Source organism: Pseudomonas sp. 22490 (genome assembly GCF_052044465.1).
In the GTDB taxonomy this organism is placed as follows: Bacteria; Pseudomonadota; Gammaproteobacteria; order Pseudomonadales; family Pseudomonadaceae; genus Pseudomonas; species Pseudomonas aeruginosa.
This window is the reverse complement of sequence record NZ_JBQENS010000007.1, coordinates 162,179-266,009: the sequence shown is the minus strand read 5'-3', so window position 1 is coordinate 266,009 and position 103,831 is coordinate 162,179. Positions and strand designations below refer to the sequence as shown.

The following is a 103,831-nucleotide window of genomic DNA, read 5'->3' as shown; positions in this document are numbered from 1 at the left end:
CCGATAGTGCCTGGCTTCGCCCGGGACCCGCGGCGTCCGCGGACGCCAGGATGCCGTTACCTCGGTAATGCGCGGTGGCCCGATCCCATCGGTACCGGCCGCTGGCGAGAGTCAGACTTTGGGATAGCGTTGTTCGAAACCTTCAAGCTAGACCGGCTCGAGGGCTCCTGCCATATACACTGGACCGACGAACGGTCGCTGCAGTTCCCTTGAGGCATGCCCGGCACTATAGTGCGCGGCCAAGGAGACAACCCCATGAATACCCTGTTGATGCACTGCCGGCCAGGCTTCGAAGGTGAAGTCTGCGCCGAAATCGCCGAGCATGCAGCCACTCTCGAGATTCCCGGCTACGCCAAGAGCAAGCCGGCCAGCGCCCACGTCGAGTTCGTCTGCCAGGACGCCGACGGCGCCGAGCGCCTGATGCGCCGCCTGCGTTTCTCCGACTTGATCTTCCCGCGCCAGTGGGCGCGCGGGCCCGGCTTCATCGAATTGCCGGAAAGCCAGCGCATCGAGGTACTGCTGGCGGAACTGGCGAGTTATCCGGTTTGCGGCAGCCTCTGGCTGGAGGTGCTGGACACCAATGCCGGCAAGGAGGTGTCGACCTTCTGCCGCAAGTTCGAGAAACCGCTGCGCGCGGCGCTGGTGAAGGCCGGGCGGTTGCAGGAGGACCCGGCGCTGCCGCGCCTGCTGCTGACCTTCCGCTCTGGCCGGGAAGTCTTCGTCGGCCTCGCCGAGCCGCGCAACAGCGCGCTCTGGCCGATGGGCATCCCGCGCCTGAAGTTTCCCCGCGAGGCGCCGAGCCGTTCGACGCTGAAGCTGGAGGAAGCCTGGCACCAGTTCATCCCGCGCAGCGAATGGGACAAGCGCCTGGCGCCGGACATGCTCGCCGTGGACCTCGGTGCGGCGCCGGGCGGCTGGACCTGGCAACTGGTTAACCGGGAGATGCGGGTGACCGCCGTGGACAACGGGCCGATGGCGGAGAACCTGATGTATTCCGGGCTGGTCGACCACCAGAAGGTCGACGGCTACCAGTACCGCCCGCGCCAGCGGGTCGACTGGATGGTCTGCGACATCGTCGAGAAGCCGGCACGCACCGGTGCGTTGATCGAGACCTGGATCGGCGAAGGGCTTTGCCGCGAGGCGGTGGTCAACCTCAAGCTGCCGATGAAGCAGCGCTACGCCGAGGTGCGCAAGATCCTCCAGCGCCTGCGCGAGAGCTTTGACGCGCGCGGCCTGAAGGTAGCGATCGGCTGCAAGCAGCTGTATCACGACCGCGAGGAAGTGACCTGCCATCTACGCCGCCTCGAACGCTGAGGGGCGGCGGCATTCCGGCCGGGGACAGGTGACCGGCCGCGCCGCATGCGCGACAATGCGCGGATTCTGTTGCGGAGTTTCCCGATGACCCATTCTGTCGACGCCATTCTCGACGCCGCCGGCCTGAACTGTCCCGAGCCGGTGATGATGCTGCACAACAAGGTCCGCGACCTGGCGCCCGGCGGCCTGCTCAAGGTGATCGCCACCGATCCCTCGACCCGCCGCGACATCCCCAAGTTCTGCGTGTTCCTCGGCCACGAGCTGGTCGAGCAGCAGGAAGAGGCGGGCACCTATCTCTACTGGATCCGCAAGAAGGCCGACTAGGCCTTCCGCGGACCCCGCCATCCCTCGCGCTTCAGCGCAGCTTCTCCATGAGCTGGTAGTACCACATCCCGGCGGCCAGCATCGGATTGCCGAAGAGGTCGCCCAGCGGCACCCTGAGGTGCTTGCAACGGGCGAGGGTGTCGAACTGCTCCAGGCTCCCGCTCATCGCCTTGGCCATGATCTCGCCCATGATGTGGCTGGTGGCCACGCCATGCCCCGAGTAGCCCTGGCAGTACCAGACGTTGTCGGAGAGCTTGCCGAGCTGGGGGATCCGGTTCATCACGATGCCCATGGCGCAACTCCACTGGAACTCGATCTCCACGCCCTTCAGGCGCGGGAAGGTGCGCTCGATGCATGGCCGCAGCTCGGCGGCGATGTCCCGCGAGTCGCGGCCCGAGTAGTTGGCGCCGCCACCGAACAGCAGGCGGCCGTCGGCGGTGGGGCGGTAGTAATCGAGGACGAAGCGGCAATCGTAGACCGCCAGCCCCTGCGGGTTGATCTCCCGTGCCAGCTCGCCCAGCGGCCGGGTGGTAACGATTCCGCCCATGGCCGGGAAGATCATCCCCTTGAGCTGCCTGCGTTCGAGCTTGTGGTAGACATCGCCGGCAAGCAGGATCTGCTGCGCCTCGATCCTTCCCTCGCGTGTAATCACCGCCGGCCGCGGGCCGTGGACGATATCCAGCACCTCGGAATGTTCGAAGATCAGCGCGCCGAGGCCGGCCGCCGCCCTGGCCTCGCCGATGCACAGGTTGAGCGGGTGCAGGTGCATGTTGCGGGTGTTCTTCAGCGCGCCGCAGTACAGCTCGGTCTCCAGGTGGGCCTGGACGCCGGCCTTGTCCAGCAGGACCACCTGGTCGCCCATGCCGCGGCGCACCGCCTCCTCGTAGGAGGCCTGCAGCTCGCCCATGTGGCTGGCCTTCATCGCCGCGTGCAGGTGGCCATGGCGAAGGTCGCAGGCGATGCCGTACTTCTCCACCCGCTGGCGGATGATCTCGTGGCCGCGCCAGCGCAGGTGCCAGATGAAGTCCTCGACCTCGGCGCCCAGCCATTGGCGCATCTGCTTGTGCATCGCCGCGTCGCCGGACAGGCTGCCGGTGACCTGGCCGCCGTTGCGCCCGCTGGCGCCCCAGCCGATGCGATGGGTCTCGACCAGGGCTACCTTGTAGCCACGCTCGGCCAGTTCGACCGCCGTGGCGACGCCGGTGAAGCCGCCGCCGATGATGGCGATGTCGACCGTCACCGCGCCCAGCAGGGTCGGATAGTCGGTTTCCTCGTTGAGCGTGGCGGCGTAGTAGGACGGCGCGCGTTCCGCGGCCGGACGGGGATGGATTGCTGCGTTCATCGGGTATTCCTTGTTCCAGTGCGGCGCGTCCTGCCGGCGCGCCGCCGTATGCGGGCGGGTCCGGGATCTCAGGCCTGGGTCAGGTACCAGCGCCAGTCCTGCTCGCCGACCTCGCCCATGAATTGCCGGTATTCCGCGCGCTTCACCGCCAGGTAGACGCCGAGGAACGGCTCGCCGAAGGCTTCCCGCGCCCACTCGGAGCCTTGCAGGGTATCGAGGGCGGTCAGCCAGTCGGTGGGCAGGCGCTTGCCGGCCTGGGCGTAGCCGTTGCCCTCCACCGGCGCACCCGGATCGATGCCTTCGCGGATGCCGCGGTGGACCCCGGCGAGGAGCGCCGCGGCGGCCAGGTAGGGGTTGGCGTCGGCGCCGCAGATGCGGTGCTCGATATGCCGACTGGAGGCCGGGCCGCCCGGCACGCGCAGGCTCACGGTGCGGTTGTCGACGCCCCAGGTCTGCGCCAGCGGCGCGTAGCTGTTGGCCTGGAAGCGCCGGTAGGAGTTGGCGTTGGGACAGAACAGCAGGAGCGAGTCGAGCAGGCTGGCGAGCATGCCGCCGACCGCCTGGCGCAGCAACGGCGTGCCGGCGGGGTCGTCGCTGGCGAACAGGTTGTGGCCTTGTTCGTCGGCCAGGCTGACGTGCAGGTGCATGCCGGTGCCGGCCAGGTCGTCGAACGGCTTGGCCATGAAGCAGGCGAGCATCCCGTGCTTGTGCGCGACGCCCTTGACCAGGCGCTTGTAGCGGATCGCCTGGTCCATGGCGGCGAGGGCGTCGCCGTGGTCGAGGGTGATTTCCACCTGGCCCGGGGCATATTCCGAGATCGCCGTGCGTGCCGGCAGGCCCTGCGCCTTGCAGGCGGCATAGAGGTCGGCGAGGAACGGCTCGATCTGCTCCAGTTCGCGCAGGCCGTAGACCTGGGTCGCCCGTGGGCGGCCGCCATCGGCGTCGCGGGCCGGTTGCGGGCGGCCGTTGGCGTCGCGCTCACGGTCGAGCAGGTAGAACTCCAGCTCGGCGGCCATCACCGGGTGATAGCCCTCGCTCTTCAGCGCGTCGATGGTTCGCACCAGGAGGTGCCGCGGATCGGCGACGCTGGCGGGCAGGCCCTCGCTCGGGTGCATGCTGACCTGCACCGCCGCCGTCGGGATCTGTCGCCAGGGCAGGCGCACCAGGCTGCCGGACAGGGGGTAGGCGCGGCAGTCGATGTCGCCGACGTCCCAGACCAGGCCAGAGTCCTCGACGTCCTCGCCGTTCATCGTCAGCCCGAGGATGGTGCTCGGCAGCGGCCGGCCGCTGCGGTAGACGGCCAGCAGCTCGTCGCGGTGCAGCAGCTTGCCGCGCGGCACGCCGTTGGCGTCGAGAATGAACAGTTCGAAGAGTTCGATGTCGGGGTTGGCGGCCAGGAAATCCTGGGCTTCTTGTTCGCAGGCGAAGTTCATGGGGCTCTCTTGTCGGTCTTGTCCGGTAGCGTCGCGACGCTCACAGCGGCGCTCCGGCGACGGCAGCGTCGCGGAACGGCATGCAAGCGGCAGGCCGGCCCCGCCGTTGCGCGGGGCCGGAGGGATATCAGGCGTGACGAGCGTCCGGCGGACGCGCGTGGCGGCAATGCCAGAGCGCCCAGAAGGCCAGTTCGAGAGGGAGGGAGAGCGGCTCCAGTTCCAGCCAGTGGCTGTGCTTGCGGGGTAGACGCGCGGGCGTTCCGGCCGGGTTGGCGGAAGGCTGGTAGGGCAGGGTGCGCGTCGTCGGTAGGTGCATGAAGGAAAACTGGGCCAGGGGTTGGAACAGCCTCGCACAGGCTGACGGGTGAATTAAATGCGCTTTTTACGACCTTTGCTTGAGCGAAATCGAAACCGAAGGAAAAAGAAGGGCGCCCCCGAATGGGCTGAAGAGACGCCCGGAAAGCGGCTCAACCCTTGTCGGCCTTGCCCGCGGCGGCGGCGAACCTGGCCAGGCGTACGTCGAGATGACGCGGGCGCCGGCCGGCGTCTTCGGCGTGCTCCTTGCGACGGATCGCGTTGCGCACCATCAGCGAACCGACATAGCGGATCGGCTCCGGCGGGAAGCGGCCGAGCGGCCCCTGGGTCAGCGGCGAACGGGTCCAGGGATTGTCCAGGCCGAGCGCCAGCGAAGAAAGGATCTGCCCGCCCATGTGGCATGGACCGACGCCGCTGCCGGAGTAGCCGAAGCCGTAGAACACATTGTCGCGGCCGTCGAGCCGGCCGAAGAACGGCAGGCCGGTCACCGAGCGATCCGATGGACCGTTCCAACTGGCTTCGATGGCGACCTCGGCGAACTCGGGGAAGAACTCCCGCAAACTGCCGCGTAGTTGCCCGAGATACGGCGAGGGGCGGTCGAACACCGGCAGCATGCGTCCGCCGTAGGCGAAGGTGTTGCCGCCCTTGCCGAGCATCAGCCGGCCGTCCGGGGTGTTGTGGTAGTAATGCACGAAGATCCGCGAGTCGAGCACGCTGACCCCGCTGGTCAGGCCGATCTCCTGCAGCAGGTCCGGTCGTGGCTCGGTGATGAGCATGTCGCTGGAGACGATCGCCACACTGCGTTCGAATTGCGGGAAGGCCCTCGCCATCCAGGCGTTCAGCGCCAGCACCACGCGCTCGGCGACGACCCGCCCTTGGGGGGTGACCACTTCCGCCGGGCGGCCGTGCTCCAGTCCTCGCATCGGCGTGCCTTCGTACAGGCGTACCCCCAGTTGCAGGGCGACCCGGCGCAGGCCGCGAACCAGCTTGCCTGGCTGCACCGTCGCGGCAGCCGGCGAGAACCAGCCTTCCAGGTGCCTGCGCGAGCCGGCCAGGCGTTGCACGTCGGCCAGCGGGCGCTTGACGAAGGAGTTGATGCCATGGCGTTCCAGGGCGGCGATCACGCTGTCGGTGCTGCCGACCTGGGCCGGGTTGGTGGCGGTATAGAGGGTGCCGTCCAGCCGGTAGTCGGCCTCGACGTCGTAGCGCTGGCAGAAGGCGCCGATGGCCCGGATGCTGTCCTCGGAGGCCTTGACCAGGCGGATCGCCTCGGTTAGTCCGAACAGCCGTTCCAGGGTGAAGAACTTGGCCGACCAGGACAGCGCGCAGCCGCCGTTGCGGCCGCTGGCGCCGGCGCCGCAGAGATCGGCCTCGACCAGCACCACGTCGAGCCCGGGATCGTGCTCCTTGAGCATGATGGCGGTCCACAGGCCGGTGTAGCCGCCGCCGACGATGCACACGTCGGCGCGGGTATCCCCGGCCAGCGGCGGGCAGGGTGCCGCATGTTCGGAGCGTAGGGCCTGGTCCAGCCAGAAGGGTCGGAAGGTCATGGCTGTGCTCTCACTGCGGGCGGGCGGCGACGACGATCATTTCCACCCGCCAGCGCGGGTCGATCAACTCGGCCAGGCTACAGGCGCGGGTCGGCGCCCGGCCTTCGGGAAACCACTGGTCCCAGACCTGGTTGAGACCGGCGTAGTCCTCCCGGTGGGCTAGCAGTATGCGTACCGAGAGCACCTGGCCGCGGTCGCTGCCGACGCTCTGGAGCAGCCGGTCGATGTTCTCCAGAATCTGGCGGGTCTGGTCCTGGATGTCACCGCTGGGATCGTCGGCGACCTGGCCGCCGATGTAGAGGGTGTTGCCGTGCAGGGCCATTTCGGCCCGGCGTTTGACGACTTCGAAGCGTTCGATATGCATGAGGGTTTCCCTGGCTTGAAAAGACGCTGGTGGCGCGGCGGGCGCGCCGGAGTCAGGAGCGGATCGGGCGGAAGTCCCCCAGGCTGGGGATGTTCCTGTGGCTTTTCACGGCACCGTCGGGTCGGCTGTTCCAGTGCGGGAGGAGCACCGCGGTGGCGATCAGGGCGGCGACGGTGAAGCCGATGAACACCGTGTAGGTGTCGAAATAGCCGGGCAACAGACCGCCGAGGATCGCGCCCACCGAACCGCAGCCATTGACGAAGCCGGAGGCGGTGCCGGCGGCCTCGCTGGTGCCGAAGTCGATGGCGGCGGAGCCGCAGATCATCGAGTCCGGGCCGTACAGGGTCAGTCCCATCATGAACAGCAGGCCGACCACTATCGGAATGCTGCCGGTGGTCATCGCCGGGACGAACAGCGCCAGGCAGACGGTCAGCGCCAGCAGGCTGATCACGCAGGCCGGTATGCGCCGTGCGCCGAACAGCTTGTCCGAGGCGAAGCCGATCAGGATCGGGCCGAGCAGGCCGGCTACCTCGAAGGCGGTGGGAACGATCGCCGCGCCGACCTTGCCGAGCGCCGGCATGCGTTCGTAGACGATCACCGGTCCCCACAGGAGGATCGCGTAGCGCGCCGGCTTGAGCAGGAAGTAGGCCAGGCCGAGGCAGAGCACCGTGCGGTTGCGCACCACCTTGGCGAGCACCTGCAGGCTGCCGCCGTTGCCGCCTTCCGGCCTGAAGCCGGCATAGCGCACGGCTTCGCTCGCGGCCTGCGGTTCGACGGGAGGATGGCCGACGTCTTCCGGGCGGTTGCGCTGCAACAGCAGGAACAGCAGGGCCACGCCGCCGACCACCGCGGCGCTGGAGTAGAACGCCGCGTGCCAGGTACCGAACACGCTGTACGCCCACCAGCCGGCGAACGGCGAGGCGACCAGGCCGCCGAAGGCGTAGCAGGTGCTCCACAGGCCGAGCACCCGACCGCGTTCGTGGGTGGCGAAGAAACTGCCGATGTTCTTGCACAGCCCCGACCAGCCGGTGGACTGCGCCAGTCCCTGGACCACCATGCAGGTGGCGAAGATCGGCAGGGTGGCGAAGGTGCCCATGACCAGCGCGGCCAGTGCGGAGATCAGCAGGCCGCCGAACACCACGATGCGCGGGCCGAAGCGGTCGGCCAGCACGCCCCAGGTGAACTGGCCGACGGCATAGGCGGCGAGATAGATGGCGTCGAGATCGGCCATCGCCATCTTGTCCAACTGGAAGTCCGGATCTTCGGCGATGCCGAGCTTGGCGACGGAAAAGGCCTTGCGGGTGAAATAGAAGGCGGCGTAGGCCAGCCAGGTGATCGCGAATATCTGCAGGCGCCAGCGCTGGAAGCTGGACACGGGAGAGGACGGCAGCGCCGTCCCGGGACGTTGATTCATGGATCTGACCTCGATCTTGTTATCGGTGCCGGCAGGTGTGAGGGGAACACGCCTTGTTGTTGTTCTGATGAGCACTTCCGCACCGCCATGTCGCGGTGCCTGGTCAGAGGTATCTGGAGTCGGCTTCACCTCCTGGGTAAGGGTTGCGGCTGCCCTGGCAGGGGCTGGCTGCCGAGGCGCTGGCGCGCTGTGGTGAAGCGATGGAAACAATTCCGGATAAATAAATGAAATCGATTTATCAAATTTTAAATATAAGTTTTACTTGTTTGTCCGTAAGCCTGGCGCGGCGTGGGTCGAGGAAGTTGACCGAACGGTCATTCCCGTGTGCGCCGCCCATGGCGCGGAACCCCTTGTCCTGCCTGGAATGGTGAAGGTCCATGTCGGTATCCCATGCACAGTTGAAGGCTTTCCATGCAGTCGCCGTGTACGGCAGCTTCACGCGCGCCGCCGAGCGCCTGTTTCTCACCCAGCCGGCGGTTTCCGACCAGGTGCGCAAGCTGGAGGAGCGTTACGGCGTGCTGCTGTTCCACCGTAACAAGCGCTCGGTGCGCCTGAGCGAACTGGGCGAGCGCCTGCTCGCGGTGACCCAGCGGCTGTTCGCGATCGAGGCCGAGGCGGAGGAGCTGTTGTCCGCCTCCAGCGCCCTGCAGACCGGCACCCTGACCCTGGCGGTGGATGCGCCGGTGCACGTATTGCCGCAGATCGCGCGTTTCTGCGAGCGCTATCCGGGCATCGCGGTGCGGGTGGAGACCGGCAATACCGACGAGTCTCTGCAGCGACTGTTCAGCTACCAGGCCGACCTGGCCCTGTTGGGCCGGGACGTCAGCGACGAGCGGTTGCTTTCGCTGACCCTGCGCAACGACCCGATCGTCGCCTTCGTTTCGCTCAGCCATCCGTGGGCCGGGCGCGAGTCGATCCGGCTCGCCGATCTCGACGACATGCCGCTGGTGCTGCGCGAGCAGGGCTCGGTGACCCGCCAGACCCTGGAGGAGGAGATGAGCCGCGCCGGCCTGCGGATCCGTCCGGCGATCCAGGTCGAGGGCCGCGAGGCCTCGCGCGAGGCGGTGGTGGCGGGGATCGGCGTGGGGGTGGTGTCGGCCGCGGAGTTCGGCGCCGACACGCGGGTCCATGCGCTACCCATCGTCGATTGCCAGCGACGCCTGACCGAGACCCTGGTGTGCCTGCGCGAACAGCGTTCGCGGCGGATCGTCGAGACCTTCCTCGACCTGGTCGGCGAGGACCTGCCGGCGCCGAGCTAGGGCGCGGCTTCGCGCAAGCGAAAAAAAGCCCGGCGGATGCCGGGCTTCGAAGTCGTGCTGGCGGGCGCTCAGGCCTGCTTCTGTTCCTGCTCCAGGGACCTGTCCAGTTCGCGGCAGGCGCGCTGGATCATCACCTCGGTGATCGGGATCTCCCGGCCCTGGGCGTCGATGATGGCGCCACCGGTGTGCTGCTGCGTATTGAAGGGGATCACGCGGCGCTTGGCGGTATCGGTGTGTTGCGAATTCATTGCCCGTCTCCTCATCAGGTTTATCGGCAGTCTAGGGAGCGCAGATGAAACCGCCGTGACAAACGGCGGATGTCGTGCCGCTCCAACGCGAAAGCCATGGACCATAGCAATCTTGCAGTCGGCGTGCCAGCTTGCCGGCTACCGCTGGGTTTTTCTGGTTATAGTGGTCCGACCGGTGTGGGCGTCCTGGAGTTCGCCCGAGGATGAGTATGGACATGTTTCGCCTGGGGTTGGTGGTCAATCCCCTGGCCGGGCTGGGTGGCCCGGTCGCCTTGAAGGGTAGCGACGGGGTGGCCGCCGAGGCCCTGGCCAGAGGCGCCGAACCACGTGCGCTGGAGCGCACCCGGATAGCCCTGGAGTGCCTGTTGCCGCTGGTCGAGAAGATCGAGTTCCTGACCTTTCCCGGGGCCATGGGTGGTGAGTTGCTCGAGCGCATGGGCTTCCGCCATCGCCTGCTCGGCGAGTGGCAGGGAGCGGTCAGCAGCGCGGCGGATACCCGGTTGGCGATCGAGCGCCTGCAGGAGGCCGGTGTCGCCCTGATCCTGTTCGCCGGTGGTGATGGCACAGCACGGGATGTTGCCGGGGTGGTGCGCGAGCAACAGCCGGTGCTCGGCATTCCGGCCGGGGTGAAGATCCACTCCGGGGTCTATGCCATCAGTCCGCGCGCGGCCGGCGAATTGGCCAGGCGCCTGGTCGAGGGCGGCCTGGTGCGCCTGGCCAGCGGCGAGGTGCGCGACCTCGACGAAGAGGCGCTGCGCGCCGGCCGCGTCGCCGCGCGTTGGTACGGCGAGATGACGGTGCCGGAGGAGGGCCACTTCATGCAGCACGTGAAGCAGGCAGGGATGGAGTCCGAGGAGCTGGTGCTGGTGGACCTCGCCGACTGGCTGGCGGAAAACTGGGAAGACGGCGTGCGCTATGTGCTCGGACCGGGCTCGACCTTGCATGGCCTGGCGCGCAATCTCGGCCTGGAAACCACCCTGCTGGGCGTCGACGTGCTGGAGAATGGCGCGGTGATTGCCCGCGACGTCGACGAGGCGCGGCTGTTCGAACTGGTGGACGGTCATCCGGCGTACCTGCTGGTCACCGCCATCGGCGGCCAGGGCCACGTGATCGGTCGCGGCAACCAGCAGATCAGTCCCCGGGTGTTGCGCGCCATCGGCCTGGAGCGCATGCGGGTGGTCGCCACCAAGCGCAAGCTGGGGACCCTCGGGGGCCGGCCGTTGCTGGTCGACAGCGGCGACCCGGTGCTGGACGACAGCTTCCCGGACGCCATCCGGGTCTGGGCCGGCTACAAGGAAGAACTGCTGTATCCGCTGGGATACGCGAAGGACCAGGACGCGCCCGCGGGCGCTTAGGAGGAAAAGGATGGACAAGGACGTATCCGGCGCGCTGCGCCGCCTGTTGCTGCTCGCCATGCTCGGACTGCCGCTGGTGGCGGCCGCTGCGGTCGAACCGCAGCGACTGGTGGATGCGGCGCGTGCCCAGGTGGGCGTTACCCTGGGCTACGACCCGGCCTACCGGCAACTGGACTATCCGGGCGGCGACGTGCCGCTGCAGACCGGGGTCTGTACCGACGTGGTGGTCCGTGCGCTGCGCGGACAGGGGCTGGATCTACAGAAGGCGGTGCACGAGGACATGCGTCGCCACTTCGCGGCCTACCCGCAGCAATGGGGAATGAAAGGTACCGACCGCAACATCGATCACCGCCGCGTACCGAACCTGATGACCTGGTTCAGCCGCCAGGGCCTGGCCCTGGCGCCTAGCCGCGACGCTTCCGCCTACCGGGCCGGAGACATAGTCGCCTGGCGCCTGGACAACGGCCTGCTGCATATCGGCGTGCTTTCCGATCGCAGGCTGGAGGGCAGGCCGCTGGTGTTGCACAACATCGGTGCCGGCGTGCGGGAAGAGGACCTGCTGTTCCGCTACCAGGTCATCGGCCACTACCGCTTCCCGCAGGGCTGAATGGGCTGGGCAAGCCGTTCCAGCGGCGGATGAGCGCAGCTCGATTCCTCCGCCGCAGCCGCTGGACGACGGGCAAGAAAAAACCGGCCTGCGGCCGGTTTTCCTGTCTGCCCGGGCTCAGCGATATTCGCAGAGGTAGGCGGTGTCCTGGGCGACCTTGAGCTGGAACTTGCTGTTCGCCGGGACGGTGAACTGGCTGCCGCTGGCGTATTCCTGCCACTCGTCACTGCCCGGCAGCTTGACCGTCAGCGCGCCGGCGACCACATGCATGATCTCCAGCTGGCTGGTGCCGAACTCGTATTCGCCTGCCGCCATCACGCCGATGGTGGCCGGGCCGGCGGTCATGTCGAAGGCGATGGATTTGACGGTGCCGTCGAAGTATTCGTTGACCTTGAACATGGGCTTCTCCTGAAGGGGTGAACAGGCGGGTTTGAAAAGGCCCGCCAGTATGCCCAAGCCTCGGAAAGGCGTCACTAGGCGGCGCGGGCCTCGTTCAATGCTCCACCGGCAATACCAGCGGCAGCAGCCGTGCGGTATTGCGGGCATCCTCCAGGGCGCGGTGCTGCTGGCCCTGGAAACTCATCCCGGCCAATTGCAGGGCCGCGTTCAGGCCGACTGGGCGGGGCAACTGGCGGACTTCGCCGAAGCGTTGCTTGAGATTGACGTGCGGCACTTCGCTGAGCTGGCTGGTCAGCCCGTGCTGGCGCCATTCCTGCTCCAACTGGCGGCGGTCGTAGTCGCCCCAACTGGCCCAGCCGGCCAGTCGCGGACGATGCTGGGCGAGCCAGCGCTCGAAGGCTTCCCAGACCGTATTGAGATGGGCTGCGCCATCGACGTTGGCCTGGCTGATATGCGTGAGGTCGCGGCAGAAGTGGGTCAGCAGCGGCCGCCTGACCGGCCGTACGAAACGCTGGAAGTGGTCCAGTTCGCGGGCGTCCGCGGCGGCGACCAGGGTGGCGCCGATCTCGATGATTTCCATTTCCTCCAGGGGCCAGCCGCCTTCCGCGGTGGTGGCCTCCAGATCGATTACCAGCCAGTGAGGCATCGGAGCTATCCATACCAGGGTCCGCGCTGAGTATGGCGGGGCTTCCGGACCTCGGCAAACCGCTGTGCTAGGCTGCGGGATCGGATTTCGAGGAGATGACGGAATGACTGCGGTCGCATTTCTCGGCCTGGGCACGATGGGCTACCCGATGGCCGGGCACCTGCAACGAGAGGGCTACGACGTCTGTGTCTACAATCGCTCGTCGGCCAAGGCGCTGCGCTGGGTCGAGGAGTACGCCGGACGGCGCGCCGATACGCCGCGCGAGGCCTGTGCTGGCGCCGAGCTGGTGTTCTGTTGCGTCGGTAACGACGACGACCTGCGTGCCGTGGCGCTGGGCGAGCAGGGCGCCTTCGCCGGAATGGCGCCGGGCAGCCTGTTCGTCGACCACACCACCGCTTCGGCGGAAGTCGCCCGCGAGCTGTCGCTGCTGGCTGCCGAGCGTGAGCTGGGCTTTCTCGACGCGCCGGTCTCCGGCGGCCAGGCAGGCGCGGTCAACGGCGCCCTGACGGTGATGGTCGGTGGCGAGGAGGCCTTCTATCGACGCGCCGAACCGCTGTTGCGCAGCTATGCGCGGATGGTCCGGCGAATGGGCGACGTGGGTAGCGGGCAGTTGACCAAGATGGTCAACCAGATCTGCGTCGCGGGGCTGCTCCAGGGCCTGGCCGAGGCGCTGCACTTCGCCCGGTGCGCCGGTCTCGATGGCGAGGCGGCGATGCAGGTGATCGGCAAGGGCGCGGCCCAGTCCTGGCAACTGGAAAACCGCCACCAGAGCATGCTGGCCGGAGAGTTCGACTTCGGCTTCGCCGTGGACTGGATGCGCAAGGACCTGTCGATCCTGCTCGCCGAGGCGCGGCGCAACGGCGCGCAGTTGCCGGTCACGGCGCTGGTCGACCAGTTCTACGCCGAAGTGCAGGCGATGGGCGGCGGTCGTTGGGATACCTCCAGCCTGATCGCCCGGCTGCGTTCGTGACGCGGCTCAGGCGCGGAAGATGAAGTACACCGCGCCGAGCAGGCACAGGCCGGCCCAGAGGTAGTCCAGTTTCAGCGGCTGCTGCATGAAGTAGACGCTGAACGGGACGAAGATCGCCAAGGTGATGACTTCCTGCATGATCTTCAGTTGGCCGACCGAGAGTTCGGTGTAGCCGATGCGATTGGCCGGTACCTGCAGCAGGTATTCGAACAGCGCGATACCCCAACTGATCAGGGCGGCGATGATCCAGGGCTTGCTGTTGAGAGTCTTCAGATGACCATACCAGGCGAAGGTCATGAACAGGTTGGAACAGGCTAGCAACAAGGCGGTTTGCAGCCAGACGGGCATGATGGGTGGGCTCCGGGGGATTGGGACGGCGCCGCAGCCTAATTGGCTGCGGCTATAAATCCAAGTGGGCAGGCATCGACCGGTAGGGGCTGGTGCTCGGAAAAGGATGAAAGGTATGCGGTTGCACAAACGCTCGCTGGTCTGGGGGCTCGCCTTGAGCGGGCTGGCCGTCGTGCTGGCGGCCGCCTGGTGGGCGAGCCAGGCGTCGCGGGAGCCGGCTCTGTGGAGCGAGCTGCGGGTGCCGCCGGCGTTTGCCATCCCGCGCGATTTCGACCTGGGCGAATACCGCTTGAGCTGGGGCGGCAAGAGCCTCGCCCTGTCAGTGGCGGGTAGCGCTCGGCCGCCGTTGTGGGAGAGCGAGGGCGGTTTTCTCGGGGCCGGGCGGGAAAGCGCCGGTCGCCTGCAGTTGCGCTGCCAGGAGCAGAGCCTGGAGAGCTTCGAACTGGTCGGTCGACGCTTGTCCCTGAAGGGGCAACTGCGCTGCGCCGATGGCCGGCTCAGCGCCTACGAGCTGTCGTTCGAGCCGCGCCAGGGCGGCGTGGAGGTGCGCGTCGCGCTGGCGGACAGCGAGCTGAACCGGGTCGCCCTGTCCTGGCGGCGTGGAGCGGGGGAGCGCTTGTCCGGTATCGTCGATGACGAGGCGGAAGGTCGCTCCTGGGTCTTGCCGGCCGGGATCGCTGGCTACTGGAGTTCCGCTGGCAACGCCTTCCTCGGCCACTCGACGGCGGCGCAATCCCTCGACCTGCGCGAGCCGGGCCGCGTGCAATGGCGGGCAGCGACGGAGTCGGCCAGGGCCTGGCTGTTCGCTGCCGGCAACCGCGAGCAGTGGCAGCTTCGCAGCGCGCGTCTCGAGGCGGAAACGCGCCGCTGATCCGCCGGGCTTGGCGGCGGCCTGGCCGGTCCGTATTCTTTGCGCCCGTTTCGGACGGCTGTCCTGGCCGCTCCTCTGCCAACTTTCGGGCGAGATCCTTCCCATGCAATGTAGAGCCGGCTGCGGCGCCTGCTGCATAGCACCGTCGATTTCCTCTCCGCTGCCGGGCATGCCGGCCGGCAAGCCCGCGGGCGTACGCTGCCTGCACCTGGACGAAAACCATCTCTGCGGGCTGTTCGGCCGACCGGAGCGACCGGCCGTATGCGGCCAGTTCGGCGCCGATCCGGAAATCTGCGGCGACAGCCGTGAGCAGGCGCTGGCCCTGATCGCGGAGTGGGAAGTCATCACTGCCGCTTGAACGGGTTGGAAGTCTGGCTGTCTCACGCCATACTGCTGCGCATCCTGCGCCGAAGGCTCAGGATCGCGGCTTGCAGGGCGTCGACCGCCCGGCCGGCGAACCGAAAATAACCATAAAGAGAGGAACAGGAACGATGCGTGGCATTTTGCGTATGACCGTGCTGGCTGCCGCAGTGTTCGGGGTGGCCGGCAATGCGCTGGCCGAAGACTGGAAGCTGGCCAAGGACGAGGATGGCGTGAAGGTCTACCTCAGCAGTGTCCAGGGCTCCAAGTACAAGGCTTATCGCGGCGTTACCGACATCAAGGCCGACGTGGCGACCATCGAGGCGCTGCAGGAGGACGTCAAGGGTTCCTGCAAGTGGATCCATGCCTGCGCCGAGATGAAACTCCTGAAGCAGGAAGGCGCCGACGCCTGGACCTACTCGAAGATCGACATGCCCTGGCCAGTTACCGGTCGCGACGTGGTCATCCATGTCACCACCGAGAAGACTGCGGATGGCACCGTGATCCGTCACCTTAAGGCCGATCCGACCTATATCCCCGAGGAAAAGGGCCAGATCCGCGTGCCCAAGCTGGTTGGCGAGTGGAAGTTGCAGCCGAAGGGGCAGGGCGTGACGGAAGTGACCTACCAGGTGGAAACCGAGCCGGGTGGCAGCATTCCTTCCTGGTTGGCCAACAGCTTCGTGGTCGACGCGCCGCTGAACACCCTCAAGGGCCTGCGTAGCGCTGCCGAGAAGCGCTGAGCGCGCCTTCCTTGCAAAAAGACCGCCTCCGGGGCGGTTTTTTTGTGTCCGGCGGAAAGGGGCGGGCACAAAAAAGGCTGCCGAAGCAGCCTTTCTCGCCGGACGTGACGGGTTTCAGCCGCGATCCTTGAGGGCGGTGAAGTCGCGCTGGGTGTGGCCGGTATAGAGCTGGCGCGGGCGGCCGATCTTGTAGGGGCCGGAGAGCATTTCCTGCCAGTGCGAGATCCAGCCGACGGTACGCGCCAGGGCGAAGATCACGGTGAACATGCTGGTCGGAATGCCGATCGCCTTGAGGATGATCCCCGAGTAGAAGTCGACGTTCGGGTACAGGTTGCGTTCCACGAAGTAGGGGTCGTGGCGGGCGATTTCTTCCAGCTTCATCGCCAGTTCCAGTTGCGGGTCGTTGATGCCCAGCTCCTGGAGGACCTCGTCGCAGGTCTGCTTCATGACCTTGGCGCGCGGGTCGAAGTTCTTGTAGACACGATGGCCGAAGCCCATCAGCTTGAACGGATCGTTCTTGTCCTTGGCCTTCTCGACGAACTTGTCGATGTTGGACACGTCGCCGATCTCGTCGAGCATGCGCAGCACCGCTTCGTTCGCGCCGCCATGGGCCGGTCCCCACAGGGCGGCGATGCCGGAGGCGATGCAGGCGAACGGATTGGCGCCGGAGGAGCCGGCCAGACGCACCGTGGAGGTGGAGGCGTTCTGCTCGTGGTCGGCGTGGAGAATGAAGATGCGGTCCATGGCCTTGGCCAGCACGGGGCTGATCGGCTTGGTCTCGCAGGGGGTGTTGAACATCATGTGGAGGAAGTTTTCCGCGTAGTTCAGGTCGTTACGCGGATACATCATCGGCTCGCCCTTGGAGTACTTGTACACCATGGCGGCGATGGTCGGCATCTTGGCGATCAGGCGATGCGCGGAGACTTCGCGATGCTTCGGGTTATTGATGTCCAGGGAGTCGTGGTAGAAGGCCGAGAGGGCGCCGATCACGCCGCACATCACGGCCATCGGATGGGCGTCGCGGCGGAAGCCGTTGAAGAAGGTCTTCAGCTGCTCGTGAACCATGGTGTGGTTCTTGATGGTGCCGACGAACTGTTCCTTCTGCGCGGCGGTGGGCAGCTCGCCGTTCAGCAGCAGGTAGCAGGTTTCCAGGTAGTCGGATTTCTCCGCCAGTTGCTCGATGGGGTAGCCGCGATGGAGGAGGACGCCTTTGTCGCCGTCGATATAGGTGATCTTCGACTCGCAGGAGGCGGTCGACATGAAGCCAGGATCGAAGGTGAAGTGGCCCGTGGCGGTGAGGCCCCGTACATCCACTACATCGGGACCCATGGTACCGGATAGGACGGGCAGTTCGACGGGGGCTGAGCCCTCGATGATCAACTGCGCTTTTTTGTCAGCCATGATGGCCTCCTATTTATGCTTGAAATCATCAGTACCCCCCACGCAGGGCCCGCACCACTATAGAGGGATAAATTCGAAAGTCAATTTGCGCGAATCCATGCCGTAGAGCCTTTCGTTGCGGGGTTTTCGCAGAAAAAGGGGGCTATTTACGCCTTTTATAAAAGGCCCGCAATCAACCATTTGGCGATGGGTGTTTTCGTTGTCATTAGTAGCCTAACTGTCTATACTCGGCGTCCGACCGCAAGGGGTATTCCTGGCCCGCTTTCATAGACGGTCGCCACTCCCTGGTGATGGGTACCTGACAAGTGCACTTCCCGACAACTAGCCCTGTTCGTTAGGGCTCTCAGTGTGAAAAAAGCCGTGAATAGCAAACGACCTGTAAACCTAGACCTAAGGACCATCAAACTCCCTGTCACCGCTTACACGTCCATTCTCCACCGTATCTCTGGCGTCATCCTGTTCCTCGGTATTGCCGTGCTGCTGTTCGCGCTCGACAAGTCGCTGAGTTCGGAAGAAGGCTTCGAGCAGGTGAAGGCGTGCCTGACCAGTCCCCTGGCCAAGCTGGTGATCTGGGGCCTGCTGTCTGCGCTGCTGTACCACCTGGTGGCCGGTGTTCGCCACCTGGTCATGGACGCTGGCGTCGGCGAGACGCTGGAAGGCGGTAAGCGTGGCTCCAAAATCGTCATCGCCATCGCGGTGGTGCTGATCGTTCTGGCGGGGGTATGGGTATGGTAACTAACGTCACAAACTTCTCGCGCTCCGGCCTCTACGACTGGATGGCCCAGCGCGTTTCCGCGGTCGTTCTCGCGGCTTATGTCATTTTCCTGCTGGGCTACCTCATTGCTCACCCCAACATTTCCTACGCGGACTGGCACGGCCTGTTCTCGCAGGGTTGGATGCGCATCTTCAGCCTGTTGACCCTGGTTGCCCTGAGCGTCCATGCGTGGGTCGGTATGTGGACCATCTCCACCGACTACCTGACTTCGATGGCTCTCGGCAAGGCGGCGACAGTCGTGCGTTTCCTCTTCCAGGCGGTTTGCGGCATGGCGATGTTCGCATTCTTCGTCTGGGGTGTGCAGATTCTTTGGGGTATGTGATCCATGGCTAGCATTCGTACACTTTCCTTTGACGCCATCATCGTCGGTGGCGGTGGCGCCGGCATGCGTGCCGCGCTGCAACTGGCCCAGGGCGGCCACAAGACCGCCGTGGTGACCAAGGTCTTCCCGACCCGTTCCCACACCGTATCCGCACAGGGCGGCATCACCTGCGCCATCGCTTCGGCCGACCCGAACGACGATTGGCGTTGGCACATGTACGACACCGTCAAGGGTTCCGACTACATCGGTGACCAAGACGCGATCGAATACATGTGTTCCGTCGGTCCCGAGGCCGTGTTCGAGCTCGAGCACATGGGCCTGCCGTTCTCCCGTACCGAAACCGGCCGCATCTACCAGCGTCCGTTCGGCGGCCAGTCCAAGGACTTCGGCAAGGGTGGCCAGGCCGCCCGTACCTGCGCCGCCGCCGACCGTACCGGCCACGCGCTGCTGCACACCCTGTACCAGGCCAACCTGAAGAATGGCACCTCGTTCCTCAACGAGTGGTACGCGGTCGACCTGGTGAAGAACCAGGACGGCGCGGTGGTCGGCATCATCGCCATCTGCATCGAGACCGGCGAGACCGTCTACATCCGTTCCAAGGCCGTGGTCCTGGCCACTGGTGGTGCCGGCCGTATCTACGCCTCCACCACCAACGCGCTGATCAACACCGGTGACGGCGTGGGCATGGCCCTGCGTGCCGGCGTGCCGGTGCAGGACATCGAGATGTGGCAGTTCCACCCGACCGGCATCGCCGGCGCCGGTGTACTGGTCACCGAAGGTTGCCGCGGCGAAGGCGGTTACCTGATCAACGCCCACGGCGAGCGCTTCATGGAGCGTTATGCGCCGAACGCGAAGGACCTGGCCGGTCGCGACGTGGTCGCCCGTTCCATGGTCAAGGAAGTTCTGGCCGGCAACGGCGTGGGTCCGAACAAGGACCACGTGCTGCTGAAACTCGACCACCTCGGCGAGGAAGTCCTGCACAGCCGCCTGCCCGGCATCTGCGAACTGTCCAAGACCTTCGCCCACGTCGACCCGGTCGTTGCGCCGATCCCGGTGATCCCGACCTGCCACTACATGATGGGCGGCGTTGCCACCAACATCCATGGCCAGGCCATCACCCAGGACGCCAACGGCAACGACCAGATCGTCGAAGGCCTGTTCGCCGTGGGCGAAGTGGCCTGCGTATCGGTACACGGCGCCAACCGCCTGGGCGGCAACTCGCTGCTCGACCTGGTGGTATTCGGCCGTGCCGCCGGTCTGCACCTGGAAAAAGCGCTGAAAGAGGGCATCGACGCCCGCGGCGCTTCCGAGAGCGACCTGGAAGCCTCCTTCAAGCGCCTGAACGGCGTGAACGAGCGCACCAGCGGCGAAGAAGTCGCTCCGCTCAAGCGCGAGCTGCAAAGCTGCATGCAGAACTACTTCGGTGTATTCCGCACCGGCGAGTACATGCAGAAGGGCATCGCCCAGCTGGCCGACCTGCGCGAGCGTATCGCCAACGTCAAGATCAACGACAAGAGCCAGGCATTCAACACCGCGCGCATCGAGGCGCTGGAACTGCAAAACCTCCTCGAGGTGGCCGAGGCCACCGCGATCGCGGCCGAGCACCGCAAGGAGTCCCGTGGCGCCCACGCCCGTGAAGACTTCGAGGAGCGCGACGACGAGAACTGGCTGTGCCACACCCTGTACTTCCCGGGTGAGAAGCGCGTATCCAAGCGTTCCGTCAACTTCGCGCCGAAGACCGTTCCGGCATTCGAACCCAAGGTTCGGACTTACTAAGGGTGCCCGCCATGTTGCAAGTGAGTGTTTATCGTTACAACCCCGACAAAGATGCTGCGCCGTACATGCAGGATTTCCAGGTCGACACCAACGGCAAGGACGTGATGGTCCTCGACGTGCTGGCGCTGATCAAGGAACAGGACGAGGGCTTCTCCTACCGTCGTTCCTGCCGTGAAGGCGTCTGCGGCTCCGATGGCATGAACATCAACGGCAAGAACGGCCTGGCCTGCATCACCCCGCTGTCGGCCGCCGGCCTGAAGGGCGGCAAGCTGGTGATCCGTCCGCTGCCCGGCCTGCCGGTCATTCGTGACCTGGTCGTGGACATGAGCATCTTCTACAAGCAATACGAGAAGGTGAAGCCGTTCCTGCAGAACGATACGCCGGCCCCGGCCATCGAGCGTCTGCAGACCCCGGAAGAGCGCGAGAAGCTGGACGGTCTGTACGAGTGCATCCTGTGCGCCTGCTGCTCGACCTCCTGCCCGTCCTTCTGGTGGAACCCCGACAAGTTCCTCGGTCCGGCCGCACTGCTGCAAGCCTATCGTTTCCTGGCCGACAGCCGTGACACCAAGACCGAAGAGCGCCTGGCTTCGCTGGACGACCCGTTCAGTGTGTTCCGCTGCCGCGGAATCATGAACTGCGTGAACGTTTGCCCGAAGGGTCTGAACCCGACCAAGGCGATCGGCCACGTGCGTAATATGCTGCTGCAGAGCGGAACCTGATCCTCTCGCAGTTGTTATATGAGTTGTACCTAGCAACACCTGTGGCGCCGGAGTTCTTCCGGCGTCGCAGCAACTAAGCGGGCCAAGCTCACAAAGCCATGGCCCAGATTTGAAAAATATGACCAGCAGGGGCATCCGGGCTGGTACCCGGACTATCTGCGGGATCTGTAGTGGCCATACCGATGTCGCTGCCTGAGGACTTCGGAGCCTTCAAGGTTTCGCCAGGTGGTTGTCCCCTTACCGAGGGTGACCTAGCATGCACGAAAGCGTAATGCAGCGGATGTGGAACAGTGCCCATCTATCCGGTGGTAACGCTGCCTACGTCGAAGAGCTCTACGAGCTCTACCTGCACGACCCTAACGCTGTGCCAGAAGAGTGGCGCACGTATTTCCAGAAGCTTCCCGCCGATGGCAATCCCGCCCCCGACGTCTCGCACTCCACAGTGCGCGATCATTTCGTCCTGCTGGCCAAGAACCAGCGCCGTGCCCAGCCGGTTTCCGCCGGTAGCGTGAGCAGCGAGCACGAGAAGAAGCAGGTCGAAGTCCTTCGTCTCATTCACGCTTACCGTCTCCGCGGCCACCAGGCTTCCACCCTCGACCCGCTCGGCCTGTGGCAGCGTCCCGCGCCTGCCGACCTGTCGATCGACCACTACGGTCTGACGGGTGCCGATCTGGACACCACTTTCCGCACCGGTGAGCTTTACATCGGCAAGGAAGAGGCGACCCTGCGTGAAATCGTCGACAGCCTGAAGAGCACCTACTGCGGTACCTTCGGCGCCGAGTTCATGCACATCGTCGATTCCGAGCAGCGCAAGTGGTTCCTCCAGCGTCTGGAAAGCGTGCGTGGTCGTCCCGGCTTCTCCGCCGAGGCGCGTGCGCACCTGCTCGAGCGCCTGACCGCGGCCGAAGGCCTGGAGAAGTACCTGGGCACCAAGTACCCGGGCACCAAGCGTTTCGGCCTGGAAGGCGGCGAAAGCCTGATCCCGATGGTCGACGAGATCATCCAGCGCTGCGGTTCCTACGGCGCCAAGGAAATCGTCATCGGCATGGCCCACCGCGGTCGCCTGAACGTCCTGGTCAACACCCTGGGCAAGAACCCGCGCGACCTGTTCGACGAGTTCGAAGGCAAGAAGATCGTCGAGCTGGGCTCCGGTGACGTGAAGTACCACCAGGGCTTCTCCTCGAACGTGATGACCAGCGGTGGCGAAGTCCACCTGGCGCTGGCGTTCAACCCGTCGCACCTGGAAATCGTTTCCCCGGTGGTCGAGGGTTCCGTTCGTGCCCGCCAGGACCGCCGCAAGGACAGCTCCGGCGACAAGGTGGTACCGATTTCCATCCACGGCGATGCCGCCTTCGCGGGGCAGGGCGTGGTCATGGAAACCTTCCAGATGTCGCAGACCCGCGCCTACAAGACCGGTGGCACCATCCACCTGGTGATCAACAACCAGGTCGGTTTCACCACCAGCCGCCAGGACGATGCGCGTTCCACCGAGTACGCCACCGACGTGGCGAAGATGATTCAGGCGCCGATCTTCCACGTCAACGGCGACGATCCCGAAGCCGTGCTGTTCGTCACCCAGCTGGCCGTCGACTACCGCATGCAGTTCAAGCGTGACGTGGTCATCGACCTGGTCTGCTACCGTCGCCGCGGCCACAACGAGGCGGACGAGCCGAGCGGCACCCAGCCGCTGATGTACCAGCAGATCGCCAAGCAGCGTACTACCCGCGAGCTGTACGCCGATGCCCTGGTGAATGCCGGCGTGCTCAGCGCCGAGCAGGTTCAGTCGAAGATCGACGACTACCGCGACGCCCTGGACAACGGCCTGCACGTGGTGAAGAGCCTGGTCAAGGAACCCAACAAGGAACTGTTCGTCGACTGGCGTCCGTACCTGGGTCATGCCTGGACCGCGCGTCACGACACCCGCTTCGACCTGAAGACCCTGCAGGAACTGTCCAGCAAGATGCTGGAAGTGCCGGAAGGCTTCGTGGTTCAGCGCCAGGTTTCGAAGATCTACGAAGATCGCCAGAAGATGGCGGCCGGTGGCCTGCCGATCAACTGGGGCTTCGCCGAGACCCTGGCCTACGCGACCCTGCTGTTCGAAGGCCATCCGGTACGGATGACCGGCCAGGACGTCGGCCGTGGCACCTTCTCGCACCGTCACGCGGTGCTGCACAACCAGAAGGACGACTCGGTCTACGTACCGCTGGCCAATCTGTTCGACGGCCAGCCGCGCCTGGATATCTACGATTCCTTCCTTTCGGAAGAGGCCGTGCTGGCGTTCGAATACGGTTTCGCCACCACCACGCCGAACTCGCTGGTGATCTGGGAAGCCCAGTTCGGCGACTTCGCCAACGGCGCCCAGGTGGTCATCGACCAGTTCATCACCAGTGGCGAAAGCAAATGGGGCCGACTCTGCGGCCTGACCATGCTGCTGCCGCACGGCTATGAGGGGCAGGGCCCGGAGCACTCCTCCGCGCGCCTGGAGCGCTACCTGCAGCTCTGTGCCGAGCAGAACATCCAGGTCTGCGTGCCGACCACCCCGGCTCAGGTCTACCACATGCTCCGCCGTCAGGTGATCCGCCCGCTGCGCAAGCCGCTGGTGGTGATGACGCCGAAGTCCCTGCTGCGTCACAAGCTCGCCATCTCGACCCTGGAAGATCTGGCCAACGGTTCCTTCCAGACCGTGATCCCGGAAATCGACAGCCTGGATCCGAAGAAGGTCGACCGCGTCGTGCTGTGCAGCGGCAAGGTGTACTACGACCTGCTGGAGAAGCGTCGCGCGGAAGGCCGCGAAGATACCGCGATCGTCCGTATCGAGCAGCTGTATCCGTTCCCGGAAGACGACCTGGCGGAAGTTCTGGCTCCATACAAGAACCTCAAGCACATCGTCTGGTGCCAGGAAGAGCCGATGAACCAGGGCGCCTGGTTCTGCAGCCAGCATCACATGCGTCGTGTCATCGCCGCGCACAAGAAGGGCCTCAACCTCGAGTACGCCGGCCGCGAAGGCTCCGCTGCTCCGGCTTGCGGCTACGCCTCGATGCACGCCGAGCAGCAGGAAAAACTGCTGCAAGACGCCTTTACTGTTTAACGCCTACGCGCTGAAGAAACCGAATTTAAGGAAACGCACACAATGGCTATCGAAATCAAAGCCCCAACCTTCCCGGAATCGGTCGCCGACGGCACCGTCGCCACCTGGCACAAGAAGCCGGGCGAAGCAGTCAAGCGCGACGAACTGATCGTCGACATCGAGACCGACAAGGTGGTCATCGAGGTTCTCGCCGAGGCTGACGGCGTGCTGGCCGAGATCATCAAGAACGAAGGCGACACCGTTCTGAGCAACGAGCTGCTCGGCAAGCTGAACGAAGGCGGCGCCGCCGCTCCGGCCGCTCCGGCTGCCGCTGCGCCCGCCGCCGCTCCGGCTGCACAGGCCGCCGCTCCGGCCGCCGCTGGCGGCGACGACGCCATCCTGTCCCCGGCCGCGCGCAAGCTGGCCGAGGAAGCCGGCATCGATCCGAACAGCATCGCCGGCACCGGCAAGGGCGGTCGCGTGACCAAGGAAGACGTGGTCGCTGCGGTCGAAGCGAAGAAGAACGCCCCGGCCGCCCCGGCCAAGCCTGCCGCCCCGGCTGCCGAGGCGCCGATCTTCGCCGCCGGCGACCGTGTCGAGAAGCGCGTGCCGATGACCCGCCTGCGGGCCAAGGTCGCCGAGCGCCTGGTCGAGGCGCAGTCCGCCATGGCCATGCTGACCACCTTCAACGAGGTCAACATGAAGCCGATCATGGACCTGCGTTCGAAGTACAAGGACCTGTTCGAGAAGAAGCACAACGGCGTGCGCCTGGGCTTCATGTCCTTCTTCGTCAAGGCCGCCACCGAGGCGCTGAAGCGCTTCCCGGGGGTCAACGCTTCCATCGACGGCAACGACATCGTCTACCACGGCTACCAGGACATCGGCGTTGCCGTTTCCAGCGACCGCGGCCTGGTGGTTCCGGTGCTGCGTAACGCCGAGTTCATGAGCCTGGCCGAGATCGAGGGCGGCATCGCCAACTTCGGCAAGAAGGCGAAGGAAGGCAAGCTGACCATCGAAGACATGACCGGCGGCACCTTCACCATCTCCAACGGTGGCGTGTTCGGTTCCCTGCTGTCGACCCCGATCGTCAACCCGCCGCAGACCGCCATCCTCGGCATGCACAAGATCCAGGAGCGCCCGATGGCCGTGAACGGCCAGGTGGTGATCCTGCCGATGATGTACCTGGCGCTGTCCTACGACCACCGTCTGATCGACGGCAAGGAAGCGGTGAGCTTCCTGGTGGCGATCAAGGACCTGCTGGAAGATCCGGCTCGCCTGCTGCTGGACGTCTGATTTAGCGTTTCTCTTCACGGCGGCCCCCTCGTGGGGCCGTCCGGTTTCACCCGAATAAGGATTGAGATATGAGCCAGAAATTCGACGTGGTAGTGATTGGTGCCGGCCCCGGCGGTTACGTTGCCGCCATCCGCGCTGCCCAGCTGGGCCTGAAGACCGCCTGCATCGAGAAGTACATCGGCAAGGAAGGCAAGGTGGCGCTCGGCGGTACCTGCCTGAACGTTGGCTGCATCCCGTCCAAGGCGCTGCTGGACAGCTCCTACAAGTACCATGAGGCCAAAGAGGCCTTCAAAGTCCATGGTATCGAAGCCAAGGGCGTCACCATCGACGTTCCGGCGATGGTTGCGCGCAAGGCCAGCATCGTCAAGAACCTGACCGGCGGCATCGCTACCCTGTTCAAGGCCAACGGCGTGACCTCCTTCGAAGGCCACGGCAAGCTGCTGGCCAACAAGCAGGTGGAAGTGACCGGTCTGGACGGCAAGACCCAGGTCCTGGAAGCCGAGAACGTGATCATCGCTTCCGGCTCCCGCCCGGTGGAGATCCCGCCGGCCCCGCTGACCGACGACATCATCGTCGACTCCACCGGCGCCCTGGAATTCCAGGCCGTGCCGAAGAAGCTGGGTGTGATCGGCGCCGGCGTCATCGGCCTGGAGCTGGGTTCGGTATGGGCCCGCCTGGGTGCCGAGGTGACCGTGCTGGAAGCCCTGGACAAGTTCCTCCCGGCTGCCGACGAGCAGATCGCCAAGGAAGCCCTGAAGGTCCTGACCAAGCAAGGCCTGAACATTCGCCTGGGTGCCCGCGTGACCGCTTCGGAAGTGAAGAAGAAGCAGGTCACCGTGACCTTCACCGACGCCAACGGCGAGCAGAAGGAAACCTTCGACAAGCTGATCGTCGCGGTCGGCCGTCGCCCGGTGACCACCGACCTGCTGGCCGCCGACAGCGGCGTGACCCTGGACGAGCGTGGCTTCATCTACGTCGACGACCACTGCAAGACCAGCGTTCCGGGCGTCTTCGCCATCGGTGACGTGGTTCGCGGCGCGATGCTCGCGCACAAGGCCTCGGAAGAGGGCGTGATGGTCGCCGAGCGCATCGCCGGCCACAAGGCGCAGATGAACTACGACCTGATTCCGTCGGTCATCTACACCCACCCGGAAATCGCCTGGGTCGGCAAGACCGAGCAGACCCTCAAGGCCGAGGGCGTCGAAGTCAACGTCGGCACCTTCCCGTTCGCCGCCAGCGGTCGTGCGATGGCGGCCAACGACACCACCGGCCTGGTCAAGGTCATCGCCGATGCGAAGACCGACCGCGTCCTGGGCGTCCACGTGATCGGCCCGAGCGCCGCCGAGCTGGTACAGCAAGGCGCGATCGGCATGGAATTCGGCACCAGCGCCGAAGACCTGGGCATGATGGTCTTCTCTCACCCGACGCTGTCCGAAGCCCTGCACGAAGCTGCCCTGGCAGTGAATGGCCATGCCATCCACATCGCCAACCGCAAGAAGCGCTGAGTGATCCGACGCCCCGGTTCACGCCAGGGGCGTCACAGCGACGCGGGACGCGTCGTCCGTCAGGCCAGGACAGGTTCCTGGCCTTGTCGGGTCCGGGTTCTGTAGAATCCACGGTTTGCCGCCTGCGTCGGGATGCCGCAGGCGGCAGACTTTCAGAAGAACCACGGCGGGTGAGCGCCGGCGACCGTTGCGAGGTGGCCGCGGGCGTATGCCGCCGGACTGTTTTTTCGCGAGCCGGGTGGTTCGCGAAACGACGGTCACAGGTGGTGGGGCGCCACGAGCGCTCCGCCGAAATGCGCAATACCTAGACGAATAACGGTAGACAAGCATGAATCTCCACGAATATCAGGGTAAGCAGCTGTTCGCTGAATACGGCCTGCCTGTATCCAAGGGCTTTGCCGTAGACACCCCCGAAGAGGCCGCAGAAGCCTGCGACAAGATCGGCGGCAGCGAGTGGGTCGTCAAAGCTCAGGTGCACGCCGGCGGCCGCGGTAAAGCGGGCGGTGTGAAGCTGGTGAAGAGCAAAGAGGACGCCAAGGCGTTCGCCCAGCAGTGGCTGGGCAAGAACCTGGTGACCTACCAGACCGACGCCAACGGCCAGCCGGTCAGCAAGATCCTGGTGGAGTCCTGCACCGACATCGACAAGGAGCTGTACCTCGGCGCCGTCGTCGATCGTTCCAGCCGCCGCATCGTGTTCATGGCTTCCACCGAAGGTGGCGTGGACATCGAGAAGGTCGCCCACGACACTCCCGAGAAGATCCTCAAGGCTACCATCGACCCGCTGGTCGGCGCGCAGCCGTACCAGGGCCGCGAGCTGGCCTTCCAGCTGGGCCTGAAGGGCGACCAGATCAAGCAGTTCACCCATATCTTCGTCGGCCTGGCGAAGCTGTTCCAGGACTACGACCTGGCCCTGCTGGAAGTGAACCCGCTGGTGATCAAGAAAGACGGCAACCTGCACTGCCTGGATGCCAAGATCAACATCGACAGCAACGCCCTGTACCGTCAGCCGAAGCTGCGCGCCATGCACGACCCGTCCCAGGACGACGCCCGTGAAGCCCATGCGCAGAAGTGGGAGCTGAACTACGTCGCGCTGGAAGGCAACATCGGCTGCATGGTCAACGGCGCCGGCCTGGCCATGGGTACCATGGACATCGTCAACCTGCACGGCGGCAAGCCGGCCAACTTCCTCGACGTTGGCGGCGGTGCGACCAAGGAGCGCGTGACCGAAGCGTTCAAGATCATCCTGTCCGACAGCAACGTGAAGGCTGTCCTGGTGAACATCTTCGGCGGCATCGTGCGTTGCGACATGATCGCCGAAGGCATCATCGGCGCCGTCAAAGAAGTCGGCGTGAAGGTTCCGGTTGTCGTCCGCCTGGAAGGCAACAACGCTGAACTGGGTGCCAAGGTCCTGGCCGAAAGCGGCCTGAACATCATCGCGGCAACCAGCCTGACCGACGCTGCCCAGCAAGTCGTCAAGGCCGCGGAGGGTAAGTAATGAGCGTCCTGATCAACAAAGACACCAAAGTCATCTGCCAAGGCTTCACCGGTAGCCAGGGCACCTTCCACTCCGAACAGGCCATCGCCTATGGCACCAAGATGGTCGGCGGCGTGACCCCCGGCAAGGGCGGCACCACCCACCTCGGCCTGCCGGTGTTCAACACCGTCAAGGAAGCCGTGGAAGCCACCGGCGCCGAAGCCTCGGTCATCTACGTTCCGGCTCCGTTCTGCAAGGACTCGATCCTGGAAGCGGCATTCGGCGGCATCAAGCTGATCGTCTGCATCACCGAAGGCATCCCGACCCTCGACATGCTGGACGCCAAGGTCAAGTGCGACGAGCTGGGCGTACGCCTGATCGGCCCGAACTGCCCGGGCGTGATCACTCCCGGCGAGTGCAAGATCGGCATCATGCCGGGTCACATCCACCTGCCGGGCAAGGTAGGCATCGTGTCGCGTTCCGGCACCCTGACCTACGAAGCCGTGAAGCAGACCACCGACGCCGGCTTCGGCCAGTCCACCTGCGTGGGCATCGGCGGCGACCCGATCCCGGGCTCCAACTTCATCGACATCCTGAAGCTGTTCCAGGAAGATCCGCAGACCGAAGCCATCGTCATGATCGGCGAGATCGGTGGTTCCGCCGAAGAAGAAGCCGCGGCCTTCATCAAGGCCAACGTGACCAAGCCGGTGGTGTCCTACATCGCTGGTGTGACTGCCCCTCCGGGCAAGCGCATGGGCCACGCCGGCGCCATCATCTCCGGCGGCAAGGGCACCGCGGACGAGAAGTTCGCCGCCCTGCAGGACGCCGGTGTGAAGACCGTGCGTTCCCTGGCCGACATCGGCAAGGCCCTGGCCGAGCTGACCGGTTGGGAAGTGAAGAAGGCCTGATTTCCCGGGTTTTCTGAGTTCCAGGACGAAGGCCACCGCCTCACAGCGGTGGCCTTCGTCGTTCTATCGCATCCGTCAAACGAATGTTGCCGCGATGCGCTATCATTGCCAACGGTTCGTGTCCGACAAAACCCCGGGCGCGCCACGCATCATCCCGCAGGCCAGTGCGCCTGCAGCTATAACGCCACATGGCCCTCAAAAGGGGTCGGGCGGCTTGACCGGTCCTCCTCATCCGGAAGGACGTTGTTTCCTAACACCCCCAAAGGGAAACCCCGAACAACCGAGACTTCTGCCAGTGGTACATCCTCCTATGACTCATTTGAAAGGGTTCGACCTGCTCGCCCTTGGCTTCATGACGTTCGCGCTTTTTCTCGGCGCGGGTAACATCATCTTTCCTCCCAGTGCCGGCATGGCGGCGGGCGAACACGTATGGAGCGCGGCTTTCGGCTTCCTCCTTACCGGTGTCGGCCTGCCGTTGCTGACGGTGGTCGCCCTGGCCCGGGTCGGAGGCGGTATTGGCCGCCTGACCCAGCCGATCGGGCGGCGCGCGGGAGTGGCGTTCGCCATCGCCGTCTATCTTGCCATCGGCCCGCTGTTCGCCACCCCGCGTACAGCCGTGGTGTCCTTCGAGATGGGCGTCGCGCCCTTCACCGGGGACGGCGGCGTGCCGTTGCTCGTCTATACCGTCGCTTACTTCTCCGTGGTTCTGTTCCTGGTGCTGAACCCGGGTCGCCTTGTCGACCGGGTCGGAAAGGTCATCACGCCGGTGCTGCTGTCGGCCCTGCTGGTCCTTGGCGGCGCGGCGATCTTCGCGCCGGCGGGAGAGATCGGCAGCAGTTCCGGCGAGTACCAGAGCGCGCCCCTGGTGCAGGGCTTCCTGCAGGGCTACCTGACCATGGATACCCTCGGTGCGCTGGTCTTCGGTATCGTCATCGCCACCGCCATTCGCGACCGCGGCATCAGCGACAGCCGGCTGGTCACGCGCTATTCCATGATCGCCGGGGTCATCGCCGCCACCGGCCTGTCCCTGGTCTACCTGGCGCTGTTCTATCTTGGCGCCACCAGCCAGGGCATCGCCGGCGACGCCCAGAATGGCGTACAGATCCTCACCGCCTATGTGCAGCAGACCTTTGGCGTTTCCGGCAGCCTGTTGCTGGCGGTGGTCATCACCCTGGCCTGCCTGACCACGGCGGTAGGGCTGATCACGGCGTGCGGCGAGTTCTTCAGCGACCTGCTGCCGGTTTCGTACAAGACGGTGGTGATCGTGTTCTCGCTGTTCAGCCTGCTGGTCGCCAACCAGGGACTGACCCAGTTGATCAGCCTTTCGGTACCGGTTCTGGTGGGACTCTATCCGCTCGCCATCGTGCTGATCGCCCTGAGCCTGTTCGACCGGCTCTGGGTGTCGGCCCCGCGGGTGTTCGTGCCGGTGATGATCGTCGCGCTGCTCTTCGGCATCGTCGACGGGCTGGGGGCGGCCAAGCTGAACGGGTGGGTGCCGGACGTCTTCGCCAAGCTTCCGCTCGCCGATCAGAGCCTTGGCTGGCTGCTGCCGGTATCCATTGCGCTGGTCCTGGCAGTCGTTTGCGATCGGCTGCTGGGCAAGCCGCGCGAAGCGGTCGCCTGAGACGTCAGGCGAACCCCAGGAAGGCCGCCTCCGGGCGGCCTTTTTCATGAGCCGACGAAAGTCGTGTCCTGGCCGCGGCGAGCGGCGTCCCAACGGCGCGAAACAACGGCGGGGCGATTCCCGGCCGGCTCAAGAGGGAGTTTTCATGACCGCCGAACTCGGCATTTTCAACGGGCACCTGCTGCAACACCTGCTGGCGGCGCTCTGGTTCCTGTTCTGCTGGGTGGGCTACACCCGCTACGCCACCTGGAAGGGTCGCGACACCGCCTGCCTGGCCAGCGTCCTGCACCTCTACCGGGAGGACTGGATGCGCCGGTTGCTGCTGCGCGACAACCGTATCGCCGACGCCAGCGTGATCGGTAACCTGGAGCGTAACGCGTCGTTCTTCGCCTCCAGCACGCTGATCATCCTCGCCGGCATCCTCACCCTGCTGGGCTCCACCGATCGCGCCGTCTCGGTACTGGCCGACCTGCCGTTCGTGGAGGAGGCCAGCCGGGGACTATCGGAACTGAAGCTGCTGTGCCTGGCAGTGGTCTTCGTCTATGCCTTCTTCACCTTCAGCTGGTGCATGCGCCAATACAACTTCGCGGCGATCCTGGTCGGCTCGGCACCGATGATCGGCGAGCGCAACGTCGGCGAGCTGGAGCGCAAATCCTTTGCCGAGCGTGCCGCCCGGGTCATCTCGCTGGCGGCCAACCAGTTCAACTTCGGCTTGCGCTCGTACTATTTCGGCCTGGCCATGCTCGCCTGGTTCATCAATTCCTGGTTCTTCATGCTGGTGACGGCCGGCGTGGTGCTGGTCCTGTATCGCCGCGAATTCCATTCGGACGTGCTGGAGGTGATGGTCTACACCGAGACCGCAATCGCCGAAAGCCCGCGGGAAGGCGAGGGCGAGGTGCCCAGGGGCTGAATCCCGGGCATGAAAAAGCCCGCTTGCGCGGGCTCTTTCAGGGTACGTCAACGAGAACTTATTGCTGGTTCTGTTGCGGTTGCTCCGGAGTCGGTGCCGGAGTCTGCGGGGTTGCCGGAGTGTCGCTCGACGGCGCCGGGGCGCTGGGCTCGGCAGGGGGAGTAGCCGGAGCGCTCGGCTGGGTCTCGGTAGCCGGAGCTGCCGGGGCCGCTGCCTTGTCTTCCTCTTTCTTGTCGCAAGCGGCCAGGCCAAGGCTGGCAGCGAGCAGCAGGGCAAGAGTTACGGTCTTTTTCATCGTTTAGCCTCCATGTGCGGCTTTCCTCGTTGTAGCCCTTTGAACATTTGCGCTGGCGTGAAGTTCCACACACTTCGACTATTTCGATCGTTATGTCCAAAACCCCGGCTGCCGGGGCTTTGGCGGCAGGGTATGATTCGCCCTCCAGAAAACTCCCAGCAAGGTCGCCGTCATGTCGGAAAATCCTCTCCTCGAGCGCGCCCGGCGCTTTCTCTCGGCCTTGCGTCATTGCCAGGTGCTGGGGTTGACGGTCGAGGCCGCCGACGAGAAAGGACTGACCCTGCGCCTGCCCTACAGCCAGGCGATCATCGGCAACCCGGAAAGCGGGGTCGTCCACGGCGGCGCGATCACCACCCTGATGGACACCACCTGTGGTATTTCCACGGTCTGCGTGCTGCCGGACTTCGAGATCTGCCCGACGCTCGACCTGCGCATCGACTACATGCATCCCGCCGAACCGCACAAGGATGTCTATGGCTTCGCCGAGTGCTACCGGGTCACGCCGAACGTGATCTTCACCCGCGGCTTCGCCTACCAGGACGATCCAGGCCAGCCCATCGCCCATGTCGTCGGCGCTTTCATGCGCATGGGCGGTTCGGCCCGCGCCGGGGCGGCCAGGCCGGCCGCGCAGGGAGGTGCGGCATGAGCCCGACCAGCCTCGAGCAACTGGTCCGCGACGCGCGTCGGAACAACGACTACAGCCCGCTGGTGGAGCTGATCCCGTACGCCAAGCTGCTCGGCATCGAATGCCTGCGCCTGGGCGACGACATGGTCTTCCGCCTGCCGGCGAACAAGGACAACATCGGCAACCCGACCCTGCCGGCCATCCATGGCGGCGTGATCGCCGGCTTCATGGAGCATGCGGCGATGTTGCACCTGCTGACCTTCATGAGCATTCCGCACCTGCCGAAGATCATCGATTTCTCCATCGATTACCTGCGTGCCGGGCACTTCCGCGATACCTACGCGCAATGCCAGGTCTGGCGCCAGGGGCGACGGGTGGCGAACGTCGCGATCAACGCCTGGCAGACCACCCAGGGCGAGCCCATCGCCACCGCGCGGGCGCATTTCAAGGTGGACGAGCCGTGAGCCGTACGCTGCGGAAAGTGGGCTGAGGATATCGCGATGGATGCCTTGCTGATTCTGGGCGGCCTGCTGCTGATGGTCGCCGGCTATATCTGGGTCATCGTCCTGGCCTTCGGTACCGGTCTGCTGTGGGGTTACGGCAGCCTTTTCCCGCCGGTGGCGCTGGCCTATATCGGCGTGCACTGGCGTACGGCGCGCAAGGGCGTCGGGCTGGCCGCGCTGGGTTGCATCCCGCTGGTGGTCGGCCTGGCGCTGCTGGCCAGTCACGACGCTGCGCGGCTGGAGGCGATCCTCAGCCTGCGCTGGCTGAAACCGGAGGCCAGGCCGCCGGCGGAACTGTCCATCGCGCTCAGCGGGGAGTTCAACGGCAAGCCTTTCGCGCCGCAGAGCGGCGAGTTGATTGGCGGCGTGCTGAGCCTGCGCCAGGGGCACGATTTCTACGCCCAGCGCGAGCTGCAGATCCGCCTTCCGGCACAGCCGCTCGGGGCGCTGCGCCTGGATGTGCTGCCCGAGGACGGCGGCGCGTTGCCAGAAGTCGAGCTGAGCTGGCTGCAACCGGATCAGGACCTGCCCGAGGCGCGTCGTCTCCTGCGTGGCTATACCTTGCACCTGGACCTGCGGCCCAAGGCGCCGAACCGCCTGGAGGGCGAGTTCCACCTGAGCCTGCCGAGCGACTACCGGACCACCCTCAGCGGCCACGTCGAGCTGTATACCGACCGGCTACGCTATCGGCACGGCAAGGTCGACCTGGGATACGACTCCGACGATACCCTGGCCCTGGTCTTGCGCGATTATCTGCAGCGACGTTTCGCCAGCCGCGACGTCAGCCTCGTGCGGGCGCCGTCCTGGCGCGCGGCCAGCCATGCGCGGCCGCTGCGTATCGAGGCCCTGGTGGCCGGCCAGGCTCAGGTGCTGGAGCTGACGCTGGAGAAGAACGCCCGGCGGGAGTGGACGGTGCGCGGCGACGCGTTCCCCGCCTTGCCGGCGGAGCCTGCGACCGTGGCCGCGGCGGCGGCGCCGCCCGAGCCGCAGGCGCTGCCGGCGCCGGGTAACGCCACCCTCGACCTGGAGCTGGTCCAGGTCGAACCGCAGCGCTACAGCCAGCGCCTGGTCAAGGCCACTACGGTACGCGGGCGTATCGCCGAGGGCCGTTTCACCGGCCTCGACAGCGAGGGGCGCCTGGTGATCCGCCGGGAAATGCCCGGTGCGGGGGAGGCGAGCTACCTGTTGCGCCCGGCGGAGATCGCCCGTCTCGAACTGCTCGAACGCTAGTCGTCGCACGATGGTGCGCGGTTTTTTCGCATAAGCGCTTGAAAAGCCGGAAGAAGGCCCCACCTAGGGGACATCCGCCGTGGTACGCGGCTTATGTCATTGATGGAGCTTGGAGCGATGAGCGTGGAAACCCAAAAAGAGACACTGGGCTTTCAGACTGAAGTGAAGCAACTGCTTCACCTGATGATTCATTCTCTCTATTCGAACAAGGAAATCTTCCTCCGCGAACTGATTTCCAACGCCTCGGACGCCGCCGACAAGCTGCGTTTCGAAGCCCTGGCCAATCCCGAGCTGCTCGAGGGCGGCGCCGAGCTGAAGATCCGCGTCAGCTTCGACAAGGAAGCCAACACCGTCACCCTGGAAGACAACGGCATCGGCATGAGCCGCGAGGATGTGGTGACTCACCTGGGCACCATCGCCAAGTCCGGGACCGCCGACTTCCTGAAGAACTTGTCTGGCGACCAGAAGAAGGATTCGCACCTGATCGGCCAGTTCGGCGTCGGTTTCTACAGCGCCTTCATCGTCGCCGACAAGGTCGATGTCTACTCCCGTCGCGCCGGCCAGCCGGCCAGCGAAGGGGTGCACTGGTCGTCGAAGGGCGAGGGCGAGTTCGACGTCGCTACCATCGACAAGCCCGAGCGCGGTACCCGCATCGTCCTCCACCTGAAAAAGGGCGAGGAGGAGTTCGCCGATGGCTGGCGCCTGCGCAACGTGATCAAGAAATACTCCGATCACATCGCTTTGCCGATCGAGCTGCCCAAGGAATTCCACGGCGAAGAGGCCGACAAGCCGGCCGAGCCGGAATGGGAAACGGTCAACCGCGCCAGCGCGCTGTGGACCCGTCCGCGCGCCGAGGTGAAGGACGAGGAATACCAGGAGTTCTACAAGCACGTCGCCCATGACTTCGAGAACCCGCTGAGCTGGAGCCACAACAAGGTCGAAGGCAAGCTGGAATACACCTCGCTGCTCTACGTGCCGGGCCGCGCGCCGTTCGACCTGTACCATCGCGAAGCGCCGCGGGGCCTGAAGCTGTACGTACAGCGCGTGTTCATCATGGACCAGGCCGACGAGTTCCTGCCGCTGTACCTGCGCTTCATCAAGGGTGTGGTCGACTCCAACGACCTGTCGCTGAACGTCTCCCGGGAAATCCTGCAGAAGGATCCGGTGATCGACTCGATGAAGTCGGCGTTGACCAAGCGCGTGCTGGACATGCTGGAGAAGCTGGCGAAGAACGAGCCGGAGCAGTACAAGACCTTCTGGAAGAACTTCGGCCAGGTCCTCAAGGAAGGCCCGGCGGAAGACTTCGGCAACAAGGAGAAGATCGCCGGCCTGCTGCGCTTCGCCTCCACCGGCGACGATTCGGGCGAGCAGAGCGTAGCGCTGGCCGACTACATCGGTCGGATGAAGGAAGGCCAGGACAAGATCTACTACCTCACCGGCGAGAGCTACTCGCAGGTGAAGAACAGCCCGCACCTGGAAGTCTTCCGCAAGAAGGGCATCGAGGTGCTGCTGCTCACCGATCGCATCGACGAGTGGCTGATGAGCTACCTGCCGGAGTTCGACGGCAAGCAGTTCGTCGATGTCGCCCGCGGCGACCTGGACCTGGGCAGCCTGGACTCGGAAGAGGACAAGAAGGCCCAGGAAGAAGTCGCCAAGAGCAAGGAAGGCCTGATCGAGCGCCTGAAGAAGGTGCTCGACGAGCAGGTCAGCGAAGTCCGCGTTTCCCACCGCCTGACCGATTCGCCGGCGATCCTCGCCATCGGCGAACAGGACCTTGGCCTGCAGATGCGCCAGATCCTCGAGGCCAGCGGGCAGAAAGTGCCGGACTCGAAGCCGATCTTCGAGATCAACCCGCAGCATCCGCTGATCGAGAAGCTGGATGCGGAGCCGGACGAGGACCGCTTCGGCGAGCTGTCGCATATTCTCTTCGACCAGGCCGCCCTGGCCGCGGGGGACAGCCTCAAGGATCCGGGCGCCTACGTACGCCGACTGAACAAGCTGCTGGTGGAGCTGTCCGCTTAAGCAGTAGCCCCGACAAAGCCCGCTTCGGCGGGCTTTGTCTTTTCCAACTCTCGCAGGAGCAGTACCCATGAGTGAGATTCGTGTAGAGCCGGTCGCCTACGACATCGATGGGCAGCCGTACGAAGGTCAACTGGTGTACGACGCCAGCCACGCGGGGCCGCGCCCGGGCCTGCTGATGGCGCCGAACTGGATGGGCGTGAGCGCCGCCGCGCTGGACATCGCCCGGCAGGTCGCCGGCCGTGGGCACGTGGTGCTGGTGGCGGACCTCTACGGCAGGGACGTGCGTCCGCAGAACGGCGACGAGGCGGGCGCGGCGATGATGCCGCTGAAGAACGACCGGGCCCTGCTGCGCAAGCGCATGCAGGCAGCGCTGGCGGCCTTGCGCGGACAGGCGCTCGCGGCTGTCTATACGACCCGCCAGGCCGCCTTCGGTTTCTGCTTCGGCGGTTGCTGCGTGCTGGAGCTGGCTCGCGACGGCGCCGAGCTGAAGGCCTTCGTGTCCTTCCATGGCACCCTGGATACGCCGGACCCGGCGCATGCCAGGAATATCAAGGGCGCGGTACTGGTCCTCGACGGCGCCTCCGATCCGCTGGTGCCGCGCGAGCAGTTGCCGGCCTTCGCCAGGGAGATGACCGATGCCGGCGTCGACTGGCAGCTCACCAGCTACGGCGGCGCGGTGCATTCCTTCACCGATCCGAACGCCAAGCTGCCGGGCAAGATGCACTATGACGCCAGGACCTCCCGGCGTGCCTTCCAGGCGATGGACGACCTGCTGGCGGAAGTCTTCGCCTGAGACCGCCGGCTCACTCGCGCATGGCGAAGCAGTGCCTGGCCTCGGGGAAGCGCCGTTCGCGCACGTCCTCGGCGAAGCGCCGGGCCGCCTCGTCGATTTCCCGGTCGAGGCGCGCGTAGCGTTCGACGAAGCGCGGTACCTGTTCGCCGCTTAGCCCGAGCAGGTCCTCGCTGACCAGTACCTGGCCGTCGCAGGCCGGCGAGGCGCCGATACCGATGCAGGGGATCGCCAGTTCTTCGCTAAGGCGACGGGCCAGCGGCTCGCCTACGCCTTCGATGACCACCGCGAAGGCGCCGCCGCGCTGCATGGCGAGGCCGTCGCGGCGTACCCGTTCGGCGCTTTCCGGGTCACGCCCCTGGGCCTTGAAGCCGCCCATGGCGTTGACCTGCTGCGGCATCAGGCCGATATGGGCGAGCACCGGTATGCCACGGCGTACCAGGAAGTCCACGGTTTCTTCCATTTCCTCACCGCCTTCCAGCTTCACCGCCTGGGCGCCGCTGTCGGCCAGCAGGCGTGCGGCGTTGCGGAACGCCTGTCGGGGCGATTCCTGGTAGCTGGCGAACGGCAAGTCGGCCACCACGCAGGCGCGCCGACTGCCGCGCATCACCGCCAGGGTGTGGGCGACCATCATCTCCAGGCTCACTCCCAGGGTGCTGGGCATGCCATAGAGCACCATGCCCAGCGAATCGCCGACCAGCAGCAGGTCGGCATGCGGATCGAGGAGGCGGGCCATGGGCGTGCTGTAGGCGGTCAGCGCCACCAGGCTGCCGGCACCCTTGCGGCGCCGGATATCGGGAACGGACAGGCGATGTTGCGGGCGATGACTGCTCATGGCGTGGCTCCGGTTTGTCTATGGGGAGCCACACGCTACCATCGGCCGCGCACCGCTCACTCGACGGATGGGGACAACCGATGCCGCAAACGGGACAAGAACGCGACCTGCCGCGATTCCGCAGCCTGCCCTGCGCGGTGTACCTGCGCGCCTTCGAGATGCCCGCCGGGCACCGGGTGGAGATGCACGAGCACCCCTGGGGCCAACTGATGTACGCCGCCAGCGGCACCTTGCGCGCCAGCACCGAGCGGCACAGCTATCTGGTGCCGGCGCAGCGGGCGCTGTGGATTCCGCCGGGCGTCCGGCACGCCGCGGAGGCTTGCAACCCTGTGCTGTTCCGCAGTCTCTACCTGGATCGTTCGCTGCCCGGCGGTTGCCGGGTACTGGAGGTGTCCGGCCTGCTGCGCGAACTGTTACTGCGGGCGGCGGAATTTCCCCGTGAATATCCGCCGGGTGGCGAGGCCGAGCGTCTCATGCAGGTGGTCGCCGATGAGGTCGGGCGCCTTCGCGAGGCGCCGCTGAACCTGCCGTTGCCTGGCGACCCGCGCTTGCGCCGGATCACCGACGCGCTACAGGCGGATCCCGCCGATCCGCGCGGCATCTCGGATTGGGCGGGACTGGTGGGGGCTTCCCGACGGACCCTGGCGCGGCTGTTCCGCGAGCAGACCCAGTTGTCGTTTCGCGAGTGGCGCCAGCGCCTGCGTCTGCTCAACGCGGTCGCCGCGCTGGAGGAGGGCGCCAGCGTGACGCGGGTGGCCAGCGACCTTGGCTACGACTCCACCTCGGCGTTCATCAGCCTGTTCCAGCGTCATTTCGGCCAGACCCCCGGTTGCTTCGCCCGCTCCCTGCGCTTGCCCAACTGAGCCGCATGCTTCAGGGCGCCGCCTGTTGGCGCAGGCTTGCCGCCTTGGCCGCGAGGTCCGGCCAGGCGGGCTTGCCGGCGAAACGCTCGCGCAGGTAGTTGGCCAGGGCGGCGACTTGCCGGTCGTCGAGGCTATGGCGGAAGCCGGGCATATAGCCGAGGTCGCCGGTGGCCGGGCTGTGGATGCCGTCGAGGATGATCCGCAGCAGGTTGTCCGGGCTGTCCGCATGCACATTGCTGTTCAGCGCCAGGGATGGACGCACGCCGAAGAAGCGCGGTCCGTCGCCGTCATGGTGGCAGGCCAGGCAGGCCCCGGCGAACAGGCGCGCGCCGCTGCCGCTGGGCGGTTGCACGCGGCCGTAGCCCTGCCGGTCGAGGCGTTGCGCCTGTTGCTGATCGGTTTCCCCGGCCGGGGCAGCGGCGTAGGACGCAAGGTAATGGGCCAGGGCCCGCAGGTCCTCGTCCGACTGCTTGGCCAGACCTTCGCCGACCACTGGCGCCATCGGCCCGCTGGCGACCCCGTGGTAGGCCGAATAGCCGTGGCGGAGGTAGGCGTAGAGGGCCTCCTCGCTCCAGGCGATGGGCGCCGGCGAACTGGCGTTCAAGGCTGGCGCGGTCCAGCCCTCCGCCTCGCCGCCGGCGAAGTGCGCGCTGCCGGACTTTTCCGCGCCGAGCGCATTGCGCGGCGAGTGGCAGGCGCTGCAATGGCCGAGGCCTTCGGCGAGATAGGCGCCGCGGTTCCATTGCTGGTTGCGCGTCGGCTCGTCGCGGTAGGCGCCGGGCTCCAGGAAAAGCAGGTTCCAGCCGGCCATCAGCTGGCGTTGGTCGAAGGGGAACGGCAGCTGGTTGGCAGGCGTTTCGCTGTGCACCGCCGGCTGGCTCATCAGGTAGGCGTACAGGGCCTTCAGGTCTTCGTCGCGAGTCCTGGTGAAGGCGGTGTAAGGGAACGCCGGATACAGGTAGCTGCCGTCGCGGGCCACGCCATGCCGCATGGCCCGCTCGAAGGCGGGGTAGGACCAGCCACCGATGCCGCTCGCGCGATCCGGCGTGAGGTTGCTGCTGTAGATCGTCCCGAACGGCGTCGGCAAGGCCCGTCCGCCGGCGTTGCGCGGGCCGCCTTCGCGAGTGTGGCAGACCGCGCAGTCGCCGAGGGCGGCGAGGCGTTCGCCGCGGGCGATCTGCTCGGCGCTGAAGGGACCGGGTGTGCCTTCCAGTGGCCCGATGGCCGGTTGCCAGGCGTAGCCGAGGGCGATGGCGGCGAGCGCGACGAGGCTGCCGGAGGCCCAGAGGCCGATGCGTGTTGCCTTCTTCATCTGTCAGTCATCCACTGCGCGGGGCGCCGCGGCGCCCCGGGGAAAAGAATCAGGCCTGCGCGCTGCGCAGCGCCGCGAGTACGCGTTCCGGAGTGAACGGCACCTGTCGCAGGCGCGCCCCGGTAGCGTCGAAGATCGCATTGGCGATGGCCGCGGCGCTGGGCACCGAGGCTGACTCGCCAGCGCCCATCGGTGGCTGCTCGGGGCGGTCGAGCAGCAGTACGTCGATCTCCGGCAGTTCGGGGAAGCCGAGGATCGGGTAGCCGCCCCATTCCAGGCTGGTGACGCCACGGCGGTCGAAGGTGGCGAACTCCTTGAGTACCCGGCTGGTGGACTGGATGACGTTGCCGTGGACCTGGTGCCTGACCCCATCGGGATTGACCATCTGCCCGCAGTCATGGGCGACCCAGACCTTGGCGACGCGCACCGCGCCGTTCTCCGGGTTCACCTCGACGTCGACGATCCAGGCGGCCCAGGCGGCGCCGAAACCGGGAAACTTGCTGTGGAAGTAGCGCGCATAGGCGAAGCCGCGTCCCTTCAGCAAGCCGTCCCGGCGCGCCTCTGGGTTGGGGGAGGTGCGTGGCTGCCAGCCGGCGCGGGCGACCAGGGCGTCGATCAGCGCCAGGGCGCGCTGGTCGTCCAGGTAGCGGCGGCGGAAGGCGATGGGGTCGATGCCGGCCAGGTGCGCCAGTTCGTCGACGTAGGACTCATGGGCGAACACGTTCGGCAGCGCCGAGACGCCGCGCATCCAGGACGCGCGGACGATAGGGGCGGCGTCGTTGGCCACCACCCGCATCCGCGGGTAGCGGTATTGCGGGATCGCGGTGCGGTCGCCCATGTCGGCCACCTGCGGGGTGGCCGGGATCCGCCCGGTGAGGAGCAGGGCCAGGGTCGGCGCGCCGTTGGAGGGGTAGCAGGTGGCGAAGTCGTAGGCCGCCACCCGGCCTTGCTCGTCGAGACCGCCGCGGACCTCGATCAGTTGCGCGGTGCCTTTCGGTTCCCAGCCATGTTCCTGTTCGCGCATCAGTTGTACCCGCACCGGCCGGCCCACCGCCTGCGCCAGGAGCACGGCGTCGGCGCTGACGTCGTCGGCGCCGTTGCGTCCGTAGCAGCCGGCGGCTTCCATGCGGATCACCTCGATGTCCCCGGTCTCGCGCTGCAGCAGCCTGGCCAGGTCGTTGCGCAGGTCGTGCGGGTTCTGCGTGCCGGACCAGACGCGAGCGCGCTGCGCATCGACCTCGGCGAGGGCGCAGGAAGGGCCGATGGAGGCATGCAACTGGTAGGGCCAGACATAGGTGGCCGACAGCGGCCGGGCGATGCCCGCGAGGTGCTGCTCGAGACCGGGCGAGTCGTGCAGCGTGCGTGGCTTCTTCGGATGCCGGCGAAGCGTGTCCTCGAGCCGGTCGGGTTCCAGCGGCGGCAGGCCCTGCCAGTCCTTCCAGCGCACCTTGAGCTGGCGCGCGGCGCGGATCGCCTGCTCCTCGCGTTCGCAGACCACGCCGACGAAGTCGCCGATCACGACCACCTTGACCAGCCCCGGCAGCCCGGCGACCGAGCTTTCGTCCACCGCCAGCAGGCCGCTGCCGAGCGGGGCGCTGACATCCGCGCCGGTATAGGGCGGGCGTACCACTCGTCCATGCAGCATGCCGGGCAAGCGCATGTCGTGGACATAGGTCAGTTGACCGGTCAGCTTCGCCGGGATGTCCACCCGACGCACCGGCTTGCCGACCAGACGGTACTCGCTGCGCGGCTTGAGCGGCGCCTTGCCGTCGATGTTCAGGTTGAAGCGCTGGCCTCGCAGCAACTCGCCGTAGCCGATCCGTCGCTGCGGATTGGCGGCGGCGAAGACCTGGCCGTTTTCGCTGCGCAGGCTGTCCGGATGCACCGGGAAATGGCTTCCGGCCTGGCGCAGGAGGAAGCGCCGGGCTTCGGCGGCGGCCTGGCGCAGCGGCACGGCGCTGACCTGGATGCTGGCGCTGGCGATGGTCGGCCCCTGGTCCGGTGTGCGACGGGTGTCGCCGAGGATCATCTCGACCTGCTCGAACGCGACGTCCAACTCTTCGGCGACGATCTGCGCCAGTGCCGTGCGGATGCCGGTACCAAGGTCGACGTGGCCGCAGAAGGCGGTGACCTTGCCGTCCGCGGCAATGGCGATGAACGAGTCGACCTGGTCCAGCGGCAGGTCGGTGGCGCCCTGCTCGGCAAGGGCGAGCAGCGGGGCGGGCAGGTTGACGGTGACCAGCAGCAGGCCGCCGGCCTTGAGGAAGCCGCGTCGCGAGGGATTGGCCAGGCTCATGCCGGGTGCTCCTCCTGATGCTCCTTCAGGCTCTCGGCGGCACGCCGCACGGCCTTGAGAATCTCCACATGGGTGCCGCAGCGACACAGGTTGTAGGCCAGTTCCTGGCGGATCTCGCCGTCGCTGGGGTTCGGGTTGCGATCCAGCAACGCCTTGGCGGTCATCACCATGCCGTTGATGCAGTAGCCGCATTGGGCGGCCTGTTCGTCGATGAAGGCCTGTTGCAGCGGATGGGGATGGGCGGCATCGCCGAGTCCTTCGAGGGTAACCACCCGGCGGCCTACGGCGGCCTCCACCGGGGTGATGCAGGAGCGGGTGGCGACGCCATCCATCAGCACGGTGCAGGCGCCGCACTCGCCGAGGCCGCAGCCGAACTTGGGACCGTTCAGTTGCAGGTCGTTGCGCAGGACATAGAGCAGGGGGGTATCGGGGGCGACATCGAGGCGCAGGGACTGACCGTTGACGGTCAGGGCAAGGGCATCGCTCATGGCGGTTTCTCCCCATGCCGGCGGCATGGCTGTTCATCAGGCGGATATCCCGTCAGCCGTGCCTGGTAGCATGCGGCTATGCGGGAATTTGTTTGTATACAAACATGTTATGAACGCCTGCGGCGAACTGTCAATGGCAGGCCGCTACGACGAAAGGCGCAGCTCCGGGCGACGCAACGCGGACAAAAGGATAGACCGCAATGGCCTCAGGTCAGGCGAGCGAGCAACCCGCGCAGGGTTTCCTGTTCTTGCGGGGAGAGGGGGGCCAAGGCCTGCCGGTTGATCTCGCGGGCGGCCGCCAGGCCGGCCTCGAGTTCGGCGCGTCCGGCAGGACTGAGGCTGACCAGCAGGCGCCGGCCGTCGTCCGGATCGGCGCTGCGCTGGATCAGTCCCCGTTTGTCCAGGCGCTCGACGACGCCCTTGATGGTCGCGGCGTCCATGGCGGTGAGTCGGCCGAGCTGGTTCTGCGGGCAGGGTCCGGTCTCGCCGAGGCGGACCAGGGCGGCCCACTGGGTGGGGGTCAGGCCGTTGCCGATGCCATTGGCGAACAACGCCGCATAGCGCTGGTTGGCTTGGCGCAGGATGAAGCCGATCTGGTCGTCGAGGCGGTACGGGGCGTTACGGGACATGCTGGACATCGGTGGTGGCGTGAGGGCTTCATTCTAGCTCACGGCCGGTACCAGAGTGCCTCGCGCTGAAAGGGAGTTTTTCCTGGAAGATAGGGGTTTTTCAGCTCGATTATTCTCCGCTGCCGAAGGGCAAGCTTGCCCAGCCGCGTCTTGAAATGTCGCTCGAACAGCCGTTCGAAGCTACCGTCGGCAATCGCCTTCTCCAGGCCCTGGCGAATGGCCTCGGCCAGTTCCGGGCGTTGACGCGAAACGAAGAAATAGAAGGCCGCGGGGTAGTGCAGGGCCACGTGCTGGTCGATCGCCAGGTGCAGCCCGGCGCGGGAGGCGTCCTCCAGTTCTCCGTCGATCACTACGACCTCGCGGGGGAAGACCTCGAAGCGACCGGCATCGAGCATGCGGAACAGGCTCTCGTAGTTCTGGCTGGTCTTCACCTCCAGGCCGTTGGCGCGCAGGATCGGTGTGTCGGCCCAGTCCTGGCGCTGGCCGAAGCGCAGGCGGCGGAGATCGTCGAGGGTCCGCGCCGAGGCCAGGATATCCTTGTTGGCGGCGCTGACCAGGGGAATGCGCCAGCCGATCAGGCCGCGATAGATCGGAATGCGGATCGGCAGCAGGGTCTCTTCCAGGTCGTCGCGGGACTGCGCCCACATCACCTGCAGGCCCGGATCGTCCTGCTCCAGGCGCAGTTGCGCACGGGACTGCGGCATGGGCTGCGCGCTGGGCTCCAGGCGGTAGTCGCCGCCGCTCCTGGCCAGCGCCAGTTGCAGCAGCTCGACGACGTAGGGTTCGGGGTTGCGCCCTTCGGAATGGCGCGGATAGATCACCCGTTCGCCAGCCCCGGCATGCCAGGCCAGCAGGCCGAACAGCAGGGCCAGCCAGCGGAGCGGCGAACCCTGGCCGAGCGGCAGCGGTCTATGTTCACTCAGGCCTATCAGGAGGAATGCCATGGCTGGCCCCCGTACGCGTGCCCTGTTTTCGACATTGTTCGCCCTGTCCCTGGTGACATCCTTGACCCATGCCAGGGATTATCGCTACAGCGACGCTCACGTGCACTATGTGGATTTCTTCCAGGAAAGCGAAGGCATGCCGCGGCTGCTGGAGGCGATGGACAAAGGCCGGGTCGACCATGTGATGCTCAGCGGCGTCGCGGTCGCCAAGAAATGGCACGAGGACGAGCCGAAGCGGCCGCGCTACTACGCTGGCGACGATGCCGGAGCCTATTGGTACAGCGCCACCGACGTGATCGTGGCGGCGGCGGTGAAATCCCTGCCAGCCGAGCAGCGGCGGCGCGTGCATCCGTTCCTGACCGGTTTCAACCCGACCGACAAGAACGCCGACGCGCACATCCGTCGCATGCTGGAGCTGGACCCGGGACTCTGGCAGGGCATCGGCGAGATCTTTACCCGTCACGACGACCTCACCGCGCTGACCTACGGCGACGTGCCGAGGGCCAACAACGAGGCGCTGGCGCGGGTCTATCACCTGGCCGCCGAATTCGACCTGCCGGTGTTGCTGCACGCCAACGTCACTTCCAAGCGCGAACGCAACCCGCTGTACCTGGCGGAAATCGAGGAGCCCCTGCGCAATCACCCGCATGTGCGGTTCATCTGGGCCCATGCCGGGACCAGCATGGAGATCCATCGCCACCAGAAGAAACTGGACTTCCTCCTGCCGACCCTTCGGCGTCTGCTACAGCGCTACCCGAACCTCTACATCGACCTGTCCTGGTCGGTGTTGCGCCCGTACCTGCTGGACGAGCAGGGCAAGCCCGATCCGCAGTGGCTGGCACTGGTCGAGCGGTTTCCGCAACGCTTCATGCTCGGTTCCGATGTGGTCGGCCAGTTCGACAGCCTGCCCGAGTTGATGGCGAGCTTCGATCCGTTCCTCGACGCCTTGCCCGAGCAGGTCGCTCGCCAGGTGGCGCGGGACAACTTTCTGGCGGTGCTGCCGCGCCAGCCCGCCGATCCGCGAGGCGAATAACCCGGATTCGTCATCAGTCTGTCATGCCGGCGTCATAGGCTCGCGCCAGTCCCATCCAGGAGTGAGTCATGTCCTTCATCCGTTCTTGCATCAGTCGTTCCGTCTTCCTGCTCGGCGCCGGCGTCGCCGTGGCGGCGCAGGCCGAGGTGCGTATCGACGGCCCCATCGAATATGGCGTGTTCGAAAGCCGCTACCAGGATTTCCAGCCCGGCGAACGGGTATTGACCCGTAGCGAGCAGAACATCCAGCAGACCACCGAAGTCCCGGCCAAGCTCGGCACCAAGTTCGGCATGCGTTATCAACTCAGCGGCAAGCAGGAAGGCGATACGCCTTTGACGCTGCTCTACCTCACCCCGGGCGTGGTCACTCCGGATGGTCAGCGGCATGACAAGTTCGAAGTGGTGCAGAAGCTGGTGCCGGGCGCGCCGACCGATGTCATGGCCTACGAATTCACCGAGCCGCACGAAGTGGTGAAGGGCGAATGGCGGTTGATGGTGTTCCAGGGCGATCGCCTGCTGGCGGAGAAATCCTTCGACGTGCGCTGAGCGCGAGCCATGCAAAGCGCTGGTTTTCTTGTGTGGCGTGGATAACGCGGGGGCGCCATTCGCTCTACCGGGCAAGGGTTGCCTGCGTGCGGTAGGGCGGATAACCGCCTGCGGTTATCCGCCGTTTGGGCGGCGTACGAACGGATGCCGACGGTAGCCTGTTCGTCCTTCGATCAGTCCCTGCTGACCCGGGTATCTTCCGCGGCGAGCGGACTGCCGTCGCCGGCGCGTACCTGCAGGCGCGGCACCGGCTGGCCGCTGTCGCGCTCGACCAGGCGGACATGGGATTCGTCCGGGGCGAAGAAATAGTCCTCGCCCCACTGCCGAATCGCCACCAGCAGGGGGAAGAGCGCGCGTCCCTTGTCAGTCAGACGGTATTCCTGGTGACTGCCGCTTTCGGCCGGGACCGCCACCATCACGCCGTGCTCCACCAGGTTGCGCAGGCGCGCCGCCAGGATGTTCTTGGCCAGGCCGAGGCTCTTCTGGAATTCGCCGAAGCGCGTCAGTCCTTCGAAGGCATCGCGCACGATGAGCATCGACCAGCCGTCGCCGATCACGTCCAGCGGGCGGGCGACTGGACAACTGGCTTGCTTGTGGCTGGTGCGCTTGACCATCTGGGCGGCTCCGGAGGGGGAGAGGATCGGGTTTCATGGTAAAACCCGGGCTTCACGCTGGGCAACCGGAGGAAGTGCGCCGCCGTGAGACGGCGCACGGCATGGTCAGACGACGAAGCGGGTGACCATGTTGTTCAGGTCGATGGCCAGTTGCGACAGTTCCTGGCTGGCGGCGGCGGTCTGGTTGGAGCCGGCGGACGTCTGCAGCGAGATGTCGCGGATGTTCACCAGGTTGCGGTCGACCTCGCGGGCCACCTGGGCCTGCTGCTCGGAGGCGCTGGCGATCACCAGGGTACGCTCGTTGATCTGGCCGACCCGCTCCGCGATCTCGTTCAGCGCCAGGCCGGCGGCTTCGGCGATCTCCAGCATGTTGCGGGCGCGTACGCTGCTGCTGTCCATGGCGCCGACCGCGGCGCCGGTGCCTTCCTGGATGTTGGCGATCATCTGCTCGATCTCGCGGGTGGATTCCTGGGTGCGATGGGCGAGGGCGCGAACCTCGTCGGCGACCACGGCGAAACCGCGGCCCTGCTCGCCGGCGCGAGCCGCCTCGATGGCCGCGTTGAGCGCCAGGAGATTGGTCTGTTCGGCGATACCGCGGATCACGTCGAGGACCTTGGAAATGTCCTGGGCCTTTTCCGCCAGGCCGCCGACCAGCGCCGAGGTATTGTCCACTTCTTCGCTCATCAGGCGGATCGCCTGGACCGTCTCCAGTACCCGCTGGCGTCCGTTCTGCGCCGATTGCTCGGAGGCGGACGAGGCGTCCGAGGTGGAGCTGGCGTTGCGCGCCACTTCCTCGACGGCGGCGGTCATCTCGTTGACCGCGGTGGCGGCCATCTGGATTTCGTCGTTCTGCTGGGTCAGCGAGCGGTTGCCCTGCTCGGTGACGGCGCTGAGTTCCTCCGCGGCGGAGGCCAGTTGGGTCGCCGAGCTGCCGATCTGCTGGATGGTCTGGCGCAGTTGTGCCTGCATGCCCTGGAGGGCGACCAGCAGCTTGGCCGGTTCGTCGCGGCCAGAGGTGTCGATGCGGCTGGTGAGGTCACCGGAAGCGATCACCTCGGCCACTCGCAGCGCCTCGCCGATCGGTTGGGTGATGCTGCGGGTGAACAGCCAGGCCAGTACCACGGTAGCGAGGCCGGCGACCAGCAGTACGCCGATCACTGCGGCGAAGGCGCTGTCATAGACCTCATCGGCCGTGTGGCTGGCCTGGCTGGCGCCCTTGACGTTGAAGTCGATCAGCGCCTGCAGTTGCTGCTGGGTGGCGCGGTACTGGTCGAGCAAGGTGCTTTCGGTGTACTGGCGGGTCTCTTCCAGCGGCTTGCTGCGCGACATCTGCACCAGGGTCTGCTGGCTTTGCAGGAGCGTCTGCCGGGTAGCCAGGTAGCGCTCGTAGATCGAGCGCTCGTCGGCACCACTGATCAGCCGTTGGTAGGCGCCCTCGCGATCGGTCAGTTCCTTGCCGATTTCCGTCATGCGGCTTTCCAGGAAGCGCTTGCTGCTATCGTCCGCCGCCAGCACATGGGCCAGTTGCACCTGCCGCAGTTCGGCGAGCAGAACGTTCAACTCGGCGCTTTCGCGGACGCTAGGCAGCCAGTTGTCGCTGATGTCCGAAGAGGCTTCGTTGAGCGAACCCATCCGGTTCAGGGAAAAGATGCCGGTGATGACCAGCAGAGCGGTGATCAGGGCGAAACTCAGGGCGGCACGGGTCGCGATGGGCATACTGCGCAAAGACATGATGGCGGATTCCAGGGGGCAGGAAGAGGGACGGGGCTGACCAGTACTATCGGCAGGCAGGGCGGGAGGTTTAGCCCGTTCATGCAGTCCGGGTAAAGAAACGCTGGGTACAAAAAAGCGCCCCGGAGGGCGCTTCATGCGGCGATGGAGGGAATCAACCCTGCCAGCGCTTGAGGACCAGGGTGGCGTTGGTGCCGCCGAAGCCGAAGCTGTTGCTCATGACGGTATCGAGCTTGGCGTTCTCGCGGGTCTCGCGGAGAATCGGTAGGTCGGCCACTTCCGGGTCGAGTTCGTCGATGTTGGCGGAGCCGGCGATGAAGCCGCCCTCCATCATCAGCAGGCAATAGATCGCCTCGTGCACGCCGGCGGCGCCCAGCGAGTGGCCGGACAGGCTCTTCGTCGAGCTGATGGCCGGCGCCTTGTCACCGAACACTTCGCGCACGCCTCGGATCTCGGCGACGTCGCCGACCGGGGTGGAGGTGCCGTGGGTGTTCAGGTAGTCGATCGGCGCGTCGACGGTGGCCAGCGCCTGCTGCATGCAGCGGATCGCGCCTTCGCCGCTCGGGGCGACCATGTCGTAGCCGTCGGAGGTGGCGCCGTAGCCGACGATCTCGGCGTAGATCTTGGCGCCGCGCTTGAGCGCATGCTCCAGCTCCTCGACCACCACCATGCCGCCGCCGCCGGCGATGACGAAGCCGTCACGCTTGGCGTCGTAGGCGCGGGAGGCCTTTTCCGGAGTGTCGTTGTACTGGGTGGAGAGGGCGCCCATGGCGTCGAACAGGCAGCTCTGGCTCCAGTGTTCCTCTTCGCCGCCGCCGGCGAAGACCACGTCCTGCTTGCCCAACTGGATCTGTTCCATGGCCTGGCCGATGCAATGGGCGCTGGTGGCGCAGGCGGAGGAGATCGAGTAGTTGACGCCCTTGATCTGGAACGGTGTGGCCAGGCAGGCCGATACGGTGCTGCCCATGGTGCGGGTCACGCGGTATGGGCCGATGCGCTTGACGCCTTTCTCGCGCAGGGTGTCGATGGCTTCCATCTGGTTCAGGGTGGAAGCGCCGCCGGAGCCGGCGATCAGGCCGGTGCGGGGGTTGGAAATCTGTTCCGGAGTCAGGCCGGAGTCCTTGATCGCCTGCTCCATCGCCAGGTAGGCGTAGGCGGCGGCATCGCCCATGAAGCGGAAGACCTTGCGATCGATCAGCTCTTCGAGGTTCAGGTCGACCGAACCGGAAACGTGGCTGCGCAGGCCCATCTCGGCGTAGGACGGATTGAAGCGAATGCCGGGCCGACCCGCACGGAGGTTGGCGGAAACGGTGTCTTTGTCATTGCCGAGGCAGGAAACGATGCCCAGACCGGTGATAACGACGCGACGCATGCGGATAACCCTTAGAAGCTGTCAGTGGAGGTGAACAGGCCGACGCGGAGGCCTTCGGCACTGTAGATTTCGCGGCCATCGACGCTGACGGTGCCGTCGGCGATGGCCAGGACCAGCGAACGATTGATCGTGCGCTTGATATGAATGTTATACGTGACCTTCTTCGCTGTCGGCAGAACCTGACCGAAGAACTTCACTTCGCCCGAACCCAGGGCGCGGCCGCGGCCGGGGTTGCCCTGCCAGCCGAGGTAGAAACCGACCAGCTGCCACATGGCATCCAGGCCCAGGCAACCGGGCATGACCGGATCGCCTTCGAAGTGACAGGCGAAGAACCACAGGTCCGGGTTGATATCCAGCTCGGCGACCAGCTCGCCCTTGCCATACTTGCCGCCGACATCGCTGATGTGAACGATGCGATCGATCATCAGCATGTTGGGGGCGGGAAGTTGCGCGTTACCCGGGCCGAACAGCTCGCCGCGACTGCAGCGCAGCAGGTCTTCTCGGGTGAAGGCGTGTTGTTTGGTCATGCGAGCTCCTCAAAAATCCCTGAACTGCAGGGTTGTGGCGGTTCGTCCAGCGGCCGTCGCGCCGGGTTATTGTATCGGCGTCGCAGCGGCAGCCTAGTCATAGACTGTTGCGTTGCGGTGAAAGTCACAGTGTCCGGCGAACAGATGTTCACTTTATTCCCGCGTCCGCTTGCCGCCCTTGTCGTAGATCATTCCGGCTCCCCTCGTCCGGTTTCGTTCGATGTCACGGGGAGTTCCGGCTGCGAGCCGATCCAGCGTTGCAGTATGCGTTGCAATTCCGCCCGTTTGAATGGCTTGGCCAGGTAATCGTTCATTCCCGCCTGCAGGCAGTTCTCCCGATCGCCCTGCAGGGCGTTGGCGGTCAGGGCGATGATCGGTACCTGCCGGCCGTTCTCCTGGGCCCTGATTTCCCGTGTCGCCGAGTAGCCGTCGAGCACCGTCCGTCGGCAGTCCATCAGGATCGCGTCGTAGCGCTGGCGCTCGGCGCTGCGTACCGCCTGGATACCGTCGGCGACCAGGGTGACGCGATAGCCGAGGCTGCGCAACATGGCTTCTATGACTGTCTGGTTCACCGGATTGTCCTCGACCAGGAGGATTTCCTGACCGGCGGCGACCGGGGCGGCGTCGCCGGCGGCCTGCTGCCGGTGCGCCGGCGACTGCTGGAAGGGCAGCGGAATCTCCAGGGTGAAGGTCGATCCCGAGCCTTCCTTGCTCTCTGCCTGCAGGGTGCCGCCCATCCGTTCCGCCAGGGTCCTGGCGATCGCCAGGCCGAGCCCGGTGCCGCCGTAGCGTCGGGAAATCGACGAATCCGCCTGCTGGAAGGCGTCGAACATATGTTCCAGGCGTTCCGGCGAGATGCCGATGCCGCTGTCGTGCACCGCGCAGGTCAGCCACAGTACGTCGTGATCGAGAGCCTGCCACTCCAGGCTGAGATGGATGGCGCCTTCCTCGGTGAACTTCAGCGCATTACCCAGCAGATTCACCAGGATCTGTCGGATCCGCGTCGGATCGCCGCAGACCTCGATATTCTCCAGGCCGGCCTGGATCTGCAATTCCAGCGCCAGTCCGCGTTGCTGGGCGCTGTGCTGGAACACCAGGGCGGAGCCTTGCACCAGTTCCAGCAGGTTGAAGGGGATGCACTCCAGTTCCAGCGCGCCGCGTTCGATCCTTGAGAAATCGAGAATGTCGTTGATGACCTTCAGCAGGTGTTCGGTGGACTCGGTGGCCAGCGCCGTGTACTCGGCCTGTTCGCGGGTCTGCTCGGTGGTTTCCAGCAGTTGCAGCATGCCCAGCACGCCATTCATCGGGGTGCGAAGCTCGTGGCTCATCATCGCCAGGAAGTCGGACTTCGCCCGGTTCGCCTGCTCCGCTTCCTCGCGGGCGCTGATCAATTGGCTGATCGCCTGTTCCTGTTCCCGGCTCGCGCGGTCCAGCCCGCTGGCGAGATTGTTGATGTGACGGGCCAGGTCGCCGATCTCGCCGTCGTCGAGGATCGGCAGGCTGGTCTTGTAGTCGCCGCTCTGGATCGCCTCGACCGCCTGGCCCATGGTACTGATCGGCGCCGACAGGCGCTGCGCCAGGCGGCGCGCGACGAGGAAGGTGAGGATCAGGGCGAAGGCGGCCAGCAGGGCGGCCTTCAGGAGGATTTCCTGTTGCCGCTGGCTGAAGGCGTCGTTGGACATGCCGACCACCACCCGGCCGAGGTAGTCCTCGCCGGACTGGCCGTCGCCTTCGCTGGCGCCATCCAGCAGCGGGTCGCTGGCCAGGGCGATACGCTGGCGCTGGATGGTGGAGTGGAAGATGTCGATCGGCGCGGCGTTCTGCAACGCGCCGGGCAACTGTTCGACGTACACCAGGATATTGTCGTTGCGGTCGCGTACCTCGATGAAGCGCACATGCGGGGTGTCGAGGGTGGCCTGCAGCAGCTTCTGCAGCACGGGCGTGTTGCCGGCGATCACGCCGTATTCGGCGGCCGGCGCCAGCTGGTCGGCGATCAACTGGCCGGTATGGGTCAGTTCCTGGCGCAGGTCCTGCAGGCGCGAGTAGGTGAAGTAGGCGGTGAGCAACAGGGTCAGCAGCAGCGCCGGGCCCAGGCTGATCGCCAGCATGCGGGTACGGATGTCCCAGCCGTGGCGCTGGCTCATGGTTCTTCTCCTTCGGCGAGGCGCCGGCCGAGGTCGGCGTCGCTGGCCAGGTCGATACCCAGGGAACGGGCTACCTGCCGATTGCCGAGCACCTTGAAATGCCCTGGATAGAGGCTGAGGGGCCAGTGCCTGGGCGCCTGGCCGAGCAATTCGTCGAGGGTGTCCAGCCAATCCTCCTGGTCGCTGTAGCTGCTCGCCAGGCTGCCGGCCTTGACGAAGGCTGCGGTGGGGCCGAGCAGCGCGCGGTTCTTGGCGTAGCTGCCGAGCAGCAGGCTCTTGATGCTCTGCGAGTTGTACAGCTGTTTGTCGTCGATGCCGAGCAGCAGGTCACTATTGCCGAGCAGGAACTGCAGCGGGCGCGGGTCGTCGTTGCCGCTGCTGCTGGCGACGAACAGCTGGAGCCCCTGGCTGCGGGCCTCGCGGCGAAGCTCGTCGAGGAGGAATTCGCTGTCCTTGCCGTAGAGCACGCCGATGCGCTGGATGCCCGGCAGGATCAGGCGCGCCAGGCGGAGCTGGCGGGACGCCGGCGGGTCGCTCCAGAGTACGCAGAGACCTCCGACGCCGTGTCCGCCATGTCCGTTGGCGCCTGGCAGCAGGCGCTGGCCATCGACCCGGTTGAGCAGCAGCGCCAGGGTCGGCGGCGCCCGGTGCTGGCGCAGGCGCCAGGCCAGGGCCTCGGGGCCGAGCAGGAGCAGGCGGGTGTCGTCGGCGAAGACCATCCCCTCCGCCAGGGCCGCGGGCGTGCGCAGTTCCACCTGGTCCTGCGGCCGTCGCTGCGCCAGGGCATCGCGAAAGGCGTTCACCGCGGCCCCCTGGTTGGCGCTGACCAGGACCAGTTGCGCGGCCTCGCCGACATGCGGGAGACAGCAGAAGACGAGCGCGAGCAGCGCCTGGAAAGCCCGGCGGGCGGGGCGCAAGCGACGCATCTAGAACGTCACCTCGGCGCTGAAGTAGAGCAGGTGGCGGCTGTCGTAGCGGTTGTCGGGAAACGTCAGCGGTTCGTCGTCGAGACGCTGCTGGAGCACGCCGGCCAGTTCCAGGGCGGCCTTGCCCAGGGGAATGCGCTTGGCCAGGCGCAGGTCGACGCGTTCGAAACGATGTCCATTGAGCGAGTCGTCGCCATAATAGAAGAGGGCGCTGGACCAGCCTTGGCCCCAGTCGTGCATCCAGCCGGCCGAGCCGCCGTGGCGGGCGGTCAGGCGCCGGTCGTAGCGACTGGTGGCGTCGTAGTCGAGATAGGCGTAGGTGGCGCGCAGGCGGTCGCGTAGGCCCAGGCGCCAGTCGAGCTGGCCTTCCGCGCCGGAGAAGCGGATGCGATCGCCGTTGTCGGGACTGAAGTCGACGACGCTGAGCGGATCGCTGATCAGTCCGGTGATTTCCTCGTGGAACAGGCGTACATCCACGGCCAGTCCGGTCTCGCGGAAAAAACCGTTGTAGCCGATCTCGCGCGAACGGGTGTGTTCCTTGCCCAGGTCGCCGGGGCCGTGGGCGCTGGCGAAGTAGTAGGCTTCGCTCTGCCCATAGGGCGTCGGTGTCAGGTGGCGGACCCGGTAGCGCCAGTCGACGTCGTTTTCGTACATGCCCGGTGACCGCACTGCCTCCGAATAGACCGCGCGCAGGCTGTGCTGGGGGTTGAACAGGTAGTTCACCGCCAGCCGCGGGCTGAACGAACTGCCGGAGCCCTCGACGTCTTCGAGCATCCCCCCGCCCTGCAGCAGCCAGTGTTCGCCGGCATGCCACTCCAATTGGCTGAACAGCCGCCAGATCTGGCTGCTGACCCTGCCGCCGTAGAAGGTCTCGGAGTTTGCCTGGTCGTAGCGGTAGCTCAGGCCGTTCAGCAGGCGCAGGTTGTCGCCCAGGCTGAGGGTGTCCTGCATCTCCAGGTCGTAGCGGCTTTCCCGGATGTTGCGGTCGACCCGTCCGCAGACCGGACGCAGTCCGCCATTGCGTAGCTGGTCGAGGACCTGGGTCGCCAGTTGCAACTCCTGGGCGCTGCCGGGCGGCAGCCGGGTCGGATCGTCGGCGAACCTGCGCAGGTAGTCCGGGTTCAGTTCCCAGAGCTGCGCCAGTTGCGGGCTGAAGGCAATGGCCGCCTCGCAGGCGTTCCATTCCTGCCGGCGCTCCCAGTGCTGTGCGTAGCCTTGTATATAGAAGCTGTGGCGCGGGTCGAGGTCGACATTCCAGCGCAGCGAACCGGCATAGTCGTGGGCGAGCGTATCGGAGTTGTCGATGTCGTCGGGAACCTGGGGAAACGGCGAGCGGTAGGCGTAGGGGTGCTGGTTCGAGCCTTCCTTGGCCGCCAGTTGCCACTCCAGGCTCTGGTTCGGCGCCAGGCTGTGGCTGGCGTTGAGGTTGAAGCGGCTGAGCCGGCGGCCGTCGCGCAGGGCGTGACCGTCGTGGTCGCGGTCGAAGCCGTCGTCTTCCTGGCCGGACAGCGACAGGCGGAAGTCGCTGTCTTCCAGGGCGATGCTCTGGCTGGCGTACCAGTCGCGGATGCCGCGCTGGCCCGCCGTGTACTTCAGGCGCGTGCCGGGCGACTCGCCGGGGGCGCGGGTGATGATGTTGATCACCCCCATCAATGCGTTGGCGCCGTAGCTGACGGTATTCGGCCCACGGAACACTTCGATCCGCTCGACATCCTCGAGGGCCAGCGGCAGGTCGCTCCAGTCGACGCTGGCAAGGCCCGGGCGGTACACCGAGCGGCCGTCGATCAGCACCTGCAGGCGCCGCGCCCCCGACATGCTGGTGCCGTGGTAGTTGACCGTGGGCTGGTTGCCGGACAGGTAGCCGACCATCATGCCCGGGACCAGGCGCATCAGTTCGGGAATGTCGCGGGCGCCGCTGGCGACGATCAGCTCGCGGTCGAGCACGCTGATGCTGCCGGGAACTTCCGCCGGGGATTGTTTCAGGCGTGTCGCGGTCAATACTTCGGGAACGCCGCTGGGATCGTTGAACAGGTCGGCGGCCGCGAGCTTGCCGCCGAACAGCAGGGCCAGCAGGGTCAGGGAGGCGGGAGCACGTGAAGCGATGGGCACGGAACGACCTTGTTCTCGATAGGTATTGTCTGGCCCGGGCATGGTAAACGAGGCGCGGGCTTTTGCCAGCGCCGGCGTCAAGACTGGTCGGCCGGCTGGCCGACCGTATAATGGCGTGATTGCCGCGTGGCGGCCAGAAATGGATGAATCATGACAGAGCAGCAACCGATTGCCGTGCTCGGCGGCGGCAGTTTCGGCACCGCCATCGCCAACCTGCTGGCCGAGAACGGCCAGGCGGTCCGCCAGTGGATGCGCGACCCGGAGCAGGCCGAGGCGATCCGCAGCCGACGCGAGAACCCGCGCTACCTGAAAGGGGTCAAGGTGCATCCCGGGGTCGAGCCGGTCACCGACCTGGAGCGCACCCTGGCCGATTGCCAACTGATCTTCGTCGCCTTGCCCTCCAGCGCCCTGCGCAAGGTGCTGCAACCACACCAGGCGGCATTGACGGACAAGCTGCTGGTGAGCCTGACCAAGGGCATCGAGGCGCACACCTTCAAGCTGATGAGTGAGATCCTCGAGGAAATCGCCCCGCAAGCCCGCATCGGGGTGATTTCCGGCCCGAACCTGGCGCGCGAGATCGCAGAGCACGAGCTGACCGCCACGGTGGTCGCCAGCGAGGACGACGAGCTGTGCGCCCGCGTCCAGGCGGCCCTGCACGGCCGCACCTTCCGCGTCTACGCCAGCCGCGACCGCTTCGGAGTGGAACTCGGCGGTGCGCTGAAGAACGTCTACGCGATCATGGCCGGCCTGGCCGCGGCGATGGACATGGGCGAGAACACCCGTAGCATGCTGATTACCCGCGCGCTGGCGGAAATGACCCGGTTCGCCGTCAAGCTCGGTGCCAACCCGATGACCTTTCTCGGCCTCGCCGGCGTCGGCGACCTGATCGTCACCTGTTCCTCGCCGAAGAGCCGCAACTACCAGGTCGGCCACGCCCTTGGCGAGGGGCTCAGCCTGGAGGAGGCGGTATCGCGCATGGGCGAGACCGCGGAGGGTGTGAACACTCTCAAGGTACTCAAGGAAAAGTCCGACGAGATGCAGGTGTACATGCCGCTGGTCGCCGGTCTCCATGCGATCCTCTTCGAAGGCCGCACCCTGGCGCAGGTCATCCAGCTGCTGATGCGCGGCGAGCCGAAGACCGACGTCGATTTCATTCCCACCACCGGCTTCTGACGAGGAGACCGCTATGTCCGCAGACCCGCAAGCACGCGAATCGATCGCCATCCGCATCCTCTGGATGCTGCTGTTCGTCCTGGTCTGGCAGGTCGCCGAATTGCTCCTCGGGGCGGTGGTGGTGATCCAACTGGTCTACCGACTGATCTACGGCGCGCCGAACGGCAGCCTGATGGCTTTCGGCGACAGCCTCAGCCAGTACCTGGCGCAGATCGGCCGTTTCGGTACCTTCCACAGCGACGAGAAACCCTGGCCGTTCGCCGACTGGCCGAGCGCCCGCGCCGCCGAGGGCGAGGCCGCCCACAGCGTGCCGCCCGCCGCGCACCCGGCGCGCGACGAAGAGCCGAAGTTGTGAAACTCTGGCTGTTGCGCCACGGCGAGGCCGAACCGCACGCCAGCCGGGATTCCGAGCGGCGCCTGACCGCCCATGGACGCAAGGAGGTGCTGCAGAGCGCCGCGCGGCTGGCCGGGTTGCCGCTGGACGGGATTCTCGCCAGCCCCTACGTGCGCGCCCAGCAGACCGCCGAGCTGGTGCGCGAGGCACTGGGCCTGGTCGAGCCGGTCGGCACCGCGCCCTGGTTGACCCCCGACGACGATCCGCGCGAGGTGCTCGGTTTCCTCGACGAGCGCAGCGAGCGCAATCTCCTGCTGGTCAGCCACCAGCCCCTGGTCGGGGCGCTGGGCGGTCTGCTGGTGCATGGCAACCGGCGCGATCCGTTGCCGATGAGCACTGCCTCGCTGGCCGAGCTGGAAGGCGACTTCGCCGCCGCCGGGCTGATGACCCTGGTCTCGCTGCATCACCCGCGGCACGGCTAGGAAGCGCCTGGCACAACGACTACAAACCGAAACATTTCCCGGCTTGCCTGCGGTTGGCTGTGATGGAATATTCGACCAAGCAAGTGCTTGGTCGATCTCCCAGAACAACAACAACGGAGGCGGTACGTGGTCACTGCAAATCGTCTGCCGCTCGAAGTCTTCTTCGAGCGCGAAAAGCGTCATCCGCAACGGCGTTACCTGGTGCAGCCCATCGGTGGCGGCCGGGTCGAGGAGCTGAGCTGGGGCGAGGTGGGCGACCAGGCGCGGCGTGCAGCCGCCTGGTTGCGCAGCCTGGATCTCCCCGCCGGCAGCCGTATCGCGATCATCTCGAAGAACTGTGCGCACTGGATCGTCACTGACCTGGCGATCTGGATGGCCGGGCACGTTTCCGTCCCCCTCTATCCCAATCTCACCGCCGAGTCGGCGCGCCAGGTGCTGGAGCATTCCGAGTCGGCGGTGGTCTTCGTCGGCAAGCTCGACGATTGGCCGGCGATGGCGCCCGGAGTCCCCGAGGGCATACCGACCGTGGCCATGCCGCTGCACCCGGAAGGGCGTTTCGACCGCCAGTGGAGCGACCTGCAGGCCTGCGCGCCGCTCGAAGGCGACACGCCGACCGCCGCCGAGCAACTCGCCACCCTGATCTACACCTCCGGAACCACCGGCGTGCCCAAGGGGGTGATGCACAACTTCAGCAGTTTCGCCTTCGCCGCCAGCCGCGGCGTGGAACTGTTCGGCACTCGCGAAGACGACCGGATGCTCTCCTACCTGCCGCTGTGCCACGTGGCGGAGCGGATGTTCGTCGAGATGGGGTCGCTCTACGGGGGAACCACGGTGTTCTTCGCCGAAAGCCTGGACACCTTCGTCGAGGACATGAAGCGTGCGCGGCCGACCCTGCTGTTCGGCGTGCCGCGCATCTGGACCAAGTTCCAGATGGGGGTGTATTCGAAGATGCCGGCGCAGAAGCTCGACCGCCTGCTGAAGCTGCCGATCCTCGGCCGCATCGTCGGTCGCAAGGTGCTCGCCGGGCTAGGCCTGGACGCGGTGCGCTACGCGCTCTGCGGCGCGGCGCCGGTACCCGAGGCGCTGCTGCTCTGGTATCGCCGCCTGGGCCTGGATGTGCTCGAGGTCTACGGGATGACCGAGAACAGCGGTTACTCCCACGTCTGCCGGCCCGGCAGGCAGAAGACCGGCTGGATCGGCCAGAACAGCCCCGGCGTCGAGGTACGCATCAGCGACGAGGGCGAGGTGCAGGTGCGTAGCGGCGCGACCATGGTCGGCTACTACAAGGAGCCGGAGAAGACCGCAGAGGTGCTCACCGCCGACGGTTTCCTGCGCACCGGCGACAAGGGCGAGCAGGACGCCGAAGGCAACCTGCGCCTGACCGGGCGGATGAAGGAAATCTTCAAGACCAGCAAGGGCAAGTACGTGGCGCCGGCGCCGATCGAGAACCGCCTGGCGGTACACGATCGCATCGAGCAGGTCTGCGTGGTCGGCGAGGGCCTCAGCGCGCCGTTGGGGCTCTGCGTGCTCTCCGAGGTCGGTCGCCGGGAGGCCCTCAACGGGACCCGCGGGGCGCTGGAAAGCAGCCTGCGGGCGCACCTGGAACAGGTCAACGGTGCGCTTGACAAGCACGAGCGCCTGGTCGGCCTGGTCCTGGTGCAGGAAACCTGGGCGGTGGACAACGGTTTCCTCACGCCGACCTTGAAGATCAAGCGCAATATGGTGGAAGGTGCCTATGGCTCGCGCTTCCACGAATGGGTGGAACGCCGCGAGGCCGTGCTCTGGCACGAATGACTCCCACCGACGGGAAGCCCTTGGCTTCCCCCTTGCGCAAGGAATTCCCATGAGCCTCTGGCGACAAATGCCCGACCTGGAGCAACTGAACGCCTCGCAGAAGAACAGCATCGGCGACCTGCTTGGCATCCGCTTCGAAGCCTTCGACGACGAGTCGCTGACCGCGAGCATGCCGGTCGACTCGCGTACCCACCAGCCGTTCGGCCTGCTGCATGGCGGCGCCTCGGTGGTCCTCGCGGAAAGCCTGGGCTCGATGGCCAGCTACCTGTGCGTCGATACCAGCCAGTACTACTGCGTCGGCCTGGAAGTGAACGCCAACCACCTGCGTGGCCTGCGCAGCGGCCGGGTCACCGCGGTGGCCAGGGCGATCCACCTGGGGCGCACCACCCATGTCTGGGACATCCGCCTCAGTGGCGACGACGGCAAGCCGAGCTGCATCGCCCGCCTGACCATGGCGGTGGTGCCATTGGCGGGCAGGGCGGGCTGAGCGCGGTCCGCAATTTTGTCCAAGATCGTTCCGTCCCGCGGGCGGTAGAGTAGCGGGATGGAACAGGTCACCCATCTCAGCAGCGGGATTCCCGGCGTACGCCTGATAGACGCCGAGCACAACCGCTTTTCCTTTCCCCGGCACTTCCACCTGGAGTACCACATCGGCTTGCTGTTGCAGGGCCGGCATCGCTATGCCGCCGGCGGCGAACGGCGCCTGGCCGGGGCCGGCGACGCGTTGCTGATGGCGCCGGAAAGCATCCACGACGGCAGCAGCGCCGGCGAGGAGGGCTACCGTATCCGCGTCCTGGCGCTCGATGCCGACTGGCTGGAGCGCGCCAGCCGTGACTTCAGCGACGGCCGTCGGGGGGCGCCGCGTCTGACCAGTAGCCTGGTCCGCGACGAGCGTCTGCAGCAGCGCCTGCGTCAGTTGCACCTGGGCATGCTCGGCGGAGCGGCGGCGCTGGAGAACCGTCTGGCCCTGGAAGAGCACCTCTGGCAGGCGCTGGCCTGCCTGCTCAGCCTGGGCAGCAGCCTGCGCCTGGAGGAGGGCGACCGGGAAGGCTTCGGCCAGCGCGACTGGACGCGGCTGCGCGACTGGCTGGAGTCGCGCCTGGAGTACCCGCCGAACCTGGAGGAACTGGCCGCCTTCTGCGGCCTGAGCCCCTGGCAGGTGCTGCGGCGCTTCCGCCGTCACTGCGGCCTGCCGCCCCACCAGTGGCTGACCCAACTGCGCCTGGAGCGCGCCTTGCCGCTGGTTCTGCGCGGCGAGCAGCCATTGAGCCAGGTGGCCCAGCAGTTCGGTTTCTACGACCAGGCGCACTTCAGCCGTCTGTTCCGGCGCACCTATGGGTTACCGCCGGCGCGCCTGCGCCAGCGCTGATTCGCGTTTTCCTTTCCGATCCCTTTTTCGTGGAGTAGCCATGCAGGAATTGTCTGTCTTGCTGACCCTGGCGGCGGTGTTCGCCATAGCCCTGGTCAGCCCCGGTCCCGATGTCGCCCTGGTGGTGCGCACGTCCCTGCACCAGGGGCGGCGGGCCGGCCTGGCCAGCGCGCTGGGGCTGGCCTGCGGGATTCTCCTGCATACCACCCTGGTGCTGACCGGCGTGTCGCTGCTGCTCAGCCGTACGCCTGTGCTGTTCGCCATCCTGCAGGCGCTCGGCGCGCTGTACCTGGCCTGGCTCGGCGTCGGCGCGCTGCGCGCCTGGCTGCGGCGCGGCGACGGCCAGCCGGGCCGGCTCGACGGGGCACTGCCGCCGTCGCCCCTGGGGCCCTGGCTGCGCGGAGTGGCGACCAATCTGTTCAATCCCAAGGCGCTGGTGTTCTTCATCGCCTTGCTCGGCAGCCTGATTCCCGCGCAGATGTCGCTCGGCGGCAAACTGGCGGTGGCGGCGCTGCTGTTCGGCATGGGCGCCTGCTGGTTCGGCCTGCTCAGCCTGACCCTTACCCGCCCGGCCCTGCAGACCCGCCTGTTGCGCGCGGTGCCCTGGCTGGACGCGGCCTGCGGGGTGGTGTTCCTGCTGGTGGCGGCGGCGATCCTCGAGCATCTCGTCCGCTCTGCCTGAGGTTTTGGCCGCTTCGCCGTGCAAGGCAGCCGGCAAAGCCATTGCCGCCTCGGCGAGGCTGCCGGAGAATCCCTGGCATCAGCCCTGTCGAGACGTCGCGCATGTCGCAATCGGTTTTCTTCGCCCACGCCAACGGCTTCCCGTCGGCTACCTACGCCAAGCTGTTCGAGGCGTTGGCGCCGGAGTATCGGGTGGATCACCTGGAAATGCACGGGCACGACCCGCGTTTTCCGGTGAACGACAACTGGGACAACCTGGTGGACGAACTGCTGCACCACCTCGCCAGCCTGGAACAGCCGGTCTGGGGCGTCGGCCATTCCCTCGGCGGCGTGCTGCACTACCACGCGGCGCTGCGCCGGCCGGAACTCTACCGCGGCGTGGTGATGCTCGATTCGCCGGTGCTGACCCTCGCCGACCGCCTGGTGATCCGTGCCGCCAAGCGCTTCGGCTTCATCGACCGGATCACTCCGGCCGGGCGCACCCTGGGGCGTCGCGAGGCGTTCCCCGACCTGGAAGAGGCGCGGGTGTACTTCTCCGGCAAGGCGCTGTTCCGCCGCTTCGACCCCGATTGCCTGGAGGCCTACGTACGCCACGGGCTGGCCGACAGCGGCGGCGGTTCCGGCCTGCGCCTGCGCTTCGATCCGGCCACCGAGATCAGCATCTACCGTAGCGTGCCGCACAGCAGCCCAGGGCGTCCACGACAGTTGCAGGTGCCGCTGGCGATGGTGCGCGGGCGGCACAGCAAGGTGGTGTTGCCGCACCACACCCGGCTGATCCGGGCGATGCCGCGCGGCGAGTTCATGTCGCTGCCCGGCGGCCACATGTTCCCGCTGGAGCGCCCGCGGGAAACCGCCGAACTGCTGAAAGGCGTGTTCGATCGCTGGTCGCGGGCGACCGAGGAGCGTTCGGCATGAGCCTGCAGGTCGAGGAAGTACGCATCAGCCTGCCGCACATCGAACTGGCCGCGCATCTGTTCGGTCCGCCGGACGGCAAGCCGGTGATCGCCCTGCATGGCTGGCTGGACAACGCCATGAGCTTCTCGCGCCTGGCGCCGAAGCTCGCCGGGCTGCGTATCGTCGCCCTCGACTTCGCCGGCCACGGGCATTCCGCGCATCGTGCCGAGGGCGCCAGCTACCTGCTCTGGGACTACGCGCTGGACGTGCTGATGGTGGCCGAGCAACTGGGCTGGGAGCGTTTTTCCCTGTTGGGGCACTCGATGGGCGCCATCGTCTCGGTGCTGCTCGCCGGGGCCTTGCCCGAGCGCATCGAGCGGCTGGCGTTGATCGATGGCCTGATTCCCTACACTGGCGAAGCCGACAAGGCGCCGCAGAAGCTCGGCGAAGCGCTGAAGGCGCAACTGGCGCTACGCCACAAGCGCAAGCCGGTCTATGCCGAGCTGGAAAAAGCCGTGGAAGCGCGGATGCGCGGGGTTGGCGAGATCTCCCGGGAGGCCGCCGAACTGCTCGCCCAGCGCGGCCTGGAACCGGTGCCCGGTGGCTATACCTGGCGCACCGACGCGCGCCTGACCCTACCGTCGCCGCTGCGCCTGACCCAGGCCCACGCGCTGAACTTCGTGCGCAGCGTGGAATGCCCGGTCAGCCTGGTGCTGGCCGAACAGGGCATGCTGGCGGTGGAGCCGCGCATGCGGGCGCTGCTGGAGACCCTGCCGTTCGAGCGGCACCACCTGCCGGGCGGGCATCACCTGCATCTGGACGATGAGGCCGGGGCGCAGGCGGTGGCCAGGGTCTTCGCGGCCTTCTTCGCGCGCTGAAACACCGGCTTGCCGTTGTTTCCTTGACTATTCCGGGTCCAGCCGTAAGGCTGGACGGATCGTTACGGAGAGTCACCGCATGATCGATCTCTACACCGCCGCCACGCCGAACGGCCACAAGGTTTCCATCGCCCTCGAGGAAATGGGCCTGCCCTACAGGGTGCACGCGCTGTCGTTCGACAAGAAGGAGCAGAAGGCTCCGGAATTCCTCAGGATCAATCCCAACGGCCGCATCCCGGCCATCGTCGACCGCGACAACGACGACTTCGCCGTCTTCGAGTCGGGCGCGATCCTCATCTACCTCGCCGAGAAGACCGGGCAACTGATGCCCACCGACGTCAAGGGCCGCTCGCGGGTGATCCAGTGGCTGATGTTCCAGATGGGCGGGGTCGGCCCGATGCAGGGGCAGGCCAACGTGTTCTTCCGTTATTTCCCGGAGAAGTTGCAGGGCGCCATCGACCGCTACCAGCATGAGACCCGGCGCCTCTACGAAGTTCTCGACGGTCGCCTGGGCGAGGCCGAGTACCTCGCCGGCGACTACAGCATTGCCGATATCGCCACCTATCCCTGGGTGCGCATCCACGACTGGTCCGGTGTCGCCGTCGACGGGCTGGACAACCTGCAGCGCTGGATCGCCGCCATCGAGGCGCGTCCCGCGGTGCAGCGCGGACTGCTGGTGCCGCGGCGGGAGAAGGAGGGCGACGACGCCATCCGTACCGCCCAGTCGATGCTGACCCGTTGAGGGCCGGTATGCGAGGGTTCCTGTTGCTATCCCTGGGCGTTTTCAGCTTTTCGGCGCTGGCCGCCGACCTTCCCGGCAGCCATGACCTGGACATCCTGCCGCGCTTCCCGCGCGCCGAGATCGTCGACTTCCGTCAGGCGCCGAGTGAGGAACGGATCTACCCGCTAGGGGCGATCAGTCGCATCAGCGGTCGCCTGCGCATGGAGGGCGAGGTGCGCGCCGAAGGCGAGCTGACCGCACTGACCTACCGCTTGCCGCCCGAGCACAGCAGCCAGGAGGCGTTCGCCGCGGCGCGCACCGCGCTGCTCAAGGCCGACGCCACGCCGTTGTTCTGGTGCGAGCGACGCGACTGCGGCTCCAGCAGCCTGCTGGCCAACGCCGTGTTCGGCAATGCCAAGCTGTACGGCCCGGACGAGCAGCAGGCCTACCTGCTGGTGCGTCTGGCGGCGCCGCAGGAGAACAGCCTGGTGGCGGTCTACTCGATCACCCGTGGCAATCGCCGCGCCTACCTGCAGGCCGAGGAACTCAAGGCCGATGCGCCGCTGGCGGAACTGCTGCCGAGCCCGGCGACCCTGCTGCGCCTGCTCAAGGCCAACGGCGAACTGACCCTCAGCCATGTGCCGGCGGAGCCGGCCGGCTCCTGGTTGGAGCTGCTGGTGCGGACCCTGCGCCTGGATACCGGGGTGCGGGTCGAGCTGTCCGGCAAGCACGCCCAGGAGTGGCGCGACGCCCTGCGCGGGCAGGGCGTGCTGAACAGCCGCATGGAGCTGGGCCAGTCGGAGGTCGAGGGCCTGCACCTCAACTGGCTGCGTTGAACGCGTTCGCCCGGGCCTGCGGGCCCGGGCGATGGCGAAAATGCCTTCGGCAAGGCCGCCCGCCAGAGTAGACTGCCTTTCCCCCGCGCCCCACGCTCCGGCTGGAAACGGCGCACGCCGAGCGCTGTCTATCGGTGTATCCCCCTTTGAGGAAGGCCTGCCTTGATGTTCGATAACGATCGGCTGTTGCTTCGCGTGCTGCTGTTCGGTCTGCTCGGTGCCAGTCTCTGGGTGCTGGCGCCATTCTGGTCGGCGCTGTTCTGGGCCGCGGTGCTGGCTTTCGCCAGTTGGCCGCTGATGCGCATGCTCACGCGCCTGCTCGGTGGCCGCGAGTCGCTGGCGGCGGGCCTGCTGACCCTGGGCTGGATCGTCCTGGTGGCATTGCCGCTGATCTGGCTCGGCTTCGGCCTGGCGGACAACGTTCGCTCGCTGATGGAGCTGCTGAAGAATCTCCAGGTCGAGGGCCTGCCGCCGCCGCCTTCGTGGATGGCCGGCGTACCGCTGATCGGCGACCGCCTGATCGGCTGGTGGGACTCCATCGACCAACAGGGCGTGGCGTTCTTCTACGTGCTCAAGCCCTATGTCGGCGAGGTCGGCAACTGGCTGCTGGCGCGCAGCGCGAAGATCGGCGGAGGGATCCTGGAACTGGTCCTCAGCCTGATCCTGATCTTCTTCTTCTACCGCGACGGGCCGCGCCTGGAGTCCATCGTCCACCGTGCCCTGGAGCGCCTGATCGGCAACCGCGCGGAGCACTATCGCGACCTTGTCGCCGGCACCGTACAGCGGGTGGTCAACGGGGTGATCGGTACCGCCGCGGCGCAAGCCCTGCTGGCCTGGATCGGCTTCATGATCGCCGGCGTACCGGGAGCCATGCTGCTCGGCTTGCTGACCTTCGCCTGCAGCCTACTGATGGTCCCGCCGCTGGTCTGGGGTCCGGCCACCGCCTGGCTGTTCTTCAAGGGCGACTATGGCCACGGGGTGTTCCTCGGCCTGTGGGGCTTCTTCATCATCAGCGGGGTGGACAACATCCTCAAACCCTACCTGATCAGCCGTGGCGGCAACCTGCCGCTGGTGGTGGTGCTGCTCGGGGTATTCGGCGGCCTGCTGGCGTTCGGCTTCATGGGCCTGTTCCTCGGCCCGATCCTGCTGGCAGTGGCCTACAACCTGCTCAGCGACTGGATCGCCAGCACGCCGCGGACGCCGCCCGCCGAAGGGCGCGGCCCGGATGCCTGAGTGACGAAGGAGAAAAAGCCCCGCGATGCGGGGCTTTTTGCGTCTGCGGGGCTACAGGTGTTCGCTGCGGGCCCCCACGTACTGGCTGCGCCCGGCGCCGAGGCCGAACAGGGTGGCGGCGATGGCGACGCCGATGAAGATATAGCCGACCGCGTTCCAGCCGCCGGTCAGGTCGTGGACCACGCCGACCATGAACGGCCCCATGGCCGCCAGGGTGTAGCCGACGCCCTGGGCCATGCCCGACAGATGCGAGGCGACGTGGGCGTCGCGCGAGCGCAGGACGATCAGCGCCAGGGCGATGCTGAAGGTACCGCCCTGGCCGAGGCCGAGCAGGACCGCCCAGCCCCAGATGGTCTGCAGCGGCGCATAGAGGAAGCCGAGCAGGCCGGCGAGGGTGGTCGCCATCACCAGCACCACCGCCAGGCGCTGGTCCCTGGCGCGAGCGGCGAGCCAGGGCGCGAGCAGGGCGGTGATCAGTTGCAGCATCACCGAGCCGGACAGCACCAGGCCGGCTTCCACCGCAGTCATGCCGCGGTCGATCAGGATCGACGGCAGCCAACCGAAGACGATGTAGGCCAGGGACGATTGCAGGCCCATGTACAGCGTGACCTGCCAGGCCAGCGGGTCGCGCCACAGGCCGATGACACGGAAGGCCTGGCGATGGGCGTGCTGGCCCTGGCGGGTCTGCGGCAGCCAGAAGGCGGCGGCGAGGATCGCCGGCAGCGACCAGAACGCCAGCGCCAGTTCCCAGTTGCCGAAGAGCTTCTCCAGCGGCGCGGTAGCGCCGGCGGCGAGCGCTGCGCCCAGGCACAGGGCCATGGTGTAGACCCCGGTCATCACCCCGGCCTGGCGCGGGAAGTCGCGTTTGACGATGCCCGGCAGGAGCACGCCGATGATGCCGATGCTGGCGCCGGCCAGGACGCTGCCGGCGAACAGGCCGAACACCGGGAACAGGCTGCGCAGGACGATGCCGCCGGCCAGGCAGAAGAGGATCAGCAGCACACTGCGCTCGGCGCCGATACGCCGGGCCAGGCGCGGCGCGAGCGGCGCGAACAACCCCAGGCAGAGTACCGGCGCGGTGGTCAGCAGGCCGGCGGCAGCGGCCGAGAGGCCGGTATCGTCGCGCACCTGGTTGAGCAGGGGGGCGAGGCTGGACAGCGCCGGGCGCAGGTTCAGCGCCACCAGCACCAGGCCCAGCAGGAGCAGCCAGGGGCGTAGTGGCGGCGCCGGCGGAACTGGTTCGTCGTCGACTTCGGCATCGATCAGCAGTTCCTCCGGAGGATGGCCGGGGTGCGCTCCCGGCCGGGCATTCAAGGCGTGAGTCATGGGTCTGTCCCGGGTTCAGATCAGCAGTGCGCGGTTGGCCGCGGCGGCAGCGTCCGGGTCTCCGCGTTCTATGGCGTCGAGCAGTTGCTGGTGCAGCTCGAAGCAGGGCTGGGCCCTTTGTGGGTCGGCCATGGTGCGTTCCAGCGAGGTCCGGATGACCTGCGAGAAATAGCGGTAGAGTTCGCTGAGCACCGGATTGTGGGCGGCATCGACCATCCGTTGGTGGAAGCGGACGTCGTGCTCTATGTAGTCCTGCAGGTCGGCGCTGCCGTAGCGCTGGCGCGAAGCGTCGAGATGTTCGCGCAATGCGCTCAGGTCGCTGTCGTCGCGGCGAACGGCTGCCAGGCGCGCCGCCTCGATCTCGATCATCCCGCGTGCCTCCAGGGAGTGCTGCACCGCGCTGCGCGCCAGCACCAGCATGGTTTCCAGCGGATCGGCGCAGGCGCGCACGTAGGTGCCGTCGCCCTGGCGGACTTCCAGCACGCCGGAGAAGGTCAGCACCCGCACCGCTTCGCGCACGGTGTTGCGGCTCATGCCGAGCAGCTCGGCGAGTTCCGGCTCCGGCGGCAGGCGCTGGCCGAGCGGCCAATGGCCGGCGTCGATGCGCTGGCGGATCTGCTCCAGGGCGATGTCCACCAGGGAGCGCTTGAGGGGAATGGTCACGGAAGAAACATCCAATCATCGGATGAATTTGCGCGCAGGATACATCGGCAGCTGCAAGCCCGGAAAGCGTCGCTCGGGGAAAAAGCGTTGGCCTGGCGGCGAGACGCATGACGCTGCGCCGCCAGGTCGCCGATGCGTCAGCCTACGGCGGCGGTTTCGCCGGCGCGCAGGGACATGCCCAGTTGCGCTCGTCGGCGCAGCCAGGGACTGGGCCGGTAGCGCGGGTCACCGGTAAGCGTCTGCAAGCGCTGGAGAATGCTCAGCAGGCGCCGCGGGCCGAGGCGGTCGCCCCATTCCAGCGGGCCGTGGGGATAGCCGAGGCCGAGGTGCACCCCCTGGTCGATATCCTCGACGCTGGCAATGCCCTGCTGGGCGATGTCGCAGGCGAGGTTGACGATCATCGCCAGTACCCGCTGGACGACGAAGCCGGGACTGTCGCGCAGCACCGTGACCCCGACGCCGTCGCCAGCCAGTAGCGCGTGGGCGGCGTCGCGCATGGCCGGGGTAGTCAGTGGCGAGAGCATCAGGCAGCGCCGGCGCTCGAGGTCGCAGAGCAGGTCGATGCCGACGCTGCGCTCGGCGGGACAGGCGAAGCGCTGCACGGCGCTGCTCAGGTCCTCGCCCCAGGCGGCCAGCAGGCAGAGCGCTGCGGCGGAAGGGCGTTCGCCGGTTTCCGGCTCGACGCCGAGGCGATGCAGCAGTTCGGCGAGCGTGCGGCGGTCGTCCTCGTTTTCGCAGCCCAGCCACACCGGGGGCCGGATGGCGGCCTGCGGCACCGGTTGCGGACCGGGCTTGTCCTGCGGCTGGCCGTCGACGTAGCGATAGAAGCCCTGGCCGCTCTTGCGCCCGAGACGGCCGGCGGCGAGCAACTGGCGGGTCAGCGGGTGCGGGCGGTAGCGCGGTTCCTGGTAGTACTGCTGGTAGATCGATTCCATTACCGGGTGCGACACGTCGAGGCCGGTAAGATCGAGCAGTTCGAACGGCCCCATGCGGAAGCCGGCACACTCGCGCAGCACACGGTCGATCTCGGCGCATTCGGCGACGCCTTCGCCGAGGATGCGCAGGGCCTCGGTGCCATAGGCGCGGCCGGCATGGTTGACGATGAAGCCGGGGCTGTCCTTGGTCCGTACGCCGCGGTGGCCCAGGCGCGCGGCGAGGGCGAGCAGGGCGTCGCCGACTTCCGGAGCGCTGGCCAGGCCGTCGACCACCTCGACCACGCGCATCAGCGGCACCGGGTTGAAGAAGTGAAAGCCGGCGACCCGCTGCGGCCGCTCGCAGGCGGCGGCGATGGCGGTGATCGACAGCGACGAGGTATTGCTGGCGAGGATGGTCTCCGGCGCGACTATGGCTTCCAGCCGGCGCAGCAATTCCTGCTTGGCCTCCAGGCGCTCGACGATGGCCTCCACCACCAGTTCGCAGTCGCCCAGTTGTTCCAGGCGTTCCGCCACCCGCAGCCGGTTTTGCGCGGCCGCGGCGTCGGCGGCGCTCAGCTTGCCTTTGCCGCACAGGCTCTCGAAGGTCTGCCGCAGGCGCTGGCGTGCCTCGGCGGCGGCCTCGGCGCGGCTGTCGAACAGCCATACGGTCAGGCCGGCCTGGGCGGCGATCTGGGCGATCCCGGTGCCCATCGCACCGGTACCGACCACGGCGATACAACGAATATCGGGCATCGTCTATTTCCCCTGGTAGTTCGGCGGGCGTTTCTCCAGGAAGGCCTGCATGCCTTCCTTCTGGTCCTGCGAGTCGAACAGCAACTGGAACGCCTTGCGTTCCAGGGCCAGGGCACTGTCCAGCGGCAGGTCGGCACCGGCCAGGACCACCTCCTTGATCTGCGCCAGCGCCAGAGGGGGCAGGCGGGCGATCTCCATGGCCAGTTCCAGGGCGCGCGCCAGCGTCGACTCGTCCGCCACCACTTCGCTGACCAGGCCCATGGCCAGCGCTTGCGGAGCCTTCACCAGGCAGCCGGTGAACAGCATGCGCAGCGCCTGGAACTTGCCCACCGCCCGCACCAGGCGCTGGGTGCCGCCGGCACCCGGCATCACCCCGACCTTGATCTCCGGCTGGGCGAACTGTGCCGACTCGCCGGCGACGATCAGGTCGCAGTGCATCGCCAGTTCGCAGCCGCCGCCCAGGGCGAAGCCGTTGACCGCGGCGATCACCGGCTTCGGGCAGCGCGCGATGGCTTCCCAGTAGCGCTCGCCGTGGCGGCCGTACAGGCCGATCGCCGTGCTCGTCGAGAGATCGCGGAGATCGGCGCCAGCTGCAAAGCAGCGCGAGTCGCCGGTGAGCACGATGACGCGGATCGCCGGATCCGCGCCGAGCGTCTGGAAGTGGCTGGCGAGGCGCTGGCGCACTTGGTCGTTCAGCGCGTTCCTGGCTTGCGGACGATTGAGGCGAAGCAGGGCTATATCGGCTGCGGGAAATTCGAGCAGGACCACGGGCGAAGGATCGGCGGACATGGAAGCTCCGATGAATTGATATTTCGCTATGCGAAATATGGTTTCATGATTTATCGAAAATAATCAGCGCCAGCCGTGGCGTTGTAAATACACGCGTCGGATCTCGGATGATCTACTTATACAATTTACTGTTTTAAAAGGATTTTATTTTCGTTGTTGCAAGTGCATGGGTTCTTCTATTAGTTTCGCTATGCGAAATATGATTTTGTTTTATTGATTTTTTGAAAAAGAGGTCCCTACTATGCGCGGCAACGACGAGCGCCGGAGTCCGGCGGAAGGTGCCAGTACGGAAGCGGAAGTGTCCGCCTTCGAAGCTGTGCTGATCGACCCGATGCAGGAGAAAGACGAGGATCTCAAGGACCGCCAGTTCGTCACCGCGCTGGCCCGCGGGTTGGAATTGCTGCGCTGTTTCACGCCACGGGAAAGCCTGCTGGGCAACCAGGAACTGGCGAAGAAGACCGGCCTGCCGAAGCCGACGGTGTCGCGTCTGACCCACACCCTGACCCGGCTGGGCTATCTGCGTCACCTGCCGCATAGCGGCAAGTATCAATTGGAAGTGGGGGTGATGTCGTTCGGCTACGCGATGCTCTCGAACCTGTCGATTCGCGCGCTCGCCCGCCCGTTGATGGAAGAGATGGCCGGCTACGCCAAGGCCGCGGTGGCCATGGCGGCCCGCGACCGGCTGAGCATGGTCTACCTCGACGTGGTGCATGGCGAGGCCAACCTGACCATGCGTCGCCAGGTCGGCAGCCACCTCTCGCTGCACCGCAGCGCGATCGGCCGGGCCTGCCTGGCGGCGATGCCGGAGGACGAGCGGGAATTCATCCTCGGGCACATTCGCAAGCGCCACCCGGAAGACTGGCCGGAAGTGCGCAAGGGGCTGGAGCGGGCCTTCCGCGACTATGCCGACTACGGCTTCTGCCTGTCGCTCGGCGAGTGGCAACGCGACGTCAACGCGGTGGGCGTGGCCTTGCACCATGAGAGCCATGGGCTGCTGGCGTTCAATTGCGGCGGGCCGAGTTTCCATCTCAAGCGCGAGAAACTGGAGGACGACATCGGCCCGCGCCTGCTGCACATGGTCCACAACATCGAGGCCGCCACCCGCTGACCGAGGCCGGTGACGGAATCATGGCAACCGGCCTAGGGGCCTATTGGAGTGAGCATGATTCGTGATCCGGAAACCCTGAACCTGCTGCTGGACAGCATCCGCCAGTTCGTCCGCGAAAGCCTGGTGCCTCATGAGCAGGAAGTGGCGGAAACCGACCGCATTCCCGAGGCGATCATCGCCCGCATGCGCGAGATGGGCCTGTTCGGCCTGTCGATCCCGGAGGCCTACGGCGGCCTCGGGGTGACCATGGAGGAAGAGGTGAGCATCGCCTTCGAGCTGGGGCGGACCTCGCCGGCGTTCCGTTCGCTGCTGGGCACCAACAACGGCATCGGCTCCCAGGGCATCGTCATCGACGGCACCGAAGAGCAGAAGCGGCGCTACCTGCCGCGCCTGGCGTCGGGCGAACTGCTCAGTTCGTTCTGCCTCACCGAACCGGACTCCGGTTCCGACGCCGCCTCGCTGAAGACCACGGCGGTGCGTGACGGCGAGCACTACGTGCTCAACGGTACCAAGCGCTTCATCACCAACGCCCCGCAGGCCGGCATCTACACCGTGATGGCGCGCACCGACCCGGCGATCCGTGGCGCCGGCGGAATCTCCGCTTTCGTCGTCGAGCGCGGTACGCCCGGGCTGTCCCTGGGCAAGCCGGATCGCAAGATGGGACAGAAGGGCGCGCATACCTGTGACGTGATCTTCGACGACTGCCGGGTGCCTGCCAGTCAGTTGATCGGCGGGGTCGAGGGCGTCGGCTTCAAGACCGCGATGAAGGTGCTCGACAAGGGCCGCCTGCACATCGCCGCAGTCTGTGTGGGGGTCGCCGAGCGGATGCTCGAGGATGCGTTGCGCTATGCCCTGGAACGCAAGCAGTTCGGCCAGCCGATCGCCGAGTTCCAGTTGATCCAGGCGATGCTTGCCGACAGCAAGGCCGAAGCCTACGCGGCGCGCTGCATGGTCATCGACGCCGCGCGGCAGCGCGACGAAGGCCGCGATGTCGGTACCGAGGCGTCCTGCGCCAAGCTGTTCGCCTCGGAAATGTGCGGCCGCGTCGCCGACCGCGCGGTGCAGATATTCGGCGGCGCCGGCTATATCGGCGACTACGGGATCGAGCGCTTCTATCGCGACGTGCGGCTGTTCCGCATCTACGAGGGCACCACGCAGATCCAGCAACTGCTGATCGCCCGCAACATGATCCGCGCCGCCCAGGGCTAGCGTCGATCCTTCGCCTTGTCACCGGCCGTGGCGCAGTCCCCGGCCGGTTGCTCTCCCAGGCGCTGTCCGCGCCACTCTTTACGCTTTCTTTATGCCGTCCGACGCGGCCCTGAATCGCTTCTTTACGCCCCCTTTGCGGAGACTTTCCCTCAAGCGGCAGAGGCCGCTCGAAGGAGAGATCGCACACATGACCGTTCTGGATTGGTTGTCCCTGGCCCTGGCCACGGGACTGTTCGTCTATTTGCTGGTGGCGCTGCTACGCGCCGACCGTGCCTAGGGGAGGGCACATGAACAGCCACGAGATTCTCTTGATCCTGGCCTTTTTCGCCCTGGTCCTGGTGCCTGCACCGTTCCTCGGGCGCTACTGCTTCAAGGTGATGGAAGGCCAACGCAATCTCCTCAGCGCGCCGCTGGCGCCACTGGAGCGCGTCTGCTATCGCCTGTTCGGCGTCGATCCGGCGAGCGAGCAGGACTGGAAGACCTACACCCTGGCGCTGCTGGCATTCAACCTGGCCGGCCTGGTCCTGCTGTTCTCGATCCTCATGCTGCAGGGCAGCCTGCCGCTGAACCCGCAGCACCTGCCGGGCCTGGAATGGACCCTGGCGTTCAACACCGCGGTCAGTTTCGTCACCAACACCAACTGGCAGGCCTACAGCGGCGAGGCCTCGCTGAGCTACTTCAGCCAGATGGTCGGCCTTACGGTGCAGAACTTCGTCAGCGCGGCGGTCGGCCTCTGCGTGCTGGTGGCCCTGGCACGCGGCATCAGCCGCCGCTCCACACGACAGCTGGGCAACTTCTGGGTCGACCTGACCCGCGGCACCCTCTACGTGCTGCTGCCGCTGTGCCTGCTGCTGGCGCTGCTGCTGGTCTGGCAGGGCGTGCCGCAGACCTTCTTCGACTACGTCCATGCCACCACCTTGCAAGGCGCCGAGCAGACCATCCCGCTCGGCCCGGCGGCCAGCCAGATCGCCATCAAGCAACTGGGCACCAACGGCGGCGGCTTCTTCGGCGTCAACTCGACTCATCCGTTCGAGAACCCGAGTGCCTGGAGCAACCTGTTCGAAGTGGCCTCGATCATCCTGATCCCGGCGGCGCTGGTATTCACCTTCGGCCATTACGTGAAGGACCTGCGCCAGAGCCGCGCGATCCTCGGCTGCATGCTGCTGCTGTTCTGCCTCGGCCTGAGCCTGTCGCTGTGGGCCGAATACCAGCCGAACCCGGCGCTGGCGCAGTTGCCGATCGAGCAGGGCGCGCCGATGGAGGGCAAGGAGAGTCGCTTCGGCACCGCCGCCAGCATGCTCTGGGCGATCACCACCACCGCCGCCTCGAACGGCTCGGTGAACGCCATGCACGACAGCCTGAGCCCCCTGGGCGGCATGCTGCCGCTGCTGAACATGATGCTCGGCGAGGTGATCTTCGGCGGCGTCGGCGCCGGCCTCTACGGCATGCTGCTGTTCGTCCTGATCGCGGTGTTCCTCGCCGGCCTGATGGTCGGGCGGACGCCGGAGTACCTGGGCAAGAAACTCGAGGCGAAGGAGGTCCGCCTGCTGGTCTTCACCCTGCTGGTGATGCCTGTCGGCGTGCTGGTGCTCGGCGCCATCGCCGCCAGCCTGCCGGGGCCGGCCTCGGCGGTGACCAATCCCGGCCCGCACGGCTTCAGCCAACTGCTCTACGCCTACACCTCGGGGAGCGCCAACAACGGCTCGGCGTTTGCCGGTTTCGGTGCCAACACGCCGTTCCACAACCTGATGATCGGCCTGGCCATGCTCATCGGCCGCTTCGGCTACATCCTGCCGATCCTCGCCATCGCCGGCAGCCTGGCGGCGAAGAAGGCCAGCCCGGTGGGGCCGAACAGTTTCCCGACCCATGGTCCGCTGTTCGTCAGCCTGCTCACCGTGACCATCCTGCTGGTCGGCGGCCTGACTTTCCTGCCGACCCTGGCCCTCGGCCCGATCGCTGAACAACTGAGCCTCGGCTTCTGAAGGAATCGCACATGAACGCTCAGACCCAGGCGTCCAAGAACGCCTTGCACAAATCGCTCGAACGTCGCCACAACGCGTCCACCAGCCTCGCCGCCTTGTGGCGGCCGGCGCTGCTGCAAGCCTTCGTCAAGCTCGACCCGCGCCAGTTGCTGCGCTCGCCGGTGATGCTGGTGGTCGAACTGACCGCCGTGCTCACCACCTTGCTGTGCTTCGTCCCCGACCAGGCGGTGCCGACCTCGGTGGCGCTGCAGATCGCCCTCTGGCTGTGGTTCACCGTGCTCTTCGCCAATTTCGCCGAAGCGCTCGCCGAGGGGCGTGGCAAGGCCCGCGCGGACAGTCTCAAGGCCGGCAGCCAGGGCCTCTCCGCCAATAAGCGGCGCGCCGACGGCAGTTTCGAGAGCGTCGTTGCCAGCAGCCTGCGCAAGGGCGATGTGGTACGGGTCCAGGCCGGCGAGATGATTCCCGGCGACGGCGAAGTCATCGAAGGGGTGGCGGCGGTCAACGAGGCCGCCATCACCGGCGAATCGGCGCCGGTGATCCGCGAGTCCGGCGGCGATCGCTCGGCGGTGACCGGCAACACCCAGGTGGTGTCCGACTGGCTGCTGGTACGGATCGGCGCCAACCCGGGCGAGTCGACCCTGGACCGGATGATCGCCCTGGTGGAAGGCGCCAAGCGGCAGAAGACCCCCAACGAAGTGGCGCTGGACATCCTGCTGATCGGCCTGACCCTGATCTTCCTGCTGGTAGTGGTGACCCTCAAGCCGTTCGCCCTGTTCGCCGGCGGCAACCTGCCGCTGGTGTTCCTGGTGGCGCTGCTGGTGACGCTGATCCCGACCACCATCGGCGGCCTGCTCTCGGCCATCGGCATCGCCGGCATGGACCGCCTGGTGCGCCTGAACGTGATCGCCAAGTCCGGTCGCGCGGTGGAGGCGGCCGGCGACGTCCACGTGCTGCTGCTCGACAAGACCGGCACCATCACCTTCGGCAACCGCCGCTGCAGCGCGCTGTACGCCGCGCCGGGGGTGAGCGGCAAGGAACTGGCCGAGGGCGCGTTGCTGGCCTCGCTGGCCGACGACACCCCGGAAGGCAAGTCGATCGTCGAATACCTGCGCATCCTGCATCCGATCGAGGAGCCGCGCCGCGAGGAGCTGACGCCGATCGCCTTCAGCGCGGAAACCCGCCTGTCCGGGGTCGACTGGAACGGCCAGGTGTACCGCAAGGGGGCGGTGGATGCGGCGCTGCGCTTCATCGACCTGCCGCGGGAGAAGATGCCCGAGGTGCTTTCGCGGGAGGTGGACAAGATCGCCCAGAGCGGCGGCACCCCGCTGCTGGTGGTAGCCAACGGCCGGCTGCTCGGCGCCATTCACCTGAAGGACGTGGTCAAGCCGGGCATTCGCGAGCGCTTCGCCGAACTGCGCCGGCTGGGCATCCGCACCGTGATGGTGACCGGCGACAACCCGCTGACCGCCGCTGCCATCGCCGCCGAGGCTGGGGTCGACGACGTGATCGCCGAGGCTACCCCGGAGAAGAAATTGGCGCGGATTCGCCAGGAGCAGGGCGAAGGTCGCCTGGTGGCGATGTGCGGTGACGGTGCCAACGACGCCCCGGCGCTGGCTCAGGCCGACGTCGGCATGGCCATGAACGACGGCACCCAGGCCGCCCGCGAGGCGGCCAACCTGGTCGACCTGGACAGCGACCCGACCAAGCTGCTCGACGTGGTCCAGGTGGGCAAGGAGTTGCTGGTCACCCGCGGCGCGCTGACCACCTTTTCCATCGCCAACGACGTGGCCAAGTACTTCGCCATCCTGCCGGCGCTGTTCGTCGGCATCTACCCGCAGCTCGACGTGCTCAACGTGATGCGCCTGCAAAGCCCGCAGAGCGCGATCCTGTCGGCCATCGTGTTCAACGCGCTGATCATCGTCGCGTTGATCCCATTGGCCTTGCGCGGCGTGCGGGTTCAGGCGGCGGACGCTTCGCAACTGCTGCAGCGCAACCTGCTGATCTATGGCGTCGGCGGCCTGGTGGCGCCGTTCCTCGGGATCAAGGCGATCGACCTGCTGCTGACCGCCGTCGGCCTGGCATGAACAACGGCCCTCGCCGTCGGGCGAGGGCCTGGGACTGAAGAGAGGATCTGCACATGTTCAAGCAACTCCGTCCGGCACTGGCGTCACTGCTGGTGCTGAGCATGGTCACCGGCGTGGCCTATCCGCTGCTGGTCACCGGTATCGCCCAACTGGCGTTCCCCGAGCAGGCCAATGGCAGCCTGCTGCGCGACGCCGAGGGCAAGGTGCTCGGCTCGCGGCTGATCGCGCAGAAGTTCGACGGCGAGGAGTGGTTCCATTCGCGGCCTTCGGCGGGCGACTACGCCACCGTTTCCAGTGCCGCGAGCAACCTGGCGCCGAGCAACCCGGCACTGGCCGAGCGCATCGCCAGGGACGCCGCCCAGGAGCGTATCGCCGACCAGGGGCCGGTGCCGCTGGCGCTGGTCACTACCTCCGGTAGCGGACTCGATCCGCAGCTGCCGCCGCAGGCCGCGCGTTACCAGGCGCTGCGGGTGGCCACGGCGCGCGGGCTGCCGCTGCGGCTGGTGGAAGACCTGGTGGAAAGCCACACCGAGCGGCCGCTGGTGGGGCCGGCGGTGGTCAACGTGCTGGCGCTGAACATGGCGCTGGCGGGGTTGAAGCGCTAGGTTTCCCCAGAGACCCACGCAAGGGCTTGCAATATCGCCGCATCGGCGGATGATCGCCGGCGATCGTCCGCCCTGCGCGGCGCAGAGCAACGGAGTACGACCGATCCATGACCGACACCGCACGCGCCGACGCGCTGCTGGCCGACCTGCCCGCTGACGGGCGCGGCCGCCTGAAAGTCTTTCTCGGCGCGGCGCCGGGGGTGGGCAAGACCTTCGCCATGCTGCAGGCCGCCCAGGCCCAGTTGCGCCAGGGCGTGAAACTGCGCGCCGGGGTGGTCGAGACCCACTCGCGGGCGGAAACCGAGTCCCTCCTCGCAGGCGTGCCGCAGCAGCCGCTGCGCAGCCTCGAGTATCGAGGGATGAAACTGCAGGAAATGGACCTCGACGGTCTCCTCGCCGACCCGCCGGCGCTGGCCCTGGTCGACGAACTGGCCCACAGCAACGTTCCCGGCAGCCGCCACGCCAAGCGCTGGCAGGACATCCAGGAGTTGCTGGCGGCGGGAATCGACGTCTACACAACGGTCAACGTCCAGCACCTGGAGAGCCTCAACGACCAGGTCCGCGACATCACCGGCGTGCAGGTCCGCGAGACGGTGCCGGACTGGGTGTTGCAGGAGGCCTACGAGATCGTCCTCATCGACCTGCCGCCGCGCGAGCTGCTGGAGCGCCTGCGCGAGGGCAAGGTCTACGTGCCGGAACAGGCGCGGGCGGCGATCGATGCGTTCTTCTCGCAGACCAACCTCACCGCGCTGCGTGAACTGGCGATGCAGACCGCCGCCGCGCGGGTCGACGCCGACCTCAACCACCGCTACCGCCAGCGCGGCGAGGAAGCGCCGGCGTTGCGCGGGCGGCTGCTGGTGGGCATCGACGGTGACGAACAGGCCGAACGCCTGGTGCGCCACGCCTGCCGGGTCGCCGAACGTCGGCACCTGCCCTGGAGCGTGGTACACGTCGATACCGGCGGCTTGCGCGGCGAGCAGGCGCGGATGCGCCTGCAGGGTGCGCAGCAACTGGCCGAGCGGCTCGGCGGCGAGATCGTCGTGCTGCGCGCCGGCGAGGTGGCGCGGACCCTCCTGCAACATGCCCGCGAGCGCCGCGCCAGCCTGGTCCTGGTTGGCCAGTCGCGGCGCCGCTGGTACCGCCGGGCCTTCGGCGGTGGTCTCGCCGGGCGTCTGCTGCGCGACGGCCAGGGCCTGGAGATCAGTGCCCTGGACAGCGAGGCCGACCTGCGCCCGGCGGAACCGCGGCCACGCTATCCGGTGGTGTGGAACGACTATCTGCTGGCGCTGCTGGCGACCGCCCTGGCCAGCGGCCTGGCCTGGATCGTGGCGCACCTGCTGGAGCTGCCGAACATCTCCCTGGTGTTCCTGATGGCGGTGCTGCTGGTGGCAGTGCGCAGCAGCCTGATGCCGGCACTGCTGTGCGCGGTGGCGTCGTTCCTGGCCTATGACTTCCTGTTCATCCCGCCGCATTTTTCCTTCGCCATCCATCGCCACGAAGACCTGCTGAGCCTGGCGTTCTTCCTGTTCATGGCCGGCCTCACCGGCAACCTGGCGGCACGCCAGCGGCGCCAGCTGGAGGCGCTGCGCGATACCCAGGAGGAAACCAGCCTGCTGCTGGAGCTGTCGCGCAAGCTCACCGCCGCCACCGACCGCCAGGCGGTGCTGGCCGCCGCCGCCCAGCAGTTCGACGACTGGAAGGACGTCGAGGTCTGTCTGCTCGGTCAGGTCAATGGCGAGTGGAAGACCGAGGCCGGCGTGCAGCGGCAACTCGCCGACCAGGAACGGGTCGCCGCGGACTGGGCCTGGGCCCACGACCAGCCGGCCGGCCTCGGTACTGGCACGCTGCCCGGAGGACGCTGGTGGTGGTGGCCGCTGTCGGCGGAAGAGGGACCGCTGGCACTGCTCGGTGTCGCGCCGCTGGACGGCCAGCCGCTGAGCCCGCAGCGCCGGCGCCTGCTCGCCGCCCTCGGCCAGCCCCTGGCCCAGGCCCTGGCGCGGGCTCGCCTGGCCGAGGACCTGGAGGCCGCGCGCCTGCACGGCGAAACCGAGCAACTGCGCAGCGCCTTGCTCGCCTCGGTCTCCCACGACCTGCGCACGCCGCTGACGGCCATGCGCGGCTCCATCGACAGCCTGCTGGCGCTGGGCGAGGCGATCCCGCCGGCGGATCGTCGCGAACTGCTGGAAAGCACCCGCGACGAGGCCGAGCGACTGGACCGCTATATCCAGAACCTGCTCGACATGACCCGTCTCGGCCACGGTGGCCTGAAGCTGGCGCGCGACTGGGTGGCGCCGGGCGACATCGTCGGCAGCGCGCTGAACCGCCTGCGCGCGGTGCTGGCGCCGTACCGGGTGCAGGCGATCGTGGCCAACGACCTGCCGTTGCTCTACGTGCATGCGGCGCTGATCGAGCAGGCGCTGATCAACGTGCTGGAAAATGCCGCGCGCTTCTCGCCGAACCACGGCCGGTTGCGCATCGAGGTCAACCAGGATGCCGCCGAGCTGCGTTTCGCGGTGAGCGACGAGGGGCCGGGGATTCCCGAGGCCGAGCGGGAGAAGATCTTCGACATGTTCTACACCGCTGCCCGTGGCGACCGCGGTGGCCAGGGCACCGGCCTGGGCCTGGCGATCTGCCAGGGCATGATCGGCGCCCACGGCGGGCGCATCAGCGTCGGCGAAGGCCTCGACGGTCGCGGCACCACGCTGGTCCTGCACCTGCCGCTGCATCCGCAGCCGGACCTCGGGCAACTGGAGGGCGACGAATGAGCCCGGCGCACTTGCCTGGCGCCTGCGCTCGCGCTATTCCTGCCGTTTCCGCGACGCCGCCGCTGGCCTGTCGCCGTGTTCACCTGCCGTGCCGAGTGCCATGACCCAATTGCAGAACAGCATCCTGCTGATCGACGACGAACCGCAGATCCGCAAGTTCCTCCGTATCAGTCTCAATGCCCAGGGCTACCGGGTGCTCGAGGCCGGCACCGGCGAAGAGGGGCTGGCCCAGGCCGCGCTGAACCGACCGGACCTGGTGGTGCTCGACCTCGGCCTGCCGGACCGCGACGGCCAGGACATCCTTCGCGACCTGCGCGAATGGTCGCAGGTGCCGGTGCTGGTGCTGTCGGTGCGCGCCAGCGAGGGCGAGAAGGTACTGGCCCTGGACGGCGGCGCCAACGACTACGTGACCAAGCCGTTCGGCATCCAGGAGTTCCTCGCCCGCGTGCGCGTCCTGCTGCGCCAGGCGGCGCAGGGCGAAAGCCCGGAGGCGTCGGTGGCGGTCGGCCCGTTGCAGGTGGACTTCGCCTATCGCCGAGTCACCCTGGAGGGTGCGGAAGTGGCGCTGACGCGCAAGGAGTATGCGGTGCTCGCCGCGCTGGCACGCCATCTCGGACGGGTAGTGACCCAGCAGCAACTGCTCAAGGATATCTGGGGTCCGACCCATGTCGAAGACACCCATTACCTGCGGGTCGTGGTCGGCCACCTGCGCCAGAAGCTCGGCGACGATCCGGCCAGCCCGCGCTTCCTGGTGACCGAGGCGGGTGTCGGTTATCGCCTGCGCGACAGCTGACGCGCAGCGCAATTCTGCGCGAGGGGCATGCCTCCCGTGCGTTCATCGCCTATGATGCCGCGCATTCGCGCTGGCCCGGATGCGCCCGGGTCGGTGCCCCGGTGTCACCACGAAGGTCATCATGCAGCAACTGTTGAACGAGATTCTCGATGAAGTCCGCCCGCTGATCGGGCGCGGCAAGGTCGCCGACTACATCCCCGCGCTCGCCGGCGTCGAGCCGAACCAGCTGGGGATCGCCGTGTACAGCCGCGACGGCGAGCTGTTCCATGCCGGCGACGCCCTGCGGCCGTTTTCCATCCAGAGCATTTCCAAGGTGTTCAGCCTGGTCCAGGCGATCCAGCATTCCGGCGAGGACATCTGGCAACGCCTTGGCCACGAGCCCTCCGGCCAGCCTTTCAACTCCCTGGTGCAGCTGGAGTTCGAGCGCGGCAAGCCGCGCAACCCGTTCATCAATGCCGGCGCCCTGGTGATCTGCGACATCAACCAGTCGCGTTTCGCCGCGCCGGCGCAATCGATGCGCGATTTCGTCCGGCGCCTGTGCGGCAACCCGGAAGTGGTGTCGGACTCGGTGGTGGCGCGCTCGGAGTACCAGCACCGCTCGCGCAACGCGGCGGCGGCCTACCTGATGAAATCGTTCGGTAACTTCCACAACGACGTCGAGGCGGTGCTGCTCAGCTATTTCCATCATTGCGCGCTGCGCATGAGCTGCGTCGACCTGGCGCGGGCGTTCTGCTTCCTCGCCGACAAGGGCTTCTGCAAGCACAGCGGCGAGCAGGTACTCAACGAGCGGCAGACCAAGCAGGTCAACGCGATCATGGCCACCAGCGGGCTCTACGACGAGGCCGGCAACTTTGCCTATCGGGTCGGCCTGCCGGGCAAGAGCGGTGTCGGCGGCGGCATCATCGCGGTAGTGCCGGGGCGCTTCACGGTCTGTGTCTGGTCGCCGGAACTGAACGCCGCGGGCAATTCGCTGGCGGGTATCGCCGCGCTGGAGAAACTCAGCGAGCGGATCGGCTGGTCGATCTTCTGAAACCGCCACCCGTCGTGGCGGCGCTCGAATTCCCGGCGCCGCTGCGCTATGTTCTGCGGCTACCGCTTGCCGGCGCCGGATGCGCCGGTCCACTCGCCAGGAAGGTCGCCATGTCCCGTCCGATCCCCGTTTCCCGTGTCTTCGCCTGCCTCACCGTTCTCGCCGCCTGCGCGCATGCCGGCGCCGCCGAACCGGACTGGCGTGGCTACACCAGCGAACAGCAGCAGCGCAGCGTGCTGGCCGTCGAGCAGGACGCCGAGGCCATCAACAAGCGCTACTACGACAGTGCCTTCGAGGAATTCCTGCCGGAACTGGAGCAACTGGAACTCAGCCTGGCGCAGCCCGTCGTCGCCCTCGACGAGAAAGGCCTGCTGGGCGACTGGAAGTGCCGCTCGACCCAGGCCGACCAGTACGGCATCTATCGCTATCCGAACTTCCAGTGCCGCATCCGGCGTACCGACCGCGGCCTGTTCCTGGAGAAGACCAGCGGTTCGCAGCGGGTCAGCGGCTACCTGTTCCGCGAAGGCACGCAGCGCTACGTGTTCCTCGGCGGCGCCACGGTCAACGACGAGCCCCAGGTGGCCTTCAGTGGCCTGGTCCACGGCGCGCCGGCTGAGTCCGACGTGGTCGCGCTGCTGCGCCCGCACGCCGGTGGCTTCCTCCTGCTGTTCCCGGAACGGCGCGGCGGCTACGAGGTCCTCGAGTTCAGCCGCTGAGGCTCAGGCGTTGTCTTCCTCGTAGCGGTCCAGGGTGTCGCTGGCGATCTGCCGGCCGAGGGCGATCAGTTCCGGCGCCTTGTAGAACTCGAAGAAGCGGCAGACCCGCTTCGGCACGTTGATCAGGATGTCCGGCGGGTAGCCGGCGATCTTGTACTGCGCCAGCGAGGTCTGCATCACCTCGAAGCTCTGGTTGACCAGTTCCAGCAGCGATGCCGGACCGCTGCTTTCCACCACCGTGGTGCCGCTGGCCGACTTCGGCGAGTCCTTGCCTTGCGGCGCCGCGGCCGGCTGTTGCAGTTGCGGCTCGGCGGGCTCCTCGGATTCCGCCGGAACCGGATGGAGCAGGGCGTCGGCGCTCAGCTCCGGCGGGGTATTGTCGTCGCCGTGGCGGCGGAAGAATGAGAGTTTGTGGCCGAGGCTCTCGATCATGCTGTCGAAGCGCCCCTTGAGCGCGGCCGGACGCTCGATCACCGGCAGGTGGTACTGCTTCTGGTTGGTGGCGTTGAGGTTGACCGCGATGATCAGGTCGCTGTGGGCCGACACCACCGGCACGATCGGCAATGGGTTGAGCAGGCCGCCGTCGACCAGCATGCGGCTGCCCTGCGTGACCGGTGTGAACAGGCTGGGGATTGCCGCCGAGGCGCGCATGGCCTGGTGCAGGCAGCCTTCCTGGAACCAGATTTCCTGCTGGTTGGTGAGGTCGGTGGCAACCGCCGTGTAGGGAATCGACAGGTCCTCGATGTTTACCTCGCCGAGGATCTCGTGGATCTTGCCGAACACCCGCTCGCCGCGGATCGCGCCGAGGCGGAAGCTGACGTCGAGCAGGCGCAGCACGTCGAGGTAATCCAGGCTTTCCACCCACTCGCGGTACTCGCGCAGCTTGCCGGCGGCGTAGATGCCGCCGATCACCGAGCCCATGGAACAACCGGCGATGCAGGTGATCTCATAGCCGCGTGCCTCGAGTTCCTCGATCACGCCGATGTGCGCGTAGCCGCGCGCACCGCCGGAGCCCAATACCAGGGCGACCTGTTTGCTCATCTGCAACCCCTTGCCAATACTGCGTGACGAAGCGAAAACGATACGCGTGTCGCCCGGCCGCCGCCAAGTGCGTCGCGGCGATGCGCGGCCCTTTCCCTGTCCGGAGATCGTTCGATGAAAACCTGGATCGTTCTGCCCGTCCTTGCCCTGACCCTGGCCGGCTGCGCCGGCAAGACCGCCTACCGGGAGAACTGCGCCGACCAGTTGGACGCGGCCTGGAAGGAACTCGACCTGGCCAAGGCCGAAGGTTTCGCCGGCACCGTCAGCTACTCGAAGGCCCTGACCCTGCTCACCGGGGCCAAGACCCAGCAGCAGTTCGAGGCCTACGAGGGCTGCACCAGCAAGGCCGAGAAGGCGCGCTTCTATATCCGCGAGTCGCGCGCCGGGCGCTGAGCCGGGCGCGGCGATCGGTCCTCTGGCGGCGGCGCCGGCTTTGCTAGAATGGGCACTTTTCCGACATCCACGGGAGTACACCGATGAGCGAGGCGATCCGCCTGACCCAGTACAGCCACGGCGCCGGCTGCGGCTGCAAGATTTCGCCCAAGGTACTGGAGGTGATCCTCGCCGGCAGCGGCGCGCAGAACCTCGATCCGAAGCTCTGGGTCGGCAACGCCTCGCGCGACGACGCGGCTGTCTACGCCCTCGACGAGGAGCGCGGGGTGGTCTCCACCACCGATTTCTTCATGCCGATCGTCGACGACCCCTTCGACTTCGGCCGTATCGCCGCGACCAACGCCATCAGCGATATCTACGCCATGGGCGGCGACCCGCTGATGGCCATCGCCATCCTCGGCTGGCCGGTCAACGTGCTGGCCGCGGAAGTCGCCCGCGAGGTGATCGCCGGCGGCCGCAAGGTCTGCGAGGAAGCCGGCATCCCGCTGGCCGGCGGACACTCCATCGACGCCCCCGAGCCGATCTTCGGCCTGGCCGTGACCGGCGTGGTGGAGAAGCGCTTCATGAAACGCAACGACACCGCCGAGGCCGGCTGCAGGCTGTACCTGACCAAGCCGCTGGGCATCGGCATCCTCACCACCGCCGAGAAGAAGGCCAGGCTGCGCGCCGAGGACGTCGGCGTGGCGCGTGACTGGATGTGCACCCTGAACAGGCCCGGCGCGCGCTTCGGCCGGTTGGCGGGGGTCAAGGCGATGACCGACGTCACCGGTTTCGGCCTGCTCGGCCACCTGGTGGAAATGGCCGACGGCAGCAAGCTCACCGCACGCGTGGAGTACGCCGCGGTACCGCGCCTGGCCAGTGCCGAATATTATCTGGAGCAGGGCTGCGTGCCTGGCGGCACCCTGCGCAACTTCGACAGCTATGGCGAGCGCATCGCGCCACTGCCGGAAGTGCAGAAGCTGTTGCTTTGCGATCCGCAGACCAGCGGCGGCCTGCTGGTGGCGGTGGCTCCGGAAGGCGAGGCGGAGTTCCTCGCCGTGGCGGCGGAACTCGGCCTGCAACTGGCGCCGATCGGCGAGCTGGTCGAGCGACAGAGTCTCGCGGTACAGGTGCTGTAATGCGCGACAACACCCAGCACTACCGCGAACTGTTTCTCGACGATATCCCCCTGATGGATGTGCGCGCCCCGGTGGAGTACCACAAGGGCGCCTTTCCCAACACTGTCAACCGGCCGCTGATGAACGACATCGAGCGGCAGAAGGTCGGCACCAGCTACAAGCAGCACGGCCAGCAGGCCGCCATCGCCCTTGGCCACGAACTGGTCTGCGGGGCGCTCAAGGCCGAACGGCTGGCGGCCTGGAAAGCCTTCGCCGAAGCCAACCCGAACGGCTACCTGTATTGCTTCCGCGGCGGCCTGCGCTCGCAGATCGTCCAGCAGTGGCTGAAGCAGGACGCCGGCATCGACTACCCACGGGTGATCGGCGGCTACAAGGCGTTGCGCAACTTCCTTTTCGAAACCACCCGCGCGGCGGTCGACGAGTGCGATTTCGTGCTGGTCGGCGGCCTTACTGGTTGCGGCAAGACCGAGGTGATCGCGGCGCTGGACAACAGCCTCGATCTCGAAGGCCACGCCAACCATCGCGGCTCCAGCTTTGGCCGGCGAGCCACGCCGCAGCCGGCGCAGATAGACTTCGAGAACCGCCTGGCCATCGACATCCTGAAGAAGCGTCATCGTGGCGTCGGCCAGTTCGTCCTCGAGGACGAGGGGCGGATCGTCGGCAGCTGCTCCTTGCCGCTGGAGCTGTACCAGGGTATGCAGGGCTACCCGCTGGTCTGGCTGGAGGATGCCTTCGAGCAGCGTGTCGAGCGTATCCTCAGGGACTACGTGATCGATCTGCGCAGCGAGTTCGAGCGCGTGGTGGGCGTGGAGGAGGGCTTCGCCGCCTTCTCCGCCTACCTGCAGAAGAGCCTCGCCGGCATCGTCAAGCGCCTCGGCGGCGAGCGCTACCAGCGGCTGGCGGCGATCCTCGTGCAGGCGCTGGAAGAGCAGGGCCGCGACGGCTCGGTGGATACCCATCGCGGCTGGATCGAGGGGCTGCTCAAGGAGTACTACGACCCGATGTACGCCTTCCAGCGGCAGAGCAAGGAAGACCGCGTCGAGTTCCGCGGCAACCAGGCCGAGGTGATCGGCTACCTGCGCCAGCGTCAGGCGTTGCGGCCATCGTAGTGCTGTACCGGGAGCGCGTTGGCGTCGATGTCCTCCAGGCAGCGCGCGTTGACCGCGGCCATCGCCTGGCCGTCCGGACCTATGCCTTCGCTGAACGGCGCGCAGCCGCAGGTGGGGCAGAAGTGATGCTGCAGGCGGTGGGTGTTGAAGGTGTAGGTGTGCATCGCGCTGGCCGGCGTCTTCAGCGCCAGACGGTCGCGCGGGACGAACCACAGCAGCCAGCCGCGCCGGCTGCACAGTGAACAGTTGCACTGGATCACCTGGTCGAGGTCGCCTTCGACTTCGTAGGCGATGGTTCCGCAGTGGCAGCTTCCTCGATAGTTCATGGCAGGGCTCCTGGGTGAGGGTAGGGCAAGTCTAGCCGCTGCCTCCAGGTGGCGCAGGGCTGCGGCGCAGACGGTCGCGAGAGCTGCGGGGCTGCGGCATAATCGGCGTCCCCTCCGTCGATTTCCGCGAGACCGCCATGCAACTGGACTTCACCACCATCGCTCCCGCCGAGGCCTATCGCTGGTTGGCTTCCACCGTCACCCCGCGACCGATTGCCTGGGTCTCGACCCTGTCCGCCGAGGGCGCCAGCAACCTGGCCCCGTTCAGCTTCTTCCAGGTGATCAGCGACGAGCCGCCGACCCTGATGGTCAACGTCAGCCTGCGCGACGACGGCAGCCTCAAGGACACCCTGCGCAACGTCCAGGCCACCGGGCAGTTGGTGATCCACCTGGTCGGCGCCGCCCAGGCCGAAACCATGAACGCCACCTCCGCCTGGCTGCCCCATGGTGTGAGCGAGATCGAGACGGTCGGCATCCCTACCGTGTCCAGCGTACGCGTGGCGCCGCCGCGGATCGCCGCGGCGGCGGTGGCCTTCGAGTGCGAGGTGGCGGAGATCAAGCCGTATCCGGCGGAGAACCCCAATTGCCACCTGATCTTCGCCCGCGTGCTGCTGGCCCATGTCGACGATGCCGTGCTGGCCGACGAGCGCCATGTGGATAGCGCCCGGCTCGACCTGGTCGGTCGCCTGGGCGGCAGCCACTACAGCCATACCCGCGACACGTTCAGCATGATCCGGCCCAGGTAGCCGGGCTCAGTCCGGCGCCCGCAGGCACTCGTCGACCGTGCGCCGGCACACCGGCGCCTGGCCCGCGGCCTGGCGTTCCTGCCACTGGCGATAGGCGAACTGGTAGCTTTCCGGATACACCCCGCCGCGCTTCAGCGGCGCCACGATACTCGCGCGCAGCGCCTGTTCGGTCAGCGCCAGGTGCGCGGCCAGGCGCTGGAACTGCCAGGGCTGCTGGCCCTGGCGGCGCTCCAGGACCTCGACGTGGTACAGGCCGTCGGCCGCCGCGCTCGACAGGTTGTGCACGATCAGCCAGCGCGACAGGCCCGGCGCCGCCGGCAACGACCAGAGCGGCTGCTCGATCGGGCCGCTCCAGTCGGCCAGGGCGGGGGCGCACAGACTCAGCGACAGCAACAGCGGCAATACGGGACGCATGGCAAGCTCCTTTTCCATGGGGCGCCCAGTATGGCTCCGCGCTCGACCGACGTCAGCCCGGATATCCTGGAAACGACCTGCGCATATCTCTCCTGGCCATTATCGTGCCACTACCTTGCCCGGCCGCTCAGGTTCGGCGAAAAACGCGCGACACAGCGGGAAATGCGCACGCAGACGGCGCGTCACGGGGGAGGGGAGTCATGCTGGGGTTGCTGCGCAGGCGTCTGGCCGATCTCGGCACGGCGAAGAAACTGGCCATCGGTTTTACCCTGGTCCTGCTATTGACCGCGCTGGTGGCCGCGCTCGCGGTGCTCTCGCTGCATGCGCTGGGGCAGCGCTTCGCGCGCCTGCAGGAGATGAGCGCGATCAATCGCGACGTGCTGGAGGTTCGCCAGGCCGAGAAGGAATTTGCCCTGCACGGGGAAAAGAGCGACGCCGAGCGCTTGCGCCAGCGCCTGGCCGCGACCCTTGAACGGGTGGGCCGGCTCAAGGCCGACGGCGACGCCGATCAGGCGCTTGGCATGGCCGAGGTGGAGCAGGTGCTGGCGGCATACCTAGAAGCGTTCGGCCGCTTCGAGCAGTCCATCCAGGGACGCCAATTGGCTTGGGAAAGCGCCAGTTGGTCGCTGAACGGCGCCGCCAACAGCCTCGATATCCTCCAGTCCAGCCTGGCCGAGGATGGCGCCTATGCGCTGAAGGAGAGCCAGGGGCACGACGGCGAGCCGCTGTTGCAGCAGGCGGCCCAGGTCGCCCAGGTCAATCGCCTGGTCCTTCAGGGGCTGGACGAGGCCCGCTCGCGTCTCGAAGCGCGCGCCGCGGATGCGCAGGAGGGGCCGCCGAAATCGCTGCGCGAGGCGCTGGAGCTGGCAGCCCGGCTGGAGCAGGCGATCACCGACGATGCCTACGTGTCGGTGGTCAAGGACGTGCTGACCAATATCCGCGGTTTCGCCGACAAGCTCGCCGAGTACCGCGCCAGTCAGCTCCAGGAGCGGCAGATGTACGCCGCCATGGGCGAGCGCGCCGGGCAGGTGATGGCGCGTGTCGACCGTAGCTGGGAGGCGCAGCAGCAGGCCATGCTCCACAGCCTGCGGACAAACTCCCTGCTGATCGTCGGCGCCGCCGTGCTGGCGCTGCTGGTGGGCCTGGGCGCGGCCTTCGGCATCAGCCTGCTGATCGTCCGTCCGCTGCGCCAGGCGATGGGTGTGGCGCAGCGGATCGCCGAAGGCGACCTTGCGGTACGGGTCGACAGCGAGCGGCGCGACGAGGTTGGCCAACTGATGGCCGCGATGCGCGCCATGACCGGCAGCCTGCGCGGTATCGTCAGCCAGTTGCAGGACGGCGTCGGGCGGATTGCCGGCGCTTCCGAGGCGCTGTCCGGCGTTACCACGCGCACCCGCCTGGGAATCGACAGCCAGCGGGCGGAAACCGAACAGGTGGCCACGGCGATGAACCAGATGGCCGCCACCGTCCATGAAGTGGCGCACAACGCCGAGGAAGCCGCGGGGGCGGCGGAAAGCGCCGACGGCAAGGTCAGCGTCGGCCAGGAGGTGGTACGCCAGACCCTGGAGCGGATCGAGCGACTGGCCGAGGCGGTGCGCGCGGCCACCGCCAGCGTCGAGGCGCTGAGCGCCGACAGCCAGCGCATCGGCAGCGTGCTGGACGTGATCAAGAGCGTGGCCGAGCAGACCAACCTGCTGGCGCTGAACGCCGCCATCGAGGCGGCGCGGGCCGGCGACCAGGGTCGAGGCTTCGCCGTGGTCGCCGACGAGGTGCGGGCGCTGGCGCGGCGCACCCAACAGTCCACGGCCGAGATCGAGACCCTGATCGGTGCCTTGCAGAATGGCACGCAGCAGGCGGTGCAGCGTATGCAGCGCAGCCACCAGTTGGTGGACCAGAGCGTCGACGACGCGTTGCAGACCGAGGCGGCGCTGGGCAACATCGCTACGGCGGTGGCGCTGATCCAGCAGATGAACCAGCAGATCGCCGCAGCCTCCGAGCAGCAGAGCGCGGTCGCCGAGGAGATCAACCGCAGCGTCACGGCGATCCGCGAGGTGGCCGATCAGTCGGCCCAGGCCATGCAGTCGACGGCTTCGTCCAGCGAACAACTGGCGGAGCTGGGGCGCGAACTACAGGGCATGGTCAGGCATTTCCGCTTGTAGCCGCGGCCTGGGCGGCGAGTCTTTCCTGCTGGCGCAGCCAGTAGCGATAGGCACTGACCCCGGAGCGCACCGAGCTGAACACCAGCGGCGGCTTGATCTCGCCGAGCATGCTCGAGCGTTGCAGCAGGTCCAGCGTCTGCCCGGTCACCCGCGCCAGCGACAGGTGCACGCCCTGGGCCTTGAGGATCTGTTGCACCTCGTGGAGGGTGGCCAGGCCGCTGATGTCGAGGTTGGTCATGGCTTCGGCGTTGAGCAGCACCGCATTCGGCCGCTCGCTGCCGTCCACCACGGCAAGCACCCGCTGCTTGAAGTAGTCGGCGTTGAAGAACAGCAGGGGGGCGTCGAAGCGGTAGATCACCAGGCCGGGAAGAGTGGTGGCCTGCGGGTACTTGGCCAGCTCGACCTGGCCGTCGATGCCGTGCATCCAGCCGAGCACCGCGTCGCTCGGGCGATAGGTGTAGTAGAGCAGGCGCAGTACGGCGATGCTGACGGCGACGAAGATTCCCGGCAGCACGCCGACGCTGAGCACGCCGACGGTGGTCAGCAGGCAGAGGCTGAACTCGAAGCGGCTGAGCTTCCAGAAGCCCTTCAGCGCCTGCACGTCGATCAGGCCCCAGCCGGCCAGCAACAGGACCGCACCGAGCGCCGGCATCGGCACCCAGCCCAGGGGCTTGTTCAGCAGCAACAGGGTGGCGGCGATCACCAGCGCGGCGACCACGCCGACCAGTTGGGTCTTGCCGCCGACCATGTCGTTCACCGCGGTGCGTGAGTCGGCGCCGCTGATGGCGAAGCCCTGGGAGACCCCGGCGCCGATGTTGGCCAGGCCGAGGGCGACGAATTCGTGGTTGGGGTTGATGCTGTAGCCGTGACGGGCGGCGAAGCTGCGCGCGGTGAGCATGGCGCTGCAGAAGCTGACCACCGTGATGCCGGTGGCGTCGCGCAGCAGGCTTTTCAGTTCCTCCAGGCTGGTCTGCGGCCAGCTCAGTTGCGGCAGCCCGGCCGGTACCTCGCCAAGCAGTTCCACGCCGTAGCGATCCAGGCCCAGCAGCGCCGCGGCGAGGCTGGCCAGGAGGACGCCGCAGAGCGCCCCGGGCAACTGCGGGAAGCGCCGCGGCAGCAGCACCATCAGCAAGAGCGAGAGGCTGCCGAGGATCAGCGTCGGCCAATGGATGTGCAGCAGGTTCTCCAGCAGCGCGAGGATGCCGGCGACGAAGCCGCTGGTCGCCGCCTCGTAGCCGAACAGCTTGCCCAGTTGCCCGACCAGCAGGCTCAGGCCGATGCCGTTGAGGTAGCCGACCAGGATCGGTCGCGAGAGGAAGCTGGCGATGAACCCGGCGCGGGCCAGGCCGGCGACGATGGAGAACAGCCCGACCATGATCGCGACGATCATCGACAGGTCCACCAGGCGCTGCGGATCGCCCGCCGCCAGCGGGGTGATGGCGGCGGCGACCATCGCCGCGGTCGCCGCGTCGGGGCCTACCATCAACTGCCGCGAGCTGCCGATCAGGGCGTAGATCAGCATCGGCAGGATGCACGCATAGAGGCCTACCTGGGGCGGGAAGCCGGCGATCTGGGCGTAGGCGATGGCGGTGGGGATCTGGATCGCCGCTACCGACAGCCCGGCCTGGACATCCGGACGGAACCAGGCGCGGCGGTAGTGGAGCAGGCTATCGAGTCCGGGTACCCAGCGGGCGAGTGGCATGCGGCTGATTCCTTGCAGGCGCGGATGCCGCAGCTTAGCCCGAAGGACAGGCGGCAGGATTGCCGGGAATCATTATTTCTTCAGTGCACACGCTCTTCGAGGCGAGGCGCTATCCGCCGCTTCTTCGCGCCGGCGGCGGACCTCAGACCTTCAACACCAACTTGCCGAAGTTTTCCCCGCTGAACAGCTTGAGCAGCGTTTCGGGGAAGGTCTCCAGGCCTTCGACGATGTCCTCGCGCGATTGCAGCTTGCCTTCCGCCAGCCAGGTGGCCATCTCCTTCAGGCCTTCTGGGAAGCGCTGGGCATAGTCCATCACCACCATGCCTTCCATGCGCGCCCGATTGACCAGCAGCGACAGGTAGTTGGCCGGGCCGCGCACCGCTTCCTTGTTGTTGTACTGGCTGATCGCCCCGCAGAGGACGATGCGTGCCTTGAAGGCGATGCGGGTGAGCACTGTGTCGAGGATTTCGCCGCCGACGTTGTCGAAGAACACATCGATACCCTTCGGGCATTCGCGCTTGAGTCCGGCGGCGAGGTCTTCGTTCTTGTAGTCGATGGCGCCGTCGAAGCCCAGTTCTTCGACCAGGAAGCGACATTTCTCGGCGCCGCCGGCGATGCCCACCACCCGGCAGCCCTTGAGCCTGGCGATCTGCCCGGCAACGCTGCCCACCGCACCGGCGGCGCCGGAGATCACCACGGTCTCGCCGTTCTTCGGCTGGCCGACGTCGAGCAACGCGAAGTAGGCGGTCATGCCGGTCATGCCCAGCGCCGAGAGATAGCGTGGCAGCGGCGCGCGGGACGGGTCGACCTTGTAGAAACCCTTGGGCTCGCCGATGAAATAGTCCTGCACGCCGAGGGCGCCGTTGACGTAGTCGCCGGCCTGGAAGCCGGGGTGCTTCGAAACCAGCACCTTGCCGACGCCGAGCGCACGCATCACCTCGCCGATCCCCACCGGCGGGATGTAGGAGCGGGCGTCGTTCATCCAGCCGCGCATCGCCGGGTCCAGCGACAGGTACTCGTTCTTCACCAGGATCTGGCCCTCGGCCGGTTCGCCGAGCGGGGTTTCGACGAAACTGAAGGTGTCGCGGCCGGGCAGCCCGCTGGGACGCTGGGCCAACTGGTATTGCCGATTGATCTGGGAGGTCATGGCAGGGCACTCGAATGTCGGGAAACAGGCCCCTAGGGATAGCTGGCGCCGGCGCCGGCGGCAAGCGAAGGCGAGTGCGGAAATGACCGGTCATCTATGCCGATGATTCGCCGCCATCAGTCTTATCAGCGGGCTGGATGGCCCATCCTCCAGTCCCCTGATAGTGCTATGCCTTGCGCCGGCCCTGGCTAGACTGGCGCGGCCCGGTTCCGTCGCGGTTGGCGGAAGGCGATTTTCCGAGGAGCAGCAGATGAGCAAACTTCTTTCCGGCCAGGTCGCACTGGTCACTGGCGGTGCGGCGGGCATCGGCCGCGCTACCGCGCTGGCCTTCGCCGCCGCCGGGGTCAAGGTGGTGGTCGCCGACCTGGACAGCGCCGGCGGCGAGGGCACGGTCGAGGCGATCCGCCAGGCGGGAGGCGAAGCCCTCTTCATTCGCTGCGACGTCACCCGCGACGCCGAGGTCAAGGCGCTGGTAGAGGGTTGCGCAGCGGCCTACGGCCGTCTCGACTATGCCTTCAACAACGCCGGTATCGAGATCGAGCAGGGCAAGCTGGCCGACGGCAACGAAGCCGAGTTCGACGCCATCATGGCTGTCAACGTGAAGGGCGTCTGGTTGTGCATGAAGCACCAGATCCCGCTGATGCTGGCCCAGGGCGGTGGCGCGATCGTCAACACCGCCTCGGTCGCCGGGCTCGGCGCGGCGCCGAAGATGAGCATCTACGCTGCTTCCAAGCACGCGGTGATCGGCCTGACCAAATCGGCGGCGATCGAGTACGCGAAGAAGGGCATCCGCGTCAACGCCGTGTGTCCGGCGGTGATCGACACCGACATGTTCCGCCGCGCCTACGAGGCCGATCCGCGCAAGGCCGAGTTCGCCGCCGCGATGCATCCGCTGGGTCGGGTCGGGCGGGTCGAGGAAATCGCCGCCGCGGTGCTCTATCTGTGCTGCGACAACGCAGGCTTCACCACCGGTATCGCCTTGCCGGTGGACGGCGGGGCGACGGCGATCTGAGCGGGCGGCGATACAACCGGGATGCCCCGGCGCGGGGCATTCGCATTCTGTTACAGGTCGGCACGCGGTTTGGCGCGCCAGGCCACTGCCGGGGGACTAACCTGGGTCGAGAATCCGGGGCCTGAGCCCGTCTCCATCGCATCGGAGCAATAACAATAATGACCGCCGATCCCATCCTGACCCTGTTCCTCCCCATCGCACTGGGCATCATCATGCTCGGTCTCGGACTATCCCTGACCCCGGCCGACTTCCTCCGCGTGGTGCGCTACCCGAAGCCGGTGCTGGTCGGCCTGGTGTGCCAGATCGTCCTGCTGCCCCTGGCCTGTTTCCTGATCGTCCAGGGCTTCGCCCTGGAGGCGGCCCTGGCGGTCGGCATGATGTTGCTGGCGGCCTCGCCCGGCGGCACCACCGCCAACCTCTACAGCCACCTGGCGCATGGCGACGTGGCACTGAACATCACCCTGACCGCGGTGAACTCGGTGATCGCCATCCTCACCATGCCGCTGATCGTCAATCTGTCGCTGCAATACTTCATGGGCGACGGGCAGGCGATTCCCCTGCAGTTCGGCAAGGTCGTGCAGGTCTTCGTCATCGTCCTCGGCCCGGTGGCCATCGGCATGCTGGTGCGCAACCGCCTGCCGGCCGTGGCGGATCGCCTGCAGAAGCCGGTGAAGATCCTTTCCGCGCTGCTGTTGCTGGTGATCATCCTGCTGGCGCTGGCCAAGGACTGGCAGACCTTCGTCACCTACGCGCCGGTGGTCGGGCTGGCCGCGCTGGCCTTCAACCTGCTGAGCCTGGCGGTGGGCTACTGGGTGCCGCGCCTGCTGCGCCTGCCGAAGGCCCAGGCGGTGGCCATCGGCATGGAGATCGGCATCCACAACGGCACCCTGGCGATCGCCCTGGCGCTGAGTCCGAGCCTGCTGAACAACAGCACCATGGCGATTCCGCCGGCGATCTACGGAGTGCTGATGTTCTTCACCGCGGCGGCCTTCGGCTGGTGGGTCAGCCGTGGCCACCAGGCCACGCCGGCGCCCGTGACGGCGCCGGACTGAGGTCGGTCAGCCGCGCCGCCAGTTGAGCACGAACTGAGTCAGCAGGCCGGCCACCAGGCCCCAGAACGCCGAGCCGATGGACAGCAGGGTGAAGCCGGAGGCGGTGACCATGAAGGTCACCAGCGCGGCCTCGCGCTGGCGCTCGTCGGCCATCGAGTTGGCCAGGCCGTTCATGATCGAGCCGAGCAGTGCGATGGCGGCGATGGACAGTACCAGTGCCTTGGGGAACGCCGCGAACAACGCTGCCAGGGTGGCGCCGAAGGTTCCTGCGACGCAGTTGAAGAAGCCGCACCAGAGCGCCGCGGTATAGCGCTTGTGCGGGTCCTCGTGGGCCGAGGGTCCGGTGCAGATCGCCGCGCTGATCGCCGCCAGGTTGATCCCGTGGGAGCCGAACGGTGCCAGCAGGATCGAGGCGATGCCGGTACTCGAGATCAGCGGCGAGGCTGGCACCTGGTAGCCGTCGGCGCGCAGCACGGCGATGCCGGGCATGTTCTGCGAAGCCATGGCGACGATGAACAGCGGGATGCCGATGCTGATGGTGGCGGCCAGGGAGAAGCTCGGCGTGGTCCACTCCGGTACCGCCAGTTCCAGGCGGAACCTGCTGAAGTCCAGTTGGCCCAGTATCCCGGCCAGCAGCACCCCCACCAGTAGCGCAGCGAACACCGCATAGCGCGGCGAGAAGCGTTTGCACAGCAGATAGCTGAAGAACATCGCCAGCACCAGCAGGGTCTGTTGCTCGGCGGCGTTGCAGATCTCGATGCCGATGCGGAACAGCACCCCGGCCAGCAGCGCCGAGGCCAGCGAGGAGGGAACCTGGCGCATCAGGCGTTCGAAGCTGCCGGTGACGCCGCACAGGGTGATCAGGAGGGCGCAGACGATGAAGGCGCCGATCGCCTCGCTGTACGGCACTCCGGGCAGGCTGCTGATCAGCAGCGCCGCGCCGGGGGTGGACCAGGCGATCACGATCGGCACCCGGTAGCGCAGGGTCAGGCCGATGGTCGCCAGGCCCATGCCGATCGACAGGGCCCAGATCCACGAGGAAATCTGCGCGCTGCTGAGACCGGCGTTCTGCCCGGCCTGGAACATCAGTACCAGCGAGCTGGTGTAGCCGGTGAGCATGGCGACGAAGCCGGCCACCACGGCGGCGGGAGAGGAGTCGGCGAACGGACGCAGACGAGGCTGGGGCTGGGTGGTTTCGGTCATGCCGGGTACTTCCATGGAGTGTGCGGGACGACCGGGCACGGCGGTGGGCGGAGCCACGGGGCAGGTTGCGCGAGGCGCGGAGTGCCGATCATCTTTTTCTGTTTTGCGCAGCCTAAACAGCCGGCCAGGGGCTGTCCCGGTACAGCCGCGGACATAGTTGGCCATACAGTCGCAGCTGCCGGAAGCTGGCGGAGCTGGTAACTTCCCGGCATTTGCCGAGGAGCTTCGCCATGGATGCAAACCCCTACGCCACGCCGCGTGTCGAATTGGTCGAGCAGGGCATACCGGATGCTTTCCGCCGGCGCTGGACGCCCGCGCAACTGCGCATCCTCGCCTGGCTCTGCCTGGCCTCGATAGCCGGCGGCGTGGTGCTGATGGTGCTCAGCCTGCTGGAGGCATTCGGCGACGGCGCCGCGTTCAGGGTCTACGCCGACTGGCTGGGCCTGCTCCTCAGCCTGCTCGGCGCCTACCTGCTGCTGCGGCTCAAGCACCTGGTCGAGTCGCGCTTTCGCGGCCCCTCGCTGGCCTGGCCGGTATGGTTGTCGATTCTCCTGACCCTGCTGGGCGAGGGCTGGAGCCTGCTGGCGGTTACCGACGATGCGCTGCAGGGCTGGAACTGGCAGGCGCTGGTGTACTTCGCGCTGCTTGCGCTGATCGGCGCTACCACCCTCTGGCTGGGCCTGCGTCTGCTCAAGCAGGAAAACCTCTATCCGTCGCTGCGGATCATGGCCTGGCTGGACATCGCCGGCGGCGCGATGCTGGCTTCGGTGCTGTTGCTGGTGCTGGCGGTACTGCCGCTGCTGGCCGCCACCGTGGCCATGGCGCTGGCCTGCTGGCGCGCGGCGCGGGAGTTGGAGCGGAGCTAGCGGGCAGCCGGTCGGCTTGTCGAGCGTCCATGCGCCAGGCCCATGGGGCGTCAGTCGGCGGCCTCCGTCGCCGCTTCGCCGCGGCTGCCTGCATGCGCCCGAGCCAGGGTGCGATTGACCGCCAGCCAGCCGGAGACCGCTTCGCCGCCGGCTTCCTCGAAGCAGCGTTGGAGCAGCCGCGACTGCTCGCGACGCAGCGCCTTTTCCAACCGCACGCCCTCGGCGGTGAGGCCGAGGAGGCGTTTGCGCTTGTCGTCGTCGGCGGTGGCGCTGCCGATCAGGTTCATCTCCAGCAACTGGCGCAGCGGGATGTTCAGCGCCTGCTTGGTCACGCCGAGCAGGGCCAGCAGTTCCTTCACGCTGAGGCCCGGATAGCGGGCGATGAAGAACAGCACGCGGTGGTGCACACGTCCCAGGCCGCGGCGGGCGAGCATCTCGTCAGGCTTGGTGGTGAAGGCCTGGTACGCGAAGAAGAAGGCTTCCATCATGGCCTGCTGCTGGACGGCGTGGTTTTTCAGGTCAGGCATATTGACGCTTCCGGGTGCGGCATCGTAGTTTCGGTCAAGCAGTTTGACTCATTTTTCCCCGCCTACGCTACCGGTGATCCCATGGCCTTCTCTGAACGCATCTCCCGCCTGAAAAGCTCCTTGATCCGCGAAATCCTTGCCGCGGCGCAGCGTCCGGAGGTGATGTCGTTCGCCGGCGGGCTGCCGGCCGAGCCGATGCTGCCGAAGGTGCAGTGGGAGCAGATGCCGGCCTCCATGGGCCAGTACGGCATGAGCGAAGGCGAGCCTGCCCTGCGCGAAGCCATCGCCGCCGAAGCGCGTGCCCTCGGCGTCCCCTGCGAGGCGAGCCAGGTGCTGATCGTCAGCGGTTCGCAGCAGACCCTCGACCTGGCCAGCAAGCTGTTCATCGATCCGGGCACCGAGGTGCTGCTCGAGGCGCCGACCTACCTCGCCGCGCTACAGGCCTTCCAATTGTTCGGCGCCGATTGCGTGACCGTGCCGCTGGGTGCCGAGGGCCCCGACCTGGTTGCCCTGCGGCAGCGCCTGGAGCGACACAAGCCGGCCTTCGCCTACCTGATCCCGACTTTCCAGAATCCGTCCGGCGTGCGCTACAGCGAGGAACGCCGCGACGCGGTGGCGGCGCTGCTAGACGAATTCGGCGTGACCCTGATCGAAGACGAACCCTATCGCGAACTGGTGTTCGACGAGGGCCGCGCAACCCCGCTGGTCAGCCGCCTGCGCAAGTCCAGCTGGATCTATACCGGCACGGTGTCGAAGACCCTGCTGCCGGGCCTGCGCGTCGGTTTCCTGATCGCCACCCCGGACCTGTTCCCCCACCTGCTGCGGCTGAAACAGTCGGCCGACCTGCATACCAACCGGGTAGGGCAGTGGCAGGCGCTGCAATGGTTCGGCAGCGAGGCCTACCGCCAGCACCTGGCCGAACTGCGCGAGTTCTACCGGGTCCGCCGCGACGCCATGCAGGAGGCGCTGCTGGAGCACTTCGGTGAGCTGGCCGAATGGAATATCCCGGAGGGCGGGCTGTTCTTCTGGCTGACCCTCAGGCAGCCGCTGGATACCCGCACCCTGCTCCAGCCGGCGCTGGCCGCCGATGTCGCATTCATGCCCGGCGAACCTTTCTTCGCCGAGCCGGAGCAGAATCTCGGGCGTCTGCGGCTGAACTTCAGCCACGTCGCCCCGGAGCGCCTGCACGAAGGCCTGCGGCGCCTGGCCAAGGTCGTCCGCGACGCCCAGGCCGCCGAAGCGGCCTGAACCCTCATCGGCGCTCCTTCCGGGGCGCCGGCCATCCGATCCGAGGAGCGACACGATGTACAAGGTCTACGGTGATTACCGTTCGGGCAACTGCTACAAGATCAAGCTGGCCATGTCGCTGCTCGGCATCGACTACCAGTGGGTACCGGTGGACATTCTCAAGGGCGAGACCCAGACCCCGGAGTTCCTGGCGAAGAACCCCAACGGCAAGATACCGGTGCTGGAGCTGGAGGACGGCAGTTGCCTGTGGGAGTCCAACGCCATCCTCAACTTCCTCGCCGACGGCAGCGCCCTGTTGCCCAGCGAACCGCGCCTGCGCACCCAGGTGCTGCAATGGCAATTCTTCGAGCAATACAGCCATGAGCCCTATGTGGCCGTGGCGCGCTTCATCAAGCTCTACCTCGGCCTCCCGGAAGCCCGCCGCGCCGAGTTCGAAGAGAAGAAGATCGGCGGCTACAAGGCCCTCGACGTCATGGAGAAACAGCTGTCGCGCACGCCATTCCTGGTCGGCGAACAGTTCTCCATCGCCGATATCACCCTCTACGCCTACACCCATGTCGCCCATGAAGGCGGCTTCGACCTGACGGCCTACCCGGCGATCCGCGCGTGGATCAAGCGAGTGGGGGAGGTGCCGGGGTATGTGGGGATGCTGGATTGAGGGGAGCTTCGATCAGCGGTTGGCGAGGCAGTGATTTCTGTCATGAGCGGGAGTTTCGGGTAGAGCGAAATTTTTATGCATCGGGCTGGATGCGCGTTTTTCCTGATTATTCGTAGCTCGCTTTCCTGGCGCTGCTGTTGGTACCCGGCGCTGCGCTGGTGGCGGGTCAGTTACTGGCCGTTGAGGTCGATGCCCAGGAGGGCATCGACCGACTGGCCGCGCTAGCCGACCCGACTACTGTCGGGCAGCTTTCTCGCCAGTAGGCGCATAGCACTGTCGAGCGGGTAAGCGGTGCGCAATTCTCTGTCGTCGCCGTACGCGGCCTACCGCATAAGTTGGTCATCGAGGGCTTGGCGATAGGCGCTGCGGCGGTCATCGAATCCTGCTTTCCTGACTGCTCGGGTCGCTATCGATTTCCGCCCAGCCGGTGCGGTACGGGCGTGCCCAGGGTAAACGCAGCGGTGCGTCCCGCCTGCAGTCGGTCACGGCGCAACTTCCTCGCCGGTGGCCATGGGACCGCCCATCTCGATTAATTTCCCTAACAATTCCCGTGCCAGTCTTTCATGGCTCTTTTAATCAATCTCATCCAATGGCTGATTGTTATCCATGTCTCATTCTGAAAAGAAAAATAACAAGTGAATTGAGCAAGAAGTTGCGGAGTGTTGTGCAACTTTTTGCGCAGTAGTGTTCAGGCCAGTATTTTCAAGGGCTGTGGACTGTTATTGGGGATGTTTCTTGGTTTTCATTGTGCAACTTCTTGCACAATCGCTATTACGCTCTAAATCAGCTGTTGGTCCGCTTGGAAGGCCTATGTTTCGAGGCTCTCCGGAGAAATCCATACTGCCTGCCTTATTTTTTATAAATTGTTAACTACCTGTTTTGGTAGGGTTTTCCAAATGGCCATCAATGTCGTTATGATGGCTATAGCCAAGCCGTAAAGGGCATGGACGCAGACGCCTGACGTTTGGCTGAAAATCTTTCATTGATTCGTATCAATGAATAGGAAAATTCCCAAAGAGGGAATGTCCTGTTGCTTGCCAGTTTTTATGTTGTTTTCATGGAAAAGGCAAAGAGCTCTTCAGACTATTGGGATTTTCGTTCGGTTTTTATGCCAACTAGTTGAATTGTTAAGATATTCATTGGCGCACATGGTGTGCATTGAAGGGTTAGGATGACCTATTCGAGCAAGCTCTCCTCGCATTATCTGGAACTCGCGGAACAGCCGATTTCAAAGGATGTCTTTGCGGGTGAGGATGTGCGTTTTTCCAGCGAATACGAGGCGCTGGAAAATGAGCTGGGCAAGGCGCTCTCGCTCCATGAGAACGGCCAGACCGACTGGTTGAAAATCCTGGAAAACAGCGAAGCGCTGCTTCGTGCCCAATCCAAGGACCTGCGTGTTGCAGCCTGGTTGACCTGGGCCCTCTACCAACGGGAATCCTTTCCCGGTTTGCTGGCCGGACTGGGATTGCTGGAACGTCTGTGCAGCCGGCATTGGGTCGAGATCCATCCGCTCAAGGCGCGCACTCGCGCCGCGGCCATTGCCTGGCTGGTGCCCCGGCTGGAGCAGGCGCTGAACGAGAACGTACCGATCAAGGAGCAACTTCCCCTGTTCCGGCGTCTCGCCGAGCACCTGGAAAAACTCGATACCGCGCTGACCGCGCAACTGGGCGACGACGCGCCCTTGTTGCTGCCGATCAGCCGACGCCTTTCGGGCATGCTCCAGCGCGCCGCCGACAACCAGCCCGAACCTGGCGTGGTCGGCGCCGTGGTGGCCCAGGTCAAGCAGGCGGCCAGCCAGTTGCTGGCGCCGGGTGCGCCCATCGACAACGAGCGCGACGCCCACAAGGCCATGCGCGCCCAGCAGGAGGCCGCACGCCCCCTGTGCGCCTGGTGGCTGAAGCAGAAAGCCACCGATCTGCGCGCGCTGCGCCTCAACCGAACGATGCTCTGGCTGCCCATCGAGTCCATGCCCGAGCGCAATGCCGAACAGGTCACCGCGCTAAGGGGAGTGCCGGCGGACAAGCTGAAAAGCTACCAGGAGCGTTTCGCCCAGGGCCTGTACGCCGATCTCCTGGTGGAGCTGGAGGCGAGCCTGGCACGGGCGCCGTTCTGGTTCGACGGCCAGCGCCTGGTCTGGGAGTGCCTGCAAGGGCTCAACGCCGAGCAGGCGATGCGGGAAGTCGAAATGCATTTCGCCTTGCTCCTGCAGCGTCTGCCGGGGCTGGTGGAGCTGCGTTTCCACGATGGCAGCGCATTCGCCGATGCGGCCACCCGCGGCTGGATCAGCGCCCATGTCATGCCCCATCTCCAGAACGACAGTGCGCCGCGCAAGGTCGAGACCGTGGCCCTGCAGGCCGAATGGGACGTCGCCCTGGACGAGGTCCAGCCGGTGTTGCGCAAGGACGGCCTGAAGGCGGCGGTACAGGTGTTGAAGCAGGGCATGAAGCGCGCCCACGGCGGGCGCGCCCGGTTCTTCTGGCAACTGAGCCTCGCGCGACTGTGCTTCCTGGCGAAGAAGTACGAGCTGGCCAAGACCCAGCTGGAGAGCCTCGACCATCAGTTGCACGAATCGGGATTGCACGCCTGGGAGCCCGATCTGGCGCTGGATGTACTGCACCTGCTGCATAGCTGCTGCGAGCTGTTGCCGCAGAACCACGCCGTGCGAGAACGCAAGGAAGACATTTATCGCAGGCTGTGCCACCTCGATCTCGAGGTGGTGCTCGAATAGGGCTTCGCGCCCTCAATTCTCAAGGAGAAAAAGCCATGGCCAAAGAAGGCTCGGTAGCCCCAAAGGAACGCATCAACGTCACCTTCAAGCCCGCCACTGGCGGTGCCCAGGAAGAAATCGAACTGCCGTTGAAGCTACTGGCGATCGGCGATTACACCCAGCGCACGGATGAGCGCAAGGTGGAGGACCGCAAGCCGATCGGCATCGACAAGATGACCTTCGACGAGGTCCTGGCCAAGCAGGAGCTGGGGCTGACGCTGAGCGTACCCAATCGTCTCCAGGAGGAGGGCGGCAGGGACGAGCTGGCGGTGGGGCTGCAGATCAACTCGATGAAGGACTTCAACCCGGCCAGCATCGTCGAGCAGGTGCCCGAGCTGAAGAAGCTGATGGAGTTGCGCGATGCGCTGGTGGCCCTCAAGGGCCCGCTGGGCAACGCCCCGGCGTTCCGCAAGGCCATCGAAAGCGTACTCGCCGACGACGAGTCCCGTAGCCGTGTGCTGGGCGAGCTGGGGCTGAGCGCCGCCCCCTCCCAGGACGCCTGAGCCACCCCCTAGCCAAGGAAGCAGATACATGAGCACCAGTGCCGCACAGCAAGGCCGGAACCAGAACGGCGAATACAACATTCTCGACAGCATCATCGCCGAGACCCGCCTGAGCCCGGACGACGAGGCCTACGACATCGCCAAGCGCGGCGTCTCCGCCTTCATCGAGGAATTGCTCAAGCCGCAGAACGACGGCGAGCCGGTGAAGAAGGCGATGGTCGACCGGATGATCGCCGAGATCGACGCCAAGCTCAGCACGCAGATGGACGAGATCCTCCATCATCCCGATTTCCAGGCGCTGGAGTCGGCCTGGCGCGGCCTGCAACTGCTGGTCGACCGCACCAACTTCCGCGAGAACATCAAGATCGAGATTCTCAGCGTTTCCAAGCAGGACCTGCTGGACGATTTCGAGGACTCGCCCGAGGTGATGCAGTCCGGCCTGTACAAGCACATCTACACCGCCGAATACGGCCAGTTCGGTGGCCAGCCGGTCGGCGCCATCATCGCCAACTACTACATGTCGCCCAGTTCGCCCGACGTCAAGCTGATGCAATACGTCTCCAGCGTGGCCTGCATGGCCCATGCGCCGTTCGTGGCGGCCGCCGGTCCGAAGTTCTTCGGCCTGGAAAGCTTCACCGGCCTGCCGGACCTGAAGGACCTGAAGGATCATTTCGAAGGCCCGCAGTTCGCCAAGTGGCAGAGCTTCCGCCAGTCCGAGGATTCCCGCTACGTGGCGCTGACCGTACCGCGCTTCCTGCTGCGCACGCCCTACGATCCGGAAGAGAATCCGGTCAAGTCGTTCGCCTACAAGGAGACCGTGGCCAACAGCCACGAGCATTACCTGTGGGGCAACACCGCCTATGCCTTCGGCACCAAGCTGACCGACAGCTTCGCCAAGTATCGCTGGTGCCCGAACATCATCGGGCCGCAGAGCGGCGGTGCGGTGGAGGACCTGCCTTTGCACCACTTCGAGAGCATGGGCGAGATCGAGACCAAGATCCCCACCGAGGTGCTGGTGTCCGATCGCCGCGAGTACGAACTGGCCGAGGAAGGCTTCATTTCCCTGACCATGCGCAAGGGCAGCGACAACGCCGCGTTCTTCTCCGCCAGCTCGGTGCAGAAGCCGAAGTTCTTCGGCATCAGCGCCGAAGGCAAGGCCGCGGAGCTGAACTACAAGCTCGGCACCCAGTTGCCGTACATGATGATCGTCAATCGCCTGGCCCATTACCTGAAGGTCCTGCA

At 66.6% G+C, this 103,831-nt stretch carries 99 protein-coding genes (1 of these 99 only partly in view); 63 read left to right on the top strand and 36 right to left on the bottom strand.

Annotated elements, in window-relative coordinates:
* Positions 1–255: 255 nt before the first annotated feature.
* On the top strand, positions 256–1,314 hold the full coding sequence (gene rlmM, locus ACTJJX_RS10895; protein ID WP_016851787.1) for a 23S rRNA (cytidine(2498)-2'-O)-methyltransferase RlmM: 1,059 nt from the start codon (positions 256–258) through the stop codon (positions 1,312–1,314).
* Positions 1,315–1,398: 84 nt separating this feature from the next.
* Complete coding sequence (gene tusA, locus ACTJJX_RS10890; RefSeq protein WP_023082575.1) at positions 1,399–1,638, top strand: sulfurtransferase TusA; 240 nt, start codon at positions 1,399–1,401, stop codon at positions 1,636–1,638.
* Positions 1,639–1,669: 31 nt separating this feature from the next.
* Here tusA and ACTJJX_RS10885 read toward each other — a convergent pair whose 3' ends face one another.
* The 6 genes from ACTJJX_RS10885 to ACTJJX_RS10860 form a co-directional block, all read right to left on the bottom strand.
* On the bottom strand, positions 1,670–2,980 hold the full coding sequence (locus ACTJJX_RS10885; RefSeq protein WP_016851786.1) for an NAD(P)/FAD-dependent oxidoreductase: 1,311 nt from the start codon (positions 2,978–2,980) through the stop codon (positions 1,670–1,672).
* 68 nt (positions 2,981–3,048) lie between these two features.
* Complete coding sequence (locus ACTJJX_RS10880; RefSeq protein ID WP_016851785.1) at positions 3,049–4,413, bottom strand: glutamine synthetase family protein; 1,365 nt, start codon at positions 4,411–4,413, stop codon at positions 3,049–3,051.
* 127 nt (positions 4,414–4,540) lie between these two features.
* Positions 4,541–4,729 (bottom strand): hypothetical protein, encoded by a 189-nt coding sequence (locus ACTJJX_RS10875; protein ID WP_015648517.1) that lies wholly within the window; start codon positions 4,727–4,729, stop codon positions 4,541–4,543.
* A 151-nt stretch (positions 4,730–4,880) separates the two neighbouring features.
* Positions 4,881–6,278, bottom strand: a complete 1,398-nt coding sequence (locus tag ACTJJX_RS10870) for an FAD-dependent oxidoreductase (protein WP_015648518.1) — start codon at positions 6,276–6,278, stop codon at positions 4,881–4,883.
* A 10-nt stretch (positions 6,279–6,288) separates the two neighbouring features.
* On the bottom strand, positions 6,289–6,642 hold the full coding sequence (locus ACTJJX_RS10865) for a RidA family protein (RefSeq protein ID WP_015648519.1): 354 nt from the start codon (positions 6,640–6,642) through the stop codon (positions 6,289–6,291).
* 52 nt (positions 6,643–6,694) lie between these two features.
* Positions 6,695–8,056: an MFS transporter gene (locus ACTJJX_RS10860; RefSeq protein WP_023082574.1), complete on the bottom strand. Its 1,362-nt coding sequence runs from the start codon at positions 8,054–8,056 to the stop codon at positions 6,695–6,697.
* Between the two features lie 377 nt (positions 8,057–8,433).
* Between ACTJJX_RS10860 and ACTJJX_RS10855 the strand changes: the two genes are divergently transcribed.
* The gene (locus ACTJJX_RS10855; RefSeq protein ID WP_003104408.1) at positions 8,434–9,315 is read left to right on the top strand and encodes a LysR substrate-binding domain-containing protein; all 882 of its coding nucleotides are present in this window, start codon (positions 8,434–8,436) and stop codon (positions 9,313–9,315) included.
* 68 nt (positions 9,316–9,383) lie between these two features.
* Here the strand turns inward: ACTJJX_RS10855 and ACTJJX_RS10850 are convergent, their stop codons facing one another.
* Positions 9,384–9,563 carry a PA1571 family protein gene (locus ACTJJX_RS10850; RefSeq protein WP_003104406.1) on the bottom strand — a complete coding sequence of 60 codons (180 nt, stop codon included), beginning with the start codon at positions 9,561–9,563 and terminating at the stop codon, positions 9,384–9,386.
* Between the two features lie 209 nt (positions 9,564–9,772).
* Between ACTJJX_RS10850 and ACTJJX_RS10845 the strand changes: the two genes are divergently transcribed.
* Together ACTJJX_RS10845 and ACTJJX_RS10840 are read left to right on the top strand one after the other, a co-directional pair.
* On the top strand, positions 9,773–10,918 hold the full coding sequence (locus ACTJJX_RS10845; protein WP_003144857.1) for an ATP-NAD kinase family protein: 1,146 nt from the start codon (positions 9,773–9,775) through the stop codon (positions 10,916–10,918).
* Positions 10,919–10,928: 10 nt separating this feature from the next.
* Complete coding sequence (locus tag ACTJJX_RS10840) at positions 10,929–11,525, top strand: DUF1287 domain-containing protein (protein ID WP_003104401.1); 597 nt, start codon at positions 10,929–10,931, stop codon at positions 11,523–11,525.
* Between the two features lie 117 nt (positions 11,526–11,642).
* Here the strand turns inward: ACTJJX_RS10840 and ACTJJX_RS10835 are convergent, their stop codons facing one another.
* Together ACTJJX_RS10835 and ACTJJX_RS10830 are read right to left on the bottom strand one after the other, a co-directional pair.
* Entirely contained in the window at positions 11,643–11,924 is a 282-nt protein-coding gene (locus ACTJJX_RS10835) for a pyrimidine/purine nucleoside phosphorylase (protein ID WP_003087375.1), read from the bottom strand.
* Between the two features lie 94 nt (positions 11,925–12,018).
* Positions 12,019–12,570 (bottom strand): exonuclease domain-containing protein, encoded by a 552-nt coding sequence (locus tag ACTJJX_RS10830; RefSeq protein ID WP_003104398.1) that lies wholly within the window; start codon positions 12,568–12,570, stop codon positions 12,019–12,021.
* Positions 12,571–12,673: 103 nt separating this feature from the next.
* Between ACTJJX_RS10830 and ACTJJX_RS10825 the strand changes: the two genes are divergently transcribed.
* Positions 12,674–13,540 (top strand): NAD(P)-dependent oxidoreductase, encoded by an 867-nt coding sequence (locus ACTJJX_RS10825; RefSeq protein WP_003104396.1) that lies wholly within the window; start codon positions 12,674–12,676, stop codon positions 13,538–13,540.
* A 6-nt stretch (positions 13,541–13,546) separates the two neighbouring features.
* On the opposite strand, the gene ACTJJX_RS10820 is transcribed toward ACTJJX_RS10825, so the two are convergent.
* Positions 13,547–13,888 (bottom strand): DMT family protein, encoded by a 342-nt coding sequence (locus tag ACTJJX_RS10820; RefSeq protein WP_003104394.1) that lies wholly within the window; start codon positions 13,886–13,888, stop codon positions 13,547–13,549.
* Positions 13,889–14,003: 115 nt separating this feature from the next.
* Between ACTJJX_RS10820 and ACTJJX_RS10815 the strand changes: the two genes are divergently transcribed.
* The 3 genes from ACTJJX_RS10815 to ACTJJX_RS10805 all read left to right on the top strand — a co-directional run bounded on the left by ACTJJX_RS10815 (position 14,004) and on the right by ACTJJX_RS10805 (position 15,859).
* The gene (locus ACTJJX_RS10815; RefSeq protein ID WP_016851783.1) at positions 14,004–14,759 is read left to right on the top strand and encodes a hypothetical protein; all 756 of its coding nucleotides are present in this window, start codon (positions 14,004–14,006) and stop codon (positions 14,757–14,759) included.
* Between the two features lie 103 nt (positions 14,760–14,862).
* Positions 14,863–15,117, top strand: coding sequence for a YkgJ family cysteine cluster protein (locus ACTJJX_RS10810; RefSeq protein ID WP_003087397.1), 255 nt, complete (start codon positions 14,863–14,865; stop codon positions 15,115–15,117).
* Positions 15,118–15,250: 133 nt separating this feature from the next.
* On the top strand, positions 15,251–15,859 hold the full coding sequence (locus ACTJJX_RS10805; protein WP_003104390.1) for an START domain-containing protein: 609 nt from the start codon (positions 15,251–15,253) through the stop codon (positions 15,857–15,859).
* A gap of 114 nt (positions 15,860–15,973) precedes the next feature.
* Here ACTJJX_RS10805 and gltA read toward each other — a convergent pair whose 3' ends face one another.
* The gene (gene gltA / locus ACTJJX_RS10800) at positions 15,974–17,260 is read right to left on the bottom strand and encodes a citrate synthase (RefSeq protein WP_003087400.1); all 1,287 of its coding nucleotides are present in this window, start codon (positions 17,258–17,260) and stop codon (positions 15,974–15,976) included.
* A gap of 348 nt (positions 17,261–17,608) precedes the next feature.
* Here gltA and sdhC point away from each other — a divergent pair, with 348 nt between their 5' ends.
* From sdhC to ACTJJX_RS10745, 11 genes are all read left to right on the top strand, one after another.
* Positions 17,609–17,995 carry a succinate dehydrogenase, cytochrome b556 subunit gene (gene sdhC / locus ACTJJX_RS10795; RefSeq protein ID WP_003104388.1) on the top strand — a complete coding sequence of 129 codons (387 nt, stop codon included), beginning with the start codon at positions 17,609–17,611 and terminating at the stop codon, positions 17,993–17,995.
* Complete coding sequence (sdhD, locus tag ACTJJX_RS10790; protein ID WP_003104386.1) at positions 17,989–18,357, top strand: succinate dehydrogenase, hydrophobic membrane anchor protein; 369 nt, start codon at positions 17,989–17,991, stop codon at positions 18,355–18,357. The genes sdhC and sdhD overlap by 7 nt, the downstream gene beginning before the upstream one ends.
* A gap of 3 nt (positions 18,358–18,360) precedes the next feature.
* Positions 18,361–20,133: a succinate dehydrogenase flavoprotein subunit gene (gene sdhA, locus ACTJJX_RS10785; RefSeq protein WP_003087407.1), complete on the top strand. Its 1,773-nt coding sequence runs from the start codon at positions 18,361–18,363 to the stop codon at positions 20,131–20,133.
* Between the two features lie 11 nt (positions 20,134–20,144).
* Positions 20,145–20,852: a succinate dehydrogenase iron-sulfur subunit gene (locus ACTJJX_RS10780; protein ID WP_003087410.1), complete on the top strand. Its 708-nt coding sequence runs from the start codon at positions 20,145–20,147 to the stop codon at positions 20,850–20,852.
* A 256-nt stretch (positions 20,853–21,108) separates the two neighbouring features.
* Positions 21,109–23,940, top strand: coding sequence for a 2-oxoglutarate dehydrogenase E1 component (locus ACTJJX_RS10775; RefSeq protein WP_003087413.1), 2,832 nt, complete (start codon positions 21,109–21,111; stop codon positions 23,938–23,940).
* Positions 23,941–23,982: 42 nt separating this feature from the next.
* The gene (gene odhB / locus ACTJJX_RS10770; protein WP_003114264.1) at positions 23,983–25,212 is read left to right on the top strand and encodes a 2-oxoglutarate dehydrogenase complex dihydrolipoyllysine-residue succinyltransferase; all 1,230 of its coding nucleotides are present in this window, start codon (positions 23,983–23,985) and stop codon (positions 25,210–25,212) included.
* A gap of 68 nt (positions 25,213–25,280) precedes the next feature.
* Complete coding sequence (gene lpdA, locus ACTJJX_RS10765) at positions 25,281–26,717, top strand: dihydrolipoyl dehydrogenase (RefSeq protein WP_016851774.1); 1,437 nt, start codon at positions 25,281–25,283, stop codon at positions 26,715–26,717.
* A gap of 328 nt (positions 26,718–27,045) precedes the next feature.
* Positions 27,046–28,212 carry an ADP-forming succinate--CoA ligase subunit beta gene (gene sucC, locus ACTJJX_RS10760; protein WP_003087425.1) on the top strand — a complete coding sequence of 389 codons (1,167 nt, stop codon included), beginning with the start codon at positions 27,046–27,048 and terminating at the stop codon, positions 28,210–28,212.
* Positions 28,212–29,099 carry a succinate--CoA ligase subunit alpha gene (gene sucD / locus ACTJJX_RS10755; protein WP_003087428.1) on the top strand — a complete coding sequence of 296 codons (888 nt, stop codon included), beginning with the start codon at positions 28,212–28,214 and terminating at the stop codon, positions 29,097–29,099. Before sucC ends, sucD begins: the two co-directional genes overlap by 1 nt.
* A 310-nt stretch (positions 29,100–29,409) precedes the next feature.
* Entirely contained in the window at positions 29,410–30,723 is a 1,314-nt protein-coding gene (gene brnQ, locus ACTJJX_RS10750) for a branched-chain amino acid transport system II carrier protein (protein WP_003120443.1), read from the top strand.
* A 145-nt stretch (positions 30,724–30,868) separates the two neighbouring features.
* On the top strand, positions 30,869–31,633 hold the full coding sequence (locus tag ACTJJX_RS10745) for a DUF599 domain-containing protein (RefSeq protein WP_003106486.1): 765 nt from the start codon (positions 30,869–30,871) through the stop codon (positions 31,631–31,633).
* 58 nt (positions 31,634–31,691) lie between these two features.
* Here ACTJJX_RS10745 and ACTJJX_RS10740 read toward each other — a convergent pair whose 3' ends face one another.
* On the bottom strand, positions 31,692–31,928 hold the full coding sequence (locus tag ACTJJX_RS10740; protein ID WP_003087435.1) for a hypothetical protein: 237 nt from the start codon (positions 31,926–31,928) through the stop codon (positions 31,692–31,694).
* A 172-nt stretch (positions 31,929–32,100) separates the two neighbouring features.
* Between ACTJJX_RS10740 and ACTJJX_RS10735 the strand changes: the two genes are divergently transcribed.
* The 5 genes from ACTJJX_RS10735 (at position 32,101) to ACTJJX_RS10715 (ending at position 37,101) form a co-directional block, all read left to right on the top strand.
* Entirely contained in the window at positions 32,101–32,574 is a 474-nt protein-coding gene (locus tag ACTJJX_RS10735; RefSeq protein WP_003106488.1) for a PaaI family thioesterase, read from the top strand.
* Positions 32,571–33,017 (top strand): PaaI family thioesterase, encoded by a 447-nt coding sequence (locus tag ACTJJX_RS10730; RefSeq protein WP_003087441.1) that lies wholly within the window; start codon positions 32,571–32,573, stop codon positions 33,015–33,017. The genes ACTJJX_RS10735 and ACTJJX_RS10730 overlap by 4 nt, the downstream gene beginning before the upstream one ends.
* Before the next feature lie 36 nt (positions 33,018–33,053).
* Positions 33,054–34,286: an MFS transporter gene (locus ACTJJX_RS10725; protein ID WP_003120441.1), complete on the top strand. Its 1,233-nt coding sequence runs from the start codon at positions 33,054–33,056 to the stop codon at positions 34,284–34,286.
* Positions 34,287–34,403: 117 nt separating this feature from the next.
* Entirely contained in the window at positions 34,404–36,308 is a 1,905-nt protein-coding gene (gene htpG, locus ACTJJX_RS10720; RefSeq protein ID WP_003087446.1) for a molecular chaperone HtpG, read from the top strand.
* 67 nt (positions 36,309–36,375) lie between these two features.
* The gene (locus ACTJJX_RS10715) at positions 36,376–37,101 is read left to right on the top strand and encodes a dienelactone hydrolase family protein (RefSeq protein WP_016851773.1); all 726 of its coding nucleotides are present in this window, start codon (positions 36,376–36,378) and stop codon (positions 37,099–37,101) included.
* Between the two features lie 10 nt (positions 37,102–37,111).
* Here ACTJJX_RS10715 and panB read toward each other — a convergent pair whose 3' ends face one another.
* Positions 37,112–37,933, bottom strand: a complete 822-nt coding sequence (panB, locus tag ACTJJX_RS10710) for a 3-methyl-2-oxobutanoate hydroxymethyltransferase (RefSeq protein WP_016561746.1) — start codon at positions 37,931–37,933, stop codon at positions 37,112–37,114.
* 80 nt (positions 37,934–38,013) lie between these two features.
* Between panB and ACTJJX_RS10705 the strand changes: the two genes are divergently transcribed.
* The gene (locus ACTJJX_RS10705) at positions 38,014–38,796 is read left to right on the top strand and encodes an AraC family transcriptional regulator (RefSeq protein WP_003117756.1); all 783 of its coding nucleotides are present in this window, start codon (positions 38,014–38,016) and stop codon (positions 38,794–38,796) included.
* A gap of 10 nt (positions 38,797–38,806) precedes the next feature.
* On the opposite strand, the gene ACTJJX_RS10700 is transcribed toward ACTJJX_RS10705, so the two are convergent.
* The 5 genes from ACTJJX_RS10700 to ACTJJX_RS10680 form a co-directional block, all read right to left on the bottom strand.
* The gene (locus tag ACTJJX_RS10700) at positions 38,807–40,108 is read right to left on the bottom strand and encodes a cytochrome c (RefSeq protein WP_003132914.1); all 1,302 of its coding nucleotides are present in this window, start codon (positions 40,106–40,108) and stop codon (positions 38,807–38,809) included.
* Positions 40,109–40,157: 49 nt separating this feature from the next.
* Positions 40,158–42,404 carry a xanthine dehydrogenase family protein molybdopterin-binding subunit gene (locus tag ACTJJX_RS10695; RefSeq protein WP_003120440.1) on the bottom strand — a complete coding sequence of 749 codons (2,247 nt, stop codon included), beginning with the start codon at positions 42,402–42,404 and terminating at the stop codon, positions 40,158–40,160.
* Positions 42,401–42,892, bottom strand: a complete 492-nt coding sequence (locus tag ACTJJX_RS10690; RefSeq protein ID WP_003097907.1) for a (2Fe-2S)-binding protein — start codon at positions 42,890–42,892, stop codon at positions 42,401–42,403. Before ACTJJX_RS10690 ends, ACTJJX_RS10695 begins: the two co-directional genes overlap by 4 nt.
* Positions 42,893–43,098: 206 nt before the next feature.
* Positions 43,099–43,521, bottom strand: coding sequence for a MarR family winged helix-turn-helix transcriptional regulator (locus ACTJJX_RS10685; RefSeq protein WP_003120438.1), 423 nt, complete (start codon positions 43,519–43,521; stop codon positions 43,099–43,101).
* A 38-nt stretch (positions 43,522–43,559) separates the two neighbouring features.
* On the bottom strand, positions 43,560–44,465 hold the full coding sequence (locus ACTJJX_RS10680; RefSeq protein WP_003097899.1) for a substrate-binding periplasmic protein: 906 nt from the start codon (positions 44,463–44,465) through the stop codon (positions 43,560–43,562).
* Here ACTJJX_RS10680 and ACTJJX_RS10675 point away from each other — a divergent pair.
* Entirely contained in the window at positions 44,464–45,498 is a 1,035-nt protein-coding gene (locus tag ACTJJX_RS10675) for an amidohydrolase family protein (RefSeq protein WP_003097898.1), read from the top strand. The genes ACTJJX_RS10680 and ACTJJX_RS10675 overlap by 2 nt on opposite strands.
* A 68-nt stretch (positions 45,499–45,566) precedes the next feature.
* Positions 45,567–46,043: a DUF3859 domain-containing protein gene (locus ACTJJX_RS10670; RefSeq protein ID WP_003087466.1), complete on the top strand. Its 477-nt coding sequence runs from the start codon at positions 45,567–45,569 to the stop codon at positions 46,041–46,043.
* Between the two features lie 173 nt (positions 46,044–46,216).
* On the opposite strand, the gene ACTJJX_RS10665 is transcribed toward ACTJJX_RS10670, so the two are convergent.
* The 7 genes from ACTJJX_RS10665 to ACTJJX_RS10635 form a co-directional block, all read right to left on the bottom strand.
* Positions 46,217–46,657, bottom strand: a complete 441-nt coding sequence (locus ACTJJX_RS10665; protein WP_003087468.1) for a winged helix-turn-helix transcriptional regulator — start codon at positions 46,655–46,657, stop codon at positions 46,217–46,219.
* A 105-nt stretch (positions 46,658–46,762) separates the two neighbouring features.
* Positions 46,763–48,388: a methyl-accepting chemotaxis protein gene (locus ACTJJX_RS10660; protein ID WP_003097894.1), complete on the bottom strand. Its 1,626-nt coding sequence runs from the start codon at positions 48,386–48,388 to the stop codon at positions 46,763–46,765.
* Between the two features lie 154 nt (positions 48,389–48,542).
* Positions 48,543–49,760: a beta-ketoacyl-ACP synthase I gene (fabB, locus tag ACTJJX_RS10655; protein ID WP_003097892.1), complete on the bottom strand. Its 1,218-nt coding sequence runs from the start codon at positions 49,758–49,760 to the stop codon at positions 48,543–48,545.
* Between the two features lie 11 nt (positions 49,761–49,771).
* Positions 49,772–50,287: a 3-hydroxyacyl-[acyl-carrier-protein] dehydratase FabA gene (gene fabA, locus ACTJJX_RS10650; RefSeq protein ID WP_003087475.1), complete on the bottom strand. Its 516-nt coding sequence runs from the start codon at positions 50,285–50,287 to the stop codon at positions 49,772–49,774.
* A gap of 188 nt (positions 50,288–50,475) precedes the next feature.
* Positions 50,476–52,431: an ATP-binding protein gene (locus ACTJJX_RS10645; protein WP_440781969.1), complete on the bottom strand. Its 1,956-nt coding sequence runs from the start codon at positions 52,429–52,431 to the stop codon at positions 50,476–50,478.
* Entirely contained in the window at positions 52,428–53,186 is a 759-nt protein-coding gene (locus ACTJJX_RS10640) for an ABC transporter substrate-binding protein (RefSeq protein ID WP_003120435.1), read from the bottom strand. The genes ACTJJX_RS10645 and ACTJJX_RS10640 overlap by 4 nt, the downstream gene beginning before the upstream one ends.
* Before the next feature lie 171 nt (positions 53,187–53,357).
* Positions 53,358–55,466, bottom strand: coding sequence for a TonB-dependent receptor plug domain-containing protein (locus ACTJJX_RS10635; RefSeq protein WP_016851772.1), 2,109 nt, complete (start codon positions 55,464–55,466; stop codon positions 53,358–53,360).
* 150 nt (positions 55,467–55,616) lie between these two features.
* Between ACTJJX_RS10635 and ACTJJX_RS10630 the strand changes: the two genes are divergently transcribed.
* From ACTJJX_RS10630 to ACTJJX_RS10575, 12 genes are all read left to right on the top strand, one after another.
* Positions 55,617–56,639, top strand: a complete 1,023-nt coding sequence (locus tag ACTJJX_RS10630; RefSeq protein ID WP_003097883.1) for an NAD(P)H-dependent glycerol-3-phosphate dehydrogenase — start codon at positions 55,617–55,619, stop codon at positions 56,637–56,639.
* Positions 56,640–56,652: 13 nt separating this feature from the next.
* Positions 56,653–56,994: a DUF4389 domain-containing protein gene (locus ACTJJX_RS10625; protein WP_003097882.1), complete on the top strand. Its 342-nt coding sequence runs from the start codon at positions 56,653–56,655 to the stop codon at positions 56,992–56,994.
* A complete protein-coding gene (sixA, locus tag ACTJJX_RS10620) occupies positions 56,991–57,455 on the top strand; it encodes a phosphohistidine phosphatase SixA (protein WP_003117751.1) in 465 nt (154 codons plus the stop codon). Before ACTJJX_RS10625 ends, sixA begins: the two co-directional genes overlap by 4 nt.
* 126 nt (positions 57,456–57,581) lie before the next feature.
* Positions 57,582–59,249 (top strand): AMP-binding protein, encoded by a 1,668-nt coding sequence (locus ACTJJX_RS10615; RefSeq protein WP_003097876.1) that lies wholly within the window; start codon positions 57,582–57,584, stop codon positions 59,247–59,249.
* A 49-nt stretch (positions 59,250–59,298) separates the two neighbouring features.
* Positions 59,299–59,736, top strand: a complete 438-nt coding sequence (locus ACTJJX_RS10610; RefSeq protein ID WP_003120433.1) for a hotdog fold thioesterase — start codon at positions 59,299–59,301, stop codon at positions 59,734–59,736.
* A gap of 57 nt (positions 59,737–59,793) precedes the next feature.
* Positions 59,794–60,618: an AraC family transcriptional regulator gene (locus tag ACTJJX_RS10605; RefSeq protein ID WP_016851771.1), complete on the top strand. Its 825-nt coding sequence runs from the start codon at positions 59,794–59,796 to the stop codon at positions 60,616–60,618.
* Positions 60,619–60,658: 40 nt separating this feature from the next.
* Positions 60,659–61,300 (top strand): LysE family translocator, encoded by a 642-nt coding sequence (locus tag ACTJJX_RS10600; protein WP_003117750.1) that lies wholly within the window; start codon positions 60,659–60,661, stop codon positions 61,298–61,300.
* A 101-nt stretch (positions 61,301–61,401) separates the two neighbouring features.
* Positions 61,402–62,214: an alpha/beta fold hydrolase gene (locus tag ACTJJX_RS10595; protein WP_016851770.1), complete on the top strand. Its 813-nt coding sequence runs from the start codon at positions 61,402–61,404 to the stop codon at positions 62,212–62,214.
* Positions 62,211–63,071, top strand: a complete 861-nt coding sequence (locus ACTJJX_RS10590; RefSeq protein WP_003097867.1) for an alpha/beta fold hydrolase — start codon at positions 62,211–62,213, stop codon at positions 63,069–63,071. The genes ACTJJX_RS10595 and ACTJJX_RS10590 overlap by 4 nt, the downstream gene beginning before the upstream one ends.
* A 79-nt stretch (positions 63,072–63,150) precedes the next feature.
* A complete protein-coding gene (locus tag ACTJJX_RS10585) occupies positions 63,151–63,813 on the top strand; it encodes a glutathione S-transferase family protein (RefSeq protein WP_003114590.1) in 663 nt (220 codons plus the stop codon).
* An 8-nt stretch (positions 63,814–63,821) separates the two neighbouring features.
* Positions 63,822–64,628, top strand: a complete 807-nt coding sequence (locus tag ACTJJX_RS10580; RefSeq protein WP_003097863.1) for a DUF4892 domain-containing protein — start codon at positions 63,822–63,824, stop codon at positions 64,626–64,628.
* A gap of 165 nt (positions 64,629–64,793) precedes the next feature.
* A complete protein-coding gene (locus tag ACTJJX_RS10575) occupies positions 64,794–65,861 on the top strand; it encodes an AI-2E family transporter (protein ID WP_003097861.1) in 1,068 nt (355 codons plus the stop codon).
* A gap of 51 nt (positions 65,862–65,912) precedes the next feature.
* Here ACTJJX_RS10575 and ACTJJX_RS10570 read toward each other — a convergent pair whose 3' ends face one another.
* The 4 genes from ACTJJX_RS10570 to ACTJJX_RS10555 all read right to left on the bottom strand — a co-directional run bounded on the left by ACTJJX_RS10570 (position 65,913) and on the right by ACTJJX_RS10555 (position 70,306).
* Positions 65,913–67,187, bottom strand: coding sequence for a CynX/NimT family MFS transporter (locus tag ACTJJX_RS10570; protein ID WP_003114593.1), 1,275 nt, complete (start codon positions 67,185–67,187; stop codon positions 65,913–65,915).
* Positions 67,188–67,202: 15 nt separating this feature from the next.
* Positions 67,203–67,850 (bottom strand): FadR/GntR family transcriptional regulator, encoded by a 648-nt coding sequence (locus ACTJJX_RS10565; RefSeq protein WP_003097856.1) that lies wholly within the window; start codon positions 67,848–67,850, stop codon positions 67,203–67,205.
* A gap of 137 nt (positions 67,851–67,987) precedes the next feature.
* Positions 67,988–69,517, bottom strand: a complete 1,530-nt coding sequence (locus ACTJJX_RS10560) for a 3-hydroxyacyl-CoA dehydrogenase (RefSeq protein ID WP_016851769.1) — start codon at positions 69,515–69,517, stop codon at positions 67,988–67,990.
* Between the two features lie 3 nt (positions 69,518–69,520).
* Entirely contained in the window at positions 69,521–70,306 is a 786-nt protein-coding gene (locus ACTJJX_RS10555; protein ID WP_009876204.1) for an enoyl-CoA hydratase, read from the bottom strand.
* 241 nt (positions 70,307–70,547) lie between these two features.
* On the opposite strand from ACTJJX_RS10555, the gene ACTJJX_RS10550 reads away from it, so the two are divergent.
* The 10 genes from ACTJJX_RS10550 to ACTJJX_RS10505 all read left to right on the top strand — a co-directional run bounded on the left by ACTJJX_RS10550 (position 70,548) and on the right by ACTJJX_RS10505 (position 82,598).
* Positions 70,548–71,414: an IclR family transcriptional regulator gene (locus tag ACTJJX_RS10550; protein WP_009876205.1), complete on the top strand. Its 867-nt coding sequence runs from the start codon at positions 70,548–70,550 to the stop codon at positions 71,412–71,414.
* 54 nt (positions 71,415–71,468) lie between these two features.
* Positions 71,469–72,623, top strand: a complete 1,155-nt coding sequence (locus ACTJJX_RS10545) for an acyl-CoA dehydrogenase family protein (RefSeq protein ID WP_003097850.1) — start codon at positions 71,469–71,471, stop codon at positions 72,621–72,623.
* Between the two features lie 187 nt (positions 72,624–72,810).
* Entirely contained in the window at positions 72,811–72,900 is a 90-nt protein-coding gene (locus ACTJJX_RS10540; RefSeq protein ID WP_003097848.1) for a K(+)-transporting ATPase subunit F, read from the top strand.
* Positions 72,901–72,910: 10 nt separating this feature from the next.
* The gene (gene kdpA, locus ACTJJX_RS10535; protein ID WP_016851768.1) at positions 72,911–74,605 is read left to right on the top strand and encodes a potassium-transporting ATPase subunit KdpA; all 1,695 of its coding nucleotides are present in this window, start codon (positions 72,911–72,913) and stop codon (positions 74,603–74,605) included.
* A gap of 11 nt (positions 74,606–74,616) precedes the next feature.
* Entirely contained in the window at positions 74,617–76,689 is a 2,073-nt protein-coding gene (gene kdpB, locus ACTJJX_RS10530; RefSeq protein WP_003097844.1) for a potassium-transporting ATPase subunit KdpB, read from the top strand.
* 53 nt (positions 76,690–76,742) lie between these two features.
* Positions 76,743–77,294: a potassium-transporting ATPase subunit KdpC gene (gene kdpC / locus ACTJJX_RS10525; RefSeq protein ID WP_003120424.1), complete on the top strand. Its 552-nt coding sequence runs from the start codon at positions 76,743–76,745 to the stop codon at positions 77,292–77,294.
* A 107-nt stretch (positions 77,295–77,401) separates the two neighbouring features.
* Positions 77,402–80,059 (top strand): sensor histidine kinase, encoded by a 2,658-nt coding sequence (locus ACTJJX_RS10520; protein ID WP_010794010.1) that lies wholly within the window; start codon positions 77,402–77,404, stop codon positions 80,057–80,059.
* A 100-nt stretch (positions 80,060–80,159) separates the two neighbouring features.
* Positions 80,160–80,852, top strand: a complete 693-nt coding sequence (locus ACTJJX_RS10515; protein WP_003114598.1) for a response regulator — start codon at positions 80,160–80,162, stop codon at positions 80,850–80,852.
* 121 nt (positions 80,853–80,973) lie between these two features.
* Entirely contained in the window at positions 80,974–81,882 is a 909-nt protein-coding gene (glsB, locus tag ACTJJX_RS10510) for a glutaminase B (protein ID WP_003087537.1), read from the top strand.
* Between the two features lie 110 nt (positions 81,883–81,992).
* On the top strand, positions 81,993–82,598 hold the full coding sequence (locus ACTJJX_RS10505) for a DUF4893 domain-containing protein (RefSeq protein ID WP_016253583.1): 606 nt from the start codon (positions 81,993–81,995) through the stop codon (positions 82,596–82,598).
* Positions 82,599–82,601: 3 nt separating this feature from the next.
* Here the strand turns inward: ACTJJX_RS10505 and ACTJJX_RS10500 are convergent, their stop codons facing one another.
* Complete coding sequence (locus tag ACTJJX_RS10500) at positions 82,602–83,639, bottom strand: patatin-like phospholipase family protein (RefSeq protein ID WP_016851767.1); 1,038 nt, start codon at positions 83,637–83,639, stop codon at positions 82,602–82,604.
* Between the two features lie 114 nt (positions 83,640–83,753).
* Between ACTJJX_RS10500 and ACTJJX_RS10495 the strand changes: the two genes are divergently transcribed.
* The 3 genes from ACTJJX_RS10495 to mnmH all read left to right on the top strand — a co-directional run bounded on the left by ACTJJX_RS10495 (position 83,754) and on the right by mnmH (position 86,259).
* Positions 83,754–84,032: a hypothetical protein gene (locus ACTJJX_RS10495; RefSeq protein ID WP_003097836.1), complete on the top strand. Its 279-nt coding sequence runs from the start codon at positions 83,754–83,756 to the stop codon at positions 84,030–84,032.
* Positions 84,033–84,115: 83 nt separating this feature from the next.
* Positions 84,116–85,150, top strand: coding sequence for a selenide, water dikinase SelD (selD, locus tag ACTJJX_RS10490; RefSeq protein WP_003087546.1), 1,035 nt, complete (start codon positions 84,116–84,118; stop codon positions 85,148–85,150).
* Entirely contained in the window at positions 85,150–86,259 is a 1,110-nt protein-coding gene (gene mnmH / locus ACTJJX_RS10485; protein WP_003087548.1) for a tRNA 2-selenouridine(34) synthase MnmH, read from the top strand. The genes selD and mnmH overlap by 1 nt, the downstream gene beginning before the upstream one ends.
* Here mnmH and ACTJJX_RS10480 read toward each other — a convergent pair.
* Positions 86,238–86,585 carry a GFA family protein gene (locus ACTJJX_RS10480; protein ID WP_003114600.1) on the bottom strand — a complete coding sequence of 116 codons (348 nt, stop codon included), beginning with the start codon at positions 86,583–86,585 and terminating at the stop codon, positions 86,238–86,240. The genes mnmH and ACTJJX_RS10480 overlap by 22 nt on opposite strands.
* Before the next feature lie 137 nt (positions 86,586–86,722).
* Here ACTJJX_RS10480 and ACTJJX_RS10475 point away from each other — a divergent pair, with 137 nt between their 5' ends.
* Positions 86,723–87,331: a flavin reductase family protein gene (locus ACTJJX_RS10475; protein ID WP_003097831.1), complete on the top strand. Its 609-nt coding sequence runs from the start codon at positions 86,723–86,725 to the stop codon at positions 87,329–87,331.
* 6 nt (positions 87,332–87,337) lie between these two features.
* Here the strand turns inward: ACTJJX_RS10475 and ACTJJX_RS10470 are convergent, their stop codons facing one another.
* Complete coding sequence (locus ACTJJX_RS10470; RefSeq protein WP_003087555.1) at positions 87,338–87,745, bottom strand: DUF5086 domain-containing protein; 408 nt, start codon at positions 87,743–87,745, stop codon at positions 87,338–87,340.
* Between the two features lie 200 nt (positions 87,746–87,945).
* On the opposite strand from ACTJJX_RS10470, the gene ACTJJX_RS10465 reads away from it, so the two are divergent.
* Positions 87,946–89,904 (top strand): methyl-accepting chemotaxis protein, encoded by a 1,959-nt coding sequence (locus ACTJJX_RS10465; RefSeq protein ID WP_003144814.1) that lies wholly within the window; start codon positions 87,946–87,948, stop codon positions 89,902–89,904.
* Here the strand turns inward: ACTJJX_RS10465 and ACTJJX_RS10460 are convergent.
* Together ACTJJX_RS10460 and ACTJJX_RS10455 are read right to left on the bottom strand one after the other, a co-directional pair.
* Positions 89,885–91,606, bottom strand: coding sequence for a SulP family inorganic anion transporter (locus ACTJJX_RS10460; protein WP_003097828.1), 1,722 nt, complete (start codon positions 91,604–91,606; stop codon positions 89,885–89,887). The two genes, ACTJJX_RS10465 and ACTJJX_RS10460, sit on opposite strands and share 20 nt — an antisense overlap.
* Positions 91,607–91,748: 142 nt before the next feature.
* Positions 91,749–92,753: an NADP-dependent oxidoreductase gene (locus ACTJJX_RS10455; protein WP_003097826.1), complete on the bottom strand. Its 1,005-nt coding sequence runs from the start codon at positions 92,751–92,753 to the stop codon at positions 91,749–91,751.
* A 250-nt stretch (positions 92,754–93,003) separates the two neighbouring features.
* Here ACTJJX_RS10455 and ACTJJX_RS10450 point away from each other — a divergent pair, with 250 nt between their 5' ends.
* Entirely contained in the window at positions 93,004–93,765 is a 762-nt protein-coding gene (locus ACTJJX_RS10450) for an SDR family oxidoreductase (RefSeq protein ID WP_003114603.1), read from the top strand.
* Positions 93,766–93,923: 158 nt separating this feature from the next.
* On the top strand, positions 93,924–94,817 hold the full coding sequence (locus tag ACTJJX_RS10445; protein WP_003114604.1) for a bile acid:sodium symporter family protein: 894 nt from the start codon (positions 93,924–93,926) through the stop codon (positions 94,815–94,817).
* A gap of 6 nt (positions 94,818–94,823) precedes the next feature.
* Here ACTJJX_RS10445 and ACTJJX_RS10440 read toward each other — a convergent pair whose 3' ends face one another.
* The gene (locus ACTJJX_RS10440; protein ID WP_003087572.1) at positions 94,824–96,020 is read right to left on the bottom strand and encodes a benzoate/H(+) symporter BenE family transporter; all 1,197 of its coding nucleotides are present in this window, start codon (positions 96,018–96,020) and stop codon (positions 94,824–94,826) included.
* A gap of 230 nt (positions 96,021–96,250) precedes the next feature.
* Between ACTJJX_RS10440 and ACTJJX_RS10435 the strand changes: the two genes are divergently transcribed.
* Entirely contained in the window at positions 96,251–96,886 is a 636-nt protein-coding gene (locus ACTJJX_RS10435) for a hypothetical protein (RefSeq protein ID WP_003097821.1), read from the top strand.
* Between the two features lie 50 nt (positions 96,887–96,936).
* Here the strand turns inward: ACTJJX_RS10435 and ACTJJX_RS10430 are convergent, their stop codons facing one another.
* The gene (locus tag ACTJJX_RS10430; protein ID WP_003097819.1) at positions 96,937–97,413 is read right to left on the bottom strand and encodes a MarR family winged helix-turn-helix transcriptional regulator; all 477 of its coding nucleotides are present in this window, start codon (positions 97,411–97,413) and stop codon (positions 96,937–96,939) included.
* Between the two features lie 81 nt (positions 97,414–97,494).
* On the opposite strand from ACTJJX_RS10430, the gene ACTJJX_RS10425 reads away from it, so the two are divergent.
* The 5 genes from ACTJJX_RS10425 to tssC form a co-directional block, all read left to right on the top strand.
* Positions 97,495–98,661: an aminotransferase-like domain-containing protein gene (locus ACTJJX_RS10425; RefSeq protein ID WP_003097818.1), complete on the top strand. Its 1,167-nt coding sequence runs from the start codon at positions 97,495–97,497 to the stop codon at positions 98,659–98,661.
* Positions 98,662–98,716: 55 nt separating this feature from the next.
* A complete protein-coding gene (locus ACTJJX_RS10420; protein ID WP_003097816.1) occupies positions 98,717–99,319 on the top strand; it encodes a glutathione S-transferase family protein in 603 nt (200 codons plus the stop codon).
* 1,171 nt (positions 99,320–100,490) lie between these two features.
* A complete protein-coding gene (tssA, locus tag ACTJJX_RS10415) occupies positions 100,491–102,047 on the top strand; it encodes a type VI secretion system protein TssA (protein ID WP_003097814.1) in 1,557 nt (518 codons plus the stop codon).
* A 35-nt stretch (positions 102,048–102,082) separates the two neighbouring features.
* Positions 102,083–102,589: a type VI secretion system contractile sheath small subunit gene (gene tssB, locus ACTJJX_RS10410; RefSeq protein WP_016851765.1), complete on the top strand. Its 507-nt coding sequence runs from the start codon at positions 102,083–102,085 to the stop codon at positions 102,587–102,589.
* A gap of 28 nt (positions 102,590–102,617) precedes the next feature.
* Positions 102,618–103,831: the 5' portion of a type VI secretion system contractile sheath large subunit gene (gene tssC / locus ACTJJX_RS10405; protein WP_003087596.1), read on the top strand. It continues 262 nt past the right edge of the window; the window shows 1,214 of its 1,476 coding nt (coding positions 1–1,214); the start codon lies at positions 102,618–102,620; the stop codon falls past the right edge of the window.

Excerpts from the sequence above, each read along its gene's own strand:
- rlmM (WP_016851787.1), top strand. The coding sequence starts at position 256 with ATGAATACCCTGTTGATGCACTGCCGGCCAGGCTTCGAAGGTGAAGTC.
- tusA (WP_023082575.1), top strand. The coding sequence starts at position 1,399 with ATGACCCATTCTGTCGACGCCATTCTCGACGCCGCCGGCCTGAACTGT.
- ACTJJX_RS10885 (WP_016851786.1), bottom strand. The coding sequence starts at position 2,980 with ATGAACGCAGCAATCCATCCCCGTCCGGCCGCGGAACGCGCGCCGTCC.
- ACTJJX_RS10880 (WP_016851785.1), bottom strand. The coding sequence starts at position 4,413 with ATGAACTTCGCCTGCGAACAAGAAGCCCAGGATTTCCTGGCCGCCAAC.
- ACTJJX_RS10875 (WP_015648517.1), bottom strand. The coding sequence starts at position 4,729 with ATGCACCTACCGACGACGCGCACCCTGCCCTACCAGCCTTCCGCCAAC.
- ACTJJX_RS10870 (WP_015648518.1), bottom strand. The coding sequence starts at position 6,278 with ATGACCTTCCGACCCTTCTGGCTGGACCAGGCCCTACGCTCCGAACAT.
- ACTJJX_RS10865 (WP_015648519.1), bottom strand. The coding sequence starts at position 6,642 with ATGCATATCGAACGCTTCGAAGTCGTCAAACGCCGGGCCGAAATGGCC.
- ACTJJX_RS10860 (WP_023082574.1), bottom strand. The coding sequence starts at position 8,056 with ATGAATCAACGTCCCGGGACGGCGCTGCCGTCCTCTCCCGTGTCCAGC.
- ACTJJX_RS10855 (WP_003104408.1), top strand. The coding sequence starts at position 8,434 with ATGTCGGTATCCCATGCACAGTTGAAGGCTTTCCATGCAGTCGCCGTG.
- ACTJJX_RS10850 (WP_003104406.1), bottom strand. The coding sequence starts at position 9,563 with ATGAATTCGCAACACACCGATACCGCCAAGCGCCGCGTGATCCCCTTC.
- ACTJJX_RS10845 (WP_003144857.1), top strand. The coding sequence starts at position 9,773 with ATGGACATGTTTCGCCTGGGGTTGGTGGTCAATCCCCTGGCCGGGCTG.
- ACTJJX_RS10840 (WP_003104401.1), top strand. The coding sequence starts at position 10,929 with ATGGACAAGGACGTATCCGGCGCGCTGCGCCGCCTGTTGCTGCTCGCC.
- ACTJJX_RS10835 (WP_003087375.1), bottom strand. The coding sequence starts at position 11,924 with ATGTTCAAGGTCAACGAATACTTCGACGGCACCGTCAAATCCATCGCC.
- ACTJJX_RS10830 (WP_003104398.1), bottom strand. The coding sequence starts at position 12,570 with ATGCCTCACTGGCTGGTAATCGATCTGGAGGCCACCACCGCGGAAGGC.
- ACTJJX_RS10825 (WP_003104396.1), top strand. The coding sequence starts at position 12,674 with ATGACTGCGGTCGCATTTCTCGGCCTGGGCACGATGGGCTACCCGATG.
- ACTJJX_RS10820 (WP_003104394.1), bottom strand. The coding sequence starts at position 13,888 with ATGCCCGTCTGGCTGCAAACCGCCTTGTTGCTAGCCTGTTCCAACCTG.
- ACTJJX_RS10815 (WP_016851783.1), top strand. The coding sequence starts at position 14,004 with ATGCGGTTGCACAAACGCTCGCTGGTCTGGGGGCTCGCCTTGAGCGGG.
- ACTJJX_RS10810 (WP_003087397.1), top strand. The coding sequence starts at position 14,863 with ATGCAATGTAGAGCCGGCTGCGGCGCCTGCTGCATAGCACCGTCGATT.
- ACTJJX_RS10805 (WP_003104390.1), top strand. The coding sequence starts at position 15,251 with ATGCGTGGCATTTTGCGTATGACCGTGCTGGCTGCCGCAGTGTTCGGG.
- gltA (WP_003087400.1), bottom strand. The coding sequence starts at position 17,260 with ATGGCTGACAAAAAAGCGCAGTTGATCATCGAGGGCTCAGCCCCCGTC.
- sdhD (WP_003104386.1), top strand. The coding sequence starts at position 17,989 with ATGGTAACTAACGTCACAAACTTCTCGCGCTCCGGCCTCTACGACTGG.
- sdhA (WP_003087407.1), top strand. The coding sequence starts at position 18,361 with ATGGCTAGCATTCGTACACTTTCCTTTGACGCCATCATCGTCGGTGGC.
- ACTJJX_RS10780 (WP_003087410.1), top strand. The coding sequence starts at position 20,145 with ATGTTGCAAGTGAGTGTTTATCGTTACAACCCCGACAAAGATGCTGCG.
- ACTJJX_RS10775 (WP_003087413.1), top strand. The coding sequence starts at position 21,109 with ATGCACGAAAGCGTAATGCAGCGGATGTGGAACAGTGCCCATCTATCC.
- odhB (WP_003114264.1), top strand. The coding sequence starts at position 23,983 with ATGGCTATCGAAATCAAAGCCCCAACCTTCCCGGAATCGGTCGCCGAC.
- lpdA (WP_016851774.1), top strand. The coding sequence starts at position 25,281 with ATGAGCCAGAAATTCGACGTGGTAGTGATTGGTGCCGGCCCCGGCGGT.
- sucC (WP_003087425.1), top strand. The coding sequence starts at position 27,046 with ATGAATCTCCACGAATATCAGGGTAAGCAGCTGTTCGCTGAATACGGC.
- sucD (WP_003087428.1), top strand. The coding sequence starts at position 28,212 with ATGAGCGTCCTGATCAACAAAGACACCAAAGTCATCTGCCAAGGCTTC.
- brnQ (WP_003120443.1), top strand. The coding sequence starts at position 29,410 with ATGACTCATTTGAAAGGGTTCGACCTGCTCGCCCTTGGCTTCATGACG.
- ACTJJX_RS10745 (WP_003106486.1), top strand. The coding sequence starts at position 30,869 with ATGACCGCCGAACTCGGCATTTTCAACGGGCACCTGCTGCAACACCTG.
- ACTJJX_RS10740 (WP_003087435.1), bottom strand. The coding sequence starts at position 31,928 with ATGAAAAAGACCGTAACTCTTGCCCTGCTGCTCGCTGCCAGCCTTGGC.
- ACTJJX_RS10735 (WP_003106488.1), top strand. The coding sequence starts at position 32,101 with ATGTCGGAAAATCCTCTCCTCGAGCGCGCCCGGCGCTTTCTCTCGGCC.
- ACTJJX_RS10730 (WP_003087441.1), top strand. The coding sequence starts at position 32,571 with ATGAGCCCGACCAGCCTCGAGCAACTGGTCCGCGACGCGCGTCGGAAC.
- ACTJJX_RS10725 (WP_003120441.1), top strand. The coding sequence starts at position 33,054 with ATGGATGCCTTGCTGATTCTGGGCGGCCTGCTGCTGATGGTCGCCGGC.
- htpG (WP_003087446.1), top strand. The coding sequence starts at position 34,404 with ATGAGCGTGGAAACCCAAAAAGAGACACTGGGCTTTCAGACTGAAGTG.
- ACTJJX_RS10715 (WP_016851773.1), top strand. The coding sequence starts at position 36,376 with ATGAGTGAGATTCGTGTAGAGCCGGTCGCCTACGACATCGATGGGCAG.
- panB (WP_016561746.1), bottom strand. The coding sequence starts at position 37,933 with ATGAGCAGTCATCGCCCGCAACATCGCCTGTCCGTTCCCGATATCCGG.
- ACTJJX_RS10705 (WP_003117756.1), top strand. The coding sequence starts at position 38,014 with ATGCCGCAAACGGGACAAGAACGCGACCTGCCGCGATTCCGCAGCCTG.
- ACTJJX_RS10700 (WP_003132914.1), bottom strand. The coding sequence starts at position 40,108 with ATGAAGAAGGCAACACGCATCGGCCTCTGGGCCTCCGGCAGCCTCGTC.
- ACTJJX_RS10695 (WP_003120440.1), bottom strand. The coding sequence starts at position 42,404 with ATGAGCCTGGCCAATCCCTCGCGACGCGGCTTCCTCAAGGCCGGCGGC.
- ACTJJX_RS10690 (WP_003097907.1), bottom strand. The coding sequence starts at position 42,892 with ATGAGCGATGCCCTTGCCCTGACCGTCAACGGTCAGTCCCTGCGCCTC.
- ACTJJX_RS10685 (WP_003120438.1), bottom strand. The coding sequence starts at position 43,521 with ATGTCCCGTAACGCCCCGTACCGCCTCGACGACCAGATCGGCTTCATC.
- ACTJJX_RS10675 (WP_003097898.1), top strand. The coding sequence starts at position 44,464 with ATGGCTGGCCCCCGTACGCGTGCCCTGTTTTCGACATTGTTCGCCCTG.
- ACTJJX_RS10680 (WP_003097899.1), bottom strand. The coding sequence starts at position 44,465 with ATGGCATTCCTCCTGATAGGCCTGAGTGAACATAGACCGCTGCCGCTC.
- ACTJJX_RS10670 (WP_003087466.1), top strand. The coding sequence starts at position 45,567 with ATGTCCTTCATCCGTTCTTGCATCAGTCGTTCCGTCTTCCTGCTCGGC.
- ACTJJX_RS10665 (WP_003087468.1), bottom strand. The coding sequence starts at position 46,657 with ATGGTCAAGCGCACCAGCCACAAGCAAGCCAGTTGTCCAGTCGCCCGC.
- ACTJJX_RS10660 (WP_003097894.1), bottom strand. The coding sequence starts at position 48,388 with ATGTCTTTGCGCAGTATGCCCATCGCGACCCGTGCCGCCCTGAGTTTC.
- fabB (WP_003097892.1), bottom strand. The coding sequence starts at position 49,760 with ATGCGTCGCGTCGTTATCACCGGTCTGGGCATCGTTTCCTGCCTCGGC.
- fabA (WP_003087475.1), bottom strand. The coding sequence starts at position 50,287 with ATGACCAAACAACACGCCTTCACCCGAGAAGACCTGCTGCGCTGCAGT.
- ACTJJX_RS10645 (WP_440781969.1), bottom strand. The coding sequence starts at position 52,431 with ATGAGCCAGCGCCACGGCTGGGACATCCGTACCCGCATGCTGGCGATC.
- ACTJJX_RS10630 (WP_003097883.1), top strand. The coding sequence starts at position 55,617 with ATGACAGAGCAGCAACCGATTGCCGTGCTCGGCGGCGGCAGTTTCGGC.
- ACTJJX_RS10625 (WP_003097882.1), top strand. The coding sequence starts at position 56,653 with ATGTCCGCAGACCCGCAAGCACGCGAATCGATCGCCATCCGCATCCTC.
- ACTJJX_RS10610 (WP_003120433.1), top strand. The coding sequence starts at position 59,299 with ATGAGCCTCTGGCGACAAATGCCCGACCTGGAGCAACTGAACGCCTCG.
- ACTJJX_RS10605 (WP_016851771.1), top strand. The coding sequence starts at position 59,794 with ATGGAACAGGTCACCCATCTCAGCAGCGGGATTCCCGGCGTACGCCTG.
- ACTJJX_RS10600 (WP_003117750.1), top strand. The coding sequence starts at position 60,659 with ATGCAGGAATTGTCTGTCTTGCTGACCCTGGCGGCGGTGTTCGCCATA.
- ACTJJX_RS10595 (WP_016851770.1), top strand. The coding sequence starts at position 61,402 with ATGTCGCAATCGGTTTTCTTCGCCCACGCCAACGGCTTCCCGTCGGCT.
- ACTJJX_RS10590 (WP_003097867.1), top strand. The coding sequence starts at position 62,211 with ATGAGCCTGCAGGTCGAGGAAGTACGCATCAGCCTGCCGCACATCGAA.
- ACTJJX_RS10585 (WP_003114590.1), top strand. The coding sequence starts at position 63,151 with ATGATCGATCTCTACACCGCCGCCACGCCGAACGGCCACAAGGTTTCC.
- ACTJJX_RS10580 (WP_003097863.1), top strand. The coding sequence starts at position 63,822 with ATGCGAGGGTTCCTGTTGCTATCCCTGGGCGTTTTCAGCTTTTCGGCG.
- ACTJJX_RS10575 (WP_003097861.1), top strand. The coding sequence starts at position 64,794 with ATGTTCGATAACGATCGGCTGTTGCTTCGCGTGCTGCTGTTCGGTCTG.
- ACTJJX_RS10570 (WP_003114593.1), bottom strand. The coding sequence starts at position 67,187 with ATGACTCACGCCTTGAATGCCCGGCCGGGAGCGCACCCCGGCCATCCT.
- ACTJJX_RS10560 (WP_016851769.1), bottom strand. The coding sequence starts at position 69,517 with ATGCCCGATATTCGTTGTATCGCCGTGGTCGGTACCGGTGCGATGGGC.
- ACTJJX_RS10555 (WP_009876204.1), bottom strand. The coding sequence starts at position 70,306 with ATGTCCGCCGATCCTTCGCCCGTGGTCCTGCTCGAATTTCCCGCAGCC.
- ACTJJX_RS10550 (WP_009876205.1), top strand. The coding sequence starts at position 70,548 with ATGCGCGGCAACGACGAGCGCCGGAGTCCGGCGGAAGGTGCCAGTACG.
- ACTJJX_RS10545 (WP_003097850.1), top strand. The coding sequence starts at position 71,469 with ATGATTCGTGATCCGGAAACCCTGAACCTGCTGCTGGACAGCATCCGC.
- ACTJJX_RS10540 (WP_003097848.1), top strand. The coding sequence starts at position 72,811 with ATGACCGTTCTGGATTGGTTGTCCCTGGCCCTGGCCACGGGACTGTTC.
- kdpA (WP_016851768.1), top strand. The coding sequence starts at position 72,911 with ATGAACAGCCACGAGATTCTCTTGATCCTGGCCTTTTTCGCCCTGGTC.
- kdpB (WP_003097844.1), top strand. The coding sequence starts at position 74,617 with ATGAACGCTCAGACCCAGGCGTCCAAGAACGCCTTGCACAAATCGCTC.
- kdpC (WP_003120424.1), top strand. The coding sequence starts at position 76,743 with ATGTTCAAGCAACTCCGTCCGGCACTGGCGTCACTGCTGGTGCTGAGC.
- ACTJJX_RS10520 (WP_010794010.1), top strand. The coding sequence starts at position 77,402 with ATGACCGACACCGCACGCGCCGACGCGCTGCTGGCCGACCTGCCCGCT.
- ACTJJX_RS10515 (WP_003114598.1), top strand. The coding sequence starts at position 80,160 with ATGACCCAATTGCAGAACAGCATCCTGCTGATCGACGACGAACCGCAG.
- glsB (WP_003087537.1), top strand. The coding sequence starts at position 80,974 with ATGCAGCAACTGTTGAACGAGATTCTCGATGAAGTCCGCCCGCTGATC.
- ACTJJX_RS10505 (WP_016253583.1), top strand. The coding sequence starts at position 81,993 with ATGTCCCGTCCGATCCCCGTTTCCCGTGTCTTCGCCTGCCTCACCGTT.
- ACTJJX_RS10500 (WP_016851767.1), bottom strand. The coding sequence starts at position 83,639 with ATGAGCAAACAGGTCGCCCTGGTATTGGGCTCCGGCGGTGCGCGCGGC.
- ACTJJX_RS10495 (WP_003097836.1), top strand. The coding sequence starts at position 83,754 with ATGAAAACCTGGATCGTTCTGCCCGTCCTTGCCCTGACCCTGGCCGGC.
- selD (WP_003087546.1), top strand. The coding sequence starts at position 84,116 with ATGAGCGAGGCGATCCGCCTGACCCAGTACAGCCACGGCGCCGGCTGC.
- mnmH (WP_003087548.1), top strand. The coding sequence starts at position 85,150 with ATGCGCGACAACACCCAGCACTACCGCGAACTGTTTCTCGACGATATC.
- ACTJJX_RS10480 (WP_003114600.1), bottom strand. The coding sequence starts at position 86,585 with ATGAACTATCGAGGAAGCTGCCACTGCGGAACCATCGCCTACGAAGTC.
- ACTJJX_RS10475 (WP_003097831.1), top strand. The coding sequence starts at position 86,723 with ATGCAACTGGACTTCACCACCATCGCTCCCGCCGAGGCCTATCGCTGG.
- ACTJJX_RS10470 (WP_003087555.1), bottom strand. The coding sequence starts at position 87,745 with ATGCGTCCCGTATTGCCGCTGTTGCTGTCGCTGAGTCTGTGCGCCCCC.
- ACTJJX_RS10465 (WP_003144814.1), top strand. The coding sequence starts at position 87,946 with ATGCTGGGGTTGCTGCGCAGGCGTCTGGCCGATCTCGGCACGGCGAAG.
- ACTJJX_RS10460 (WP_003097828.1), bottom strand. The coding sequence starts at position 91,606 with ATGCCACTCGCCCGCTGGGTACCCGGACTCGATAGCCTGCTCCACTAC.
- ACTJJX_RS10455 (WP_003097826.1), bottom strand. The coding sequence starts at position 92,753 with ATGACCTCCCAGATCAATCGGCAATACCAGTTGGCCCAGCGTCCCAGC.
- ACTJJX_RS10450 (WP_003114603.1), top strand. The coding sequence starts at position 93,004 with ATGAGCAAACTTCTTTCCGGCCAGGTCGCACTGGTCACTGGCGGTGCG.
- ACTJJX_RS10445 (WP_003114604.1), top strand. The coding sequence starts at position 93,924 with ATGACCGCCGATCCCATCCTGACCCTGTTCCTCCCCATCGCACTGGGC.
- ACTJJX_RS10440 (WP_003087572.1), bottom strand. The coding sequence starts at position 96,020 with ATGACCGAAACCACCCAGCCCCAGCCTCGTCTGCGTCCGTTCGCCGAC.
- ACTJJX_RS10435 (WP_003097821.1), top strand. The coding sequence starts at position 96,251 with ATGGATGCAAACCCCTACGCCACGCCGCGTGTCGAATTGGTCGAGCAG.
- ACTJJX_RS10430 (WP_003097819.1), bottom strand. The coding sequence starts at position 97,413 with ATGCCTGACCTGAAAAACCACGCCGTCCAGCAGCAGGCCATGATGGAA.
- ACTJJX_RS10425 (WP_003097818.1), top strand. The coding sequence starts at position 97,495 with ATGGCCTTCTCTGAACGCATCTCCCGCCTGAAAAGCTCCTTGATCCGC.
- ACTJJX_RS10420 (WP_003097816.1), top strand. The coding sequence starts at position 98,717 with ATGTACAAGGTCTACGGTGATTACCGTTCGGGCAACTGCTACAAGATC.
- tssA (WP_003097814.1), top strand. The coding sequence starts at position 100,491 with ATGACCTATTCGAGCAAGCTCTCCTCGCATTATCTGGAACTCGCGGAA.
- tssB (WP_016851765.1), top strand. The coding sequence starts at position 102,083 with ATGGCCAAAGAAGGCTCGGTAGCCCCAAAGGAACGCATCAACGTCACC.